The sequence below is a fragment of the Microbacterium sp. FW305-3-2-15-F-LB2 genome (assembly GCF_058787255.1).
On sequence record NZ_JBYSZO010000001.1, the window covers coordinates 1,569,519 to 1,684,123 of the forward strand.

Annotated in this window: 100 protein-coding genes and 1 pseudogene (2 of these 101 cut by a window edge); 29 read left to right on the forward strand and 72 right to left on the reverse strand. The window is 67.0% G+C overall.

Annotated elements, in window-relative coordinates:
- Positions 1-393, reverse strand: the 5' portion of a protein-coding gene (locus AC3WLZ_RS07640; RefSeq protein ID WP_492469638.1) for an alpha/beta hydrolase family protein. Its footprint begins 768 nt before the window's first position; the window shows 393 of its 1,161 coding nt (coding positions 1-393); it begins with the start codon at positions 391-393; the stop codon falls past the left edge of the window.
- A 25-nt stretch (positions 394-418) separates the two neighbouring features.
- Between AC3WLZ_RS07640 and AC3WLZ_RS07645 the strand changes: the two genes are divergently transcribed.
- The 4 genes from AC3WLZ_RS07645 to AC3WLZ_RS07660 all read left to right on the forward strand — a co-directional run bounded on the left by AC3WLZ_RS07645 (position 419) and on the right by AC3WLZ_RS07660 (position 5,613).
- Complete coding sequence (locus AC3WLZ_RS07645; RefSeq protein ID WP_492469639.1) at positions 419-1,009, forward strand: DUF3000 domain-containing protein; 591 nt, start codon at positions 419-421, stop codon at positions 1,007-1,009.
- A complete protein-coding gene (locus tag AC3WLZ_RS07650; protein ID WP_492469640.1) occupies positions 1,002-2,198 on the forward strand; it encodes a ribonuclease D in 1,197 nt (398 codons plus the stop codon). Before AC3WLZ_RS07645 ends, AC3WLZ_RS07650 begins: the two co-directional genes overlap by 8 nt.
- Before the next feature lie 71 nt (positions 2,199-2,269).
- Entirely contained in the window at positions 2,270-3,478 is a 1,209-nt protein-coding gene (locus tag AC3WLZ_RS07655) for a thiolase family protein (RefSeq protein WP_412924488.1), read from the forward strand.
- Complete coding sequence (locus tag AC3WLZ_RS07660) at positions 3,475-5,613, forward strand: 3-hydroxyacyl-CoA dehydrogenase NAD-binding domain-containing protein (RefSeq protein WP_492469641.1); 2,139 nt, start codon at positions 3,475-3,477, stop codon at positions 5,611-5,613. The genes AC3WLZ_RS07655 and AC3WLZ_RS07660 overlap by 4 nt, the downstream gene beginning before the upstream one ends.
- 58 nt (positions 5,614-5,671) lie before the next feature.
- On the opposite strand, the gene dxs is transcribed toward AC3WLZ_RS07660, so the two are convergent.
- The 5 genes from dxs to dut all read right to left on the reverse strand — a co-directional run bounded on the left by dxs (position 5,672) and on the right by dut (position 12,559).
- Positions 5,672-7,621, reverse strand: a complete 1,950-nt coding sequence (dxs, locus tag AC3WLZ_RS07665) for a 1-deoxy-D-xylulose-5-phosphate synthase (RefSeq protein ID WP_412924490.1) — start codon at positions 7,619-7,621, stop codon at positions 5,672-5,674.
- Between the two features lie 164 nt (positions 7,622-7,785).
- Entirely contained in the window at positions 7,786-10,617 is a 2,832-nt protein-coding gene (acnA, locus tag AC3WLZ_RS07670; RefSeq protein WP_412924491.1) for an aconitate hydratase AcnA, read from the reverse strand.
- 135 nt (positions 10,618-10,752) lie between these two features.
- Positions 10,753-11,502, reverse strand: a complete 750-nt coding sequence (locus tag AC3WLZ_RS07675; protein WP_492469642.1) for a DUF3159 domain-containing protein — start codon at positions 11,500-11,502, stop codon at positions 10,753-10,755.
- Positions 11,499-12,107, reverse strand: coding sequence for a DUF3710 domain-containing protein (locus tag AC3WLZ_RS07680; RefSeq protein ID WP_492469643.1), 609 nt, complete (start codon positions 12,105-12,107; stop codon positions 11,499-11,501). The genes AC3WLZ_RS07675 and AC3WLZ_RS07680 overlap by 4 nt, the downstream gene beginning before the upstream one ends.
- Entirely contained in the window at positions 12,104-12,559 is a 456-nt protein-coding gene (gene dut / locus AC3WLZ_RS07685) for a dUTP diphosphatase (RefSeq protein WP_412924494.1), read from the reverse strand. Before dut ends, AC3WLZ_RS07680 begins: the two co-directional genes overlap by 4 nt.
- A 12-nt stretch (positions 12,560-12,571) precedes the next feature.
- Here dut and AC3WLZ_RS07690 point away from each other — a divergent pair, with 12 nt between their 5' ends.
- On the forward strand, positions 12,572-13,063 hold the full coding sequence (locus AC3WLZ_RS07690) for a DUF3093 domain-containing protein (protein WP_412924495.1): 492 nt from the start codon (positions 12,572-12,574) through the stop codon (positions 13,061-13,063).
- Here AC3WLZ_RS07690 and AC3WLZ_RS07695 read toward each other — a convergent pair.
- Positions 13,038-13,331, reverse strand: coding sequence for a DUF4193 domain-containing protein (locus AC3WLZ_RS07695; protein ID WP_228162853.1), 294 nt, complete (start codon positions 13,329-13,331; stop codon positions 13,038-13,040). The two genes, AC3WLZ_RS07690 and AC3WLZ_RS07695, sit on opposite strands and share 26 nt — an antisense overlap.
- Positions 13,332-13,542: 211 nt before the next feature.
- Here AC3WLZ_RS07695 and sepH point away from each other — a divergent pair, with 211 nt between their 5' ends.
- Positions 13,543-14,586: a septation protein SepH gene (gene sepH, locus AC3WLZ_RS07700; protein ID WP_412924496.1), complete on the forward strand. Its 1,044-nt coding sequence runs from the start codon at positions 13,543-13,545 to the stop codon at positions 14,584-14,586.
- A gap of 11 nt (positions 14,587-14,597) precedes the next feature.
- Here sepH and AC3WLZ_RS07705 read toward each other — a convergent pair whose 3' ends face one another.
- Positions 14,598-15,725, reverse strand: a complete 1,128-nt coding sequence (locus tag AC3WLZ_RS07705) for an alkaline phosphatase family protein (RefSeq protein WP_492469644.1) — start codon at positions 15,723-15,725, stop codon at positions 14,598-14,600.
- Between the two features lie 70 nt (positions 15,726-15,795).
- On the opposite strand from AC3WLZ_RS07705, the gene AC3WLZ_RS07710 reads away from it, so the two are divergent.
- The gene (locus tag AC3WLZ_RS07710) at positions 15,796-18,255 is read left to right on the forward strand and encodes a DNA gyrase/topoisomerase IV subunit A (RefSeq protein ID WP_492469645.1); all 2,460 of its coding nucleotides are present in this window, start codon (positions 15,796-15,798) and stop codon (positions 18,253-18,255) included.
- A gap of 48 nt (positions 18,256-18,303) precedes the next feature.
- On the opposite strand, the gene AC3WLZ_RS07715 is transcribed toward AC3WLZ_RS07710, so the two are convergent.
- Complete coding sequence (locus AC3WLZ_RS07715; RefSeq protein ID WP_412926124.1) at positions 18,304-20,376, reverse strand: DNA gyrase/topoisomerase IV subunit B; 2,073 nt, start codon at positions 20,374-20,376, stop codon at positions 18,304-18,306.
- Between the two features lie 163 nt (positions 20,377-20,539).
- Between AC3WLZ_RS07715 and AC3WLZ_RS07720 the strand changes: the two genes are divergently transcribed.
- A complete protein-coding gene (locus tag AC3WLZ_RS07720; protein ID WP_492469646.1) occupies positions 20,540-20,761 on the forward strand; it encodes a DUF7455 domain-containing protein in 222 nt (73 codons plus the stop codon).
- 30 nt (positions 20,762-20,791) lie between these two features.
- Here the strand turns inward: AC3WLZ_RS07720 and AC3WLZ_RS07725 are convergent, their stop codons facing one another.
- The 3 genes from AC3WLZ_RS07725 to AC3WLZ_RS07735 are packed head-to-tail and all read right to left on the reverse strand — an operon-like array spanning position 20,792 to position 23,525.
- Positions 20,792-21,850, reverse strand: a complete 1,059-nt coding sequence (locus AC3WLZ_RS07725) for an alanine racemase (RefSeq protein WP_492469647.1) — start codon at positions 21,848-21,850, stop codon at positions 20,792-20,794.
- A complete protein-coding gene (locus AC3WLZ_RS07730; RefSeq protein ID WP_492469648.1) occupies positions 21,847-22,497 on the reverse strand; it encodes an alanine racemase C-terminal domain-containing protein in 651 nt (216 codons plus the stop codon). The genes AC3WLZ_RS07725 and AC3WLZ_RS07730 overlap by 4 nt, the downstream gene beginning before the upstream one ends.
- Positions 22,497-23,525 carry a sugar-transfer associated ATP-grasp domain-containing protein gene (locus AC3WLZ_RS07735; protein WP_412924502.1) on the reverse strand — a complete coding sequence of 343 codons (1,029 nt, stop codon included), beginning with the start codon at positions 23,523-23,525 and terminating at the stop codon, positions 22,497-22,499. The genes AC3WLZ_RS07730 and AC3WLZ_RS07735 overlap by 1 nt, the downstream gene beginning before the upstream one ends.
- 157 nt (positions 23,526-23,682) lie before the next feature.
- Between AC3WLZ_RS07735 and AC3WLZ_RS07740 the strand changes: the two genes are divergently transcribed.
- On the forward strand, positions 23,683-24,717 hold the full coding sequence (locus tag AC3WLZ_RS07740) for a sugar-transfer associated ATP-grasp domain-containing protein (protein WP_492469649.1): 1,035 nt from the start codon (positions 23,683-23,685) through the stop codon (positions 24,715-24,717).
- 31 nt (positions 24,718-24,748) lie between these two features.
- Here the strand turns inward: AC3WLZ_RS07740 and murJ are convergent, their stop codons facing one another.
- The 4 genes from murJ to AC3WLZ_RS07760 all read right to left on the reverse strand — a co-directional run bounded on the left by murJ (position 24,749) and on the right by AC3WLZ_RS07760 (position 29,547).
- A complete protein-coding gene (gene murJ / locus AC3WLZ_RS07745) occupies positions 24,749-26,341 on the reverse strand; it encodes a murein biosynthesis integral membrane protein MurJ (RefSeq protein WP_492469650.1) in 1,593 nt (530 codons plus the stop codon).
- Positions 26,342-26,351: 10 nt separating this feature from the next.
- Positions 26,352-27,053, reverse strand: a complete 702-nt coding sequence (locus tag AC3WLZ_RS07750; protein WP_492469651.1) for a coenzyme F420-0:L-glutamate ligase — start codon at positions 27,051-27,053, stop codon at positions 26,352-26,354.
- Complete coding sequence (locus tag AC3WLZ_RS07755) at positions 27,050-28,381, reverse strand: RNA polymerase sigma factor (RefSeq protein ID WP_492469652.1); 1,332 nt, start codon at positions 28,379-28,381, stop codon at positions 27,050-27,052. The genes AC3WLZ_RS07750 and AC3WLZ_RS07755 overlap by 4 nt, the downstream gene beginning before the upstream one ends.
- Before the next feature lie 239 nt (positions 28,382-28,620).
- The gene (locus AC3WLZ_RS07760; protein WP_412924507.1) at positions 28,621-29,547 is read right to left on the reverse strand and encodes a proteasome assembly chaperone family protein; all 927 of its coding nucleotides are present in this window, start codon (positions 29,545-29,547) and stop codon (positions 28,621-28,623) included.
- Positions 29,548-29,632: 85 nt separating this feature from the next.
- Between AC3WLZ_RS07760 and AC3WLZ_RS07765 the strand changes: the two genes are divergently transcribed.
- From AC3WLZ_RS07765 to sucB, 3 genes are read left to right on the forward strand one after another with little or no spacing between them, the layout of a single operon-like run.
- Positions 29,633-31,099, forward strand: a complete 1,467-nt coding sequence (locus AC3WLZ_RS07765) for a leucyl aminopeptidase (protein WP_492469653.1) — start codon at positions 29,633-29,635, stop codon at positions 31,097-31,099.
- Positions 31,096-32,469 (forward strand): dihydrolipoyl dehydrogenase, encoded by a 1,374-nt coding sequence (gene lpdA / locus AC3WLZ_RS07770; RefSeq protein ID WP_492469654.1) that lies wholly within the window; start codon positions 31,096-31,098, stop codon positions 32,467-32,469. The genes AC3WLZ_RS07765 and lpdA overlap by 4 nt, the downstream gene beginning before the upstream one ends.
- A 54-nt stretch (positions 32,470-32,523) precedes the next feature.
- On the forward strand, positions 32,524-34,266 hold the full coding sequence (sucB, locus tag AC3WLZ_RS07775) for a 2-oxoglutarate dehydrogenase, E2 component, dihydrolipoamide succinyltransferase (RefSeq protein WP_492469655.1): 1,743 nt from the start codon (positions 32,524-32,526) through the stop codon (positions 34,264-34,266).
- 17 nt (positions 34,267-34,283) lie between these two features.
- Here the strand turns inward: sucB and AC3WLZ_RS07780 are convergent, their stop codons facing one another.
- Positions 34,284-35,330, reverse strand: coding sequence for a hypothetical protein (locus AC3WLZ_RS07780; RefSeq protein WP_492469656.1), 1,047 nt, complete (start codon positions 35,328-35,330; stop codon positions 34,284-34,286).
- 120 nt (positions 35,331-35,450) lie between these two features.
- Between AC3WLZ_RS07780 and AC3WLZ_RS07785 the strand changes: the two genes are divergently transcribed.
- The gene (locus AC3WLZ_RS07785) at positions 35,451-36,161 is read left to right on the forward strand and encodes a DUF4191 domain-containing protein (protein ID WP_492469657.1); all 711 of its coding nucleotides are present in this window, start codon (positions 35,451-35,453) and stop codon (positions 36,159-36,161) included.
- Positions 36,162-36,201: 40 nt separating this feature from the next.
- On the opposite strand, the gene AC3WLZ_RS07790 is transcribed toward AC3WLZ_RS07785, so the two are convergent.
- Positions 36,202-36,630 carry an RDD family protein gene (locus tag AC3WLZ_RS07790; RefSeq protein WP_492469658.1) on the reverse strand — a complete coding sequence of 143 codons (429 nt, stop codon included), beginning with the start codon at positions 36,628-36,630 and terminating at the stop codon, positions 36,202-36,204.
- A 131-nt stretch (positions 36,631-36,761) separates the two neighbouring features.
- Here AC3WLZ_RS07790 and glnA point away from each other — a divergent pair, with 131 nt between their 5' ends.
- Entirely contained in the window at positions 36,762-38,186 is a 1,425-nt protein-coding gene (gene glnA, locus AC3WLZ_RS07795; RefSeq protein WP_412924514.1) for a type I glutamate--ammonia ligase, read from the forward strand.
- A 194-nt stretch (positions 38,187-38,380) separates the two neighbouring features.
- Here the strand turns inward: glnA and AC3WLZ_RS07800 are convergent, their stop codons facing one another.
- From AC3WLZ_RS07800 to mobF, 4 genes are all read right to left on the reverse strand, one after another.
- Positions 38,381-38,764, reverse strand: a complete 384-nt coding sequence (locus AC3WLZ_RS07800; protein ID WP_492469659.1) for a sulfate permease — start codon at positions 38,762-38,764, stop codon at positions 38,381-38,383.
- Between the two features lie 223 nt (positions 38,765-38,987).
- The gene (locus AC3WLZ_RS07805; protein ID WP_492469660.1) at positions 38,988-39,716 is read right to left on the reverse strand and encodes an adenylate/guanylate cyclase domain-containing protein; all 729 of its coding nucleotides are present in this window, start codon (positions 39,714-39,716) and stop codon (positions 38,988-38,990) included.
- A gap of 11 nt (positions 39,717-39,727) precedes the next feature.
- The gene (locus AC3WLZ_RS07810) at positions 39,728-40,285 is read right to left on the reverse strand and encodes a Pycsar system effector family protein (RefSeq protein ID WP_492469661.1); all 558 of its coding nucleotides are present in this window, start codon (positions 40,283-40,285) and stop codon (positions 39,728-39,730) included.
- Positions 40,286-40,390: 105 nt separating this feature from the next.
- Positions 40,391-43,930, reverse strand: coding sequence for a MobF family relaxase (gene mobF, locus AC3WLZ_RS07815; RefSeq protein WP_492470954.1), 3,540 nt, complete (start codon positions 43,928-43,930; stop codon positions 40,391-40,393).
- Positions 43,931-44,294: 364 nt separating this feature from the next.
- Here mobF and AC3WLZ_RS07820 point away from each other — a divergent pair, with 364 nt between their 5' ends.
- Entirely contained in the window at positions 44,295-46,883 is a 2,589-nt protein-coding gene (locus tag AC3WLZ_RS07820; protein ID WP_458041505.1) for an AAA family ATPase, read from the forward strand.
- Positions 46,884-46,946: 63 nt separating this feature from the next.
- On the opposite strand, the gene AC3WLZ_RS07825 is transcribed toward AC3WLZ_RS07820, so the two are convergent.
- The 34 genes from AC3WLZ_RS07825 to AC3WLZ_RS07990 all read right to left on the reverse strand — a co-directional run bounded on the left by AC3WLZ_RS07825 (position 46,947) and on the right by AC3WLZ_RS07990 (position 89,589).
- Positions 46,947-48,413: a DUF8370 family protein gene (locus tag AC3WLZ_RS07825; protein WP_458041504.1), complete on the reverse strand. Its 1,467-nt coding sequence runs from the start codon at positions 48,411-48,413 to the stop codon at positions 46,947-46,949.
- 5 nt (positions 48,414-48,418) lie between these two features.
- On the reverse strand, positions 48,419-51,592 hold the full coding sequence (locus AC3WLZ_RS07830) for a restriction endonuclease (RefSeq protein WP_458041503.1): 3,174 nt from the start codon (positions 51,590-51,592) through the stop codon (positions 48,419-48,421).
- Positions 51,593-51,596: 4 nt separating this feature from the next.
- Positions 51,597-53,693, reverse strand: coding sequence for a site-specific DNA-methyltransferase (locus AC3WLZ_RS07835; protein WP_492469662.1), 2,097 nt, complete (start codon positions 53,691-53,693; stop codon positions 51,597-51,599).
- Positions 53,694-53,718: 25 nt separating this feature from the next.
- Complete coding sequence (locus AC3WLZ_RS07840) at positions 53,719-54,387, reverse strand: DUF4391 domain-containing protein (RefSeq protein WP_458041501.1); 669 nt, start codon at positions 54,385-54,387, stop codon at positions 53,719-53,721.
- The gene (locus tag AC3WLZ_RS07845) at positions 54,380-57,655 is read right to left on the reverse strand and encodes a helicase-related protein (protein WP_492469663.1); all 3,276 of its coding nucleotides are present in this window, start codon (positions 57,653-57,655) and stop codon (positions 54,380-54,382) included. Before AC3WLZ_RS07845 ends, AC3WLZ_RS07840 begins: the two co-directional genes overlap by 8 nt.
- The gene (locus AC3WLZ_RS07850; RefSeq protein ID WP_104238857.1) at positions 57,656-57,865 is read right to left on the reverse strand and encodes a helix-turn-helix domain-containing protein; all 210 of its coding nucleotides are present in this window, start codon (positions 57,863-57,865) and stop codon (positions 57,656-57,658) included.
- A 404-nt stretch (positions 57,866-58,269) separates the two neighbouring features.
- Positions 58,270-59,025: an SDR family NAD(P)-dependent oxidoreductase gene (locus AC3WLZ_RS07855; protein ID WP_492470955.1), complete on the reverse strand. Its 756-nt coding sequence runs from the start codon at positions 59,023-59,025 to the stop codon at positions 58,270-58,272.
- 37 nt (positions 59,026-59,062) lie between these two features.
- Complete coding sequence (locus AC3WLZ_RS07860; RefSeq protein WP_492469664.1) at positions 59,063-60,112, reverse strand: type II glyceraldehyde-3-phosphate dehydrogenase; 1,050 nt, start codon at positions 60,110-60,112, stop codon at positions 59,063-59,065.
- Positions 60,109-63,312 (reverse strand): beta-phosphoglucomutase family hydrolase, encoded by a 3,204-nt coding sequence (locus tag AC3WLZ_RS07865; RefSeq protein WP_492469665.1) that lies wholly within the window; start codon positions 63,310-63,312, stop codon positions 60,109-60,111. Before AC3WLZ_RS07865 ends, AC3WLZ_RS07860 begins: the two co-directional genes overlap by 4 nt.
- Positions 63,309-65,726 carry a phosphoketolase family protein gene (locus AC3WLZ_RS07870; RefSeq protein WP_492469666.1) on the reverse strand — a complete coding sequence of 806 codons (2,418 nt, stop codon included), beginning with the start codon at positions 65,724-65,726 and terminating at the stop codon, positions 63,309-63,311. The genes AC3WLZ_RS07865 and AC3WLZ_RS07870 overlap by 4 nt, the downstream gene beginning before the upstream one ends.
- A 58-nt stretch (positions 65,727-65,784) precedes the next feature.
- Positions 65,785-68,391 carry a heavy metal translocating P-type ATPase gene (locus AC3WLZ_RS07875; RefSeq protein WP_492469667.1) on the reverse strand — a complete coding sequence of 869 codons (2,607 nt, stop codon included), beginning with the start codon at positions 68,389-68,391 and terminating at the stop codon, positions 65,785-65,787.
- A gap of 26 nt (positions 68,392-68,417) precedes the next feature.
- Positions 68,418-69,914, reverse strand: coding sequence for a multicopper oxidase family protein (locus AC3WLZ_RS07880; protein ID WP_274638360.1), 1,497 nt, complete (start codon positions 69,912-69,914; stop codon positions 68,418-68,420).
- A 76-nt stretch (positions 69,915-69,990) separates the two neighbouring features.
- A complete protein-coding gene (locus tag AC3WLZ_RS07885) occupies positions 69,991-70,875 on the reverse strand; it encodes a beta propeller repeat protein (protein WP_274638361.1) in 885 nt (294 codons plus the stop codon).
- A 213-nt stretch (positions 70,876-71,088) separates the two neighbouring features.
- On the reverse strand, positions 71,089-71,709 hold the full coding sequence (locus AC3WLZ_RS07890; RefSeq protein WP_274638362.1) for a DUF305 domain-containing protein: 621 nt from the start codon (positions 71,707-71,709) through the stop codon (positions 71,089-71,091).
- A 92-nt stretch (positions 71,710-71,801) separates the two neighbouring features.
- A complete protein-coding gene (locus AC3WLZ_RS07895) occupies positions 71,802-72,242 on the reverse strand; it encodes a DUF6153 family protein (RefSeq protein ID WP_274638363.1) in 441 nt (146 codons plus the stop codon).
- Between the two features lie 183 nt (positions 72,243-72,425).
- Positions 72,426-73,040 (reverse strand): hypothetical protein, encoded by a 615-nt coding sequence (locus AC3WLZ_RS07900; protein WP_274638364.1) that lies wholly within the window; start codon positions 73,038-73,040, stop codon positions 72,426-72,428.
- Positions 73,041-73,123: 83 nt separating this feature from the next.
- A complete protein-coding gene (locus AC3WLZ_RS07905; protein WP_274638365.1) occupies positions 73,124-73,408 on the reverse strand; it encodes a metal-sensitive transcriptional regulator in 285 nt (94 codons plus the stop codon).
- 22 nt (positions 73,409-73,430) lie between these two features.
- Positions 73,431-75,842 carry a heavy metal translocating P-type ATPase gene (locus AC3WLZ_RS07910; protein WP_492469668.1) on the reverse strand — a complete coding sequence of 804 codons (2,412 nt, stop codon included), beginning with the start codon at positions 75,840-75,842 and terminating at the stop codon, positions 73,431-73,433.
- Positions 75,842-76,876, reverse strand: a complete 1,035-nt coding sequence (locus AC3WLZ_RS07915) for a site-specific integrase (protein WP_492469669.1) — start codon at positions 76,874-76,876, stop codon at positions 75,842-75,844. Before AC3WLZ_RS07915 ends, AC3WLZ_RS07910 begins: the two co-directional genes overlap by 1 nt.
- 437 nt (positions 76,877-77,313) lie before the next feature.
- Entirely contained in the window at positions 77,314-77,661 is a 348-nt protein-coding gene (locus AC3WLZ_RS07920; RefSeq protein ID WP_492469670.1) for a helix-turn-helix domain-containing protein, read from the reverse strand.
- The gene (locus tag AC3WLZ_RS07925; protein WP_492469671.1) at positions 77,645-78,757 is read right to left on the reverse strand and encodes a tyrosine-type recombinase/integrase; all 1,113 of its coding nucleotides are present in this window, start codon (positions 78,755-78,757) and stop codon (positions 77,645-77,647) included. Before AC3WLZ_RS07925 ends, AC3WLZ_RS07920 begins: the two co-directional genes overlap by 17 nt.
- 89 nt (positions 78,758-78,846) lie before the next feature.
- Positions 78,847-79,419, reverse strand: coding sequence for a signal peptidase II (locus AC3WLZ_RS07930; RefSeq protein WP_492469672.1), 573 nt, complete (start codon positions 79,417-79,419; stop codon positions 78,847-78,849).
- Positions 79,416-81,323 (reverse strand): heavy metal translocating P-type ATPase, encoded by a 1,908-nt coding sequence (locus tag AC3WLZ_RS07935; protein WP_492469673.1) that lies wholly within the window; start codon positions 81,321-81,323, stop codon positions 79,416-79,418. Before AC3WLZ_RS07935 ends, AC3WLZ_RS07930 begins: the two co-directional genes overlap by 4 nt.
- Complete coding sequence (cmtR, locus tag AC3WLZ_RS07940; protein ID WP_492469674.1) at positions 81,320-81,679, reverse strand: Cd(II)/Pb(II)-sensing metalloregulatory transcriptional regulator CmtR; 360 nt, start codon at positions 81,677-81,679, stop codon at positions 81,320-81,322. Before cmtR (AC3WLZ_RS07940) ends, AC3WLZ_RS07935 begins: the two co-directional genes overlap by 4 nt.
- A gap of 112 nt (positions 81,680-81,791) precedes the next feature.
- Positions 81,792-82,370 (reverse strand): recombinase family protein, encoded by a 579-nt coding sequence (locus AC3WLZ_RS07945; protein WP_274638370.1) that lies wholly within the window; start codon positions 82,368-82,370, stop codon positions 81,792-81,794.
- Complete coding sequence (locus AC3WLZ_RS07950) at positions 82,367-83,125, reverse strand: Fic/DOC family protein (protein ID WP_492469675.1); 759 nt, start codon at positions 83,123-83,125, stop codon at positions 82,367-82,369. The genes AC3WLZ_RS07945 and AC3WLZ_RS07950 overlap by 4 nt, the downstream gene beginning before the upstream one ends.
- A complete protein-coding gene (locus tag AC3WLZ_RS07955) occupies positions 83,118-83,321 on the reverse strand; it encodes an antitoxin VbhA family protein (protein ID WP_492469676.1) in 204 nt (67 codons plus the stop codon). Before AC3WLZ_RS07955 ends, AC3WLZ_RS07950 begins: the two co-directional genes overlap by 8 nt.
- A gap of 162 nt (positions 83,322-83,483) precedes the next feature.
- Entirely contained in the window at positions 83,484-84,410 is a 927-nt protein-coding gene (locus tag AC3WLZ_RS07960) for an AAA family ATPase (RefSeq protein ID WP_492469677.1), read from the reverse strand.
- Entirely contained in the window at positions 84,397-85,833 is a 1,437-nt protein-coding gene (locus AC3WLZ_RS07965) for a TnsB C-terminal domain-containing protein (protein ID WP_492469678.1), read from the reverse strand. The genes AC3WLZ_RS07960 and AC3WLZ_RS07965 overlap by 14 nt, the downstream gene beginning before the upstream one ends.
- Positions 85,834-85,842: 9 nt before the next feature.
- The gene (locus AC3WLZ_RS07970) at positions 85,843-86,409 is read right to left on the reverse strand and encodes a recombinase family protein (protein ID WP_492469679.1); all 567 of its coding nucleotides are present in this window, start codon (positions 86,407-86,409) and stop codon (positions 85,843-85,845) included.
- A gap of 170 nt (positions 86,410-86,579) precedes the next feature.
- Complete coding sequence (locus AC3WLZ_RS07975; protein WP_492469680.1) at positions 86,580-87,143, reverse strand: phosphatase PAP2 family protein; 564 nt, start codon at positions 87,141-87,143, stop codon at positions 86,580-86,582.
- Positions 87,144-87,265: 122 nt separating this feature from the next.
- Positions 87,266-87,958 carry a DedA family protein gene (locus AC3WLZ_RS07980; protein WP_270354444.1) on the reverse strand — a complete coding sequence of 231 codons (693 nt, stop codon included), beginning with the start codon at positions 87,956-87,958 and terminating at the stop codon, positions 87,266-87,268.
- Positions 87,955-89,199 carry a COG4705 family protein gene (locus tag AC3WLZ_RS07985; protein WP_492469681.1) on the reverse strand — a complete coding sequence of 415 codons (1,245 nt, stop codon included), beginning with the start codon at positions 89,197-89,199 and terminating at the stop codon, positions 87,955-87,957. The genes AC3WLZ_RS07980 and AC3WLZ_RS07985 overlap by 4 nt, the downstream gene beginning before the upstream one ends.
- Positions 89,200-89,328: 129 nt before the next feature.
- On the reverse strand, positions 89,329-89,589 hold the full coding sequence (locus AC3WLZ_RS07990) for a hypothetical protein (protein WP_492469682.1): 261 nt from the start codon (positions 89,587-89,589) through the stop codon (positions 89,329-89,331).
- A 226-nt stretch (positions 89,590-89,815) separates the two neighbouring features.
- Between AC3WLZ_RS07990 and AC3WLZ_RS07995 the strand changes: the two genes are divergently transcribed.
- The 3 genes from AC3WLZ_RS07995 (at position 89,816) to AC3WLZ_RS08005 (ending at position 93,018) form a co-directional block, all read left to right on the forward strand.
- Complete coding sequence (locus AC3WLZ_RS07995) at positions 89,816-90,499, forward strand: response regulator transcription factor (protein ID WP_005051512.1); 684 nt, start codon at positions 89,816-89,818, stop codon at positions 90,497-90,499.
- A complete protein-coding gene (locus tag AC3WLZ_RS08000) occupies positions 90,499-91,524 on the forward strand; it encodes a sensor histidine kinase (protein WP_082784248.1) in 1,026 nt (341 codons plus the stop codon). The genes AC3WLZ_RS07995 and AC3WLZ_RS08000 overlap by 1 nt, the downstream gene beginning before the upstream one ends.
- Before the next feature lie 273 nt (positions 91,525-91,797).
- Complete coding sequence (locus AC3WLZ_RS08005) at positions 91,798-93,018, forward strand: cytochrome P450 (protein WP_492469683.1); 1,221 nt, start codon at positions 91,798-91,800, stop codon at positions 93,016-93,018.
- Positions 93,019-93,082: 64 nt separating this feature from the next.
- Here AC3WLZ_RS08005 and AC3WLZ_RS08010 read toward each other — a convergent pair whose 3' ends face one another.
- Positions 93,083-93,688 carry a cadmium resistance transporter gene (locus AC3WLZ_RS08010; RefSeq protein WP_359921348.1) on the reverse strand — a complete coding sequence of 202 codons (606 nt, stop codon included), beginning with the start codon at positions 93,686-93,688 and terminating at the stop codon, positions 93,083-93,085.
- Positions 93,685-94,044: a Cd(II)/Pb(II)-sensing metalloregulatory transcriptional regulator CmtR gene (gene cmtR, locus AC3WLZ_RS08015; RefSeq protein WP_492469684.1), complete on the reverse strand. Its 360-nt coding sequence runs from the start codon at positions 94,042-94,044 to the stop codon at positions 93,685-93,687. Before cmtR (AC3WLZ_RS08015) ends, AC3WLZ_RS08010 begins: the two co-directional genes overlap by 4 nt.
- Before the next feature lie 68 nt (positions 94,045-94,112).
- Between cmtR (AC3WLZ_RS08015) and AC3WLZ_RS08020 the strand changes: the two genes are divergently transcribed.
- Complete coding sequence (locus AC3WLZ_RS08020; protein WP_492469685.1) at positions 94,113-94,703, forward strand: vitamin K epoxide reductase family protein; 591 nt, start codon at positions 94,113-94,115, stop codon at positions 94,701-94,703.
- Positions 94,704-94,730: 27 nt separating this feature from the next.
- Here AC3WLZ_RS08020 and AC3WLZ_RS08025 read toward each other — a convergent pair whose 3' ends face one another.
- From AC3WLZ_RS08025 to AC3WLZ_RS08070, 10 genes are all read right to left on the reverse strand, one after another.
- A complete protein-coding gene (locus tag AC3WLZ_RS08025) occupies positions 94,731-95,198 on the reverse strand; it encodes a signal peptidase II (protein ID WP_492469686.1) in 468 nt (155 codons plus the stop codon).
- Positions 95,199-95,395: 197 nt separating this feature from the next.
- The gene (gene ccsB, locus AC3WLZ_RS08030) at positions 95,396-96,406 is read right to left on the reverse strand and encodes a c-type cytochrome biogenesis protein CcsB (protein WP_492469687.1); all 1,011 of its coding nucleotides are present in this window, start codon (positions 96,404-96,406) and stop codon (positions 95,396-95,398) included.
- Positions 96,399-97,985: an apolipoprotein N-acyltransferase gene (gene lnt, locus AC3WLZ_RS08035; protein ID WP_492469688.1), complete on the reverse strand. Its 1,587-nt coding sequence runs from the start codon at positions 97,983-97,985 to the stop codon at positions 96,399-96,401. The genes ccsB and lnt overlap by 8 nt, the downstream gene beginning before the upstream one ends.
- On the reverse strand, positions 97,957-98,613 hold the full coding sequence (locus tag AC3WLZ_RS08040) for a DsbA family protein (protein WP_492469689.1): 657 nt from the start codon (positions 98,611-98,613) through the stop codon (positions 97,957-97,959). The genes lnt and AC3WLZ_RS08040 overlap by 29 nt, the downstream gene beginning before the upstream one ends.
- Positions 98,610-100,334 carry a cytochrome c biogenesis protein ResB gene (gene resB, locus AC3WLZ_RS08045; RefSeq protein WP_492469690.1) on the reverse strand — a complete coding sequence of 575 codons (1,725 nt, stop codon included), beginning with the start codon at positions 100,332-100,334 and terminating at the stop codon, positions 98,610-98,612. Before resB ends, AC3WLZ_RS08040 begins: the two co-directional genes overlap by 4 nt.
- Positions 100,315-101,061 (reverse strand): cytochrome c biogenesis CcdA family protein, encoded by a 747-nt coding sequence (locus AC3WLZ_RS08050; RefSeq protein WP_036291089.1) that lies wholly within the window; start codon positions 101,059-101,061, stop codon positions 100,315-100,317. Before AC3WLZ_RS08050 ends, resB begins: the two co-directional genes overlap by 20 nt.
- Positions 101,058-101,624 carry a TlpA family protein disulfide reductase gene (locus AC3WLZ_RS08055; RefSeq protein ID WP_492470956.1) on the reverse strand — a complete coding sequence of 189 codons (567 nt, stop codon included), beginning with the start codon at positions 101,622-101,624 and terminating at the stop codon, positions 101,058-101,060. The genes AC3WLZ_RS08050 and AC3WLZ_RS08055 overlap by 4 nt, the downstream gene beginning before the upstream one ends.
- A gap of 742 nt (positions 101,625-102,366) precedes the next feature.
- Positions 102,367-103,038 (reverse strand): IS3 family transposase, encoded by a 672-nt coding sequence (locus AC3WLZ_RS08060; protein WP_492469691.1) that lies wholly within the window; start codon positions 103,036-103,038, stop codon positions 102,367-102,369.
- A 260-nt stretch (positions 103,039-103,298) separates the two neighbouring features.
- A complete protein-coding gene (locus AC3WLZ_RS08065) occupies positions 103,299-104,372 on the reverse strand; it encodes an IS30 family transposase (RefSeq protein ID WP_492470957.1) in 1,074 nt (357 codons plus the stop codon).
- Entirely contained in the window at positions 104,261-104,761 is a 501-nt protein-coding gene (locus AC3WLZ_RS08070) for a transposase (protein WP_492469692.1), read from the reverse strand. The genes AC3WLZ_RS08065 and AC3WLZ_RS08070 overlap by 112 nt, the downstream gene beginning before the upstream one ends.
- A gap of 73 nt (positions 104,762-104,834) precedes the next feature.
- Here AC3WLZ_RS08070 and AC3WLZ_RS08075 point away from each other — a divergent pair, with 73 nt between their 5' ends.
- The 3 genes and pseudogenes from AC3WLZ_RS08075 to AC3WLZ_RS08085 all read left to right on the forward strand — a co-directional run.
- Positions 104,835-105,470 (forward strand): cytochrome c biogenesis CcdA family protein, encoded by a 636-nt coding sequence (locus AC3WLZ_RS08075; protein WP_492469693.1) that lies wholly within the window; start codon positions 104,835-104,837, stop codon positions 105,468-105,470.
- On the forward strand, positions 105,467-105,898 hold the full coding sequence (locus tag AC3WLZ_RS08080; RefSeq protein WP_492469694.1) for a hypothetical protein: 432 nt from the start codon (positions 105,467-105,469) through the stop codon (positions 105,896-105,898). The genes AC3WLZ_RS08075 and AC3WLZ_RS08080 overlap by 4 nt, the downstream gene beginning before the upstream one ends.
- 23 nt (positions 105,899-105,921) lie before the next feature.
- A pseudogene (locus AC3WLZ_RS08085) lies at positions 105,922-106,152 on the forward strand (transposase); the annotation flags it as partial.
- 20 nt (positions 106,153-106,172) lie between these two features.
- Here AC3WLZ_RS08085 and AC3WLZ_RS08090 read toward each other — a convergent pair.
- From AC3WLZ_RS08090 to AC3WLZ_RS08105, 4 genes are all read right to left on the reverse strand, one after another.
- Positions 106,173-107,213, reverse strand: coding sequence for an alpha/beta hydrolase family protein (locus AC3WLZ_RS08090; protein WP_274638402.1), 1,041 nt, complete (start codon positions 107,211-107,213; stop codon positions 106,173-106,175).
- 104 nt (positions 107,214-107,317) lie between these two features.
- Positions 107,318-108,337, reverse strand: a complete 1,020-nt coding sequence (locus AC3WLZ_RS08095) for a DUF6545 domain-containing protein (RefSeq protein ID WP_492469695.1) — start codon at positions 108,335-108,337, stop codon at positions 107,318-107,320.
- The gene (locus AC3WLZ_RS08100; protein WP_274638404.1) at positions 108,334-108,798 is read right to left on the reverse strand and encodes a hypothetical protein; all 465 of its coding nucleotides are present in this window, start codon (positions 108,796-108,798) and stop codon (positions 108,334-108,336) included. The genes AC3WLZ_RS08095 and AC3WLZ_RS08100 overlap by 4 nt, the downstream gene beginning before the upstream one ends.
- Positions 108,799-108,856: 58 nt before the next feature.
- Positions 108,857-109,288, reverse strand: coding sequence for a hypothetical protein (locus AC3WLZ_RS08105; protein WP_274638405.1), 432 nt, complete (start codon positions 109,286-109,288; stop codon positions 108,857-108,859).
- Positions 109,289-109,613: 325 nt separating this feature from the next.
- On the opposite strand from AC3WLZ_RS08105, the gene AC3WLZ_RS08110 reads away from it, so the two are divergent.
- The 7 genes in view from AC3WLZ_RS08110 to AC3WLZ_RS08140 are tightly spaced (at most 26 nt apart) and all read left to right on the forward strand, a layout consistent with a single transcriptional unit that may run on beyond the window.
- A complete protein-coding gene (locus AC3WLZ_RS08110) occupies positions 109,614-110,549 on the forward strand; it encodes a bifunctional DNA primase/polymerase (RefSeq protein ID WP_458041487.1) in 936 nt (311 codons plus the stop codon).
- Positions 110,546-111,187: a DUF2637 domain-containing protein gene (locus tag AC3WLZ_RS08115; protein WP_274638407.1), complete on the forward strand. Its 642-nt coding sequence runs from the start codon at positions 110,546-110,548 to the stop codon at positions 111,185-111,187. Before AC3WLZ_RS08110 ends, AC3WLZ_RS08115 begins: the two co-directional genes overlap by 4 nt.
- The gene (locus AC3WLZ_RS08120) at positions 111,184-111,624 is read left to right on the forward strand and encodes a hypothetical protein (protein ID WP_274638408.1); all 441 of its coding nucleotides are present in this window, start codon (positions 111,184-111,186) and stop codon (positions 111,622-111,624) included. The genes AC3WLZ_RS08115 and AC3WLZ_RS08120 overlap by 4 nt, the downstream gene beginning before the upstream one ends.
- A 7-nt stretch (positions 111,625-111,631) precedes the next feature.
- Entirely contained in the window at positions 111,632-112,462 is an 831-nt protein-coding gene (locus AC3WLZ_RS08125) for a hypothetical protein (protein WP_274638409.1), read from the forward strand.
- A 3-nt stretch (positions 112,463-112,465) separates the two neighbouring features.
- The gene (locus AC3WLZ_RS08130; RefSeq protein WP_492469696.1) at positions 112,466-113,455 is read left to right on the forward strand and encodes a ParB N-terminal domain-containing protein; all 990 of its coding nucleotides are present in this window, start codon (positions 112,466-112,468) and stop codon (positions 113,453-113,455) included.
- Positions 113,455-114,129 carry a hypothetical protein gene (locus tag AC3WLZ_RS08135; protein ID WP_458041486.1) on the forward strand — a complete coding sequence of 225 codons (675 nt, stop codon included), beginning with the start codon at positions 113,455-113,457 and terminating at the stop codon, positions 114,127-114,129. The genes AC3WLZ_RS08130 and AC3WLZ_RS08135 overlap by 1 nt, the downstream gene beginning before the upstream one ends.
- 26 nt (positions 114,130-114,155) lie before the next feature.
- On the forward strand, positions 114,156-114,605 hold the start of the coding sequence (locus AC3WLZ_RS08140; protein ID WP_492469697.1) for a M23 family metallopeptidase. The gene runs 705 nt beyond the window's last position; the window shows 450 of its 1,155 coding nt (coding positions 1-450); the start codon lies at positions 114,156-114,158; the stop codon falls past the right edge of the window.

Sequence of the window (114,605 nt, forward strand, 5' to 3'; positions counted from 1 at the left end):
GCCGCTGAAGGCCGCCATCGGAGCCAGATGTGCGTCGGCGGCGACGTGCGTGAGGAGCTTCCGCGTGACGCTGGTGCCGTCGTCCTTCACGACTGACCCCAGGCGCAGGTAATCGAGCGTCCCCGTGGTGAACAGCCCGTATCGGCCGGGCAGCGCCGTGTCGTCGGTGCGATCGAGGGTCACGGTCTGCGCGGCGGCATCGAGCGAGCGGAGGTGGACGTCGGGGATGCGCCCGGCGGGGGTGACGACCGTACGGGCCATGCGCAGCGACACCGCGCCGAGGGCGGTGGCGCTCAGCCCCAGGGCGGTGGTCAACGCGGCGATGGCGACCCGCAACGGTGCGGCCGCGGGATGCGGGGCACGGCGCCTCGCGGCGCGCCTGGGAGCGTTCATCGAGGCCTCACTCTAGTCTGTGGCCGTGACTGACCCCCGCTCACCCGAGGCGGCGACCCCTTTCGCCCGGGCGACCGACGAGTTGCGCGCGACGCCGTTCCGCGACGACTTCGTGGTGCGCGAGATCCCGTCTCCCTCCGGGCTGGCCCCGCAGTCGTTGGCGCTCGCGGGCGATGTGCGCCCGGAGGCGCACGCGACGGACTCTCTCTTCGGGACGGGACGCTTCATCCTGTTGCACGACCCGGAGGAGCCGGAGCAGTGGGGTGGCGCGTGGCGCGTCGTGTGCTTCGCCCAGGCGCCGCTCGAGCCCGAGATCGGGGTCGACCCGCTCCTCGCCGAGGTCGCGTGGTCCTGGCTCATCGACGCGTTGGATTCGCGGGGTGCCGAACGACACTCCGAATCGGGGACGGCGACCAAGACGCTGTCGACCGGATTCGGTGCGCTCGCGGCGCAGGGTGAAGGGTCACAGATCGAACTCCGCGCGTCGTGGTCGCCGCGCGGTCCGTTTCGCCCGCACCTCGAGGCGTGGGCCGAATTGGTCTGCATGCTCGCCGGACTCCCCCCGGGGTCCGAGGGTGTCGCGGTCCTCGGAGCCCGGAGGCCCCCGCGTGGTTGAGTACACCGTCATCGAGGATGCCGAAGGCCTGGCCGCGGCGTCGCAGTCGCTGGCATCCGGGGTCGGTCCCGTCGCCGTCGACGTCGAACGTGCGTCGGGATTCCGGTACTCGCAGCGGGCCTACCTGATCCAGGCGTTCCGTCGTGGCGCCGGGGTGTTCCTGTTCGACCCGTCGACGATCGATGACTTCTCGCCGCTGCAGGCGGCCATCGGCGACGTGCAGTGGGTATTCCACGCGGCGAGCCAGGATCTTCCGTCGCTGCGCGAGCGGGGGCTCGAACCCCCCGAGATCTTCGACACCGAGCTCGGTGCTCGTCTGCTCGGACACGAGCGTGTCGGCCTGGGCGCCGTGGTCGAGGAGACACTCGGCATCACGCTCGCCAAGGCCCATTCCGCCGCCGACTGGTCCACGCGCCCGCTGCCGGCGTCGTGGTTGGAGTACGCGGCGCTCGACGTCGAGCACCTGGTCGACGTGCGGGACAAGCTGGCCGCCGAACTCGACGAGCAGCAGAAGACCGAGTTCGCGCGACAGGAATTCCGGGCCGTGCTCGAGCGGCTGCCGAAGCCGCCGCGGGAGGACCCCTGGCGTCGCCTCAGCGGCCTTCACACCGTGCGCGGCCGCCGCTCGCTGGCCGTGGCGCGCTCGCTGTGGCAGGCGCGCGAGGACTACGCCCGCGAGCAGGACGTCGCGCCGGGTCGGCTCGTGCCCGACCGCGCGCTGGTGGCGGCCGTCCTCGCGGACCCGTCGAGCAAGCAGGCCCTCGCGGGGGTCAAGGAGTTCAACGGGCGGGCGAGCCGGACGCAGCTCGACCGCTGGTGGAACGCGATCGTCGCCGGGCGCGAGACCACCGACCTTCCGCCGGATCGTGTGCCGAGCGACACTCTGCCCCCGCCGCGCGCGTGGGTCGACCGCAACCCCGAGGCCGATCGTCGCCTCAAGGCCGCGCGTCCCGCGGTGGAGGCGCGCGCGGAGGAACTCCGGATGCCGACCGAGAACCTGCTCACCCCCGAGACCCTCCGGCGTGTCGCGTGGACTCCCCCGGCCGAGATCACGGCCGACACCATCTCCGCCGCCCTCGCGGAGCTCGGAGCGCGCCCGTGGCAGATTGAGCAGACTGCACAGGTCATCGCCGATAGCTTTGTAGCTTCCGTCAACGAGCCTGCGGACGTCGCGGAGACGGATTCGTAGGTTCGGACAACCGATTCTTCGCGCCGCGGAGGCTTTCCTAGGCTGGCTGCATCCCAATGTATGGAGGCAGAGTGGCCGAGATGTCAGACGTCTTCTTCGTCGATGGTGTGCGAACCCCGTTCGGGCGCGCCGGCGAGAAGGGCATGTACTGGAACACCCGCGCGGACGACCTTGTCGTCAAGGCGATCATCGGGTTGATGGAGCGCAACGGCGATGTGCCGAAGGACCGGATCGACGACGTGGCGATCGCCGCGACGTCGCAGACCGGTGACCAGGGCCTCACGCTCGGACGCACGGCGGCGATCCTCGCCGGGCTGCCGATGACCGTGCCCGGCCTCGCCATCGAGCGCATGTGCGCGGGAGCGATGACGAGCGTCACCACGATGGGCGCCTCGATCGGCGTCGGAATGTACGACCTCGCCCTCGCGGGCGGCGTCGAGCACATGGGGCACCACCCCATCGGCGCGAACGCCGACCCGAACCCGCGCTTCGTCGCCGAGAAGCTGGTCGACCCGGGCGCGCTGAACATGGGCGTGACCGCCGAGCGCATCCACGACCGCTTCCCGCACTTGACGAAGGAGCGGGCGGACCGTTTCGGCATGGCCAGCCAGCACAAGGTGCAGGCGGCTTACGAGGCCGGCAAGATCCAGCCCGACCTCATTCCGGTGGCCGTCAAGGATGCCGAGGGCGCCTGGGGCCTCGCCACCGAGGACGAGGGGCGCCGACCCGAGACGACCCTCGAAGGTCTGGCATCCCTCAAGACCCCCTTCCGGCCGCACGGTCGCGTCACGGCCGGTACGTCGTCGCCCCTCACCGATGGAGCGACGATCAGCCTGCTCGCTGGCTCGGACGCGGTGAAGGAGCTCGGCCTCACGCCGAAGATGCGGATGGTCTCGTTCGCGTTCGCCGGCGTGCAGCCCGAGATCATGGGCATCGGCCCGATCCCGTCGACCGAGAAGGCGCTGAAGAAGGCCGGCCTGACGATCGACGACATCGGCTTGTTCGAACTGAACGAGGCGTTCGCGATCCAGGTCATCTCGCTGCTTGACCACTTCGGCATCGCCGACGACGACCCGCGCGTGAACCCCTGGGGCGGCGCGATCGCCCTCGGCCACCCGCTCGCGGCATCCGGCGTCCGCCTGATGATCCAGCTCGCCGCGCACTTCGCCGAGCGCCCCGACGTGCGCTACGGCCTCACCGCCATGTGCGTCGGCCTCGGCCAGGGCGGCTCCGTGATCTGGGAGAACCCGTTCTTCGACGGAAAGAAGAAGCGCAAGTGACCGACTACTCCGCGATCGACTTCTCGCCCCTCGACGCCCTCACCGGCGACGAGGTCGTCACCCACTCCCCCGTCCGCGACGTGCGTCTGCCCTCGGGCAACGTCGTCGCCCTCGTCACCCTCGACAACGGGCGCGACCACACCCGGCCGAACACGCTGGGCCCGGCGACCCTCGCCGAGCTCGGACGCATGCTGGAGACCCTGAAGCAGCGGGCGGCGGCGGGCGAGATCCACGCCGTGGCGATCACCGGCAAGCAGTACATCCTCGCCGCCGGCGCCGACCTGTCCGACGTGGCGAAGCTGCCGTCGAAAGACATCGCGCGCCTCATCGCGCAGCGCGGTCACCAGGTGCTCGGGTCGCTCTCCGACCTCGGGGTTCCCTCGTTCGCGTTCGTCAACGGTCTCGCCCTCGGCGGCGGCCTGGAGATCGCGCTGAACTCGACCTACCGCACGGTCGACGCCTCGGCCGCCGCGATCGCGTTGCCCGAGGTGTTCCTGGGCATCATCCCCGGCTGGGGCGGCGCCTACCTGCTGCCGAACCTCATCGGCATCGAGAACGCGCTCGAGGTCGTGGTGTCCAACCCGCTCAAGCAGAACCGGATGCTCAAGCCCCAGCAGGCCTACGACCTCGGGATCATGGATGCCATCTTCCCCGCGGCGTCCTACCTCGAGGACTCGCTGCGCTGGGCGGACGGCGTGCTCACCGGGCGCGTGAAGGTCGAGCGGAAGAACGAGCCCGGCAAGATCGAACGTCTTACCAAGTGGCCCATCGCCATCAAGGTCGCGCGCGGCATGCTCGAGTCGAAGATCGGCACGGTCCCCCGCTCCCCCTACGTTGCACTCGACCTGCTCGAGAAGGCCAAGGGCGGCACCAAGGCGGAGGGGTTCGCCCGCGAGGACGAGGCTCTCGCCGACCTCATCACGGGCGATCAGTTCGCGGCATCCATGTATGCCTTCGACCTCGCGCAGAAGCGCGCGAAGCGTCCGGTCGGCGCGCCCGACAAGGCGCTGGCGAAGAAGGTCACGAAAGTCGGTGTGATCGGTGCGGGGCTCATGGCGTCGCAGTTCGCGCTGCTCTTCGTCCGGAAGCTGCGGGTCCCCGTCGTCATCACCGACCTCGACCAGGGGCGCGTCGACAAGGGCGTGGCCTCCATCCGTGAGGAGATCGGGAAGCTCGAGGCGAAGGGCCGGCTCGATTCCGACACCGCCAACCAGCTGCGCGCCCTCGTGCACGGCACGACCGACCGCGGTGAGTTCGCCGACTGCGACTTCGTCATCGAGGCCGTGTTCGAGGAAGTGGGCGTCAAGCAAGAGGTGTTCTCGGCGATCGAGAAGATCGTCTCGGACGACACGATCCTGGCGACCAACACCTCGTCGCTGTCGGTCGCCGAGATCGGTTCGGCACTGGAGCACCCCGAGCGGCTCGTCGGCTTCCACTTCTTCAACCCGGTCGCGGTCATGCCGCTCATCGAGGTCGTGAAGACGGATGCCACCTCCGACGCCGCCCTGTCGACCGCGTTCGTCGTGGCCAAGGGCCTCGGCAAGAACGCGGTGCTCACCGCCGACGCCCCCGGATTCGTCGTCAACCGTCTGCTGGCCAAGGTCATGGGAGAGGCCGCGCGCGCCGTCTACGAGGGCACTCCGATCACGGTGGTCGAGAAGGCGTTCGCTCCGCTCGGTCTGCCGATGGGTCCGTTCCAGCTCATCGACCTCGTCGGGTGGAAGGTCGCCGCACACGTGCAGGACACGATGGCGGGAGCCTTCCCCGACCGGTTCTTCGCGTCGGAGAACTTCCACGAGCTCGCCGCCCTCCCCGAGGTGGTCGAGAAGGACAAGGGCGGCCGGGTCACGGGCTGGACGAAGGCCGCGCAGAAGGTGCTCGTCACCGGCAAGACGCCTGTCGCCCCCGAGACGATCCTCGCCCGCGTGCAGGACGGTCTCGCGCAGGAGATCAAGATCATGCTCGACGAGGGCGTCGTCCCCGAGGTGCAGGACATCGACCTGTGTCTCATTCTGGGCGCCGGCTGGCCGTTCATCGACGGCGGCGCGTCGCCCTACCTCGACCGGGAGGGAGCGTCGGAGCGCGCCTTCGGCGACACGTTCCACCACCCGCCCATTCGCGGCATCGGCGGCTGAAACACCACAGCGGCGCCGTCCCCTGAGGGGGCGGCGCCGCTGTCGAGCGTGGCGGGGCCTACGGGCGGGACTTCTCCCACTCCTCCAGCGTCGGGATCGAGCCGGTGGGCGTCTGCCGCGCCATGGGAACCCGCGTTCCGAGCACCTGGGCCACCACGTCATGGGCAATCTTGGATGCTGTGAGCCCGGCATCCTCGAGGATCTGCTCGCGCGTGGCGTGGTCGATGAATTCGTCCGGGATGCCGAGCTCGTCCACGGCCGTGTCGACCCCGGCCTCGCGCAGAACCTGACGGACGCGCGTGCCGACGCCGCCGACGCGGATGCCGTCCTCGATGGTGATCACGAGCCGGTGCTCGCGCGCGAGGTCGATGATCGACGGCTGCACGGGGATCGCCCACCGGGGGTCGACGACCGTGGCTCCGATCCCCTGCGCGCGAAGGCGTTCCGCAACCTCCATGGCGAGATGGACCATCGGGCCGATGCCCACGAGGAGCACGTCGTCCGACGAACCGCGGGCCAGAACGTCGACGCCGTCGGGCAGACGTTCGATCGCCTCGAGATCCGCGGGCACACCGCCCTTCGGATACCGCACGACCGTGGGGGCGTCGCCGACCGCGACCGCTTCGCGGAACTCCTCGCGCAAGCGCGTCGCGTCCCGCGGAGCGGCGATCCGGATGCCGGGCACGAGCTGCAGCATCGCGAGGTCCCAGATGCCGTGATGGCTCGGTCCGTCGGGGCCGGTGACCCCGGCGCGGTCGAGCACGAACGTGACGCCGGCCTTGTGCAGGGCGACATCCATCATGACCTGGTCGAACGCGCGGTTCATGAACGTCGCGTAGATCGCGACGACCGGGTGCAGCCCGCCGAAGGCGAGGCCCGCGGCCGAGGCGACCGCGTGCTGCTCGGCGATGCCGACGTCGTACACGCGCTCGGGGAAACGCTCCGCGAAGGCCTGCAAGCCGGTGGGTCGCAGCATCGCGGCCGTCATGGCGATGACATCGTCGCGCTCCGCGCCCACGGCGGTGAGCTCGTCCGCGAAGACGTCCGTCCACTGCGGGCCCCCACTCGAGCTCAGCGCTTCGCCCGTGATGGGGTCGATCTTGCCGACCGCGTGGAACTGGTCGGCCTCGTCGCTGAGCGCCGGGGCGTAGCCGCTGCCCTTGTCGGTGATCGCGTGCACGATCACGGGGGCTCCATACGATTTCGCCAACTCGAGCGTCTCGATGAGCGACTCGAAGTCATGACCGTCGATGGGTCCGAGGTACTTGATGTCGAGGTTGCTGTACAGCGCCTCGTTGTTCGTGAAGCGCGACAGGAAGCCGTGCGTGCCGCCGCGAACGCCGCGGTAGACCGCCCGCGCCGCCGGCCCCAGGCGACGGAACAGCGTGTCGGAACTCTGATGCAGGTGCCGGTACGCCTCGTTCGTGCGCACGCGGTTGAGGTAGCGGGCCATGCCGCCGATGGTCGGGGCGTACGACCGGCCGTTGTCGTTGACGACGATGACGAGGTTGCGGTCGTTGTCGTCGCTGATGTTGTTCAGCGCCTCCCACGTCATACCTCCCGTGAGGGCACCGTCGCCCACGACGGCGACGACGTGGCGGTCTCGGCGGCCGGTGCGTGAGAACGCCCGCGAAACGCCGTCGGCCCAGCTGAGCGAGCTCGACGCGTGCGACGACTCGACGATGTCGTGCTCGCTTTCGGAGCGCTGCGGGTAGCCGGCCAGGCCGCCGCGGGAACGCAACTGCGCGAAGTCCTGGCGTCCGGTGAGGATCTTGTGCACGTACGACTGGTGCCCGGTGTCGAAGATGATCGGGTCGGCCGGGGAGTCGAAGACGCGGTGCAGAGCGATCGTCAGCTCGACGACGCCCAGGTTGGGGCCGAGGTGGCCGCCCGTGCGGGCGACGTTCTCGACGAGGAACGAGCGGATCTCGGCGGCGAGCTGCCGCAGCTGATCGGGAGTGAGACCGTCGAGGTCACGCGGACCGTGGATGCCGGGTAGGAGAGCCATCTGACTCCTCTCGTGCGGTGCGCGCGGAGGTCCGCGCGTCTGTCGATTCTAGTCTCGGCACCCGGACGGGGCCCGGCAAAGGCTTGCCAGCGAGCGATTCAGGGTGTCGGGAAACGCGACCGCGCCCCGGAAGCCGAGGCTCCCGGGGCGCGGAGGATGCGGGATCAGACGAGCGAGCGCAGCACGTACTGCAGGATGCCGCCGTTGCGGTAGTAGTCGGCCTCACCGGGGGTGTCGATACGGACCACGGCGTCGAACGTCACGGTCTGCTTGCCCTCGGGCGAGAACTCGCTCGGTTCGGCGGTGACCTTCACCGTCTTGGGGGTCACGCCCTCGTTGAGCTGCTCGAGGCCCTCGATCGAGACGATCTCGGTGCCATCGAGGCCCAGCGACTTCCAGCTCTCGCCGGCGGGGAACTGCAGCGGGACGACGCCCATGCCGATGAGGTTCGAGCGGTGGATGCGCTCGAAGCTCTCGGTGATGACAGCCTTCACGCCGAGCAGGTTCGTGCCCTTGGCCGCCCAGTCGCGCGACGAACCCGAGCCGTACTCCTTGCCACCGAAGATGACCAGCGGGGTGCCCTGCGCCTGGTAGTTCTGGCTCGCGTCGAAGATGTACGACTGCGGTCCGCCGGGCTGAGTGAAGTCACGGGTGTAGCCGCCCTCGACGACCGTGCCGTCGTTGACCGCGGCCGTGAGCTCGTTCTTCAGGCGGATGTTCGCGAACGTGCCGCGGATCATGACCTCGTGGTTCCCGCGACGCGAGCCGTAGGAGTTGAAGTCCTTCTGCGCGACGCCGTGCTCGATGAGGTACTGCGCGGCGGGCGTGCCCGCCTTGATGTTTCCGGCCGGGGAGATGTGGTCGGTGGTGACCGAGTCTCCGAGCGTCGCCATCACGCGCGCACCGGAGATGTCGGTGACCGGCGAGGGCTCCATCGACATGCCGTCGAAGTAAGGGGCCTTGCGCACGTAGGTGGAGTCGGCATCCCACTCGAAGATCGGACCGGTCGGGGTCGGGAGGTTCTTCCAGCGCTCGTCCCCCTCGAACACGGTGGCGTACTGCTGAATGAACTGCTCGCGCGAGATCGACGCGTCGATGATCGTCTGCACCTGGTCGGGGGCCGGCCAGATGTCCTTGAGGAAGACGTCGTTACCGTTCTGGTCCTTGCCCAGGGCGTCGGTCTCGAAGTCGAAGTTCATCGACCCGGCCAGTGCATAGGCGACCACCAGCGGCGGGGATGCCAGGTAGTTCATCTTCACGTCGGGGCTGATGCGTCCCTCGAAGTTGCGGTTGCCCGAGAGGACAGCCGTGACGGCGAGGTCGTTCTCGTTGATCGCCTCGGAGACTTCCTCGATGAGGGGGCCGGAGTTGCCGATGCAGATCGTGCAGCCGTAGCCGACGGTGTAGAAGTCCAGGCCCTCGAGCGCCTTGTCGAGACCCGACTTCTCGTAGTAGTCGGTGACGACCTTCGAGCCGGGGCCGAGCGTGGTCTTGACCCACGGCTTGCGCTTGAGGCCCTTGTCGACGGCGTTCTTCGCGAGGAGACCCGCCGCGATCATGACCGACGGGTTCGAGGTGTTGGTGCACGACGTGATCGCCGCGAGGGTGACCGCACCGTTGTCGAGCAGGTACGACTGCCCCTCCGGCGTGGTGACCTTGACCGGCTTCGACGCGTTGACGGGGTGACCCGACGAGATGAGCACCTCACCGGTGTGGGTGTGCTCGTCGCCCGGCACGGGGCCCGGGTCGGAGGCCGGGAACGACTGGTCGCTCTCGAGGTCGACGATGGAATCCGACGTCACGGCGGCGTAGTTGAGGATGTCCTTCTCGAACTGCGACTTGGCCTCGGACAGGAGGATGCGGTCTTGCGGACGCTTCGGACCGGCGATCGAGGGGACCACCGTCGAGAGGTCGAGCTCCATGTACTCGCTGAAGACGAGCTCGCGGGCCGGGTCGTGCCAGAGCTTCTGCTCCTTGGCGTACGCCTCGACGAGGGCGACGGTCTGCTCGTCGCGACCGGTGAGACGGAGGTACTCGAGCGTGACGTCGTCGATGGGGAACATCGCGGCCGTCGAGCCGAACTCGGGGCTCATGTTGCCGATCGTCGCGCGGTTGGCCAGCGGCACGGATGCCACGCCCTCGCCGAAGAACTCGACGAACTTGCCCACGACGCCGTGCTTGCGCAGCATGTCGGTGATGGTGAGGACGACGTCGGTCGCCGTGACGCCCGCCGGGATCTCGCCGCTGAGCTTGAAGCCGACGACGCGCGGGATGAGCATCGACACGGGCTGGCCGAGCATGGCCGCCTCGGCCTCGATGCCACCGACGCCCCAGCCCAGCACGCCCAGGCCGTTGACCATCGTGGTGTGCGAGTCGGTGCCGACGCAGGTGTCGGGGTAGGCGCGGAGGACGCCGTCGACCGTGCGGTCGTAGACCACCTTGGCGAGGTGCTCGATGTTGACCTGGTGGACGATGCCGGTCCCCGGCGGGACGACCTTGAAGTCGTCGAAGGCCGTCTGGCCCCAGCGGAGGAACTGGTAACGCTCACCGTTGCGCTCGTACTCGATCTCGACGTTGCGCTCGAGCGCGTTCTCGCTGCCGAAGAGGTCGGCGATGACCGAGTGGTCGATGACCATCTCGGCGGGCGAGAGCGGGTTGATGCGGTTGGGGTCTCCGCCGAGGGCCGTCACGGCCTCGCGCATGGTGGCGAGGTCGACGATGCAGGGGACGCCGGTGAAGTCCTGCATCACGACGCGTGCGGGCGTGAACTGGATCTCGGTGTCGGGCTCGGCATCCGGGTTCCAGGAGCCGAGGGCGCGGATCTGCTCCGCGGTGACGTTGGCCCCGTCCTCGGTGCGGAGCAGGTTCTCGAGCAGCACCTTGAGGCTGAACGGGAGCTTCTCGTACCCGGCGACGGTGTCGATGCGGAAGATCTCGTAGTCGGTGCTGCCGACCGTCAGGGTGCTCTTGGCACCGAAGCTGTCAACCGTGGACACGATCGTCTCCTTCGTCGGCGTATGCGCAGGCGTCGGCCCGCCCTCTCCCATCTTCCCCTCGCGATGGGGAGGATGCCAGGAAGGCCGACCTAACCGCGAGGGAGGGAGATTTATCTTGATATCAAGATAAATATATCAGGACTCGCGGCGCGGCGAGAGAGCGCGGACGGCGAGCCACGTCACGGCGACCATCGGGGCGAACAGGGGCAACCCCATGATGATCTTGAGCGTGCCGAGGGCCGTCACGTCGCCGGCGAAGTAGAGCGGGAGCTGCACCACGAGGCGGGCGATGAACAAGGCCGCCCACCCGAGCGACAGCAGCGAGTACACGCGTCGCTTGCGCTTGTCGGTGCGCCAGGCGGTCCCCTCGCCGAGAAGGTAGCCGGCGGCCAAGCCGATCAGCGGCCACCCGACGAGGACGGACACCAGAAAAGCGGTCCCGTACGCACCGTTGGTGAAGAACCCGAAGACGAAGTTGTCTTGACCGCGGCCCGTGAACAGGGCGAGGAGCGCGGCTGCGACGGTGGCGACGAGCCCTCCGATCGCCGCGCTCGGCGGCGATTTCGTCAGCAGACGCACGATCGTGAAGACGAGCGCCAGACCGACCGAGACGCCGAGGCTCAGCGGCAGATTCCCCTGCCGCGACTCGGGATCGGTCGTCACGGTGAACAGGACGACGAATGCGAGGGAGGGCAGGACGGATTCCAGGATGCCGCGCACCCCGCCCATCGCCGCCCACACGGCCGCGCCGGTCGAGGAGTGCTTCGACGGGTCGAGCCCCGCGCGACGCGCGGCGCTCCCCAGCGCGGCCGAGACGCTGTCGGCCGCGGACGGCGGCTCGAGCGGGACGCGGTCGGCGTCATCCGGGCGTGCGGAGTCGCTCATGTCGTGGCGGGGGTGCCCGGCATCCGGAGCGGGATCAGATCACGCGGGGGCATCGGCGACCCGCCGCGCACGACGACGATCGAACGGAAGAGGTCTTCCACCGCCGTCGCCGCGTCGACGTCCGACGTCGCGGCGCCGCCGATGACGCCGCGAAGGAACCAGCGCGGGCCGTCCACCCCGACGAAGCGCGCGAGCCGCTTGGTGGCGCCGTCGGGTCCGGCCACGACCGGAACCTCGGCGAGCAGCTCGGGACCGAGCGGTCCTTCGCGTTCCTCGACACGACCGCCCTGCTGCTTGATCTGCTGGCGGATCTGGTCGCGGGTCTCGGCCCACAGGCCACTCGAGCGCGGCGCCGCGAACGGCTGCACCTGGAGGGTGGACTCGGCGTAATCCAAGCCCACGGCGACGATGCGCTTGGTCTGCTCTTCGACCTCGAGCCTCAGGTTCAGGCCCTCACGCGGGAGGATCTTGATTCCGCCCAGGTCGATGTACGGGCGCACCGCGTTCGCCTCGGACTCGTCGAAGGGTCCGGCGGTCTCGCGGTCGACGGGCCCGCTCTTGGCGGGTGGCGCGGCCTCGATCTGCTGCTCGGAGTCGTCGGTCATCGGGTGCTCCCTGAGGGGGTCTGGTAGCCGCTGGATCCGAAGCCGCCTTCTCCTCGCACGCTGGCGGGGAGCTCGTCGACGGGGATGAAGCGCACGGGTGGGACGGGCATGACGATGAGTTGCGCGATGCGGTCTCCGACCGCGATCTCGTAGGCCTCGTCGAGGTCGGTGTTCAGCAGCGCCACTTTGATCTCGCCGCGGTAGCCCGCGTCGATCGTGCCGGGCGAATTGACGATCGTGATCCCGTGCTTCGCCGCCAGTCCGCTGCGGGGGACGACGAAGGCGGCGTACCCCTCGGGCAGGGCGATGCGCACGCCGGTTGGGACGAGCGCACGCCGACCGGGCTCGAGACGAACCGCCTCGGCGGCGACGAGGTCGGCTCCGGCGTCGCCGGGGTGGGCGAAGACCGGAATCTCGGATGCGACAATGAGGACGTCCACCGTTTCGGTCACCCCACGAGGGTAATGCAGAAGAGGGGGTGCGGCATCCGCACCGGAATCGAGTACCGCGAACGCCTGAGCCCATCGCTGTGGGCGCTCGTCGCCGCGGCGGTCTGCGGGCCGATGGCGGCCCTGGTCTTCTCTCCCATCGACACGACCGTCGCCCTCGTCGTGGGCCTGTTGGTCTCGGTGGGGATCGTGGCTGCCCTCGTCGCACTCTCCCCCGTGATCGAACTGCGCGACGGAGAGTTGCGGGCGGGCCGCGCGCACATCCCGGTGGAGTATCTCGGGACGCCGGCAGGCGTGGTGGCGGACGAAGCGCGGACGGCCCGTGGGAGTGGTCTCGACCATCGGGCCTGGCATGTCATCCGGGGAGGGATCGACGGGATCGTCACGGTGCCCGTGACCGATCCCGATGATCCGACTCCCCTGTGGGTGGTCTCCACCCGGACGCCGGATCGCCTCGTGGCGGCGATCCAGCGCGCTCAGGTCAGGCTGCGCACTCCAGGCAGATGAAGCCGGAGCCGCTCTCTTCGGCGATCTGGGAACGGTGCTTCACCAGGAAGCAGTTCATGCAAGTGAACTCGTCCTCCTGGGGCGGAAGCACGACGACATCGAGCTCGATGTCCGACAGATCGGCTCCGGGCAGTTCGAAGCCCGAGGGGTTGTCGGCATCCTCGTTGTCGATCGACCCCGACGTCTTGTCGGGCACGCGCTCCTTGAGGGCCTCGATCGACTCGCTGTCGTCCTCGGTCTTGCGCGGTGCGTCGTAATCGGTGGCCATGCGTGAAGGTCTCTACTTCCGGTTTTTCGTGGTGCATCGCCCGAACGGGCGGCCATAGTTTGCATGACCCGACCCCGATTAGCAAATGCGCTTGTCTGGGATGGTGCGGGCTGCGAGGCGTCAAACTCGCGGCGCGCCCGCGTTATTCCCGCCTCCGGCGCCACGGCCGTGTCAGCATGGGGCTCGACCGCAGATCGGAGGGGTGTTTCGTATGGAACAGCTCAAAGTCATCGGAACCGAGGATGACGTCCTCGTCGTCGCGACCGAAGCGGGCGAACGATTCGCCCTGCCGCTCGACGAGGTGCTGCGCGCCGAGGCGCGTCGTGCGCGCCGTGGGCGCGAGCACGACGACGAGCGCGCGCCCCGTGCCAGCCCCCGTGACATCCAGGCGCACATCCGCGCAGGACTCTCGGCCCGCGAGGTCGCGACCCTGCTGAACGCCCGCGTGGAAGACGTCCAGCGCTTCGAAGGCCCCGTCCTGGCCGAGCGAGAGCACGTCGTCGCGCAGGCGCTGGCCGTGCCCGTGCTCCTCGGGGGCGCGCTCGAGCACGACGCGCCGATCACCTTCGGTGCCGCCGTCCGCGCGAAGCTCAGCGAGGCCGGTGCGTCGTCCGAGCGCTGGACCAGCTGGAAGGACTCCTCCGGCTGGATGGTCAAGCTGGAGTTCGTCGCCAACGGCATCGATCACGACGCCCGATGGGGCTTCGACCCCCGCCGCAGCACCCTGTCGCCGCAGAACTCGGACGCGATCCAACTCTCACGCCAAGGTTCGTTGCCCGAGGGACTCATTCCCCGCCTGCGCGCGCTGGACACCCCGCTTCCCAAAGACGACTCGCGGTTCGACAGCGGCGCATTCGGTCCGCGTCGACTCGACATCGAGGACGAACCCGGGGTGGAGGCCACGGGTCCGGTCGCCGCAGCCGTGCAGGCGGCGGCCATCAAGCGCGCCCCCGACGCTCCGGTGACCTCGTCCGAGACCGCCGACCTCCTGGAGGCGCTGCGCCGCCGCCGCGGTCAGCGTGAACCGCTGCCCGGTGCCGCAGAGGTGCGGGAACCCGAGCCGCGCGTACCCAGTGCGCCCGTGGCGCTCTTCGACGCGCTGGAGCCCGAATACCGCGCCGACGAGCCCGACGTCGAACCCGAGCGGACCACCGCTCCCCCGGCATCCTCCGACTCCGGTCGCCGGGCGAAGGGGCGGCCGTCGATGCCGTCGTGGGACGAGATCGTGTTCGGGGCGCGCACCGACGAGAGCTGATCCGCTCGTCGTCAGGCGAAGGCGCCGAGGCGCAGCAGGGGGACGGTGCGTTCCTCGTCGGTGAGCGACCCGTGCTGACCGACCATGCGTTGCGGGCGCTTGTCGGTCTCGCGGTCGTCGTAGTACGCGAAACGTCCGCGCGCAGCGACGAGGACGTCTCCGATGCGGTCGTGCACGGCGGGATCCACGCGACCGAACAGCCCGGCGGCGATCGCCTCGTCGCGTGTCAGTACCCAGGCCCGCGCCTGCTCCCGCTCGCGCCAGCGTGAGGCAACGGCATCCCGTTCGCCGTCCGCGGTGTACAGGTGCAGCATGCGCGGTTCGCCGCCGACGATGTCGACGCCCTCGACGAGCGGGTCGCCGTGCGTGAGCAGCACGTGCTTCCGGGCGGGCACGTCGACCATGCCGTGGTCGGCCGTGACGATCACGCCGGTGCCGGGACCGATCGCGCCGGCGAGATCGCGCGCGGCGATATCGACGCGCTCCAGGGCGTCGATCCAGCGCTCGGACTCCCACCCGTCGCGGTGCCCCGCGGTGTCGAGGTCGGGTGCGTAGAGGTAGACGAGAGCGCCCGGATGCCGACCCGCGAGGTCGGCCGCGATCGCGGCGCGTTCACGCACGTCCGTGGCGGAGACGAACTCCGCGCCCCGCAGCGTCGCCTCCGTGAACCCGGTGCCGGTGTAGTCGGGACGGGAGACGACGAAGCACGGGCGCCCGCGTTCCGCTTCGATCTCGAAGAGCGGGCGGCTGCGCTGCCACGTGTGCGGGTCGAGGCCGTCGGTCTCCCAGCCGTGCAGCTGGTTCGCCGCGACGTCGGTGCCGGGGATGCGCGTGCGGTAGCCGACGATCCCGTGCTCCCCCGGGTCGGTGCCGGTCAGCATGCTCGTCAGAGCGGCGGCGGTCGTTGAGGGGAAAACCGTGCGGGCCACATCGCGGCGCGTCCCGGCGGAACCGAGGAACCGGGCATGACCGCGGCGCTCCGCGAGGTTGTGCGACCCGAGCCCGTCGACGACGAACACGACGGCGCTCCGGGCCGGCGCAAACCACTCGGACCGACCGTCGAGGGCCGAGATCGCCTGGCTCACCACACCGGTGAGGTTCCGGGCGCGCGGCGGGCCCGCCGGTAGGCTGATAGACATCGGGGCCAGTCTTCCACACGACATTCCGCCCCCGTCGAGATCGACGCCCGCCCGACCCGAGGCCGCACCTATGCCCGATTCCCGTTCCTCCGCCGCTTCCCCCGCACCCGAGCGCATCGAAGACGTCGATGTCTCGGCCGAGATGCAGGGGTCGTTCCTCGAGTACGCGTACTCGGTGATCTACTCGCGCGCGCTGCCCGATGCGCGCGATGGGCTCAAGCCGGTGCAGCGTCGCATCCTGTACCAGATGGCCGAGATGGGCCTGCGTCCCGATCGCGGGCACGTGAAGAGCGCACGCGTCGTCGGTGAGGTGATGGGAAAGCTCCACCCCCACGGCGATGCTCCGATCTACGACGCCCTGGTACGTCTCGCGCAGCACTTCTCTCTCCGTGTGCCGCTGATCGACGGGCACGGCAACTTCGGCTCGCTCGACGACGGCCCGGCCGCCCCCCGCTACACCGAGGCGCGACTGGCGCCGCCCGCCCTCGCCCTCACGGAGAACCTCGACGAGGACGTCGTCGACTTCGTGCCGAACTACGACGGGCAGTTCCAGCAGCCCGATGTGCTGCCGGCCGCCTTTCCGAACCTGCTGGTCAACGGCGCGACCGGCATCGCGGTCGGCATGGCCACCAACATGGCGCCGCACAACCTGATCGAGGTCGTCGGGGCGGCGACGCACCTCCTGCGGAACCCGGATGCCACGGTCGAGGAGCTCATGGAGTTCGTCCCCGGCCCCGACCTGCCGTCTGGCGGCATCATCGTCGGTCTCGACGGCATCAAGGACGCGTACACGAACGGCCGCGGGTCGTTCCGGACGCGCGCGAAGGCGTCGATCGAGTCGCTGGGCCCCCGCCGCACCGGCATCGTCATCACCGAACTCCCCTACCTCGTCGGACCCGAGCGGGTGATCGAGAAGATCAAGGATGCCGTCCAGTCGAAGAAGCTTGCCGGCATCGCCGACGTCACCGACCTCAGCGACCGTCAACACGGGCTGCGTCTGGTCATCGGCATCAAGACGGGCTTCGACCCCCAGGCGGTGCTCGAGCACCTCTACCGGCTGACTCCGCTCGAGGACTCCTTCGGGATCAACAACGTCGCGCTCGTCGACGGACAGCCCCAGACGCTCGGCCTGCGCGAGATGCTGCGCGTGTACCTCGACCACCGCATCCGCGTCATCACGCGGCGCAGCGAGTACCGCTTGGCCCGCAGACGTGAGCGTCTCCACCTCGTCGAGGGTCTGCTCATCGCGATCCTCGACATCGACGAGGTCATCCAGGTCATCCGCTCGTCCGACGACGGCGAGCAGGCACGGACGCGTCTGCAGGAGGTCTTCGACCTGTCGCACCCGCAGGCGGAGTACATCCTCGAACTGCGCCTGCGACGCCTCACGAAGTTCTCCCGCATCGAGCTCGAGGCGGAGCGCGACCAGCTCAAGGCCGAGATCGACCAGCTCGTGGAGTTGCTCGGCAGCGAGGTCCTGTTGCGCGCCCAGGTCGCGACCGAGCTCGAGGCTGCGGCCGAGGCCTACGGCACGCCCCGCCGCACGATGCTCCTCAACGGTGGTCCCGTGCAGCCCCGGTCGGCCAAGGCCGCCGCGGCCGCTGATCTGCAGATCGCCGATGCGCCCTGCCGCGTCTTCCTCTCGGCGACCGGCCGCATGGTGCGCGCCGAGCTCACCGTCGACGCACCGGGCGGTGGGGTCGTCGCTCCGACGCGACGCGCCAAGCACGACGCGATCCGTTCCTCGGTGGACACGACGACGCGTGGAGACATCGGTGCCGTGACCTCGGCCGGGCGTCTCGTCCGCTTCTCCCCCGTCGACCTGCCGTCCGTGCCGGGGAACGCGGTACAGCTGTCCGCGGGAACCAGGGTCGAGCAGTACCTCACCCTCGGCAAGGGCGAGCAGGTGGTCGCGCTCGTGCCGTTGACCGACGGCGCCCCCATCGCGCTCGGCACGGCCCAGGGGATCGTGAAGCGCGTGGCGGCGAGCGAGCTCGGCACGAAGCCCGAGATCGAGATCATCGCCCTCCGCGACGGCGACCGGGTGGTCGGGGCGGCCCCGGCCTCCGATGCGGCGGAGCTCGTGTTCATCGCCGACGACGCGCAACTCCTCCGCTTCGATGCGTCGTCCGTGCGGCCCCAGGGGCGCTCGGCCGGGGGCATGGCCGGCATCCGCTTGTCCGACGGTGCGCACGTGATCGCCTTCGCCGTGGTCGGTGGCTCGGCGTTCGACGCGGTCGTCGTCACGATCGCCGGCTCGACCACCGCGCTGGCGGGAACGGATGCCGGAAGCGCCAAGGTCTCGGCGTTCGCGGAGTTCCCGGCCAAGGGGCGCGCGACCGGAGGCGTCCGCGCTCAGCGGTTGCTCCGTGGCGAAGACGCGCTGACGCTCGCGTGGGTCGGGTCCGACCCGCGGGCCGTCGGCTCCGACGGGTCGGTGCGCTCTCTTCCGGAACCGGGAGCCAAACGCGATGCGTCGGGGCAGCCGCTCGACGCGGTCGTCGGCGCGATCGGCACCGCGATCCGCTGAGCTCCACGGCGCCGAACCGGCCGGTGCGCGCCGGTTCGGCGCGGGGACTCAGACGTCGATGCGCTCGCGCGCGAGGCGGTCGCTGGAGTCGACGATGAACTCGCGGCGCGGGGCGACGTCGCTGCCCATGAGCAGGTCGAAGACCTTGGCCGCCTCCTCGATGTCGCGCACCTGCACGCGGCGGAGGGTTCGGCCCGCGCGGTCCATCGTGGTGGTCGCGAGCTGGTCGGCATCCATCTCGCCGAGTCCCTTGTACCGCTGGATGGGCTCCTGCCAGCGCTTGTTCGCCTTCTTGAGCTTGGCCAGCAGGCCGTGCAACTCTTGCTCGCTGTAGGTGTAGATCGTCTCGTTCGGCTTCGAGCCGGGGTTCATCACGATCACCCGGTGGAGCGGCGGCACGGCGGCGAAGACGCGCCCGGCCTCGACGAGAGGCCGCATGTAGCGGAAGAACAGCGTCAGCAGCAGCGTGCGGATGTGAGCGCCATCGACGTCGGCGTCGCTCATCAGGATGATCTTGCCGTAGCGGGCAGCGTCGAGGTCGAACGAGCGACCGGAGCCGGCCCCGATGACCTGGATGATCGAGGCGCATTCGGCGTTGGACAGCATGTCGCTGATGGACGCCTTCTGCGTGTTGAGGATCTTGCCGCGGATGGGGAGGAGTGCCTGATATGCGCTGTTGCGCGCATCGCGGGCGGTGCCGAGCGCCGAGTTGCCCTCGACGATGAACAGTTCGGAGTCGGCGACGTCGTTCGAGCGGCAGTCGACGAGCTTGGAGGGCAGCGAGGACGACTCCAGCGCATTCTTGCGACGCTGCGTCTCTTTGTGCGTGCGCGCGGAGATCCGCGCCTTCATCTCGGAGACGACCTTCTCGAGCAGCAGCGCGGTCTGCGCCTTGTCGTCGCGCTTGGCGGAGGTGAACCGTTCCGTCAGGGCTTTGGACACGACCTGCGTGACGATCTGGCGCACGGCGGGTGTTCCGAGCACCTCCTTTGTCTGCCCCTCGAACTGCGGCTCGGGCAGGCGAACAGTGAGGACGGCGGTGAGGCCGGCGAGGATGTCATCCTTCTCGATCTTGTCGTTGCCGACCTTGAGCTTCCGAGCGTTCTGTTCGACCTGAGTGCGCAGGATCTTCATCAGGCCCTGCTCGAAGCCCTGCTGGTGCGTGCCGCCCTTGGGGGTGGCGATGATGTTGACGAACGACCGTGTCGTGGTGTCGTAGCCGGTGCCCCAGCGCACAGCGATGTCGACCTCGCACTCGCGCTGCACCTCGGTCGGAATCATCGATCCGCCGGGCTGCAGGACGGGAACCGTCTCGGCGAACGTGCCGGTGCCGGTCAGGCGCCACGTGTCGGTGATGGCGGAGTCGGGCGCGAGGAAGTCGGCGAACTCGGAGATGCCGCCATCGAATCGGTAGCTCGTCTCGACGGGCTCGTCGCCCCGTTCATCGGCGATGACGAGCTCGAGCCCGGGCACGAGGAACGCGGTCTGCCGCGCGCGCTGCACGAGCTCGTCGAACCCGAAGGCCGCGTCCTTGGTGAAGATCTGCCGATCGGCCCAGTAGCGGATCCGCGTACCCGTGACGCCGCGGGCGGCCTTGCCCACGACGCGCAGCTCGCTGCTGCGCTCGAACGGCGTGAACGTCGAGTCGGGACCGGGCCCCGCGAAGACGCCGGGCTCGCCGCGGTGGAAGGACATCGCGTAGGTCTTGCCCCCGCGGTCGACCTCGACGTCGAGGCGCTCGGACAGGGCGTTGACCACGGAGGCGCCGACGCCGTGCAGGCCGCCCGAGGCCGCGTACGAGCCGCCACCGAACTTGCCACCGGCGTGCAGCTTCGTGAAGACGACCTCGACACCGGTGAGCCCGGTGCGGGGCTCGACGTCGACGGGGATGCCGCGGGCGCGGTCGCGCACCTCGACACTGCCGTCGCCGTGGAGCACGATGTCGATGCGCGACCCGAAACCGCCGAGGGCCTCGTCGACGGAGTTGTCGATGATCTCCCACAGGCAGTGCATGAGGCCGCGGGAGTCGGTGGACCCGATGTACATGCCCGGGCGCTTGCGCACCGCCTCGAGTCCTTCGAGGACCTGGAGATGATGGGCGGAATACTCGGACGTCACGATCTCCCAGCGTAATCGCGGGCTCCGACATCGACTTGCAGACACACGGTCCGGCGGGGCCGACGTACGCGCACAGCGAAATGTTATGCGCGCGCGGCATAGGGGAAACATCCGCGTGGTTCTATTGACAGACTCGCCCAACGAGCCACCGAGGAGGGCACCCGAGATGACCACTACGACTGCACCCGACGCGTCCGTCGTCCTCGACCACCGTCTGACGGCGGCTGATCGCTGTGACTCCTGCGGAGCGCAGGCCTACATCGCCGCCGAGGTGAACGGCAGCGAACTCCTCTTCTGCGCCCACCACGGACGCAAGTACGAAGAGAAGCTCCGCAGCATCGCCACGTCGTGGCACGACGAGACCGCGCGTCTCAACGCTACCGACTGATCTTTCGTTCGAACGGGCCCCGAGCCGCTCTCAGCGAGCGGAACGGGGCCCGTTCGTCGTATAGCGACGGGGCACGACCGGCGAGACCCGGAGCGCGATCTCCTCACCGATCGTGTCGATGAGTTCGGCCAGGTCGGTCGCGGATGCCACTCCCCCGCGCCCGAACACGATCGCGGTGTCACCGACGGAGGCATCCGGCCATCCGTCGACGGTCATCGCGACCGCGTCGATGCGGCGCACGCGACGAGGCCCGGCAGGGGTCGCGACGGAGAATCGCCCCTGCAGTGTCGACGGCAGGCCGTGGAGGTGGCCGAGGTCCACGCGCACAGCGTCACCCTCGACCGCGACGACCGAGGCGACCAACGTCGAGATCGGCTCGATCCCGAGCTCCGCTTCCCCCGGGCCACCGGCGGGGCGGATGCCGTAGGAGAACGCTCCGACACGGACGAGGTCCTCGCGGAACGGGGCACGGGCGAACCCGGCCGCGCTGGCGGCCAGGTGCGAGAACCGCGGCGTCAGGCCCGCGTCGACGGCGGCGGTGCGGGCGGCGAGGAAGATCTCGCGGGCGTCGTCGTCGTCGGCATCCGACGCTTCCGAGATGTGCGACCAGACGCCTTCGAACTGCGCCGCTCCCGCGTCGACGAGAGTCGAGAGCAGACCGAGCGCGGCACTCCATCGTTCGGGTCGGATGCCGTTGCGGTGCAGGCCCGTGTCGATCTTGAGGTGTACGCGCGCCGGCGACGGACCCGCGGGGATCCGCGCCAGGTCGTTCAGGAGCTCTTCGTCGCCGATGCCGAGGTCGAGGTCTGCGGCGATCCCGGCGGCGAGGTCGTCGGCACCTCCGAGCAGCCAGACGAAGATGCGCGCGTCCGGACCGACGGCGGCGCGCACGGCGCGGCCGGTCTCGACATCGAATGCGCCGAACCACGACACACCCTCGGCGCTCGCGCGCCGGACGATCTCGGGGATGCCGTGCGCGTACGCGTCATCCTTGACCACCAGCATGTGCTGCGCGGGAGCGATGGCCTCCCGCACGCGCGCGAGGTTGCGGGAGAAGACGTCGAGATCGACGAGGTACTCGGCGCTCATGCGTGGACCGCCCGAACGGCGTGGGACCCCACGGACGCCACGATTTCTCCGGCACTCCAGCCGGTGGCATCCGTCCACTCCGCCAGAGACGGATGACCGTGGTCGGGGTCGCCGAAGAACACCACGTCCGTCCCCCGAGCGGGACGGGTCTCGCCGACGTCGACGACGCAGACGTCCATGGCGACACGGCCGACGATCCGATGGCGGTGCCCGTCGATGACGACGTCGGCCACGTTGCCGAGCGAGCGGACGACGCCCTGCGCGTACCCGCCGGTCACGAGCGCCACGGTCGTGTCGCGCGGAGCGCGATGCGTGTAGCCGTACGAGACGCCCTCCCCCCGGAGGAGCGGCTTCGTCCCGAGCACCTGTCCGCGGAGGGACAGAACCGGTCGTGCACGGAGGTCGCCGCCGGGCAGACCGAAGAGGGTCGCCGCGTCGAGATCCCGTGGGTCGACACCCAGTGACGACAGAACGGATGCCACCCACTCGGCGCCGTGCCCCCACGCGTCGGCCGTGAGCACATCGTCCGCGGGGGCGATCGGCGCGAGCCCGGCATTCGCGCGGAGGTTCCGCTCCGACAGGTGAGCAACCGGGGTGACTCCCCCGGCGACATCGGGAGTCGCGGGCATCGCGGTGTCGGGAGTCATCAGCGGTGGAGCGCGGCGCCCATCAGTCGTTCGTGACGGGGCCGCGACCCCTCGCGAATGCCCGTCGTGCTGACGCGCGTCTCGTAGAGTCCCGGAATCCAGTTGCCCTCGATGAGGACGGGACCGTCGGGGCCCACCGCGACATCCCATCCGACGTAGGGCACCTGGGGGATCCGCCGGGCGGCCTTGTCGACCAGTGCGAGCGCCTGGTCCCACAGCGGCACCTGGAAGTCCACGATCGACTGCTGCGACTCGGGATGCACCTCGTAGCTGCTCTTGTGCTTGCCGGTGTGTCCGGGTCCCACGGAGTGGCCGTCGTCGTCGAGCATCGTGAAGAAGCCGCCCCACGTGAACTGATCGCTCACCGCGCCACGCCCGAACTTCTGGACCATGACCATGGGGTGGACGGTTTCGCCGTCGAAATAGGTCGTGATGCGGGTGGTGTTCACCGTTCCCGCGCAGTACGCGGCGAGGTAGGGGTGCTGCACGATCGGCTGCTCGATGAGGATCTGCCCCTTCTCGATGAGCTCCGCGCGGAAGGCCTCCCAGTCCGTGACCTCCGCGGTGTCGTAACGGAAGACGCCCTTCCCCTCACGGCTGACGGGAACCTTGGCGATGATCACTGGGTGCCGAGCGGCGAAGTCCTGGAGCGCGGCGGTGTCGGTCGTGTCGAGCTGCAGCCACTCGCGGCCCAGGAATTCCTCGAACGCGCGGTTGAAGTTGAGCTTGTTCTCCAGTGTCTTCGCGACCTCGCGGTCGTTGACCGCGGTGGCCAGGTGGTGCTGGATGAGCGAGGTCATGAAGGTCTTGCGCTCCCGGCGATTCAGCAGCGCGAAGTCGGCCTCGTAGTAGTCGATGTACGCCGTGTCGTGGAACGCGGCCCACCACAGCATGTCCACCAGCACCAGCGGCGCCCACTTGCCCTGCTCCTGGCCGATCTGGCGGGCGAAGGTCCAGACTCGCGCGGGGCGGAATGCGGCGGCACGCTTGAGGAAGTAGGCGGCGCGCGCCTTCGGGGAGATGTCCATCGGCAGGCTGATCGCTTTCTCGGTCGGAGGTCCGACGCCGCCGGTCGACGTCCGTCGGCAGCGCGTCCGAAGTAACCATCATACGAGGCCGGTCATGCGTTCCCCCGCGCCCGGCCGCGCTCCGGAGGCCGCGGGGACGCTGTGTTAGCGTGTCGAGGTGTCACAGAGTTCTCTGCGCGTCCGCTACCTTCTGCAGCGAGCTCGACGCCTGAGCCTGGGCAATGTCACGGAGTTCGCCGGCCAGGTCAAGAAGGTCTCCCGCGCACCTCTGCCCGTCATCATCGCCGACATGCTCTGGTCATCCGTGCGGTACGAGATGGGCTTCCGCGACTACGCGGTCTGGGACATCCGACTCCTGAACGGCCGAGAGCGGCGCACCTGGATGACGCACCCCAAGGCCATCCGTCTGAACAACACGCTCAACGGTCCCGACTCAGCGGCGCTGCTCGGTGACAAGCCGCGGTTCTACCGTGACTTCGCCGACATGATCGGCCGCGAATGGATCGACGCGTCCACGGCGACCGATCAAGAGCTGACGGACTTCCTCGCGAGGCATCCGCGTGTGCTGGTCAAGCCCGCGCTCGGCGAGGGAGGTCGCGGTATCACGACGTTCGCCGCCGACGAGATCTCCGACGTCGCCGCCTGGCGCAAGACCCTCGTCGCCGAGGGCCGCGCGTTGGTCGAGGAGATCCTCCCCCAGCACGAGGAGATGGCGCGTCTGTACCCGGGCAGCGTCAACACGCTCCGCCTCATCACCTACCGACGCCAGGACGGCAGCTTCCACCTGATCGCCTCGGTGCTGCGGATCGGCAACGGCGGGGTCGTCGACAACTTCGCCGGCGGCGGGATGTTCACCATGGTCGACGACGACGGCGTGGCGCAGTGGGCGGGGGTCGACAAGAACTCCAACGTCTTCTCCCGGCATCCCGTGACGGGTGTGGAGATCGCCGGATTCCACGTACCGCTCTTCGCCGAAGCGGTCGCGATGGTCGAGGAAGCGTCGCGACGCCTGCCGACCGTGCCTTACGTCGGCTGGGACGTTGCGATCACACCCTCGGGCCCCGCCCTCATCGAGGCGAACCACAACTCCAGCGTCTTCCAGATGAAGCCGAGCGTGTCCGGCACCCGGACCGGTCTGCTCCATCGCTACCGCGACGCCATCGGCCCGGGCATCCTCGAACGACGCCGGTGACCCCGCGCGCGACCGCGAGCGGACGCCGCGGTCAGCCGCGACCGAAGCGCGCGCGGACGAGGGAGACGGCCGAAGTCAGTTCGGGCGTGCGGAGAGCCGCGAGGATCCCCAGGTAGATCGCCCCGGCCACGGCGCAGATGAGCGCCGTTCCGGCTGCGCCGAGGAACAGGTTGTCGAGCATCCATCCGTCGTTCCCGCCGGACCACACGTAGATGCCCCAGCCGGCGAGGGCCGATGGCAGCGCCGCGGCGAGGAAGATCGACAGTGAGGTCACCGCCTTCCGGAGCCCGAGCGGACCGATCTTGCGGCGCAGGAGCCAGATGGCGAGGAGGAGCTCGAGGATGCCGCACAGCGTCTGCACGGACGCCACGGTGGCCGTGAGGTACTCCTTGGAGGCCATGCCGGCCACGAGCGTCAGAACGACGACGAGAGCGCCCTGCGCGAGCGTGAAGAAGAACGGTGTCCGGGTGTCGCCATACGCGTAGAACGTTCGCTGGATGATGAACAGCACGGCCATCGGAATGAGGCCGACGAGGAACGCGACCAGAACCGGAGCGGCCAGGAGCGCGTCGTCGGCGCTGCTGGTGAAGATGCGCGACGCCGGGGCGGCGGCCGCGATGAGGGCTGCGGCCGAGATCACCACGAAGAGGCCGAGCGTGCGGATGGCCGCGGTGATGTCCGCGCGGACGTCGTTCCCGCGTCCCGCCGCGGCGTGCTCGCTGATGCGCGTGAAGTACGGCGTCCCGATCGAGAGGACGACCAGCGCGTACGGCACCATGTAGATCAGCCACGCGTTGCCCCAGACGGCGACGGAGGCATCCTCCCCCGATGCGGCGCTCATGATGTTCACCTGCACGAGACCCGCGAGAAGGGTCACGACGACCATTCCGAACGTCCAGGTGGCGAGACTCCCCATGCTGCCGAAACCGACGCCCCGCCAGCGGAAGTCAGGACGCAGCGGGATGCCGGACCGGCGCCAGGAGATTGCCAGGACGACCGTCTGCGCGATGATGCCGAGGGTCGCGGTGCCTCCCACGAGGGCGATCGCCGACGGCGTCCACCAGTCGACCTCGTTCCGGTGGAACCCGAAGAGAACGATGAACAGACCGAAGCCGGCGATCGAGACGATGTTGTTCACGACCGGCGCCCAGGCGTAGGGCGTGAAGATCCGGCGGGCGTTCAGACTCTCGCCGATGAGCGCGAACATGCCGTAGAAGAAGATCTGCGGCAGGCACCAGTAGGCGAAGGCGACCGTCAACTCGCGCTGGGCGGAGTCGTAGCCGCTGGCCATCACCGCGACCAGCACCGGAGCGAGGGCCATGGCGACCGCGGTGGTGAGCAGCAGGATCGATGCCCCGGCGGTGATGAGCTTGGGCAGGAAGGTGCGAGCGCCGTCCGGCTGCGCGCTCACCGCGACCACGCGTGGGACGATGACGCCGGTCAGAAGCCCCGTCGAGATCAGCGTCAGGACGGTGTTCGGCAGCTGGTTGGCGACGTAGAACGCGTCTGCCGAGGCTCCCACCGAGCTGATCGCGGCGACCAGGACGATGGTGCGTACCAGACCCGTCAGACGCGAGACCAGCGTGCCCGCGGCGATGAGACCGCTCGCGCGTAGCAGGTTCATCGAGTGAGCGTCAGGCCGCGGCGCGGACGATGCCCAACGGCGTGGACTCGTGTCCCTGGCCGAGCGGGTTGTCCTTGAGGATCGCGACGAGACGCTTCTCCCCCGCCTTGTCCATCGTCGAACCGAGGATGTTCCCCCCCAGATCGTTGATGTCGACCACGGCGACGTCCAGATCGATCCCGAGCAGCTCCCTGAGGCGCTGAGCGACTTCCCGCGGCCGGTCGGGCCCGAGCACGACCGCCTGGTTGTACGGCGGGATCGTGCCCTTGGTGGGGCCGTCGATCGCGCGCGCCTTGTCCCCCGCGATGCGGTAGAAGTCGCCCTTGCGCCCGAACGCCTTCGTGACGGCCGACACGGCCGCAGCCAGAAGGATGCGCGGCGTGCCGCACTCGCGCAGCGCCATCTCCATCGTCTCCGGCATGCCGAGGCCGATGCCGTACGGCGTCCGGGTCACGTACTTCGACAGGAACAGCGCGAGCTTGCGGGGCTTGATGCTGTCGAGCTTGAAAGAGCGGCCCTGCGTGATCGCCACGATCTTCTCGGTGACGAACAGCAGGTCTCCCGGCTGCACGGCATCCTTCGCGTACTCGAGGATGAAGGCGTCGAGGTCGTCGCCCGGCATCACGACCCGCGTACGGATCGGGATGCGGGCGTACGTGGTCCCCTCGACTGAAACGGTGAGTGCCTTGCCGGCGTTCGCCTGACCGCTCATTCGAGGTAGTCCCGCAGCGACTGCGACCGGCTGGGGTGCCGGAGCTTGGCCATCGTCTTGGACTCGATCTGACGGATGCGCTCACGCGTCACGCCGAACGTGTCTCCGATCTGGTCGAGCGTCTTGGGCTGCCCGTCGCCGAGGCCGAAGCGCATGCGGATGACGCCCGCTTCGCGCTCGCTGAGCGAGTCGAGAAGCGACTCCAACTGGCGCTGGAGCATCGTGAAGCCGACCGCGTCGGCCGGGACGACCGCCTCGGTGTCCTCGATGAGGTCACCGAATTCGCTGTCGCCGTCCTCGCCGAGCGGGGTGTGGAGAGAAATCGGCTCGCGGCCGTACTTCTGCACCTCGATGACCTTTTCCGGGGTCATGTCGAGTTCGCGGCTGAGCTCTTCGGGAGTGGGTTCGCGACCGAGATCCTGGAGCATCTGACGCTGGACACGAGCGAGCTTGTTGATGACCTCGACCATGTGCACGGGGATGCGGATCGTGCGGGCCTGGTCGGCCATGGCGCGCGTGATCGCCTGACGGATCCACCACGTGGCGTACGTGGAGAACTTGAATCCCTTGGTGTAGTCGAACTTCTCGACCGCGCGGATGAGGCCGAGGTTGCCCTCCTGGATGAGGTCGAGGAACTGCATGCCTCTACCCGTGTAGCGCTTGGCGAGCGACACGACCAGACGCAGGTTCGCACCGAGCAGGTGGCTCTTGGCCCGCTGACCGTCGCGAGCGACCCACTGGAGGTCGAGACCCAGCTGGCTGGTCTTCTCGGCCGCCGACATGTTCGACAGCTTCTCTTCGGCGAACAGCCCGGCCTCGATGCGCATGGCGAGCTCGACCTCTTCGGCCGCGTTGAGGAGGGGGACCTTACCGATCTGCTTCAGGTAGTCCTTGACCGGGTCGGCGGTTGCGCCGGTGATCTGCGCCGAGTAGACGGGGACGTCGTCCTCATCGCTCGACGAGATGACGATCGCCCCGGTCGGGAGGGCTTCGGCAGGAGCAGCCGGAGCTTCATCGTCGTCGTCGTCATCGCTGTCGTCGGTCTTCTTCGCGACCGGCTTGGCCGCATCGTCGCCGTCGGCGTCGTCATCGACCTCGTCGGAATCCTCGGTGACCTCGATCTCTTCGTCGATGTCTTCCTCGATGTCATCCTCTTCGAGGTCGTCGTCAGCCTTGGCCTTCGACTTCGCCTTCGCGGGCGTCGCCTTGCCCTTGGCGGGGGCCTTCTTGGCCGCGGTCTTCTTCGACGCGGTCGTGGTCTCTTCCGCAGTGTCGGGGTCGGTGTCCTTCTCACTGCGGGAGCGGGTCTGAGTGTTCGTGCCTGCCACGTTTCGCCTTTCACCGGGAACGTACGTTGCACGGCCGCCGGTCGTTCTCGGACACTAGTAAGACCCTTGTCAAGTCCGTTCCGGTGGAGCGGGCTCCAGGTTCGGCCGACAATGGGTCAGGTTCTTTATTGTCTCACATTCCCGGCGCGGGACTTGACGCGCACCAGGCATCTATGCCTAGACAACGACTCGCGCGGCTGACGTATTCCGTTCCCTGCGGTTCCGCGCGCGGAACGGTGTCAGCCCAGACGACCGCGGCGGTCGTCATCACCGGGCCGGGACGCGAGGAACCGCTCGAGCTCCGCCGCCAATTCGTCGGCACTCGGGAGATCGCCCGTGTGGATGATCGGTGTCGCGCGTGTCGAGCCCGCCATGTAGGAGTCGTAACGCTCTTCCAGTCCCTGCAGCATGCGCGTGAGTTCATCGCTGCCCTCGACCTGTTCGGTGACCTTGCCGAGGAACTCGCGATTCTCTTCGCGGAGGACCTCCCCCGAGAACACCAGGCCGGTCGCGACGGTGAGGCTGTCGAGGGCCGCCAGCGCGGCCGCGGGGTATTCGGTGTCGCCGAGGTAGTGCGGGACGAGCAGCGCGAAACCCGCGACCTTCGCCCCCGCCTCGGCAAACCGGTACTCGAGGAGGTGTCCGACCGTCGAGGGCACCTGCGTGTGCGGCCGCCAGACGGAGTGGGCCTCGGCGAGGTCGGACCGGGTTCCGCTGACCGTCGTGCCGATCGGGCGCGTGTGCGGGACGGGCATCGGGATGGCGTGCACCCAGGTGATCGAGGATACCTGGAGACCGGCGCTCAGTTCGAGGACGCTCTCCGCGAACGCCTCCCACAGGAAGTCGGGCTCGTACCCGGCGAGCAACAGGAAGGGATGGCCGAGCGAGTCGTGTGCGAGAGACAGCTCGAGCCGCGGCGGCCGGTAATCGGTGAGGTGGTCTTCGACGAACGTGATGAGCGGGCGGCGCGCGCGGTAGTCCAGGAGGACGTCGTTGTCGAACGCCACCACGGGGTGCGGTTCGAGATCGTCGCGGAAGTACTCCACCAACCGAGTCACCGCGCCACCGGCATCGGTGAAGCCGGTCAGTGCGATGACGAGCGGCAGACCGGACGGCACCGGCGGCGCGGCGGGAGCGCGATCGTACAGCGGTGCGGGATACGGCATATCTCCACTCTACGAGCCGCTCCGGACACCGTGGCGGCGGTGCGTCCCGCTTCTAGCGAACACCCGCGAACCTAGGATGGGAGGCATGCCTTTTCCCTCCGTGACGCACACCGACGTCCCCGCGCTCGAGTCTGGAGCCGACGCGATCTTGCTGGTGGTCGCGAAGTCCGATGGCACCGCGCCCGACCCGAACGGCTGGGACGGCCTCAACGCTTCTCTCTCCGCGATCGGTTTCACCGGTGCCGCGGGCTCGTTCCAGCGCGTGCACGTCCCCGGTGTGGCGTTTCCCGTCGCCGTGGTCGGTGCCGGTGCGGATCCGGAAGACGCGGCTCTGCGTGACGCCGCCGCCATCGGTCTGCGACAGCTCACCGGTTTCGAGCACGTCGCGGTCGAGCCGCTCGTCGAGGCGTCGTGGGCGCCCCTCGCGGAGGGTGCCGCTCTGGGCGGATACCGTTTCGCCGGCTACAAGACCGAGGCACCCAAGACCCGCGCCTCGCGGGTGACGGTCCACACGTCTGCCGCGCCCGGCGAGGGCGAGCAGGCCGCGGTGGGCGCTGTCGCCGGTGCGGTGGCGCTGGTGAAGGATCTCGTGACCACGCCGGCCGAGTGGCTCGGTCCCGCCGACTTCGCCGACGCCGCGGTGGCCGCGGTCGACGGGCTTCCCGTCACGGTGGAGGTCCTCGACGAGTCCGCGCTGAGCGAGGGCGGCTACGGCGGCATCCTGGGTGTCGGCCAGGGGTCCGACCGGCCGCCCCGTCTGGTCCACCTGGAGTACTCCCCCGACGACGCCGAACGACACGTCGCCCTCGTCGGCAAGGGCATCACGTTCGACACAGGTGGACTTTCCCTCAAGCCCGCGGCATCCATGGTCGGCATGAAGTACGACATGGCCGGTGCGGCGACCGTTCTCGCGGTGCTGCGTGCCGCGGCGGAATTGCGGCTCCCGGTCCACGTCAGCGCGTGGCTGTGCATCGCCGACAACATGCCGTCGGGGCGCGCGACGCGTCCGGGCGACGTGTTGCGAATGCTGGACGGAACGACCGTCGAGGTTCTGAACACGGACGCGGAAGGCCGTCTCGTTCTCGCGGACGGTCTCGTCGCCGCGAGCCGTGAGAACCCCGATCTCATCGTCGATGTCGCGACCCTCACGGGTGCGATCACGGTCGCGCTCGGCAACCGCCACACGGGCGTCATGGGCGACGACGAGTCCGTGGCCGAATACCTGGCGGCCGCTGACCGCGTCGGTGAGCTCGCCTGGCAGCTGCCGCTCCCCGCGCACATGGTCGATGAGCTGGACTCCCCCATCGCCGATCTGCAGAACGCGAAGATCGGCGACCCCGCGGGTGGCTCGCTCTTCGCGGGCCTCTTCCTCCGGCATTTCGTCGGGCGCGTTTCGGAAGAGCCGGACGCGCCGCGCATCCCATGGGTGCATTTGGACATCGCCGGTGTGGGCATGAACAAGGGCGCTCCGTTCGGGGTGACCGACAAGGGCGTGACCGGCGCGACGGTTCGTTCGCTCATCGATCTCATCTCGGCGGGCGGCGCGCGGTGACCGAGTACACCGCCGACGTCGTCGTTCTCGGTGGCGGCAGCGGTGGCTATGCCGCCGCGTTGCGCTTGGCCGAACTCGGAAAGGATGTCGTCCTGGTCGAGAAGGACAAGCTCGGCGGCACGTGTCTGCATCGCGGATGCATCCCCACGAAGGCTCTCCTGCACGCGGCCGAGGTCGCCGATGCCGCCCGGGGAGCGTCCGACATCGGCGTGCGGACGTCCTTCGACGGGATCGACCCTGCGCGAGTCCGCGCCTACCGCGAGGGCATCGTCGCGAAGAAGTTCAAGGGACTGGAAGGCCTGATCTCCACCCGCGGCATCCGAGTCGTCCGGGGCGAGGGCGCCCTGGAGACCGGACCCGCGGTCCGGGTGGGCGAGGATCTCTACCGGGGGTCCGACGTGATCCTCGCGACCGGGTCGTACAGCCGTACGCTCCCCGGCCTCGAGATCGGCGGGAGAGTCCTCACCAGCGAACAGGCGCTGGATCTGGATGTCGTGCCCGACCGTGTCGTGGTTCTCGGCGGGGGCGTCATCGGCGTGGAGTTCGCCAGCGTCTGGCGGTCGTTCGGCGTCGAGGTCACGATCGTCGAGGCGCTTCCGCACCTGCTGCCGGCGGAGGACGTCTCCTCCAGCAAGGCGCTCGAGCGGGCATTCCGCAAGCGCGGCATCGGGTTTCAGCTGGGTCGTCGATTCTCCTCGGTCAGCCAGACGGACTCCAGCGCGACCGTCGTCCTCGACGACGGAACGTCGCTCGATGCCGACTACGTTCTCGTGGCCGTCGGGCGCGGACCCGCGACAGCGGGGATGGGCTTCGAAGAGTCCGGCGTGACCCTCGACCGCGGATTCGTTCGAACCGACGACCGCTTGCGCACGGCGACCCCGCACGTGTGGGCCGTGGGCGACATCGTTCCCGGGCTGCAACTGGCCCATCGCGGGTTCCAGCAGGGCATCTTCGTCGCCGAGGAGATCGCGGGCCTCTCCCCGGTCCTGGTGCCGGACGTCGACGTGCCGCGCGTCGCGTATTCGCATCCCGAGGTCGCCTCCGTCGGATTGACCGAGGAGCAGGCGCGTGAGCGGTTCGGCGCTGACGCGATCCGCGCGTACGAGTACAACCTCGCCGGCAACGGGCGCAGCGAGATCATCGGCACAGCGGGCATCGTGAAGGTGGTCCGCCGCGCCGACGGTCCGATCCTGGGCACGCATCTCGTGGGCGACCGCGTCGGTGAACTCATCACCGAGGCGCAGCTCGCCGTGGGGTGGGAAGCCCACCCCGAGGACATCGCTCCGTTCATCCACGCCCACCCGACGCAGAGCGAAGCCCTCGGCGAGGCCTACCTCGCACTGGCCGGCAAGCCTCTGCACGCACTCTGATCCCCCAGCCGTCACTAAGCTAGACACCGCATCCGGTACGAAGGAGACATATCCATGAGCACTTCCGTCGTCCTCCCCGCTCTCGGCGAGAGCGTGACCGAGGGAACGGTCACCCGCTGGCTCAAGCAGGTCGGTGACACCGTCCAGGAGGACGAAGGTCTCTTGGAGATCTCGACCGACAAGGTCGACACCGAGATCCCCTCGCCCGTCTCGGGCGTGATCGAGGAGATCCTCGTCCAGGAGGACGAGACCGTCGAAGTCGGCGCCATCCTCGCCAAGATCGGCGACGGCTCGGGTTCCGCGCCTGCCGACGACGCTCCTGCGGCCGCCCCCGCTGAGGAGACCCCCGCCCCCGCGGAAGAGGCTCCCGCCGCCGAAGCAGCCCCCGCCGCGCCCGCTCCCACCGAGCAGCCCGCCGCCGCCCCCGCGGCCTCGAGCGACGCCACCGAGGTCACCCTGCCCGAGCTGGGCGAGAGCGTCACCGAGGGCACCATCACCCGCTGGCTCAAGGCCGTCGGCGACGACGTCGCTGTCGACGAGCCCCTTCTCGAGATCTCGACCGACAAGGTCGACACCGAGATCCCGTCGCCCGTGGCCGGCACGCTGCAGGAGATCCTCGTCCAGGAGGACGAGACGGTCGCCGTCGGGTCCGCTCTCGCTCGCATCGGCAGCGGTGCGGCCGCGCCCGCTCAAGCACAGCCCGCGCCCGCCATCGAGGAAAAGCCCATCCAGCAGCCTCAGCCGTCCGAGGTGCAGGAGCAGCCCGCTGCCCCCGCCGAGGAGAAGCCCGCTGAGCCTGCTCCCGCTTCGGCCGCCGAGCCCGCTGCCGCACCGCAGCCGGCCGCACAGCCCTCGGCGCCCGCCTCCAGCGGCGACGAGATCACCTACGTCACGCCGCTCGTCCGCCGCCTCGCGCAGCAGCAGGGCGTCGACCTCGCCACGGTGACCGGCAGCGGCGTGGGTGGACGCATCCGCAAGGAGGACGTCCTCAAGGCCGCCGAGGCCGCGAAGAGCGCTCCCGCCGCCGCGGCGCCGGCCGCTCCGGCCGCAGCCGCTCCCGCCGCGCCCGTCGAGGTTTCGCCGCTGCGCGGAACCACCCAGAAGATGTCGCGTCTGCGCAAGGTCATCGCCGAGCGTGCCGTCGCGTCGATGCAGGCCACGGCGCAGCTCACGACGGTGGTCGAGGTCGACGTGACGAAGGTCGCGGCGCTTCGCGATCGCGTGAAGGGCGAGTTCCAGCAGAAGACCGGCGACAAGCTGTCGTTCCTCCCGTTCTTCGCCCTCGCCGCCGTCGAGGCGCTCAAGACGTACCCGATCGTGAACTCCACGGTCGAGGGCGACGAGATCGTCTACCCCGCGCAAGAGAACGTCTCGATCGCCGTCGACACGGAGCGTGGCTTGCTCACGCCCGTCGTGAAGAACGCCGGTGAGAAGAACATCGCACAGCTCGCCCGCGAGATCGCCGACCTGGCGGCCCGCACGCGCGACAACAAGCTGAAGCCCGACGAGCTCGCCGGCGGCACGTTCACGCTGACCAACACCGGCTCGCGTGGCGCGCTGTTCGACACGCCGATCGTCTTCCTGCCGCAGTCGGCCATCCTCGGCCTCGGCGCGGTGGTGAAGAAGCCCGGCGTCGTGTCGGTCGACGGCAAGGATGCGATCTCGGTCCGCTCGTACGTCTACCTCGCGCTGTCGTACGACCACCGGATCATCGATGGTGCCGATGCGGCTCGTTTCCTGGGAGCCGTGAAGACCCGCCTCGAGGCTGCGCAGTTCGAAGGCGATCTCGGGATCTGATCTCCCCTTCGGCCGCCTCATGATGGCTGGTCCGCGACCTCTTCGAGGGAACGGACCAGCCATCGGTCGTTCTGACGAACGAGAGTGACGTACTGCGTCTGCTCGTCGCCGGTCAGGCGAACGATGGCCACACCGCCGAAGTCGTCGATCACGTCGAGTTCGGCGCTCGTCGGATCCAGGGGCGCGAGCGCTTCCGGGGGCCGCGACTCCCACAGTGCGGAAGAGCAGTCGTCGTCCGCGCAGGAGGCGAGGGTGCGGAGGAGGGCCAGGGCAGCGGTTCTCACGTCCCCGTCCGGCGGGACCGACGTCTCGCTCGGCGGCGTGCTGATCCGGGCCGCTTCGGGGCCTTCCGGCGCCGGCTCGGGACCGGCCGTGGCGACTCCACCTGGCGCGATGGGCATCACCGTCTCGTCGGCACCGGGCGATCGGCCCGCGCTCGGTGACGACAGAGATGCACCGCTCCCGTTCCGCGCGTCCGCCGGCGCCGCGGGCTGGGATATCACCGTGGCCCCGACCACGAGAGCCACCGTGACGCCGACGCCGACGAGGAGGGCTCGCCGCGAGACACGGCGCACCGCCCCACGAAGACGATCGAGGAGCGTCTCGGCACCGTCACGCGAATCTTCATGGGCGACACGAGACAGTTCCTCGTCGGCGACAGGTGTCAGCGGCCCGAGGACGAGGGGTCGAGGCTCGACGACCAAGAGCAGCCGTCTCACCGAGATGTCCCACGCCGGCGGAGGGTCGGTCAGCACTCCGTCGCGAAGTCGCGCGAACCCGGGTCGGACATCGGCGTCCACGAGCGAGACCAGCTCGTCCAGGACGGCGACCGTAGCCGTCACGATGTCGGCACCACCCGGATGGTCCTCGAGAACGGGACGCCCTTCCGCCGTCAGGCGCCACTCCCCTCCGGCCGCACGAGAAGGCGCCAAGGCACAGCCGCGCACGACGCCGATCGCGAGCGTGGCGGCCTCGCCGGTCGTCAGGGCGAAGGCACTGCGACGCCGACGGTGCAGATAGCTCGCGACGCTGTCGATGGTGGTGTCGAGCGGAGTCCGTTGCATGGTCCGATGCTCGCGTGCCGGCGCAACGGGCATGGGCGAAGGCGACGCATTCGGGGGACGGGACTGCGATCCGCGCCGATGGGGAGGAGGCGTGCCGGGGGCGAAGATAGAATCGACGGCATGGCCGCTCGCACCTCCACCCCCGAGAAGCGTCCGGGATTCTTCTCCCAGCTTCGCACCCTCTACACCTTCACGCAGAAGGAGTACCGCTGGCTGCCCTTCGCGTTGGCGGGCATCGTGCTCGTGGGCACCGCTCTCGGTGTCCTCGTCGGCTTCCTCATCCCCGGATCCGCCGCGTGGAGCATCGTCCTGTGGGGTGTCACGGGGCTCCTCGCTGGCATCCTGGTCGGCATGATCACCATGACGCGGTTGTCGACGAGTGCGATGTACCGGAAGATCGATGGAATGCCGGGTGCGACCGGTCAGGTGCTCTCCTCGTCGCTGGGGCGCAACTGGCAGGCCTCCGAGACGCCGATCGGTGTCAACCCGCGCACGCAGGAGGCGGTCTATCGTGCCATCGGTCGCGGCGGTGTCGTCCTGATCGGCGAGGGTTCGCGGACGCGGCTCTCGCGCCTCGTGAACGAGGAACGCGCACGTGTGCAGCGGGTCGCCGCGGGTGTGCCCGTGACGGTGCTCTACGTCGGGCACGGTGAGGACGACGTGCAGATCAAGGACTTGGCGTCCGCGATCAAGTCCCTCCCGAAGAAGGTGAACCGCACCACGCAGGCCGCCGTCATCAAGCGCGTGTCGTCCGTGTCGCAGGGGCTGTCGTCCCTCCCGATCCCGAAGGGCGTCGACCCGACCAAGATGCGGGCTCCGCGCCCCCGCTGACCACGATGAACGGCCCCGCACCCGCGGGGCCGTCTTCGTTTCAGCTGCGGACGAGAACCGTGCCGGCGGCCTTGTCGTGCAACCCGCGCTGATCGGCATCCCACACCACGGCGGGAATGATGAGCCCGAGCAGCAGCGTGCGGACGATCGGCCGCCACAGCCCGACCCAGCCCCCGGACGCCCGCTCGAGGCGCATGCCGAGCAGCCGATGTCCCGGGCTCCCGCCGATGAGCGGAATGAAGACGATCTGGACGAGGAAGAAGATGATGTTCGTCGCCACCGGATTCGCGAATGGGACCCCGGTCACGGGATCGGGCGCCGAGAAGAAGGCGTACCCGATCAATCCGGCGCACGCGACATCGACGAGCAGGGCGGCGACACGCCGTCCGGGACGGGCGATGGAGCCGCGTCCTTCGCGAGGAAGCCCGAGCCGCTGGCCCGGATAGTCGTTGTCTGCGGGGGCGGTCACACCTCCAGCGTAATCGGGGCGGTGTAACACGCCCGAAACATCCGAGATATCGCCGAGACACCGGTTCTGGATAGGGTCAGGGAGGCTGGCCGAGGTCGGCCGATCCCGAATGTTCTACCTCTGGAGTCTTCATGTTCAAAGATTCGTCCGAGGTGCTGAAGTTCATCCAGGACGAGGACGTCAAGTTCCTCGACATCCGTTTCACGGACCTTCCTGGTGTGCAGCAGCACTTCAACATTCCCGCGTCGACCGTCGACGAGGAGTTCTTCACCGTCGGACAGCTGTTCGATGGCTCGTCGATCCGCGGGTTCGCGAACATCCACGAGTCGGACATGCAGCTCATTCCCGACGTGACGACGGCGTACCTCGACCCGTTCCGCGAGGCGAAGACGCTCATCATGGTCTTCGACATCTACAACCCGCGCAACGGCGAGATCTACTCGAAGGACCCGCGTCAGGTCGCCAAGAAGGCGGAGAAGTTCCTCGCCTCCACCGGCATCGCCGACACGGCTTTCTTCGCTCCCGAAGCCGAGTTCTACATCTTCGACGACGTCCGCTACGAAGTGAAGCAGAACTCCAGCTTCTACTCGGTGGACTCCGAAGAGGGTGCCTGGAACACCGGTCGCGTGGAAGAGGGTGGAAACCTCGCCAACAAGACGCCCTACAAGGGCGGCTACTTCCCCGTCTCGCCCGTCGACAAGCAGGCCGACCTGCGTGACGACATCAGCCTGAAGCTGATCGACGCCGGTCTCATCCTCGAGCGTGCACACCACGAGGTGGGCACCGGTGGACAGGCCGAGATCAACTACCGCTTCGACACCATGGTGCACGCGGCTGACGACATCCTGAAGTTCAAGTACATCGTCAAGAACACCGCCCTCGAGTGGGGCAAGGTCGCGACCTTCATGCCGAAGCCCCTCTTCGGCGACAACGGTTCGGGCATGCACACGCACCAGTCGCTGTGGAACGACGGCAAGCCGCTGTTCTACGACGAGGCCGGCTACGGCGGTCTCTCCGACATCGCGCGCTGGTACATCGGTGGCATCCTGGCCCACGCGCCCGCGGTGCTCGCGTTCACCAACCCGACGCTCAACAGCTACCACCGTCTGGTGAAGGGCTTCGAGGCTCCCGTCAACCTGGTGTACTCGGCCGGTAACCGCTCGGCGGCCATCCGTATCCCGATCACGGGTACCAACCCGAAGGCCAAGCGCATCGAGTTCCGTGCTCCGGATGCCTCGGGCAACCCGTACCTCGCCTTCGCTGCGCAGCTGATGGCCGGTATCGACGGCATCAAGAACCGCATCGAGCCGCACGAGCCCGTCGACAAGGACCTCTACGAGCTCCCGCCCGAGGAGGCCAAGAACATCCCGCAGGTGCCGAACTCGCTGCTCGACTCGCTCGAGGCTCTCCGCGCCGACCACGAGTTCCTGCTCGCCGGCGGCGTCTTCACGGAGGAGCTCATCGAGACCTGGATCGAGTACAAGATCGAGAACGAGATCCAGCCGATCGCTCAGCGCCCGCACCCCTTCGAGTACGAGCTGTACTTCGGGGTCTGATTCCGGGGAGGTCTTCGGGACCGTACTTCCGGTTTCCGAGGCCAGTGATTTACTGAGCCCCAGGCGGCAGTTGCCGTCTGGGGCTCAGTCTATCTCTGGACGTTTACGGACGGCTACGGGCAGTAAACGGACGGGATTTCGGACGGAGCGGAGAACCGCTTCTGCGGTGCCGTCGGCACTCCCGTGCGGCCGAGTCAGATACGCGTCGCGGTGAGAACGGGGAGGTCACCGCCCGCCGCGTACCCCGCCGACTCGCGCTCGACGAGTTGACGGGCGCGACGCTCGGCGAGTCGAGCCCGGATCAGAATGACGAGCGTGATCGGGCCGTTGACGAGGAACTTCAGTGTGTTCCAGATGAAGAGCAGCACGAGCAGGTTCAGCCACCCCGGCCCGCCGTCGGCGATCCAGACGGTCAGGAGCCACGCGCCGAGCAGGTACGGCACGGCGATGAGCATGGCGGACACGCCCCACTTCAGTCCGCGGCGCGTCCGCAGCGCGTTGAGCAGGATGTTCGTCGGCATGTAAGTCCGCAGGAACAGCCGAACCCGGATGCTGAGATTCCAGAGCAGTCGGAGCATGATGTCCGCCTCCTGAGAGGGTGCGTAGCTCCGCCGAGGAGGTAGATCATGTGGTGAGCGTCCCGAGAGGACCGTCGCAAGCGACCTAGAAATCGTGGCTACTACCTCGAAGTCGAGGCTACGCCCGTCCTCGGACATGCGGAAGGTCCCGCGCCAAATCACTACTGCGAGGAGGACAACGACGTGGACGAGCGGCGGTTGAACCTCGTCAGCTCTGCGCCCGTTAGCTGAGGGTGTCGACCCAATCGTTCATCGACGTGCTCACGACGTTGCCAGTGTGGACCGTTCCGAGACCGTTCACGTATCGAGAAGTCAGCAGCGCCTTGTTGTGGTCGTTGAGATTCTGCTCGAAGACGCCGCCCACGAAGATCGGATCGGCCCACCCTCTGCCTGCTTCGTGTGCCAGGTGAGCGGCGCGGTTGACGACATCACCCATGTAGACGACGTCGTTGATTCCACTTCCGCTGAATCCCGCCTTGATCATGAGCACTCGGCCGTAGTCGACGCCGATGCCGATCTTCAGGGGGTCGATTCCCAACTTCGCGTAGTGGTGGTTGAGCAGCTTGATGAGTGTGTTCGCCTGATAGGCAATGCTAAATACATCGTCGATGTGTGTCATCTGCGTGGTCTTATACACAGCCCAAACGCAGTCTCCAACGATGTTTACTTCCCTGACGTACAGATCGGAGTTCAGCACCGCCACCATCTCAGAGATGAATGCGCGATAGATCTTTGCGAGAGTTGGGCGCTTATGCTTAGCGGTGAGCCCAGAAGAGTCTCGGATGTCGATGAAGACGGCCGAGCACATCCCGTAGAACCCGTTCGTGAACGTGAGCGCGTCCCGGTCGGGCAGCCCGTCGACCTCCTCGAAGCTTCCTGCGGGCTGATCCAGGATCGCCTTGATCCGATCGGAACTGCTCGTGTAGCTGTACGCCTTGTAGTTGCCGTCCATGTTGCCCGTTCTCAGATGCTTTCAATCCCGACGATGATTGCGACCGCCGCGACGCACGCGCCAGCCGCTAACGCCGACCGGATCGCCCATTTCACGTACTTCGCCTTGAGTGTCGCGATCTTTGCGTTCGCGTGGACCTGATCCGCGAGATCCCGGACTAGTTCGCGCGGATCCGCTGTCAGCGTGCCTAGCACCTCCGTGTAGCCGGGACGGTCACCTCTGAAATGTCGGGCGATGCTTGCGAAGAAGACCCGATTGATTGCTTCAGGGGCGGCGTCCTTGTCGTTGACGCGCGGAGTCAGAGTCCAGCCGCACAGCGCCGCGGTCAGCACCAGGAGCGCACACGCAGCGACGACAACCACATCGAAGATGGGAGAGCGCTGCGTGAACTCCCTGACGAGGTTGAATAGCATCGTGCCGAGAACACCAACGAAAGCGAGAGTCACCCCCGCCTTGGCGTCGGAGTGACGAATCCACTCGTTGACGAGACTCAGCAGTTTCCACGCGTGATCAGGATTGGGTTCGGGCGCAGCCGGTCTCGTTGCACGGCGGAAAATCGGTAGAGGCACGCGTCGAACGTACTCGGGGGCACCGACATCATGGGCGATTCAGTGCCTAGGCGTGTCCACCAAGGCACCTACGTGGAGAACACGGGACAACGTGCATCCGTGCCGCTACATACGTACGCGGGGCGTAGAGAGCTCTGGCACATACGATCCCGGCTCCGGTTCGGCCGCGCGTGCCGCGGTCTGCTGTGCGCGGTGGATCGCGGCGCGTGCTCGCGCGGCGTCTGTGCGCTGCCGCACGTCGTCGCCGATGACTCCGCGCGTGCTGGCCTCGGTGATGCCGTAGGTATCGCGGTAGGCAGCGACGGTGCGCGCCTCGCGTCGCCACAGAGCCGCGAGCTGCGGATCTGCGGGCTCTGTGCCGAGTTCCACGACCCATGCCGCGGACGCGCCGACCGCTTCGGCGACGAGTGCGTCTGCGCGCTGCTCGATGAGTGCGGCGCGTTCGCGCAGCGCGGTGCGCATGTCCTCGTCCATTGTGCCGAGAGCCGGGGTGATGAGTCCGGCGATGGGAGTGGTGGGCTGGCGCACGCGCCCGGCACCGTTCGTTCGGGTCAGGGCTCGGATCACGCGTTCGTGGAGCACCGCGGCCACGTCGTCCGCGTCGTCGAGCGGGCGTGAGGCGACGAGCGCGCCCAGCAGGCGATCCGCGTCGTACCCGTCCGCTTCGGCGCGACGCAGCTCGGCACCGAGCGCGCCGAACGCGGTCGATCCAATGGCCGCGTCCGCTTCGGCCTCGGTGAGTCGGGTGGCGCGCACGAGGGCTTCCCACCTCGGCTGTTGTGCGGCGGCGGCGATGGTCTCGTACTCGGCGGCGAAGTGCGCGATCGAGCCCCAGGTGTCCTGCTCGGCCGTGATCATCTGGCGGGCGGAGAGTTCCGCGCCGACGTGCTGGAGCACCCCGGCGAGCACCTTGCGCGCCGCGACCGCGGTGGTGTCCTGGGTCGGCGGGTGGATGTGGTCGTCGTCGGGGCGGTTGATCGAGACGTAGGCGGTGTTGCGGAGTCGGCCGCGGGTCATGGCGACGTAGAAGTTCTCACGCGTCGCGCCGGGCTCGACAAGGGTATGCCCGGTCTCGACCGTGACCCCTTGCGCCCGGTACGCGGTGACGGCGTAGCCGAGTTCGATGTGCTCGGCTACGTATTCGACCGGGAGGCGCACGCTCGCGCCCCAGCGCCGTCCGGCGGGTCGCACCCGCAACGACCCGTCGCTGAAGATGGCGGTGATCGTCCACCGGCTGCCGTTGCGCACCCATCCGCGCCCGGCGCGCAGCGCGCGGTCGTTGCGGCGGGTGATGATCGCGTCCCCGATGGATGCCTCGGTTCCGTCGTGCAGCCGTACCTCGGCGCGGGCGTCGACCACCTCGGCGAGTATGAGGTCGGCGCGGGCGCGCTGGTTCAGCGTGGTGACCATCGTGCTCGACTCGGCGATGAGGATGCTCGCCAGCCCGGCTGCCTGGTCGCGCTGCCATGCGGCGTAGGCGGCGTCGGCCATGCGCTCGGCTTCGCCCGCGCGGATGCGGCCGTGCGCTTGATAGGTGTCGATGGCTTCGACACGACCGTTGCGCAGGTCGAGCGTGGCGTCCTTCTCCCAAGCCGCGGCGATGCGGCGCACGTCGGTCAGCTCGGGCACGTCCTCACGGTCGGCGACGAGCATCCCGAACGCTCCCCCGGCATCGACGGACTGGAGCTGGGCGGGGTCGCCCACGAGCAGCACCTTCGCCCCGGCGTCGGCTGCGATGCGAACGAGCCGGTCGAGGGCAAGCGTCCCGGCGAGCGATGCCTCGTCCACGATCACGAGCTGCCCGGCGGCGAATCCCATGCCGTGGTCGCGGTAGGTCTGCCACCACTTCGCGGTGTTCTCCGTCGGGATGCCCAAGTCACCGGCCAGCACCTCGGCCGCGACCGCGGACGGTGCCAGGCCGACGACCGAGCCGTGCCCGTGCTCGGCCTCCCACGCGCGGCGCAACGCGCACAGCGCGGTGGTCTTGCCCGCCCCCGCGGGGCCGACGAGCAGGTCGAGCATTCGGCCCGACGACGCAATCGCGGTGAGCGCGACCCCTTGGTCGTCGCCGAGCGCGCGGCCCCGCTGGGGTTGCAGCGCGTGCGCGATGGTTGTATCCGCCAGGCGCGGCGCAACCTGCTCGCGGGAGCGTGCAAGTAGCCGGTCCTCGGCAGCGAGCACCGCGGCACCGCTGTAGCGGGCGGCGTTGCGCGGGCGGAACACGCTCGTCCCGTCCGTGCGCTGGAACGCAACGGGACTGGAGGCCAGCTCGGGCGGGGTGAGCCGGATGGATGCCTGCTCCGCGGCGTCAACGATCATCCCCGTGATCGCCTCACGATCCTCTGTGGCGGTGAACCGCCAGCCCATCGCCTGCCGCGCGGCCTCGGCGTAGAGATTCCAGTGGCTCCACGTCGTGCGCTTCTCCGCGACCGCTGCGACCACCGCCAGGCCGAGCCGGGCGATCTGCTCCAGCGGCACACCCTCCGCGCGCAGCAGCTCGACTGGCTCGACCTGGACGGCTTCCCGCGCCCATGCGCTCGCGTCTCGGCCGAGCAGTCGGCTCGCACGGGTGCGCCACTCCTGGGCGAGGTCGGCCAGCGGGCGGACTTCCTTGTCGGGCCGGGTCGCCAGCGTCGCCTGCTGCCGAAGCCGAATGATCGTCTCCCGCGACGGCGCGTGCCCGTGCGCGGCCTCGTACTCGGCGATCAGGCGATCCTTCTCGATGTCGATGTGCCGCGACCGGGACGAGAACTCCGCAACCAGTACCTCCGGCACCGTGGCGACCGCCCACACCGGATTGCGGTCGGCTCCCCGCTCGCGCCGCTGCCAGCCCACGCCGAGCGCGCGAGTCAGGTGGTCGGCGAAGACCGCGGTGTGCAGCTCGCTCAGCGCCACCGTCGCCGCGTGCAGAGGCCGGCCATCCAGCGACCGCCACTTCCCGTCGAAGATCGTGCGCACCTTGTTGCTCACCACAACATGCGTGTGCAACTGCGGATCGCCCGCCCGCGAGTCGAAGTGGTCGAACGCGGTTGCGATGAGTCCGGTCACCTCGACCTGCGCAACAGCGCCGTCACGGGAGCTTGCACCGGAGCGCGTCGCTGCAAGCTCGCGCTCCATGAACGCAACCACCTCCGCAACCGCCGCATGGTGCGCCTCCGCGATCCGCGCCTGGGTCGCCGCATCCGCAACCCCCCACAGCACCGACGCGGACTTCGGCAGCGAGAAGGTGAAGTCGTACCCGGCGACCGCCCGCCGCGAGGTGCGCGCCGACTCCTCCGCCTCGATCACCACAACGGCCTCGGCCCGCTCATCCGCGCCCAACGCCGGATCGAGCCGCAAGATGCGCGCCGCGATCCGATCCTCGATGCTCGGGAACACCGGAGACGCCTTCCCCAGCGGATCGCCCGTCACCGGGTCGCGCCCCATCCCCAGCAGAAGTTGGAGCTGCGCCTCCGAGACCGGCGCTCCTTCGTGAATCTCACCCTCCCCGAGCGCCGCGAGCCCGCCGCCCATCCAGCGGCCCGGCGGCGTGCCCTGCTTGGCGTAGTACCGGGTCAGCGGCGTCGACAGCGCCCGCTCCCCGTCAGCCGACGCCACCGAGCGCAGCAGGTACTTGTAGCCGTCCCCCGCGCCCATGACCCGCATCGAAACCGACACCCGGCACCGCCTCTCTCGTCAGAGAGGTGAGCCGCCGAGCCCGCCGTCAGGCCGGGTCGGCCTCGATGTGCAAGACGTGTAAGAGTCTCGAAGTGAGGCCACGGGGATGCCGTAGACGTCGGCCAGATCGTCAGTCGAGACCTGAAAGAGGGTCACCGCGAATCGCGCTTTGAGCGCGGCAGGGTCAACGGTGTCGGACACCGCGGCTAGCGTTGATGGTTAGGGATCGAGCATCAGCAGATGAGCGTCTGCAATGGCGTAGAGGAGGTCATGAGCAGGTCATGAAGGGACACCATCGGCGCCGGCCGTCATCACGGATCAGCGCCGATGCACCGCAGGGGGTGCGCGCCTGATGACTACGCAGATCGAAGTTGAAGCAACCGAGCCGACCGAACTGATCGATCCGCGGGCGCAACTTGCTGAATGGGGGAACTCCAATGACGAGTGGGCACGCCTGCTTGTCGCCGAAGTAATCGCTACTGGACGACCGGTCGGAACCTCCGTGGTCGAGAAGGCCTACCTGCTGTTCCGGCAGGAGAAGGCGCTCGATAAGCGGGATCTTCCGGCCGTTCCACTGCTCGATATCGAGGCTCGCCAGGACGAGTTGGCACCGCCCCTGTCGCTGACGCGGCTCTCCGAGGTGCGCGGTGTCAACGCACTGGTGGCAGGCGCAGTGATCGAGCCTCACGAGGGTCTGACGATCCTTTACGGGGAGAACGGCACCGGCAAGACGGGCTACTCGCGCATCTTCAAGGCTCTGGCCAACAGTCGCACGGCCGACACGATCCTGGGCAACATCGATGCCGACACTTCGGAGGCACAGTCCGCCAAGCTCGAGTTCAAGCTGGGTGAAGACGCCCAGGCTCTGACCTGGACGGGCGAGCTGGGTGTTTCACCGTTCACGCGCGTGTCGATCTTCGATAGCCCTGCCGTGCGTACCCACGTCGATGAAGACCTCGATTACGTCTACACCCCGGCCTCGCTGGCGCTGTTCAATGACGTCACGACTGCAATTCAGGCAGTGACCGCGCAGATCGATGCGGCTATCGCCGAGCTTGGTTCGAGTGGATCGGGACTGCTCTCTAGGTTCCAACGCGGATCGACGATCTATCCACTGATCGAGACCCTCGGCGCGTCAACCGATCTCGCCGATCTCAAGGCCAAGGCTAAGAGCGGAGACGACGTTGACCAACAGCTTGATGCCCTGAACCAAGGCGTTGCGGCCCTACGCGCCAACACGATGGGCGCCCAGATCGCTGGTCTCAAGAGCGAGCAACGAGTTCTGTCGGAGGCCGTGACCACGGCCGAAGCCCTGCTCGGCTTCGAGCAGATCAAGTACAACGAGGCACTGGCAACGCGCGCGCAGCTCACGACCGACTACCAGACGTTCCGTCGCGAGCTCTTCGCGGCTGCGGATCTGCCCGCTGAACCCGACGACACTTGGAACGACTTCATCGAGGCGGGCGAGACGTACCGCCAGCATCTCGTCGAGATTGAGGCGCACGATGCAGACCGCTGTCTCTACTGCCGCCAGCCTCTGCTCGATCCGGCGCGTGATCTGCTCACCCGCTACTCGGCATACCTTGAGGACAAGATCTCGGCGGACATCCGCGCCACCGACACCACGCTCGATGGCTACAAGCGGCAGGCTGTCGCGCTCCAAGGCAACGAGATGGCGTCGTTCATCCAGCAGTACAAGGACGTCGATCCAAGCGAGCGCCCGACCTACTTCGCTCAGGTTGAAGCGATCGAAGGGGCACGAAACACCTCCGCCACGGCAGCCGCAGCAGGCCAGCCGGTCAGCATCCAGATCACCGATCTCGTGGCCAAGCCCCGGGCCGAGGTCGGCACTGCGCTGACCACCGTGGGCAACAGCATCTCGGAGCTGGAGATCCTGCAGAAGGGCCGAACCGAGGCACTGGCTGAGAAGCAGGCAGAGCTGCTCGAACTCAAGGATGCCGTCGAGTTGGGCAAGTCCTGGTCGCTGATCGAGACGCAGGTCAAGAGCGCTAAGGAGGCCGATCGCCTCAAGACGCTCAAGCGTCCGCTGCCGGGCCTCGGCCGATCCGTGACCGCGCTCGCCAAGACCGCCAGCGACCAGTTGATCAATCAGAGCTTCGATGCGTTGTTCCTCGAGGAGTGCGAAGCGCTCCGCGCGCCATCGCTCAAAGTCCAGTTCGTCGGGCGAGAGGGTAAGGCGCAGCGCCGCAAGGTACTGAGCGGCAAGCACAAGCCCTCCAAGGTGCTCTCCGAGGGCGAGCAGAAGGTGTTGGCGCTCGCAGACTTCCTCGCCGAGGCACGCCTCGCGGGCATCACAGCGCCGGTCATCTTCGATGATCCGGTGTCAAGCCTCGATCACCGCCGCATCAAGGAAGTTGCCCAGCGCATCGCTCGACTGGCTGACGGCAACCAGGTCATCGTCTTCACTCACGACATCCTGTTCGCCACAACGCTTCTCGCACTGTTCGAGAAGTCCAAGCGGTGCGCCTATTTCCAGATCACTGACGAGAGCGGCAAGGGCAACGTGTCCCGTGCCACCGGACCACGCATCGACTCCTTGAACGCGATCAAGGGACGGATCAACAGCACCATCCAGGCCGCCAAGCAGTTGGACGGCGAAGCCCGGGGTGCGCTGGTCCACACCGGCTACAGCCACGTTCGTTCCTGGTGCGAGGTCTTCACGGAGGACGAGCTGCTCAAGGGCGTGACGCGGCGCTATCAGGCGAACGTTCAGATGACCACGCTCATCAACATCAACGTCGACAAGCTCGGCGAGATCATCCCCAAGGTCAGCGAAGTGTTCGAGCAGGCCTGCCGGTACATCGACGGTCATTCACAGGCTCTCATCACTCAGGGCGTCAGCCCGACTCTTGCTGGGCTCGAACAGCACTGGGCCGAGCTCCAGGAGCTGAAGAAGCTGAACGAAGGCAAGTCGAGATGATCCTGCTAGATCGCGTTGACCGGGCGACCCAACCCCCTCCACCAGGCTCGGAAGCGGTCCCGATCACGCCTTCGAGCCCGAGGGCTTGTTGTCGGCGCGCGCGTCGATGACGACGATGGACTTCTCGCCGCGGAGATCCAGCTCCTTCAGGACGGCATAGACCTTCGCCACGTCCGCCTCTGTGTAGCAGATGATCATCTTGACCGAGGTGCGCGTGCCGTTCGCCTTCTCGTAGACCTCGACCTGGTTCTGGAGGTTCCGCTTCAGTTGGCTGTTGCTGGCGAGCTTGATCTCGATCAGCGACTTGTCGACGGCCCCTTTGCTCAGTTTGAAGTCCACGGGACCGCGGCCGTTGTTGACCTCGCGGTTCACGTCGAACTCGCTGCCGAAGAAGATGAGGCCGAAGAAGAGCTGGACCTCCTTCTCCGTGGCGAGGGGGCGTTCCTTGCCGGGCTTGTTGAGGAGCCGGTAGCCGTCCTGGTTCTCGACGTACTGCTTGAAGCCGTTGGCGCGGGCAAGCGCCTCGTCGTAGCTGGTGACCGGCGTCAGGTACAGCGAGGTATTGGCGCGGATGTCTTCGACGACCGTCTGCACCATCTGCACGAGGATCTCGAAGACCTCCTGCCGCCGTCTTGCGCTGAGGCCGACTGCCTGCTCCCCCGTGTCTTCCTTCTGGCGGATGTAGTAGTCGATGACCTCGGGAAACTGGAGGATCGCCGCAGCCGCCAGGTCCGAGTACTCCTTCTTCGTGGGATTGTCGCTCAGCTTCTTGAAGAGGTAGTTGTTGACCTGCGCGCGAAGCTGGTCGTCTTCAATGGCGCCGGGGATGCTGCTGAACTCGCGCACAAGGTCGGAGCGACTGATCCAGGTATCGTCCTTGGTGAGCATGTCGGCCGGGGTGAGTAGAACGTAGTCTCCCCGGAGCGCGGGCAGTTCGTACTGGCTCGATTCCCAGGTCTCGGTCTCGTAGTTGAAGACCGCGCGGGCGACCGAGAATGTGCCGCGCCGGTCGGCCGACAGATGCGCCAGCGCAAACGCCTGGGTGTACTCCAGCAGATAGCCCTTGATGAGGTTCGTGGTGAAGTCGCTGATGTTATCGCGCCCGACGCCCTCTTTGATGAGCGCGAGCTTCTCCAAGTGGGCACCCTTGGTGATCGACTCCGACCCGAACCCCTTCAGGATCGAGCCGAGGGAGCTGTGGAGCGCGCGGGCGAAGTCCTTGCCGAGTCCGCTCCCCGAGTTGCCGAGGACGGTGAACCCGAGCCAGTTCTGCTTCACCTCCTGGAACATGTACCAGGACTTGATCAGCCCCGGATCGAGATCGGGGGCGGCCCGGTCACGGAGGAATATGAGGTAGCGGATCATTCCGTCGTGTAGATCGCGGTACTCCTGCTTCCTGCTGTTGAAGAGCAGGAAGGGGTCGACGAAGAGAGGCAAATCGGAGGCGAGGCTCACATCGAACGCGCCGTAGTCCTCCAGCACCTTCGGCGATACCCCGAAGTGCTGAGAGAAATACAGCTCGATGACCATCCGGCCTACGCTCCCACAAGCTGCAGCAGGTCGTCGTAACTGCGGACGACGTCGTACTTGATGCCGGGGGTGCCCGCGACCTCGTTGAGCTTCTTGAAGAGCTTCTTGGCGCAATCGATCTTCGCCTTCTCTGCGGGGCGGAGCTCGAGCGAGGAGAGCGAGCCCTTCGTCTCGGCGACGAAATAGACGTGCTTGACCGCGCCTTGTTTGAAGGCGATCGCCCAGTCGGGGTTGTAATCATCGAGCGGGGTCGGGATCTTGAAGCCGCGCGGGAGCTTCGTATAGACGACGACCTCCTCGCTTACGTCGAGGGCCGCACCGAATGCGCGCTCGACCTCGGAGTCATCAATGACGTACTCGTAGACGTTCCGGTTCGGCGTGTGCACCGCCTTCGCAAGATCTTGCCCTGTCTGCGCCTCCGTGAAGAGGGACAGGTCGTAGCGGTCGTCGAGGATGTCGTACTCGATGTCGGCCACGACCGTGGCGATCTTCTGTTCGTTGATCAGGCGAGAAGCCTCCGTGATGAACTGCTCCGGGTTCTGGCGGAACATCTCGAAGGTCGACGGCTTGATGCCAGACAGGATCGCGGCGCAGCTTCGCCGTGTGAGGTGCGTCTTCTCCGAGATCTCGCCGAGCAGGTCATACGGGACGGTCGAGTTCGCGCTCAGCGACGACTCCTCGGTCTTCGTCCGCGAGACCTTGAAACTCTCCCCGGTCGACAAATGCTCGACCTCGATCGCGTCACGCTGGATGCCCTGGACGACGACGTACTGCAGGCGCGCGACATGCAGTGAGGTATCCAGGACACGGACACAGTTGTCGATCAGCTGCTGCGAGTCGAAGTTGACCTGGTAGACGGCGCGCCGGTTGATCCGGTCCCATAGGTCGAGGAACTCGCGCTTGGAGAAGTTCGTCTCGTTCCTCGGGATCGACTTCGTCTTTCGACCGTCGTCGACCTTAGGCGCCTGCACGTTGAGTGAGTCGATCAGCTCGGCGACCTGGTAGAAGTACGGCTGGAGCGCCTCGGGTAGGGGCGGGATCTCCGGGAGGCTTGCCCTCCCGATCCACTTCTCCGCGAGCTGGTCGTCGAGGTCGACGAAGTCATGCTTCTGCAGCCACCGCTGGAGCTGCTTCGACTCCTCCTCGGAGATCTTGTGCTCAGTTCCAGCTGCGCCATCGCGGAGCACCGCGCCGACGAAGAATTCCGGCTCCGCCCTTCGCGGCCTCGCACTGAGCAGACCGAGGGTCTCCTTCTGGAATCCTGCGACGAAATCGACGTATGACTCCTCGGTGACGACAGTCAGGACGTTAACCTCGTGGACCGTCATGGGATTGTCGGCGCGGTCACCGTGCTGGTCGACGGCGAGGCGGAGCCCTCGTCCAACTTCCTGCCTACGGGAATCGCTGGCCGTCGCTTTCTTGAGGAAACCGAGGGTGAATACGTTCGGGTTGTCCCAGCCCTCGCGGAGCGCGGAGTGGCTGAAGATGAACCGTAGTGGGAAGTCCGGATCAAGCAGCTTCTCCTTGTCGCGAAGGATCGCGTCGTACGCTTCCGCATCCTTCGAGACGCCCTGCCGCTCGTCTGACGCATCCGAGCTGTCGCTGTCTATCCAGCGCCCGCTCTTGTCCTTGGAGAAATAGCCGTTGTGGATGTCCCCGACGGTGTCGCGCTCGAGGAACGCGCGGTAGAGGGCGGACGATTCGTCCAGGTCGAGTTCGCCGAGTTTCTCCGCCTTGAGTGCCTCGTACTCTTCCTCGAACACGCGCGCGTAGTCGCCCATTCGGTCCGGTCGCTCGTAGTCGCGGTACTTCGCGACCTCGTCGATGAAGAAGAGGGAGAGCGCCTTGATCCCGAGCCCGAAGAGCTGGCGTTCCTTGTCGAAGTGGGCGCGGATGACTTCCCGGATCTGCAGTCGGCGCTTCTGCTCATCGGTCACGTCGTTGGTGACCTGGCCTGCCTGGAGTACCTGCCCGTCGATCAGGGTCACGGTGTTCGCGATCGCGTCGACGTCGTCGACCACGAGACCGTTGTATGCCTCGATACCGCCGGAGATATCGTGCAGCCGGTCGCCCTTCTTGAGCTTGACCGTCTTGCGCGTGATGCCGCCACCGCGGGCCTGGACTTCCAGTTCGACGCGCGCCTTCGGGAAGTCGGCGCCCTTACCGAGCTCCATACCATCGACGTAGAGGTACGCGCTGCTGCCGGCGAGACCTTTGACGCTGATGCCGCGCGCGGCGATCTTCTTGACGAGCTTCTTGTTGTAGGCGTCGAGAGCATCGAGACGATGCACCTTGTTGTGCTCGATGGCATGGGTCGCTGAATAGCGAAGCGCGAAGAGTGCGTTGAAACGCCCAAGAGCCTTCAGCGTCTCGCTCGGCCGGTTCGGGTTGCTGCCGAGGCGCTGCGGCTCGTCGATGATGAGGATCGGCCGGTTCGCTGCGATGACGTCGATCGGACGGCGAGACTTGAAGCCGTCGAGGACCTTGAACATCCTGAGGCCCGACGCCTTGCCCTTCTGGTCGGTGTCGTCGGTGGCCCTCTTCGCATCCCGGTTGAAGTTCTGCGCGTTGATGATCATGACCTGGATGCCCGCGTCGGAGGCGTAGGTCTCGACGTCTTCCAGGTGGTCGGAGTCATAGACGAAGGCGCGGGCCCGCGTCCGATACTCGGCGAGAAAGTGGTCAGCGGTGATCTCGAAAGACTTCTTGACGCCTTCGCGGATGGCGACGCTCGGGACGACGACGACGAACTTCGACCAGCCGAACTGCCGGTGCAACTCCATGATCGTCTTGGTGTAGACGTAGGTCTTGCCGGTGCCGGTCTCCATCTCGACGTCGAGGTTGAGACCCGCGGCAGGGCTCGTCATGACGCTAGGTGAGAGGGGCAGCCCCCGCGTGCGACCCTGCACTGCGTGGATGTTCTCAAGTACCTCCGCCTGGCTCAGTACGACTTCGGTGTTGCGAAGACCGGGTCCGAGTTCCTTCGGCGGCTCGGGCGTGAGTCCGGCGAGCATCGACGCCGCGTTCGAGTCCGGCGCTGGCGTAACGCCGACCTTGCCAGGGTCGATCTTGTACTTCACGCCATCGGCATACGGCTGGCGGTGCACCGCACGGAAGCAGTCGATCACGGCATCGACCGCGGCCGTCTGATACTCCTGGACCTTGAACTGGAGCTTCATCGGCTCACAGCACCTTGAAGTCGGTGTCGCGCGAAAGCTCCTGGAAGATCTGCTTCGCGTTGATGCGCGCAGAGTCCGATGCGAACGCGGAGTCCTTGAAGACCGCCTTCAAGGGCTGCCGCTTCGCGACCTCCCGCACGAGTGCATCATCGACTGCGTCATCCAGGCACGCGATGAGTGCATTGACCTCCGGGTCCACGACAAGGGCCTCATGACCGTTGACCTGTTCGACGGTGACCGGCGCTGACAGTTCGAGCCCGTGGCTGATGAGCACCTCAAAGAGGATGTCCTCGCTAGTGCGATCGGCCCTGAAGGTCTCGACGAGCCCAGCGAGCTGAGTCTGGTCGGTCCCGTCCGGAGTCGCCGACACCGGCGCGTAGTTGCTCGTGTCGATCGTGAAGGCTCGGAAACCGACGTCGCCGTTCCAGCTGGAGGGCTTCCGGTCATTGAGGATCGCCGTGCCAGCATTGGCGATTCGGATCTTGGTCAGCTCGGCGATCGTCAGCGGTTTGCCGAGCTTCTCCAGTAGCCGGATCGCGTTCTGGATCGTGGTCTTCGCTGCCCCGGTCGCAGTCTTCAGATTGTCTTCGAGCGACTCCGGGAGCTGCACAAGTACGACCGGACAGTTCAGACCCGTTCGAGCGCAAAGTTCGAAGACGGCCTCGGCGGTCGTGCCGGAACCAGCGAAGAAGTCGAGGACGATCCCATCGTGACCATTGAGCACGTACTCGAACAGCCGTGACAGCGCCTCATGATCCTTGGGGTTGTTGAAGACCTTCGCGCCCATGAGTGCCCGAAGGTGCTTCACCGACACCTGCGACTGCTTGTAGAAGTACGTTCCTCTGACCTGTGTCGCGAGCTCCGCCTCGTCTTCGGTCTCTTCGGCCTCGTCGTCCTCGACATCAACCGTCTCACCCGCGACGGGACGCAGATGTGCCTTTCGGAACGGCGATGCGGTCGGGTCGTCCTCGCGAAATGCGACCAGCCCGAGCTTGATTTGACGCTTCATTTCGTCAGGACTGCTGTAGCGCCAGCCAGCCTCGGGTACTTTCACCGCCTGACCTGTGGCCGGGTTCACGACGTCGTAGGTCGGCCCGTTCCCACCCGGCCAAGAGATGTCTCGGTCACGCCACGGGCCGTTCGCATCGACCCGCTTGTAGCGCGCCCACTTCTTCGACGGGTCGGTGCGCGGCAACGCCGTGAACCAGGCCGAGAGATCCTTCTCGATGGCGGAATCGTCCGCACCGTGCATCTCGCGGAGACGGAGGTACTCGTCCCAGATCTCCCGCGCGCCCGGCTTCTCCTCTCGCCACTTCGTCTTCTGCTCGCGCAGGTACGACTGCGACTTTGCGTAGACCATGACGTACTCGTGCCCGGTGGAGAAGAATTTCGCGTCGTTCTTGCGCCCCTTCTCCCATACGAGCTGTGCGATGAAGTTCTGCTCGCCGAAGACCTCGTCCATGAGCCGGCGCAACGACGCCTGCTCGGCGTCGTCGATGCTGACGAGGATGACGCCGTCCTGCGCAAGGAACCGCTTTGCGAGCCGGAGGCGCGGGTAGACCATGCTGAGCCAGTCGGAGTGGAAGCGACCGTTCGCGCTCGTGTTCGCGACGAGCTTTTCGCCCGTGTCGTTCACCTGCCCGGACTTCCAGAGGTACTCCTGCTTCGAGGACGCGAAGTCATCGTGGTAAACGAGGTCGCTCCCGGTGTTGTAGGGCGGGTCGATGTAGATCAGCCGGACCTTGCCGAGATACGACTCCTGGAGGAGCTTCAGCGCCTCGAGGTTGTCCCCTTCGATGAAGAGGTTCCTCGTGGTGTCGAAGTCGACCGAGTCCGAGCGATTCGGCCGGAGCGTCTTCGCCGTGGGGGTGTTCGAGAGGAACTCCGCCTCGAGCTTGCCCGGCCAGTCGATCTGATAGACCTCCTTGCCCTCCACGACGTAGTCGTCCAGCTCCTGGCGGAGCGCCTCGAAGTCGACGCGGTGGATCAGTTCACCGTCCTCGTCGCGCGCCTCCTTCACGACGTTCGGGAAGAGGGCCGCAATCGCCTCGACGTTCTTCCTTGTGACGTCGACCGACTGCAGTTCCAGCTTCTCCGGCATTTCCATCTGGTTCCTCTTGGTGCGCTCATACCAGTGCCGCGAGTGCGGCCTGGCGGTCCTTCAGTACTCGCCGCAGCTCTACCTTGCGGTTGAGCTGCGGCTCGGTGCGGAGCTTGCGCTCCAGTGCAGCAATCTCGCGTTCGAGCTTCTTCGCCCGTTCCATTCTCTGGGTGGCAGCCGACACGGACTCGCCGCGGCGTGACGCGACGGGGAGCAGCGGCGCCAGCAGCGCCTCGTAGAGGGCAGACAGGTCGATGGCGGTCGGCAGCGGAGTGCGGGCGGTATCGAGCGGAAGCCACGCGGTCGTGAAGTACGCACCGACTTTCGGAGTCGTGCCACCGAGCGTCTTGTGGGCCGCGACCATGCGCACCTCATCACCCCTCGACACCTCGAAGAGGATCGGGAAGTGGACCGCCTTGTCGATGGCGGTCAACACGTCGTCGCCGACATCGCCGCCCTTCGTCTCGACGGTGAAGACCTGGATCTCCGGCACCGCCTCGGTGCCTTTCAGCCGGATCGTCGATTCGGCGAGCTTGTAGGCCCAAGTGATGCGCTGAATGTCACCGACGAACTTCTCGCGCAGCACGGTGCGCACGCTGCCGTGTTCGTAGAACTTCGTCTTCGGCACCACGCGGCCGAACTTCGCGGCCGGGGGCCAGCGGTAGAGGGCTGGGGTCTGGGGCGCATCAGTCACCGGCAGGCTCCTCGACGATGGCGAGGAACGCGATCAGCTCGAAGTCGTCAAGCCCGGCGATGGTCTGCACGAGCGCGGTGGTGTGGCCGGGGCTGAAGAGGCTATCGACATCGCGTTCCTCCGTCACGTCGATCATGGAGCGGATCGCCTCGGTGAGCAGACCGCTGTACTTGCCCATCTCCGCGCCGTCGCGGGTGGCCGCGTTGAAGACCCGGCACACCTCCCAGGCGGGCTCGTCGCGGTTGCGGCACCCGGCGCGGATCAGGTCGAGCAGGTACTTCACCTCAGTGTGGTCGGCGATGAGGTTGCCCTCGTCGTCGAGGTAGACGAGGTAATGCGGGTGCAGGCGGTTGCCCCGGTGGAGCATCTCGTCGGCGTTGATGTTACGCAGCGCGAACAGTGCACCCGGCTTGAGCCCCTTCTCGCGATTGGCCGGCACGACGGCGTGCAGGCCCTTGGGCGTGCCTGCCAGGTCGCCATACTCCTTGATGTACCCGAGCAGGTCCATGCGGAAATCGTTGAGCCCAAGGTCGGTGATGGAGATGCCGGTACGCACGTCCTCCAGCTCGATGACCTCGTCCTGGAGCTTGCGGAGCTGCTCCTTGCGGAATGCGGCATCGCTCGACCCCTGCGTGAGCACGTTGTCATCGGCGGTCGCGGCGAGATCGGCGATGACCATGCGGTTCTCGACGCGCTCTTTGAGGTTGATGTACTCATCGAGGGAGATGTCGGGCCAGAAGTTCACGAGCTGGATGCGCTCGTTCGTCGATCCGATGCGGTCGATGCGGCCGAAGCGCTGAATGATCCTGACCGGGTTCCAGTGGATGTCGTAGTTGACGAGGTAGTCGCAGTCCTGGAGGTTCTGGCCCTCCGAAATACAGTCCGTGCCGATGAGCACGTCGACTTCGTTCGACTCCTTGGGCATCACGAGATGGCGCTGCTTCGAGCGCGGGGAGAACAGGGTGAGGGTCTGCTGGAAGCCGTAGCCTCTGCCGAGCGTCGTGCTCGGGTTGCCCTGGCCGGTGACCAGCGCAGACTCGTAGCCGCGACGTTTCAGCGCAGGACTGAGCTCCCGGTAGAGGTAGGAGGCGGTGTCAGCGAAGGCCGAGAAGATCAGCACCTTGCGGTTGCCAGGGTTGATCGGCTCGGCGAACTTCGCCTCGATCAGCTCCTTGAGGATGCGCAGCTTCAGGTCATGCTCGGGGGTGATCGCTTCGACCGAGGCGAGGAGTCGTGAGATGACGAGCCCGTCGTGGGAGAGATCCCGGTTCCACGACTCGACATCCATATCGGCAAGGTCGATCTGCACCTTCTTGCCGACGGTGCCGCTCGTGGGGAACTCGAAATCGTCGTCGTCGGCATCCAGGTCGGCCAGGCTCGACGCGACGTCCGTGACCGCGCTGGCGTGGTTGTCGATCGCCTCCAGCGCCTCCGCGACGGTCATCTCCAGACGGTTGAGCGTGAGGCGGAACGCCTCCACGCTGCTCTCCAACCGCTTCAGGAGGTTGACGGTCATCAGCTTCTGGATGCCTTTTTCGCGGTTCGCCGCACCGAGGTTCGCGACCGACCCGCCCGCGATGTTGCGGCCACCGCCGACGTTGCCATAGAGCCGCTCGTACTTCTCTGTCCGGCTTGGGAAGACGTAGGCGAGCGGCGCGTAGACCGCGAGCGTGAGCGACTGGAGCTGGTCGAAGATCTCATTGAACGTCGGAGCGTCCGGCAGATCGGTCAGCGGCGCGTGCACCGACTTCGGCGGCTGTCGCTCCGGGAACGCACCGATGTCGGAGGTGTCGTAGAACGCCTGGATGTGCTTGCGCGAGCGCGCGATCGTCACCGAGTCGAGCAGTTCGAAGAAGTCGAAGTCCAGGCGGGACAGGATCGCCTCCGATGTGCGATCCTCGGGCGGCAAGTCCGACCACTCGTTGAAGGCGCGCTGCGCCTGACGGAAGACCTCCTCCACCGTCGTGGAGATATTGAGCTTCGCGGCAAGCTGTGCGGAGTCTCCCTCGTAGGCCAGCGCGAGCTGGTTACGCAGGTCGTTGAAGCGATTGTTCACGGGTGTCGCCGACAGCATCAGCACCTTCGTCTTCACGCCCTCGCGGATCACCTTGCGCATGAGGCGCTGGTACCGAGTCTCGTTCTCGGTCGTGAAGTCCGCGTTGCGGAAGTTGTGGGACTCGTCGATGACCACGAGGTCGTAGTTGCCCCAGTTCACCCGGTCGAGCGGGATGCCCAGTGACTCCCCCGACTCGCGCGAAAGGTCAGTGTGGGCCAGCACGTCGTAATTGAAGCGGTCCTTCGAGAAGACGTTCGTTGTCAGGTTCGCGTTGTAGTTCGTCCAGTTCTCGGCGAGCTTCTTCGGCGCGAGCACGAGCACGGACTTGTTGCGCAGCTCGTAGTACTTGATGACGGCGAGCGCGGTGAACGTCTTCCCAAGACCGACCGAGTCGGCGAGGATGCAGCCGTTGTAGGTCTCCAGCTTGTTGATGACGCCCGTCGCGGCGTCCTTCTGGAAGTTGTAGAGCGCGTTCCAGATCTCGGTGTCCTGGTAGCCGGTCAGGTCGTTCGGCAGCACGTCCTCGTTGATGTCGTCGAGGAACTCGGAGAAGAGGTTGTAGAGAATCAGGAAGTACACCCGCTGCGGCGAGTTCTCCGCGTAGACGCTCGCGATGTGGTCATAGACCGTCTGCGTCACGTCATCGAGCTGCTCCGAGTTGTGCCAGATCTGGTCGAAGAGCTGCACGAACTGGCGAGTCTCGCTCGTGCCCTCGAACTTGGTGACGTAGTTCGACGTCGCCGGCCCGCGCTCGTAGCCGAGATCGGCGGTCGTGAAGCCCTGGATTGGGAAGTACCCCGCCGCATCATCCACAGCAGCGAGCGGCTGCATCGGGGCACCCGTTCGGTTCGAGCGGAAGGTGACCTTTTGGCGCACCCACTCGGCGCACTCGCGCGCGATGGCGCGCTGCGTGAGCTTGTTCCGTAGACGGATCTCGAACTCGGAGCCATACAGTGTCGACTCCGAGCCGCGACCATGCCGCACCTCGAACTGACGACGCTCCGGCGAGGGCTTGTCCGTCGCCTTCACGGTGTTGAACGACGGAGCGGTGAAGATGAATTCCAGCTCCTTGATCTGCGACAGCTCACGCTTGAGCGCTTCGAACGCGTAGATCGAGAACGTCGAGGCGGCGATGCGCAGCTTGGAGCCTGGCCTGACCTCTGCCTTCATGTCGTCACCGAGCAGCTCGTTGACATTGTCGATGATGCGCACTCAGTCCCGCCCTTGTGTCGAGCCCGGGGTGTCAGAGTCCGACGCACCCTTGCGCCGCACCCACTCATCGACCTCGGAGACCTGGAACTTCCAGAGCCGCCCGATCTTGTGGGCGGGCATCCCCTTGTCGGCGATCCAGGCGTACACGGTGTCCTTCGTGATGCCGAGATGGTTCGCGATGTCGTCGGCAGACAGCCAAGGTTCCGCCATCGGCTCCTCCCTCCGCTCGTGCCTCGCCCCTCTCACCTTACCGATGACGGAGGCCGCTTAAGCCGGGTTTGACCGAGTATCCCCGGTGGAGCTTGCCCAGAGCGGTGTCAGATGCCCAAATCACCCCGAATGAGCATGCCCCGTCCTGCAGCTTGGCGAGCTCGGCGAGATAGTCGGGGGGATGCAGGTCGGTCCGGTGGAGAGCACCTTGCTGGTCTGGCCAGCGGACAACAGCTCGTCGGTGTAGTCGCTCGGCACCCCGGATCGCGGGCACCGAGCCGCATGGGCCAGACGGCGTGACCGACCGCCACATTGATGACGCGGCCGCGGTGGTGGACTTGTAACGCGAAGGAGAGCAGCCTTAGTGCCCGCCCCATCGCGGTGGGCTGGAGTGTGCATGGCCGTCAGATCGCGATCCAGCCGCCGTCGCTGGGAAGCACGGCACCGGAGATGTTGGTCGAGTCGTCGCTGAGCAGCCAAGTGATTGCTGCGGCGAGTTCCTCGGAGGTGGCGACCGGAGGCACATTGACCTGCATGAAGGGTCCGAGTCGTTCGGCGGCGAACTGGGACTTGAACGGTGCCTCGATGTTGGTGGCGACGCCCCCAGGGGCGACCGCGTTGCACCGGACCCCGCTGGGGGTGTAGAAGAATGCGGTGCTCTTGGTGAAGCCGATGACGGCGTGCTTGGAGGTCGTGTAGGCGGTGCCGGCGGCGGATCCACGCAGGCCCGCCTCCGAGGTGACGTTGACGATCGAGCCGTGGCCGGCCTGGATCATGGACGGAAGAACGGCGCGGGTCAGGCGCATGATCGCGGTGACGTTCACGTCCATGACCCGTTGCCAGACGTCGTCCACAAGCTCGGCGGGTGGGAGGAATCCATCCATGATCCCTGCCACGTTCGCGAGGGCGTCCACGCGTCCCTGCGCCGCCTCTAGGACGGCGTCGACGGTGGCCTGCGAGCTGACGTCGCCAACCACCGTCACGAAGCCGAGCGCCGGTAGCTCGGCGTTCAGCTGCTGCAGCCGCGGCTCGCTGATGTCGGTGGCGACCACGCGGGCGCCTTCCTGCGCGAGCCGCACCGCGGTGGCCCTGCCGATGCCGGATCCCGCGCCGGTGACCACGGCGGTCTTCCCGGTGAAGCGTCCTGATATTGATTCCATCGCCATCGTCTTCTCCTTCGTGTGGTGATGCTCTGGTTCAGCTGTTCGGGGTGGCGGGAGCCAGGAAGTCCTTGAGTATCCCGAGAGTGGTGTCGGTGATGTGCATCGAGGAGGCGGCGTCGGGGGCGGTCCGGGTCAGTGCGCGGATCGCGTCGATGGTTTCGGGTACGACGATGGCTTCGTTGTAGACCTGGTAGGTCAGGAAGAGTTCGTCGCCTTGCACGGTGACGAGGTCCTCCCACACCGCCACCTCCCACATGTCGCCTCGGGGGCGGCCGAGGTCGCGCATCAGTTCGATTGTGGAGTTGAGGGCAACCAGACCGTCGGACATGCGGATGAACGCGATTCGGGGGGCGGCGCGCAGCGCGGCAAGCACTTCTTCCCATGTCGCCTGGCGGGTCAGTTGGATCGTCCAGTAGTGGTTGTGCGTCTGCGTGTGGGCGCCCTTGGCGGCGATCGTGACCAAGTCGAGGCCGGGCAGCACAGTTTGCGCGTCGGGGCCTTGATGGGAGGGGATGGTGGGCTCGGGGACCATCGTGTTCATGATGCCGCCCAAGTGCGACTCCCACGGGTCTGTGGCGCGGCGGATGAGCACGCCGCGGGCACGCAGCAGGAGTCCCGCATTGTCGAGTGCTCCCAGCACCCGGACGATGCTGGTCGTGTTGCAGGACACCACCCGGGTGGTGTCCCGGCCGAGGGCGCTCTCGTAATTTGCCTGAGCGACGAAGGAGTGTCCGGTCGTCTTGTGGGATTCGCCGCCCTGGAACACCGCCTTGACCCCCGCGGTGCGGTACCGACCCAGATTGCCTGCCGCCACATGCTTAGGCGTGGTGTCAATGATGATGTCGGAGAACTCCAGCAACTCGTCGAGCGTCCCCAGCGGTCGCAGCCCGGCGGCGATCATCGCCACCTTGGCGTCCTCCGTCGAGGCGAACAAGGGCAGCCGGTTGGTTACGGACTTGATGCGCCAGTCAGTCGCGATATCCGCGACGCCGACGAGCTCCATGTCCGGCTGCAGCAGTATTGCGTCGGCGACGCGCTTCCCGATAACCCCGTAGCCGTTGACGGCGACTTGGATCTTGTTCATGAACGTGCCTTTCTTATCGTGTCGTGCGAATTGCGAATGCGGGTCAGCGGGAAGTCATGGGATTCGTCCCCGGCCAGCGACACCCGGGTCTCCCCTGTTCTGAACCGGATTGGTGGCGCAAGGCTGGGAAGCAGGTGGACGTGGAGGGTTTCGTGGTTCAGGTCGACGTCGATCCGGTGCCCACGGTAGGCGAACTGGAAGCGGAGGTCCGCCAGTCGTGTTGGGAGTCGTGGTGCGAAGCTGATCTGCTTCGAGTCGAATTGCAGGCCGGCGAAGGATCGAGCGATGAGGTCGACGGTGCCGGCCATCGCTCCGAGGTGGATGCCTTCGCGGGTCGTTCCCCCTTGGGTATCGTCCAGGTCGGCGATGAGCGCCTCACGGAACAGGGACCACGACCGGGACTCGTCGAGGCCGGCGAGAACTGAGGCGTTCACGACTCGGCTGAGCGTGGACCCGTTCGCGGTGCGCTCTAGGTAGTAGGCGACGGTGCGGACGAGGTCGTCCTGCGAGAACGGGTAGCCGAGGTGGCCCAGCTGTTGTCTCAGTCCGTCCTGGCCAAGCAGATAGACGAGCATGACGACGTCGGGTTGCTTGGCCAGTTTGTACCGGTTGGTGGTGTCGTTCTCGGACTCGAGGATGAGGTCGAGGCGACCGATATTCCCGTACCGGTCCCGGTAGCCCGCCCAATCCAGTTCGAGGAGGCTCTCGTACCCGTCGAACTGGCTGAGGACCCCGTCGGCATCGACCGGGACGGCGAGGCGCCGGCTCACGTGTTCCCAGCGCGCGATCTCGTCGTCGTCGATTCGCAGACGGTCGATGACATCGTCGCGGGCGTGGCCGACCAGTTCCTGAAGTGCGTCACCGGCGCGGTGGCACACCCAGGCGACCATCACGTTGGTGTAGGAGTTGTCGCGGACCCCTTCTCCCGGGGCGTCGGGGTAGCCGTCGTGGTACTCGTCGGGGCCCATCACGCCGGCGATGTGGAAGCGGTCGGTCGCGGGGTCGTGCACGGCGGATGCGGCGAAGTACCGGGCGACCTCGATGATGAGTTCCGCGCCTCGCTCGGCGAGCCAGTCGCGGTCGGCGCTGACCTGGTAGTGCTGCCAGGCGTTGTAGGCGACCGCCAGCCCCACATGCCGCTGGCGGCGCGAGTTGTCGGGCATCCATCGTGCAGAGCGAGGGTTGTAGAGCTGGTCCGGTGTCTCCTCTCGGCCATCGTTGCCGCTTTGCCAGGGGAAGAGCGCACCCGGCAGGCCGATCTCTCGTGCGGCTGTGCGGGCGGCTGCCAGACGATGCCATCGGTAGTCCAGCAGCGCGCGGGCGACCGGGGGCAGCCTCAGACCGAGCACGGGAAGCACGAACAGCTCGTCCCAGAAGACGTGTCCTCGGTAGCCCTCTCCGTGCAGGCCACGGGCCGGCACGCCCGCGTCCAGGTCGGCTGTGTGCGGTGAGAGGCTCTGCAGCACATGGAAGATGTGAAGGTTCAGCACGAGTTGGCTGCGCGGGTCAGCGTCGATGGTGATGGCGAAGCGCTGCCAGAGTCGTTCCCAGGCGGTCTGGTGACGATCGAGTGCGCCGACGGTGTCTCCGGCGTGGTCGTGGAGTCGCTTGACAGCGGCCGTCCCCGGTGAGGCGATCGCCGAGTCGCGGGAGGTGAAGATCGAGGCCGTCTTGGTGAGCGTCGCCGGCTCCCCACCCACCAGTGTGAGTTCGACCTCCCTACTGTATCGACGTCCGTGTCTCGTGCCCGCCTCCTGCCAGGCTGCGTCCGCCCCGGTGAGGTGCAGGTGGATGGCCGTGGCGATCCGTATCTGGCTCTGCTTGGTCTGCACCTCGCAGAGAAGGATGTCGCCGACCTGCGTGAACGTCGGCGGAGACAGATGGCTGGTGTCGGACCCGATGTAGGCGGCGACATTGGTGTTGCGGACACCGGCGTCGACGCCCGCCCGGAGGGTGACCGGGCCGCTCCACCCGAGCGCGACGACCGTGGTCTCCAGCACCGCCAGATGCGGATCGTCCATCGAGACGAAGGATCGCTGGACGACGCTCAGACGCTTCCCGCGCGGACCCACGAGCGTCACCCAACGGGTCGATGTTCCCGACCGCAGGTTCACCTCGCGCCGTTCCTCGTGCGTCGTGACTCGCCCGCTCGACCACCACGGACCGTTGCCGACCCGAATGTCCAGCGGGAGCCAGTTGGGCACGTTGACCAGGTGCTCCTCCTCCAGGCTCCGGCCGTGGATGCTACTGACGAGGCGGTTATAGACCCCTGCGAGGTATGTCCCGGGGTAGTGGGTTCCGTCATCGGTGTGTTCCGGGCGGGCACCCCGGGTGACCAGGTACCCGTTGCCCAGGGCCGTCAACGCTTCGCGGTGCCCCTCGTGGGCCGGGTCGAACCCGTGATAGACGAGTACCCACGGATCGGCGACCTTCGCGCCGAGATCGAGTTCGCCCACATCGTTCAAGACGATGTCCGCCCCGGCCGCCTCGAACTCCTCGCGGTGGCCCTGACGGGCGATCCCGACAACGAGCCCGAATCCACCCTGACGGGCGGCCTCTATCCCCGAGACGGCGTCCTCGACGACGGCGGCGCGCGCCGGTGTGACACCCAGGCGTTTGGCTGCCTCCAAGAACATCGCCGGGTCAGGTTTGCCGGGAAGCCTCTGCTCCAAGGCGATCTGACCGTCCACGACGGTGTCGAACAGCTCCGTGAGCTGGGCCGCTGCGAGCATCTGTTGCGCGTTGCGGCTTGCCGTGACCAGGCCGACCGGAACGCCGGCGTTGCGTAGCCGGGTAAGTAGCGCCGTCGTCCCGGGGTAGGAGCGCAGTCCGCGAGCGCCGAGCTCCGCCAGGAATAGGTCGTTCTTGCGGGCGGCGAGCCCGGCGACCGTCCACGCCTCCGGGGGGTCGTCAGGCTTGCCAGGCTCAAGTGTGATCCCCCGGGCGTCCAGGTAGGCGGACACGCCATCTTCGCGGCTGCGGCCGTCGACATATCGGCGGTAGTCCGTGACCGCGTCAAAGGTCCTCTCGGGATCGTCCACGTGAACACGCGGGTCCCGGAGCACCTGCTCGAACAATTGCTTCCACGCGGCGGCGTGAATCGCGGCGGTGTTGGTGACTACACCGTCCATGTCGAAAAGGACCGCGTCATAGACCGCATCCAGGTCGTGAGCACCCTGGATGCCGGGCGCCCCGTTCATCTGGGCGCACCGACCTGAGCCGGAGGAACATTGTCATCCCCGCCCCACGTCCAGTCGCGGATTTCGGGGAGGTCCTGGCCGTGCTCGCGGATGTAGGCGCTGTGCCGGATGAGGGCGTTGCGCAGTTCCTCCCGGACATGCGCGGAGACGTCGCGCAGCCGTGGCACCCGGTCGATGACGTCGATGGCCAGGTGGAACCGGTCGAGCTCGTTGAGCACGCACATATCGAACGGCGTGGTGGTGGTGCCCTCCTCCTGATAGCCGTGGACGTGCAGGTTGCCGTGGTTTGCCCTCCGGTAGGTCAGCCGGTGGATCAGCGTCGGGTAGCCGTGATAGGCGAAGACCACCGGCGTGTCCGTGGTGAACAGGGCGTCGAAGTCTCGGTCGGAGAGCCCGTGCGGGTGTGCCCGCTCGTCCTGCAGCCGCATCAGGTCCACGACGTTGACCACCCGGATTCGCAGGTCGGGGAAGTGCGTATTGAGAATCGTCACCGCGGCGAGGGTCTCCAGGGTCGGCACGTCTCCGGCGCAGGCCATGACGACATCGGGTTCCTGCCCGTCGTCGCTGCTGGCCCAGTCCCAGATGCCGATGCCCTTGGCGCAGTGCTCGATGGCCTGCTCCATGTCCAGGAACTGCAGTTGGGGCTGCTTGCCGGCGACGATGACGTTGACGTACTGACGGCTGCGCAAGCAGTGGTCGGCCACCGAGAGCAGGGTGTTGGCGTCCGGCGGCAGGTACACCCGGATCACGTCCGCTTTCTTGTTCACGACGTGGTCGATGAACCCCGGGTCTTGGTGGGAGAAGCCATTGTGGTCCTGCCGCCAGACGTGCGAGGTGAGCAGGTAGTTCAGGGAGGCGATCGGGCGACGCCAGGGGATGCTGTTGGTGGTGTCCAGCCACTTGGCGTGCTGGTTGAACATGGAGTCGACGATGTGGATGAACGCCTCGTAGCAGGAGAAGAACCCGTGCCGCCCGGTGAGCAGGTAGCCCTCCAGCCAGCCCTGGATGGTGTGCTCGGAGAGGATCTCCATCACCCGCCCGTCCACGGCCAGATGGTCGTCCCCGTCGATGGTGGCGGCGTTCCAGGCGCGGTCGGTGGCCTCGAGCACGGCGTCCAGCCGGTTGGAGTTGTTCTCGTCGGGTGAGAACACACGGAAGGTCTCCATGTTGCCGGCCATCACGTCCCGCAGCAGGGTGCCGAGGACGCGGGTGGATTCCCCGGTGGCCGTGCCTGGCGTCTCCACCGGCACGGCGTAGTCGCGGAAGTCCGGCATCCGCAGATCCCTCAGCAGGCCGCCGCCGTTGCTGTGCAAGTTGGCGCTCATCCGCTGGGTGCCCTCCGGATGCAGCGTGATCACCTCCGGGACGGGTGCGCCAGTCTCGTCGAAGAGCTCCTCCGGCCGGTAGCTGCGCAGCCATGCTTCGAGGATGGCGCGGTGCTGGTCGTTTTCCCGGGCCTGGGCGAACGGCACCTGGTGCGAGCGCCAGGTGCCCTCAACCTGCTTGCCGTCCACCTCCGCCGGCCCCGTCCACCCCTTCGGGGAGCGCAGGACGATCATCGGCCAGCGCGGCCGTTCCGTGTTCCCCCCGCGCGCCCGTCGTTTGATCTCGCTGATCTCATCGAGGCAGGCGTCCAGGGCGCGGGCGAAGTCCTGGTGCATCCGAGCCGGGTCATCGCCCTCGACATAAAACGGGGTGTGCCCGAAGCCGCGCAGCAGGTGATCGAGCTCCTCCGGGCTGATCCGCGCCAGCACCGTGGGATTGGCGATCTTGTACCCGTTCAGGTGCAGGATCGGCAACACCGTCCCGTCACGAGCGGGATTGACGAACTTGTTGGACTGCCAACTCGCCGCCAGCGGTCCCGTCTCCGCCTCGCCGTCGCCGACCACCGCAGCGACGATCAGGTCCGGGTTGTCGAACGCCGCGCCGTAGGCGTGCGAGAGGGCGTACCCCAGCTCGCCACCCTCGTGGATCGACCCGGGTGTCTCGGGGGCGACGTGACTGGGGATGCCCCCCGGGAAGGAGAACTGCCGGAACAGCCGGCGCATCCCCTCCGCATCCTGGGTGATGTCCGGGTAGGTCTCGGTGTAGGTGCCCTCAAGCCACGCCGCCGCGACCGGCCCGGGGCCGCCGTGACCCGGACCCATCACGTAGATGGTGTCCAGGTCGCGCTCCATGATGGCCCGGTTCAGGTGGGCGTAGATGAAGTTCAGCCCCGGCGTGGTGCCCCAGTGCCCGAGCAGCCGGGGCTTGATGTGCTCCGGCAGCAGCGGCTCCCGCAGCAGCGGGTTATCCAGCAGGTAGATCTGCCCGACCGAGAGATAGTTCGCCGCCCGCCACCAGGCGTTGATGCGCTCCAGCTGCGACGTATCCAGGACCGGATCGGCGTGTATGGGAGTAGAGCGTGTGGTCATCAGTTCATCGCTTTCTCTGCGTGGTACCTGTGTGGGATCGAGCGGTTGCGGGCGGCGTCTACCGGGTGCCGGTGGGGACGGGCGCGGGACTGCTCGCCGTCGTGGGTTCGGTGGGCGCGGCCTGGGCGGGAAGGTGGAGTCGCTTCAGCAGCAGGGCGTTGACGGCGACGATCACGCTCGAGCCGGACATGCTGATCGCGGCGATCTCCGGGCTGAGCATGATGCCGAACGTCGGGAAGAACACGCCGGCGGCGATGGGCAGGGCGATGACGTTGTAGCCGATGGCCCAGCCCAGGTTCTGCCGCATCTTGCGAACGGTGCCCTTGCCGATGCGCAGCGCGACCGGAACATCCAGCGGGTCCGAGCGCATCAGCACCACATCGGCGGTCTCGATCGCGACGTCCGTCCCGGCGCCGATCGCGATGCCGAGGTCGGCCTGAGCCAGGGCGGGGGCGTCGTTGACGCCGTCGCCGACCATCGCGACCTTCTTCCCGGCCTGCTGCAGCTCGGTGATCTTGGCGGACTTGTCCTGCGGGAGGACCTCGGCGATGACGGTGTCGATGCCCAGCAGCGAGGCGATCCGTCGGGCGGTGGGCTCGTTGTCGCCGGTGAGCATGACGACCTCGATGCCGGACTCGTGCAAGGCGGCGATCGAGGCCGCGGCGGTCTCCCGCGGCGCGTCGGCAAGGGCGATCACCCCGGCTGCCTTCCCGTCGACGGCGAACGCGATCGCCGTGCGGCCGGTGGCGGCCAGATCGTTCTGCGCCGCCGAGATGGTGCTGATGTCGATTCCCTCCTCGGCCATCAGCCGGGCGTTGCCCATCACTACCCGGCGTCCGTCCACGGTCGCCACCGCCCCGAGCCCGGTGACGTTGCGGAACGCGGTGGCCGTGCGCCGGGGGATCTTGCGCGCGTCGGCGTAGGCGACGACCGCCTTGGCCAGGGGATGCTCGGACTCGCGTTCCGCGGCGGCGGCCAGGGACAACAGCTCGATGTCGTCCATCCCGATCGGCAGGTAGTCGGTAACCTCGGGTTCGCCCTTGGTCAGGGTGCCGGTCTTGTCGAGGACGACAGTGTCGATGTGCGCGGCGGATTCCAGGGCGCTGGCGTTCTTGAACAGCACCCCGCGTTTGGCGCCCAGGCCAGTGCCAACCATGATCGCGGTCGGGGTGGCCAGGCCCAGGGCATCGGGGCAGGTGATGACCACGACGGTGATGGCGAACAGGATCGCAGTCGGCACGGGGGCGCCGGTCAGCCACCAGACCAGGAAGGTCGCGCTTCCGCCGATCAGGGCGACCAGCACCAGCCAGAACGCGGCCCGGTCCGCCAGGCGCTGTCCGGGCGCTTTGGAGTTCTGCGCCTCCTGCACCAGGGCCACGATCTGCGCCAGCGCCGTGTCAGCCCCGACCTTCGTGGCCCGCACCCGCAGGGTGCCGGTGGTGTTCACCGTCGCCCCGATCACCGCGGAGCCCGGCGTCTTCTCCACCGGCAGGGACTCACCGGTGACCATCGACTCGTCGATCTCGGAGTCACCCTCCTCGACCTCCCCGTCGGTGGGGACCTTCGCGCCGGGGCGTACCAGCATCAGGTCTCCGGGCACCACCTCGGCGGTGGGCACCTCGACCTCTTCCCCGTCGCGGAGCACGACCGCCCGCGCCGGGGCGAGCTCCAGCAGGGTGCGGATGGCGTCGTTCGCGCCGCCGCGGGCACGCATCTCGACCCAGTGGCCGAGCAGCACGAACGCGGCCAGCACCGTGGCGGCCTCGTAGAACACCTCACCGCCGCCGGTGAGGGTCACGATGACGCTGTAGAGCCAGCCGGAACCCACGCCGACGGCGACCAGCACCATCATGTCCAGGGTCCGTGCCCGCAGCGCCCGGAAGGCGCCGTCGAAGAAGATCCAGGCCGAGTAGAAGATCACCGGCAGCGACAGGACCAGCGAAAACACGTCATCCCGCAGCCCGAACGGGGCCGGGACGGTGAACCCGAACACTTCCCGGCCGATCGGGGACCACAGGATGATCGGCACGGACAGGATCGCCGCGACCAGGAACCGGTTGCGCATGTCGCGGATCATCGACGCCATCGACATGCCGGCGTGGCCGCCGCCGTGCCCCATCACATCCTGACTGCTCCGCGCCGGTGTGCCGTGGCCGGCATGACCCGAGTGGTCCACAGTGCCTGCCGCGGCGGGGTCAGCCGCAGTGTGGTCGGGCGCCGTCGGGTCGGCCGCGACCGGCGCGGCGCTGTGCGCTTCGTGTCCGGTCATCGACTCGTGCCCCGAATGCTCATGCCCTGCGTGTTCGTGTTCTGCGTGCTCCTGCGTCGGCTCCGGAGGAAGCGGACTGTCGTCAGGCACCGTGTGTTCCTGGGTCGCGGGCATGTGGTGGTGGCCCAGGGATGCTTGGTGGGAGTCGTGGGCGGGATCGCAGATATGGTTCGGGACGGACTGGCCGGCACAGTGGTATCCGCATTCGATGATCCACTCGCGCAAGTGGGCCTGCGAGGTGGTTTCGGGGTCGTAGGAGACGTTCGCCGTCTGGGAGACCGGGTTGGCCTCCACGGAGATGACGCCCGGTTGGCGGAGGAGGGTCGATTCCACGACGGACTTCGAGGACGCCCACTGGACACCGGATACTTCCAGGACGACGGTTCGTTCTTGCATGTTCTCTGCTTCTTCCTACTGGGTTGTCAGGTGGCCTGGTAGCCGAGAATGGTCATCATCCCGGCCTCGGCGTGGTAGATGTTGTGGCAGTGCGCAGCCCAGAGTCCCGGGTTGTCGGCGTCGAAGTCGACCGTCAAGGACTGGCCAGGCAGGATGATCGAGGTGTCCTTGCGCGGTCCCGCGCCGGAGTGCTGGTAGGTGTGCCCGTGCAGGTGGAACGGATGCCACATCTGGGTCGTGTTCTCGATGCGCAGCCGCACCCGCTCGCCCTGCGTCACGCCGAGTGCGCCGGCCAGGGGGTCGGCCGGGTCGAACCGGCGGCCGTTGATCGCCCAGTCGTAGGCCATCATGGAGCCGGACAATCTCGCCGTCAGCTCGCGGTCGACCGTGCGATCCGGGAATGCGACGCTCGGGTCGGCGGTGAGGGCGGCGGCGGTGAGGACCGACCCGGTCAGCTCGGGGATGGTCTCCGACGCCCGCGGGGTATCACCGGACCCGGTGCGCACGATCGCCCGCGCCGTCTCGCCTTTGCCCTCCGCCGCGGCGACGAAGGGGAACGCGCCGTCGCCGAGGGTGACCAGGGCGTCGTAGCGTTCGCCCATGCCGATCAGGATTGCGTCGGTGTCCACCGGCTCCACCGGGAACCCGTCGCTGTGGGTGACGGTGAGCCGGTGGCCGCCGAGCGCGACCCGGAACGCGGTGTCGCTGCCCGCATTGATGATCCTGATCCGCAGCCGCCGTCCCGGTGTGCTGGTGAAGGTCTCCGGGTCGGCGGCCGGGCGGCCGTTGATGAGGAAGTGCGGGTAGGCGACGTCGCCGGCGTCGCCGCCGAGCAGGTCCGAGCGGGCGCCCATCATCATGTGGCCGCCGCCGTTGCCCATCATCCCGGCCATCCCGCCGCGCAGCTCCTCGAGCACCTCGTCGGGGGTGCCGGTCACCCCGTCGAGCCAGTCGTCGAGGATCACCACCCACTCCTCGTCGTAGGCGAGGGGCTCGTCCGGGTCATCGACGATGAGCGCCCCGTACAGGCCACGGTCCAGTTGCGGGCCGACGTGCGGATGGAACCAGTAGGTGCCCGGTTGCGCGGCGACGAACTCGTAGGTGAAGTCTTCGCCGGCGCCGATCGGCGCCTGGGTCGCGCCGGGGACGCCGTCCATGTCGTTGCGCAGCGCAAGGCCGTGCCAGTGCACGGAGGTGTCCGCGGGCAGCCGATTGCGCACGTTCGCGCGCAGGGTGTCTCCCGCGGTCAGCCGGATCGTGGACGCCGGTACCGGTCCGAAGCTCCAGGTGTTCGCCACGGTTCCGGCAAGGTCGACCTGCGTCGGGGAGGCGATCAGCTCGACGCTCGTGACTCGCCCCGAGCCCCCGCGGGCCAACTCAGCCTGCCGCACCGGCGCCCCGGTCGGGGTGACGAATCGCGGTGGCGCAGCGCACGAAGCAAGCGCGATCGCGGCGAGGGCGCCGGTGCCGACGGCAAGGAAGCCGCGCCTGGTCAGGTTCGCGTTGCGGATCTCGGAGTTCATGTCAGTCCTGTCTCTTCAGTCGATGCTGTCCTAGCGGTCCCTGGTGTTCGAGAGGCGAAGGTCCCCGCCTCGCGACTCATCCGCGCACCTCGAGCACGATCCACGTTGCGCCCGCATCCTCGGTGAAGGCGATGCCCCGGTCATCGGCGACATAGACACGTGCCCCGTCGATGGCCACGGCCTGGGGCGTCCCGGTCACGGTGTGGCCGTGCGCCCAGTCTTGGCCTGGGCTGCGGGTCCAGAGCGTGCCGGTCGTGTCGATGCCGGCGAGGCCGCCCTGAGGATCCGCGGCGATGAGGTACAGGGCCGGCGGTGTCGGGTCGAGGGTGAAGCTCATTCCGTCGTCCTCGCTGACGGCCAGTCCCTCCGATGTCGTCGCGTACAGTGTGGTGTCCACGACGAGGATGTCGCGGGCGACCAGCTCGGCGCCGTCGCTCCAGGTCAGCCCGCCGTCCGTGCTGCGCTGGAGTCGCGGTTTGCCCGGGTCGATGCCGAACACATGCGGGACTCCGTCGACGGCGGTCATCACGGCCAGGGCGTGGAAGTCGGTCACCCCTTTCAGGGAGACGTTGGTCCAGGTCTCGCCGAGGTCCGTGCTGGTGATGAGTCCGAGGTTTGGTGTGCCGAAGCTTCCCGGAGTGGTCGGTCCCGGGTGCCCGGAGGCGTAGGCGGTGTCCCCGGCGATCGTGAACCCCATCGGATCGAAGTCGAGGCCGCCGAGAGGTCCGACCGCGGTGGTGGAACCGTCGGCGTCGATCTGGAGCTGGTAGAGGCCCTCGTGGGTGCCCACCAGCAGGCCGCCGTCCTGACGGGCGACGAGTTCGTGGATGTGCGCGAAGCTCATCCCAGGACTCGCGGGGGTCGAGGTGATCCCGGTCGGCGCGCAGCCGGAGAGGAGGGCGGCTGCGGTCACGGTGGCGGCCAGGGCGGAGATCAACGCGAGCGCGGGTGTCCGGTTCATGCTGCTCCGATGGTGGGGATGGCGATCACGGCGGCGCCGAGAACGACGGCCAGGAGCACCATGACGAAGAAGAAGAGTGCGATGGAGCGTGTGCCCATAAGTTGAGGTCCGATCTGAGTTCGGCAAGCCGTGGCGAGGACGGCCTGGCGAGGTTGGGGGCGTGCCGCAGCCGACCAGGAACGGCCGGCCGCGGCACCCACGAAAGGGGCCGCCCTAGAGGGTGCCGAGGATGTCCTGCATGGTGGCGATCTCGGCGGTCTGACCGTCGATGATCGTCTGCGCCAGGGCGGCGACGGCCGGATTCTGGCCGTTGTCGATCACCGACTGCGCCATCTGCACAGCGCCCTGGTGGTGACCGATCATCCCCTCCAGGAACAGGCGGGTCGCGTCGGCGCCGGTTGCGGACTCGAGGGCGGTCATGTCCGCCTCGGACATCATCCCGTCGCCGTGGTCCATCCCGCCCATGCCGCTCGACATGGAGTCGTCGTAGGGGATGCCCCACTCCGCCAGCCAGGAGGTCATGGTCTCGATCTCGGGGCCTTGGGCGTCCTTGATCTGCTCGGCGAGGTCGACCACTCGTGGGTCGACGCCGTCCTTGCCGAGCAGGAGATCGGCCATCTGGATGGCCTGCTCGTGGTGGGGGATCATCCCCGTGACGAACATCTCATCGGCGGAGTTGAAGTCCCCGATGCTGGCTGAGGGCGTCGTCATGGGGGTGGTGCCGTGGTCCATGCCGGGCATCCCGCCGCCGGTATCGTTCTGGGCGCAGCCGGCCAGCAGCAGGGTCGCCGTGATAAGCGCGCCGGAGGCCAGCGCAATGGTGCGAAGTCGCATTGTGTACGTCCTTTGGTATCAGTAGGAATTCGTGATTCGGTGCCCGGGCAGGGCGAAGCGGCCTCCCGGGAAACCCGGGAAGACGGCGCGAATCAGGTCCGGCTGATGGACAGGACGAGCAGGGAAGGCGGGCGCGGGCGCGGCAATGCACGGGGCACGTCGGCGGCGAGGACAACTACGCCCAGGGACATGCTGAGGCGGGCGAGCAAGGCTGGCGCCAGGATTATGACGACGGCGGCGAGCAACGCCAAGACGCAGACCATCATCAGCATCGAATGGTTGGGCATGTTCCCCGAAGCCCCGCAGTCGTCCAGGCAGTGCCCGGTATCGACGGCCGCGCTCTCCACGGCGGCCATCGCTTGGTCGTGAACGGCGCCGGAGGATATGGCTGGGGCGGATTCGAGGTGGGTGGTGCCGGCGGTGAGGGTGTGCATCGCGAGCAGACCCGCGATGAGGGCGACCGCGATCCCGAGCATGAAGACGAGGCGGCGCGTGGTCGAGCCTGAGCTCGCCAAGGAGCGGATCGTCTTCATGCGCCCACCTCCCTCATGACCAAGGCTAACTCCCCGCCGGAAAAGACAGGAGCGCAGGGGCCATCTCCACGATGGGGCCGCGATCATCCGCGTGACCACCATGCGTCGACAATTCCGCATTCGTACTCTGGCGGATCGGGCCGAAGGTCCCCCGGGAAGGCGACGGCTTCCTGTGCCGGCTGGTCATGACCTCGGACCTCCCCGGCTCCGCGACGCGCGACGTGACTTCTCCATCAGTGCGAACAGACCCAGGACCTCGTCCTTGATCTGCGTGCGTCCGATGGCGGGCCAGTTGGAGCGAAGGTTGTCCGTGAGGTAGTCGATGATGTGTTCCAGCGGGACGGTGTGCCATGCTCGGCTCGAGCCGGTGTGCTGCGGGTTCCCGAACGCGACGGTGCGGATGACATGACCGGCCGGCGCCACGACGCGACCGTTGCGCAGGAGCTCGTCGACGAGATCGGCGGCAAGATCCGCCGGGCAGCATCCGAACCGGGTGAACGCGGCCTTGAGCACGGCCGGATCGCGCATGGCGGGGTTCAGGCGGGGCTTGCCCTCCTTGACTTCGCCGACGATCATGTCGGCTGCGCCGAGGTCCGCGCCGAGCGCGGGGTCAGGGCCCTCGACAGCGACACCGCCAGGTGCGGGGGGCTCACGATGGAGCCTGATCGCGAGGATGTCCAGATCGGTCATTGTTCGCGCCGGTGCGTGCGCGGTTACCTCGAGGACGGGGTACTCGGCGACGGTGAAGTAGCCGTTCATGCGCAGGTACGCCTGCACGAGTGCGACCGCCGTATCCATGAGTTCGTGATCCTCTCGTCATACCGAAACGGTGTGGGGTGTTTCGGGTCACCGGCTTGAGCTGGGCGGAGCGTGATGCGCCGCTAGGAACGAACCAGTCGCGCGATCGCCGCGCTGGCCTCGCGCAGTTTCTCCTCGGCGACCGGGCCACCTTGTTCGGTGGCTTCGGCGACGCAGTGCATGAGGTGATCGTCCAGGAGCGCAAGGGCGACCGCTTCGAGTGCCTTGGTCGCGGCGGAGACCTGGGTCAGCACGTCGATGCAGTAGGTGTCCTCGTCGATCATTCTCGCCACGCCGCGCACCTGCCCTTCGACCCGGCGAAGCCGAGTCAGCAGTGCGTCCTTGTTGCCGACGTAGCCGTGCGTCATGTGGTCCATGTTCGGGGCAGACTCAGTGTGCCGGGTGCGGGTGGCCGTAGCGGTGAGGGTCGGCGTCGAACGTGTTGGCGCATCCGGTGGAGCAGAAGTAGAACGTCGTGCCGTCGTGCTCGCGGGTGGCCGCGGCCGTCTTCGGGTCGATCTTCATGCCGCAGACCGGATCGGTGACGAGGGTGTCGTCGGAGGTGTGCTCGGTGTGGTGTGTCATGGGATTGTCCTCACTTGTGTGCTGGTTGCCGATCTCGATCACCGGGTCGGTGATCGAGGCTGCGGCCGTGGTGGCGGGGGGCCTGGGGGTGAACCGGCGGAGCCGGCTGGAGTTGGTGACGACCGACAGCGATGACAGTGCCATCGCCAGGGCGGCGATCATCGGGCTGAGCAAGACCCCGAATGCCGGGTACAGCACGCCGGCGGCGAGGGGGATGCCGACGACGTTGTAGCCGAACGCGAACACGAGGTTCTGCCGGATGTTGCGCATGGTGGCACGGGACAAGTCGATCGCGGTGACGAGGCCGCCCAGGTTCCCGGATATCAGGGTGATGTCGGAGGCCTCGATCGCCACGTCGGTGCCGGTGCCGATCGCCGAGCCCACGTCGGCCTGGGCCAGTGCGGGGGCGTCGTTGATGCCATCCCCGACCATCCCGACGATCCGCCCCTCGGCCTGCAGGCGCCGGACCTCGCGGGCCTTGTGCTCGGGCATGACCTCCGCGACGACCCGGCCGATGCCGACCTGGCGGGCGATCGCCGCGGCGGTGGTGCGGTTGTCGCCGGTCATCATCACGACGTCGATCCCGCGGGCGGCCAGGTCAGCGATCGCGGCCGCCGAACCGTCCTTGATCGTGTCCGCGACGCCGACGACCCCGGCCGGGCGGCCGTCGATCGCGGCGAGCATGGGGGTCTTGCCGTCGGCGGCCAGGGCTGCCATGCCTGCGGTCAGCCTCGAGGTGTCGATGCCGGCTTCGGTCAGCAGTCGCATGTTCCCCACGAGCACGGTGTTGCCATCCACCTGGGCGCGGACTCCTTGGCCGGTGATGGAGTCGAAGGTGCTCGCCCGGGGAATGTCGAGACCGCGGTCCTCGGCGGCGGCGACGATCGCGGTCGCCAGAGGGTGCTCGGAGTCGCGCTCGGCAGACGCGATGAGTGCGAGCAGCTCGTCCGCGTCGAACTCGTCGGCGGGCAGGATGTCGGTGAGCGTCGGCGTGCCGTTGGTGATCGTGCCGGTCTTGTCCAGCACGACTGTGTTCATCTTGTGCGCCGTTTCGAGCGCTTCCGCGGAACGGATCAGGATGCCGTTGGACGCAGCCTTGCCGGTGGCGACGGTGATCGACAGTGGTGTCGCAAGACCCAGCGCGCAGGGGCAGGCGATGATCAGGACGGCGACCGCTGCCACCAGGGCGAACACTCCGGCCGGCGGCGGGCCGAACACCCACCAGGCGGCGAAGGTCCAGATGGCGATCGCGATGACCGCGGGCACGAAATAGCTGGAGACCTCGTCGGCCAGGCGCTGGATGGGTGCCTTGGAGCCTTGGGCCTCGCGGACCAGTCGGATGATCTGGGCGAGCATCGTGTCGGCCCCGACCTTGGTCGCGGCGTACCGGAAGGAGCCGGTCTGGTTGATCGTCGCGCCGATCACCGTGTCGCCGGCGGACTTGACCACCGGGATCGGCTCTCCGGTGATCATCGCCTCGTCGATCGCGGAGCTGCCTTCGGTGACCTGCCCGTCGACCGGGAGCTTCTCGCCTGGGCGGATGACCACGATGTCGCCGGTCACGACCTCGCCGACCGGGATCTCCAGCTCGCTGTCGCCGCGAACGACCCGCGCGGTGCGGGGTTGCAGGCCGATCAGGGTTCGGATCGCCTCACCGGTGCCGGCCTTGGCCCTGGCCTCCAGGAGCCGGCCGAGGAGGATCAGGGTGAGGATGACGCCGACCGCCTCGAAGTACACCCCGCGCGCCTCAGCAGGCAGCACCCACGGGACGAACGTGGCGACCAGGCTGAAGCCGTAGGCGGCGATCGTGCCGAGGGTGATCAGCGAGTTCATCTCGGCCGCCCGGTGGGTCAGCGCCAGCCACCCGGTCCGGTGGATCGGCCACCCGGTATAGAACATCACCGGGGTGATCAACAGGAACTGGAACCACGGCGCCAGCAGCAGCGGCGGCACCCACATGGCCCCGAACACCTCGTGGGCCATCACCGAGAGGAACACCGGCAGGGTCAGCACCGCGCCGACGATCACCCGACGACGCAGGTCCGCGATCTCCGTGGCGTGCTCGGCCGCCTCCAGGTCGCCGTGATCCTCCACCAATCCGGCGACATCGACCGGGCCGCTGGCGTCGACCCTGGCGGGGGCCTCCAGCAGCGCGGTGGTCGTCCGCGGTCCGTCGGCCGATCCGGCGACTACCTTCACGGTACTGGCAATCAGCATTATTCGTTCGCGTCGAGATCCCTCTCATGCCTTCTCAGCTCGGGATACGCTCCCCAGCCGGCTCCGGTGTTCGCTGAGTGGCGTATGGCTGTATTGACGGTGACTCCGGTGATATCCGCGACGATGCTCGCCGGGAGCACCTGTACGAGGTGATCGAGTCTGGCCCGTTTGATGATCCGAGCGCGGAGTCCATGCTTGTTCAGGTTGAATCGGACGCTGGCTTCGCTCAGGTGCTGCTCCGGCATCACACCTTCGAAGAGCCAACCGGGCGACACCCCGACGTATGGTCGCTGGCCGCGTGTCATGTCGAGGTGCTCCCTGAGGAGATCGGCGATCGGAGGCGGCAGAATGACCGGGGTCGTCCCGAACTGAACCTTGACGTACCCTTCGGTGACCTGGACGTCTTCGCGTCTCAGCCGAACAGAGTCTCTGATCGGCTGGGCGAACACAAGAAGAAACAGCCCGATGATCCGACTCGACATCGGGGTGGATTTGTCCTGGAGGAGGATGTCGACTTTCTCCCAGAGGGCTTCCTCATCGATGGTGGCGGGCGAGGCTGTCGACGGGGACCGGGGCACGTCGATGCGCGTGGTGATTCGGTGTCGGGCTGCCCAGTTGAGGAATCTCCCGATGGTGCGGTTGGGATCGTGGTGCGCAAGGTAGCGGTCGACCGTCACTTGCTCGAGTGTGGGCAGATCGAGGTCGTGCTCGTCAAGCCAGGCGAGGAAGGCTGCGATCTTGTGGAGTTCCGAGCTGTGGACGTTGGCCATTCCGACGCTGATTGGCCGGCCAAGTGACCGCCTGCGCAGTTTCCGCAGCGTCTCCCAGTTGAAGAACCTGGTGACGAAGAGGGCCTGTTCGGCGGGCAGGGTGTCGATGAATGCCCGGCTCCGGATCTCGAGGTCGTTGAGTCGGACATCGATGGCGGGCAGGGTGCCGGCAGCGATCAGCATTCGCCGGAAGTACCGGACGCGCGTCGACTGCGGGAGCTCGTTGATTGCCGCGTGGCCGATGGGCTTCTCGCCGTGAGCCATGGCTCGGAGTGTGCGTTCGATGGGTTCGCGGCGGAGCCACCGAACCGCCGAACGCGGGTCCCTGGCGCTGAGCAGGTGGTCGCGGAGCGGGGCAAGCGCCGAGTGCACACGGCCAGTCGAATCTGCAAGGACGTCATCGAGACGATCCTCGAGACGGCAGCGCCCACAGTGCGAGCCGGTCAGGTACTCCTCACTCCCGCACCTGGCACATCCGAACCGTGACGGAACACCCGCGCACGCAGCGCACACGATCTCGCCGTCGTGTGACCGGAACGCCAGGACCTTCATCTGGGTGCACGCCGGGCAGGGTGCGGCGTTCCGACGCAGACGCGAATAGCAGGCGTTGCAGATGCGCTGCTCGAGGATCTCGTACCTGGCCTCGACGTCGCGACCGCACGAGTCGCAACGCCGCTTCCATCCAGGGCTCGCGCTCTCGCTCACTCCGTGGGACGGTGCAGTTTCGCGGGGATCGGGCGGAGGGCACCGATAGAAGGTCCGTTGCTGCGGGCTTCGCCGACGGCGCGAGGTGCGCGCGCTGCAGCGACAGGGGCCACCTCGATGAGGTCGTTGGGTGTGCAGTCGAGGATGCGGCAGAGCGCGGCGAGTACCTCGATGTTGAGCCTTTCGGGCGTCTTCGTCACAAGGCGATAGATCTGCTCGCGGGACAGGTGCACACCCTGCTCCCGAAGCGGGTCGATGAGGTCGGTCGTATGGAACATCCCCGCGACGGCCATGACCTGCCGCAACTGCCAGGTGATCGGACTGTGGTCAGAGGTTGTCGGCATCGTTTCCTTCATAGATTCGGGCGAGAGCTCGGGTCACCATGCGGGTCTTATAGTCGTCGCCGAGCGAGGTGTAGATCGCGGTGGTGGACGCATAAGCGTGGCCGACCTGATCCTGGACAAACTTCTCCGAGTAGCCCCACTCGATCAGGTTGGTGACGTAGGTATGGCGCAGCGCGTGCACGCTGAGCTCCGGAGGGAGACCCAGTTGATCACGGAGGGCTGCGAACCTCATGTCGATGTAGCGGAGACTCACCCGACTGCCGCGTTCGGTCGGCCAGAGCATGCCGGTCCCGTCCGTGAAGCGAGGGCGTGCGTGATCCACCCACTGTGCGAGACCTTGGGTGACCCATCCCAGCTCGGGCACGGTCAGCACCGAACGTCGGCGCGGCCCGGAGCCACGCGAGCCCTTACCCCAGCGAACCTCAACGGCACCGAACCGACCGAAACGAGGAGCCGCGCCATTGGGGCGCATATCCGCGACGTCGAGACCGACCGCCTCGGCACGGCGCAGACCATAGGCGTAGATCGTCTTGAATATCTGCGCGTCCCGAAGCGCAGCCAGCGCGCCCTTCCGCCCCTGGTCGAGAATGGACTCAACCCGCGAGTCTGCAGCCGCGAAGAACTGCTCGAGTTCGTCATAGGTGAGCGCCCGGCGCTGCGCCCGCCCTTCGTAGTCGACGAGGTGTGCGGTGGTGTTCCATTCATGGCAAATCTGCTGCGGTGCCCGGCCGAACCGGCGTTCGCACTCGGCCGCCCACTCGTAGCGCCCGTCGCAGAGATACTCACAGAAGAGCCGGATGATCATCTGAAACGCGCGGATGGTCGATCGCGCTGCAGGACGAGCTCCCGACTTCGCATGCGTGGTGTAGTCCTCGACATCACCGACCGACCACTCCCACGGATATCGCCCCGTGAAGGCCTCGAAGCGGCGAATCGTAAGGAGCCTGCCTTGGATCGTCGAAGCCACAAGGCCCCGACTGGACTGCTGATCCCTCCAGCCGGCGAGCATGGCGTCATAAACGAAGTGCTTCTCGTCCAGCGGGCGCACGTTCCCGAGCAACCGAAGCGCGGTCGCGCCGCCATGTTCAGAACTCATGCAGCCAGTATTGCATTGGATACATCATTGATGCATCCAGCTTCGCTAGATGCAGTCACTCCGACATGTTCGGGCGTCTACCCAAGCAGTTAATTCTCTGGCTGGGTCGCTTCCCCATCGCCCGAGATTGCGCTGATGAGGAGCAGGCCGAGCATGGCGACCCCGGCGACGACGAGGATGTCTGCGACATTCCCGACGAAAAGGTCACCATAGGCGATGAAGTCCGTAACGTGTCCCTGCCCGAATGAGGGGAGGTTTACGAGCCGGTCGATGAGGTTACCTACCGCGCCGCCGAGAATCAGCCCCAGTGCAAGGCCCCACCTGACACCCCGCAACCGCACGGCGAACACGATCGTCGCCGCTGCGGCGATGACACCGACAACAGAGAAGATCCAGGTAGCTCCGGAACCGAGGGAGAACGCGGCTCCGGGATTGTAGATCAGCGACAGGCCCAGCAGTTCGCCCACCAGCGGGGTGCGTTCGCCCGGCTGGAGGTTGGACGCCGCGACTGCCTTCGTGCCTTGGTCAAGCACCACACCGAGCCCGGCGACGGCCAGGGCAACGCCGAGCGCGCGCCGGGACGTTCCTCCGGTAGCTGATGACGTTGTGTCGCGCTCTGCACTTGCCTCCTCGCTGCGCATCGCAGCATCGGAAGCCGTCACGAGACTGCCTTCCGGGTGCGAGCGGCGCGGAGGCCATTGAGGATCACGATGACCTCGGCGATCTCGTGGACCAGGACCACAGCGGCGAGGCCGAGGACGCCGAACAGCGCGAGCGGGAGCAGCGCGGTGATGATCAGCAACGACAGCACGATGTTCTGGTTGATGATGCGGCGTCCGCGGCGAGCATGGTCGAACGCACGCGGAAGCAGGCGGAGGTCGTGGCCGGTGAACGCGACGTCGGCGGACTCGATCGCGGCGTCGGAGCCGGTCGCGCCCATCGCGATGCCGATGTCGGCGGCGGCAAGGGCCGGAGCGTCGTTGATGCCATCGCCGATCATCGCCACAGGAGCGGTGCGGGACAGCTCTCCGATCGCGGCCGCCTTGTCCTCGGGGCGGAGCTCGGCACGCACGTCCTCGATCCCCGCCTGCGCGGCGAGGGCCCGCGCGGTGCGGGCGTTGTCGCCGGTGAGCATGGTCACACCGATGCGGTCACCGGCCAGCGTGCGGACGACTTCCGGGACCTCAGGGCGCAGCTCATCGCGCACCCCGATGGCACCGGCTGGCTTACCGTCGCGGTGCACGATCACCACGGTCATGCCCTGCTCCTCGAGGGTGGCGACCTGGTCGCCGAGGCCGCCGACGTCGAGCCAGCGGGGACTGCCGACGGTGATCCTGGTGCCGTCGACAGTGCCCTCGATGCCGTGTCCGGCCTGCTCGGTCACCGCGGCGGCCGCAGGCGCGTCGGGAGCCGCCGCGGCAATCGCGGCGGCGAGGGGGTGGGTGCTGTGCTGTTCGAGCGCGGCGGCCCAGTCCAGAAGTTGGTTCTCGGTAACGCCGTCGGCCGTGAGGATCGCTGTGACCTCGGGCTGGTTGCGGGTGAGGGTGCCGGTCTTGTCGACGGCGACGTGGCGGATCCCGCCGAAGCGCTCGAAGACCGCACCGGACTTGATGATCACACCGAACTTGCTGGCCGCGCCGATCGCGGCGACCACGGTGAGTGGCACTGAGATCGCCAGCGCACAGGGCGATGCGGCCACGAGTACGACGAGGGCGCGGGTGATCCACAGCTCTGGGTCACCGAACAGCGAACCGATGAGGGCGACCAGCGCGGCGAGGATCAGCACTCCCGGCACCAGCGGGCGGGCGATCCGGTCGGCGAGGCGGGCCCGGTCGCCCTTCTCGGCCTGCGCCTGCTCGACGAGCTCGACGATAGTGGTCAGTGAGTTGTCAGTGCCCGCCGCCGTAGCCTCGACCTCGAGCGCCCCGGCCGTGTTGATCGCGCCGGCGGACACCGCGTCGCCGGACTCGACCTCGACCGGGATCGACTCACCGGTGATCGCTGAGGTATCCAGGCTGGAGCGCCCAGATCGCACGACGCCGTCCGTGGCGATCCGCTCCCCCGGGCGGACTAGCATGATCTGCCCGACCGCGAGGTCCTTCGCCGCGATCTCCGTCTGCCTTCCGTCGATGAGCACCGTCGCGGTCTCGGGGACCAGCTTCAGCAGAGCCCGCAGACCGCCGCGGGCGCGGTCCATCGCCTTGTCCTCCAGCGCCTCGGCGATCGAGTAGAGGAACGCCAGAGCGGCGGCCTCCTCGACGTAACCAAGGATGACCGCGCCGATCGCGCTGATCGTCATCAGCAGCCCGATGCCGAGCTTGCCCTTGAACAGCTTCCGGATCGCGCCAGGCGTGAACGTCGACGCACCCAGCAGCAGACCGATCCAGAACAGCACCAGCGCCGGGATCTCCGCGCCGGACCATTCGCAGATCAGGCCCGCGACAAAAGCGACACCGGAGAAGACCGGGACCATAATCCCGCGGTCCGTCCACCACGGCCCGTCGTGGTCGTCGTCGTCATCGTTCAGATCGACCCCTTCGACCTGGGACTTCGTCCCCGCGCTCATGCCTTCGCCTCGGCCCCGCAGCAGCCAGGCACGGTGCACGAGGCATCCACGCACGGGGCGCTCTCATCCACGGCCAGCGTCACGTCGACCAGTGCAGTGAGCGCGGCGGCGAGGTGCGGGTCGGCAATCTCGTAACGGGTCTGCCGCCCCTCGGGCTCAGCGACCACGATGCCGCAGTCCCGCAGGCAGGTCAGGTGGTTGGACACGTTCGAACGGGTCAGCTCCAACTCCCGCGACAGCACGGCCGGATAGCTCGGACCTTCGAGCAGGGTCATCAGAATGCGAGAGCGGGACGGGTCGGCCATGGCACGGCCGAGCCGGTTCACGACATCGAGGCGAGAAGCAATAGTCAGCATGCACTGATCATACAGTCGTCGCTGACGATTCCCTAGGGTGTCGTGAGGCTGCCCTGTTGCATCAGGTGATTAATGCTCAGAACTTTGTTCATCGCGAAGCGCCCACACATGACTACCTGCTCACCTTCTCGGTCTGGGCCAGCGCGCGGCGGACGGAGGCGGAGCTGACGTGCAAGGTCTTGGCGATCGTCTCCCACGTCGCCGGCGGGGTCTGAGCGCGCATCTGGCGCGCGACCTCGACGCGCTCGACACTCATCACCGTTGGGCGGCCGCCGACGCGGCCCTGGGCGCGTGCGTACTCCAGACCGAGCCGGGTGTTCTCCCGGATCGTGTCGACGCGCAGCTGCGCGAACACGGCCACGATGCCGAACAGGGCACGGCCCATCGGGGTCGTGGTGTCGATCACCGGTTCGGTGAGGCTCTTGATATCGACGCCCTTGTCCTCCAGCTCGTGCAGCGTCTCAATCAGGATGCGCTCGGTCCCGCCGAGCCGATCGAGGCGGCGCACCACCAGCACGTCGCCCGCGCGGAGGTAGTCCATGCATGCGACCCACTGCGGGCGATCCTTGACCCGGCTGGAGTCGCCGTGGTCGACGAACACGCGCTCTGCCCCTGCCGCGTGCAGCTCGGCCTCCTGGGCCTTCGGGTTCTGCTCACGCTTGGACACTCGGGCATATCCGACGACGGTCATAGGTCCCTCCCCTGTTCCGCTTCTCGGCCGGGTGTCGTCGGCCGGCGCGAGCGGCCCGTCGACGTCGACGGTGCGGAGCGTCCCGGCGCGACGCTGCTGCTCAGGTTGGCGAACGCGCGCAGCTGCTCCATCCGTTCCGGGGTGAGCCGGCCTCCCGCGGCGGGCTGCACGATGCGGTCGAAGATCCCGCGCAGTTCGGTGAAGTCCTGTCGTTCCATCGCGGTACGTGACGCCTGGTCGTTCTCCGCCCCCGTGACTCGGCTCCAGTCGAGGTCAAATCCGGCGCCGGCGGCGATCTGCGTCCAGAAGATTCGTTGTGTGCGGCCGTTGCCCTCCCGGAACGGGTGGAGGTAGTTCACCTGGTCGTAGTGGTGCGCCAGGCGATCTACGAACCGGTCACGGTTCAGGCCGTGCAGCTGGTGCTCATCCGCGAGCTCCGCGAACGCGAACCCCGCGCCGGACTCCAGCCGGGACACCGGCATGAAGAACTCCGCGCCCGCGTCGGTGCCCTTGCGGATGTCGACGGTGCGCAGCTGGCCGGCCCAGTCGTAGACATCCTGGAAGAGCTGCCGGTGGATTGCCTGGAGCTGTCGGAGATCTCCGGTGACCTTCACCTGGCGGGTGATCATCTCGGCCCGTCGCCACTCGGTCAGTTCCGCTTCGGCGCGATCCAGCGTGGCGCGGTCGGTCAGGCCGAGCCGGTTGCGGAGGATGCCCGATGCGGGCTCGAGGTACGGGTCGACGAAATCAGGCAAGGCCCCAGCGGGCCCGTGTGCGGCGTCCCAGCTCGTCGACGTCGAAGTCCCCCGCTGCGTAGGCGGCCGCGTCGGCGCGGTACTCGGCGCCGGCGGTGAGGCCTTCCATCGCGGAGCTGTGGGCGGCCTCAGCCACGACGCGCTCGCGCAGCTCGCGCTCGGCCGCAGAAATGGTGCTGGCGGTCTTGACGCTCATGGTGGCCTCCCTCGTTGCTTCTAGTCTACCCGACTTGCTCAAAAACCTATAGTGGAGGTTTTGCACTGAATGGGGTTTTGACAAGGGTTTTGAGCACCGGAGCTTCCCCGACATCTCGCGGCGTGTGAATTGCAGCGATAGATGTCGCGGTTGTCGCGTCGTTCAGTGTCCGATGAGGAGGGCTTCCTGGGCGGCGTCGACGGCCTCGGGCGTGAGGTGGGTGTGCCCGTTGATGTCAAGAACACGTCGGATCTGAGTGACGAGGCGATCGGCGAGGCGGAAGTTCCCGTTCGTGGCGCGCACGATCGCGGCGAGGGCGGCGGTGTGAGCGAGCCCTGAATCACCGGGGTCTGGTGCGGGGAGGCGTTGTGTGACGACGGCGGTGAGTTCGTCACTGCGGAGAGGACGGTATTCGTGGGCGAAGCCGATGCGGCTGTAGAGCTGGGGGTAGCGCGCGAGGCGTTTTTCAATGCCGGGCATGCCGATGAGGATGACGCCCATGTGGTGGCGGTCGTAGAAATCGCGGACTTGTTCGAGGCCGACGGTTTTGAGCCGATCGGCTTCGTCGATGATAAGCAGCTCTGTGTTCCCGCTGTGTTGGGATTCGGGATGGACGTAGGGGTCGACGTGACCGTACCGGGCATAATCAATGGCCCACGAGACTTGTTGGCACGCGCGGGGCAGGCCCTGATCGATCTGCTTGATGGTGGCGGCGACCGTGGGGGTGAAGAACGCCGTTCGACTCTGCTGGACGCCCTCGGGGACGGGAGGGAGCAGGCCACCGTTTCGGGCGAGCGGGTACCACTGTTCCCAGTCGTCGGTGCCGGCGTAGTGGCGGGCGGAGAGAGTCTTGCCGATGCCGGGCGGACCGTAGCAGAGGCCGATGTAGCGGTGTGAGCGTACGGTGTCGGCGAACTCCACGAACCGTCGGTGCTCTCGGGTGCTGACGAACGCGGGGCGGGTGTCGGTGTGTGGTGGGGGCGCCTGGGTGAATTCGTCGAAGGTGCCGTTGAGGAACCGTCGCCCGTCGTCGTCCGCGCCGACGAGGACGGACACCGGCTTTCCGACGGTCGATTCAGTCGCTGGCATAGGTCCTCAGCCCGTGTCTCTTCGATTGCGGGGCTGGCGCGTCGAGCTCGGAGGGAGAGAGAGGCGCGGCCGCGGGTCGGTGCCGAGTGTCTTCCGGCAGAGAGCTGGCGACGTTGCTGAGGGAGCGAAGTTGCTGCTTCAGCGCCCGGCGCCGGGTGTTCCTTGCGCTCTGCAGGTCGGCGAAGGTGATCGTTTCGGAGGAGCGTTCAGGGGCGATCGCGCGGCATAGGAACGCGTTGTCGTGAAACAGTCGGATCTCGCCGAGGTCGCGGGGGTCGTATCGGACGGTGACGTCTTCACCGACGTAGGCGGCGAGGACGGGCGAAACGTATCGGGTGGAGGCGAATCGGATGCCGTCGCGCTGCACGCGTCTGGTGGCGGTGGCGGTCAGCAACAGCAGGTCGAGGTCTTCCGAGTGTGCGGGCATACGCGGGATGAAGCTCCCGCTGCGCCAGCGCGCGTGCGGTGCCGTCCCGGTCGCGGAGTGCGGGCGCTCGTTGTACTCGTCGACGATGAACCGCTCGAGGACGTCGTCGAGCTGGTGCAGGGTCAACATGGGGGCGCTGGTGGGTGTGCCGCCGGTGCCGTGCGGGATGAAGCCAGGTAGGTGCGGGAGCAATTCGGTCGTGATGGTGCGGTAGAACCGCTCGATCTTGCCGCGTCCTTGCGGAACGCCGACCCGCGAGTGAATGAGGCGCACGTGCAGATCCAGACACACCTGTTCGATCCGAGCAGAGGTGAAATCCGACCCGTGATCGCTGTAGAGAACATCGGGGAGCCCCGACACCACCCACGAGGCATGTCGTTTCCGGCTCGCGGCCTGATGAAACGCCAGTGCGGAGTGCTCGGACGTGGGCGCCGAAACCGCTAAGGCGTATCCGGCGACGGCACGGGAGTAGTCATCGAGCACGATCGTCAGCCAGGGGCGCACAGGCGTCCGCTTGTCGTCGAGGATCATCACGTCCAGCAGCGTGTGGTCCATCTGCCACTGCTCATTCGGGGCGGTTGTCGTGCGCCGGTAGACGAGCTCGAATTTGTCGCGATATGCGGCGTCACCGCCCTCAGCGAGAGCTGTCAGGCCCGGGTCGATAGCGTGCACGATTTGGCGAACGGTCGTGTAACCGGGAGCTGGCAGCCCTCGATCGCGCGCGATATCGCTGACGCGCCGATGGATGTACGCGATGGTGGGAGCCGGTCGGCGGATGGCCAGCGCCTCGATCGCCGTGACCAGTTCCGTGGGGGTACGGGAGGCACCTTTATCTCGGCGAGGCGGTCTTGCGAGCTGCCCCGCCTCGATGCGAGCGGCCCATCGTTGCAAGGTTCGCACCGTGACGCCGGAGTGCTTCGCGATCCGTGTCCACGGCACACCGTCGAGGTGTTGGCGCACAAGCTCGGCTTTCTGCCGGTCGCTGAGGTGCGCCATGATCCCTCGTCAGGCCCGCTCGACGTGATCGGCCAGGTGCCGGTAGATCGTGGGCCGGGATACCCCGAAGGTGTCGGCGATCTCTTGCACGGTGTGCGCACCCTCGTCGTACATCGCGCGGGCCTGTCGAATCTTCGTCGGCGTCATCTTGAACTTTGGGCCGCCCTTACGCCCACGAGCTCGCGCCGCCGCCAGACCATCGTGCGTCCGTTCCACAATCAGGTCGTGCTCGAACTCGGCGATCGCGGCGAGCATATGGAAGAACAACCTCCCGCCCGGTGTGGTCGTATCGATGCCCTGGGACAGAGCCCGAAGGCCAACTCCACGCCGTTGTAACTCGTCGGCGATTTGCTTGAGGTTGCGGACGGATCGGCCAAGCCGGTCGAGCTTTGTCACGACGAGGGAGTCCCCCTCCCGCAGGTAACCGAGAGCATCGGTCAGCGCGGGCCGCTTCGCCAGGGTGCCGGAGGCGTGCTCGACGAAGATCTTGTCGCAGCCGGCCGCTTCGAGCGCGTCGGTCTGACCGTCGGGGTTCTGCTCGCGCGTCGAGACGCGGGCGTATCCGATCGTGGCCATGCCCTCAGAGTAACGCGAACGCCGCGTCCGTTACATAGTTTGCGGACACGGGTTATGAGACACGACTCGCGGACGTAGCTCGGCTGCGGGAGGACCGTCTCATGAACGGTCGTCAGTAAGACCGCGCCGCGCGATCAACCGCGAGGTCAGCAAGACAGAAGATCCGTCGATCAGCTGCGCTTTCGATATCGCTCCAAGCGAGGAGCGATGACGTCGACCATGACCCATCGGGCGGTGGGTGCCAACGCGATTGCCCACGCGATGGAGGCCAAGACATCAGTTGGGTAGTGGAGCCCGTCGCTGACGACGGCGAGGCCAACGATGACGGTAGACACAGTGCCGGTGATGAGAGCGATCGACGCCCCACGGGTACCGCGCAGAAGAAACCAGAAGGCGATGCTTAGGGCGGCGATGAAAGCGGTGTGTCCGCTGGGGAAAGATCCATCCACCTGCGCGGGCGTGAATGGGTGGACAAGGGTGAAGATATCCGGTCGAGGTCTGTCCACGACGACCTTGATGGCGGCGGTAGGGAGCCATGTCAATGCAACGATTCCGCCGAAGACGATCGCTGTGCGCACGGATCGAAGAACGGCCGCGATGGTGATGAGGATGAGGAGTGTGAGGAATGCGGCGGGAACGGGCTCGAGCATGAAGTAGATGGCGTCGGCTATTTGTCCCCATGCGCCGGTGTGAGCGCGGTTTAGGGCTTCGACGGCGGGTGCGTCGAAGGGCACCACCCGGAGGATAAAGCCCAGGGCGGTGAGTAGAACCCCCGCGACGCAGGCGAGCCATACGACGCGGCGACCGCGTCGTGTGGGCGTGAGTAGTCCGCTCCCAACGGGGTATGTGTGGGCTCTCATGTGTTCGCCTCGTTCGTTCCGGCACCGTCTGGCGTGGGCCGATTGCGGCGGTTGGTGCTCCATTTGCGGATGACGGCGATGATGACGGGTAGGACGGATACGAGAACGACGACGATCATGAGTGCGTCGATGTTGTTGACGACGAACGGGATGCCGCCGAGAGCGAGACCGATAGCTGTCATGCCGACCACCCAGAGGGTTGCCCCGGTGGTGTTCCAGAGGAGGAATCGCCGGTAGGGCATGTGAGCGGTTCCGGCCGCGACGGGAATGTAGGTGCGAACAATGGGGACGAAGCGTCCGAGGACGAGGGATGCGCCGCCGTACTTATGGAAGAAGTTTTCTGCGTCGTGGAGGCGGTCCGGACGCAGAACGCGTGCACCGTCTTTGAACATGCGTCGCCCGAAGCGTCTGCCGAGCCAGTAGCCCGTCTGATCCCCCAGGATCGCTGCAGGTATTCCGACGAGGAGAACTTGCCACGGTTGGATGCCGAGGGGGCTGGCGAGGACCGCTGCGGTGACCAGAAGAGAGTCACCGGGAAGGAAGGGGAACAGTACGCCCGATTCGATAAAGATGATGAGCGCTATCCCAACGAGAACCCAGGGTCCAAAGGCGTGGAGGATGGCTGTCGCGTCGGGGAGCAAGCTCGCTGTCAGAACGTGGAGGGCAGTATTCACGGGAGAGATCATCATGAGGAAAGGGTGTTGAGAAGGGTGCTGAGGGCGCTTTTCTCGGCTGTGGGATCCGGGGTGGAGGCGCGCACAGATTTGAGAACGGCGTCAACTTGCCCGTCAAGGATGGTCCACCCGGTGCCGTCCAGCGGTTGAAGGGTGGGCTGATCCTCATCCCATGCCTTCTCGAGGTCGGTGATGCGGGTTTGCGCACCTGCGGTATCGCCGGCCATGACGAGACCCAGGGTGTCTTCGACGATGGAGCGGTAGTTTGCGACGCTCCCATTGGGGAAGTTGATGGTGGCCGACTCTCCAGGCGCGAGGGTGACGACTGTATTGGGGCCCTCCTCGCTGGCCGCAGCCGTACTGTGAGGCTGTGCGTGCGCCCAGACGAGGACGGCGGCGGCGATGGCAGCGACCGCGGAGAAGTAGATGAGCGTGCCGCGACGGCGGCGAGGTGTTGTCTGTGGCCGGCGGGTCTGGGCGTTCTCCGTGGCATCCGTTCGGGTGATGGTGAGGTACACCACGGTGGCGAGGATGGCACCGAGGAAGAAGATGCTCGTGGGCCCGACACCGATTCCCAGGCCTCCGTCGCTGACAGGGAAGCTCATCCAGTCGCCCAGATTCGCGCCAAGCGGGCGGGTGAGGATGTATGCCAGCCAGAAGGCGAGGACCGGGTTGCCTCCCATGCGCCAGCCAGCGATGACTGCGACGAGAAGGCCGGCGGGGAGAAGGACGGATACTCCTGGACTCCAACCGGTCAGCTCGAGGATCCCGTCTCCCGCGGCGGTTCCGAGAGCAAACGTCACGAGAATGGCGAGCCAGTAGAAGAGTTCACGGCGGGTGGTGGTGATGCTGTGGATGGATAGGGTGCGTTGACTGGCCCACCATGCGCCGAACACCGCAGCCAGGACGATGGCAAAAACCAAGGTGCTGACACCGAGAGGGACCGCCAGGTCGTCGGTGAGGATATCCGTGTAGAGGGTGCCGGTGACGCTCACAACCACTACGGTCAGCCAGTAGACAAAGGGCACGTAGCGCCGCAACGCCAGCTGCCAGGAGAGGACTGCGGCGAGAACCACCGTGAAGATCACGGAAGTTGCTTCTAGTCCCACCCCGAGGGTGGTGTTGATCCAGTCGGCGAAGCTTTCTCCGACCGTGGTGCAGAGGATCTTGATGATCCAGAACCACAAAGTGATCTCGGGCACCTTGCTCAGCATGACCCGGACAGGTGCGGCTTCAGTCGCGGATGAGGTCGTCATACGCGGGACGCTAGGGACCGCGTTCTAAGAATCGACTCAGAACTTGCGCTCGCTCGTGCGAGCAGGAAGAGGCGAGCGGACACAGATCACGTGTGGGCGGCTGGTGGCCACCCACACGTGATCAGGTGATCAGTTCGCCGGGGTGGCGGCGACGTCGTCGGCGGTCTCGCCGTCGTTCGTGCCGTCCTCGACGCCCTGATCGTCGGCGGTCTCGCCGTCGTTCGTACCGTCCTCGACGGCGGGATTGGAGGATGCGGGTGCGGGCGAGACCACCGATGTGGTGGCGGCCGATGCGGGTAGGGCCATGGCGGCGACCCCTCCTGCGCTGAACAGGACGAGCGTTACGACGCCGAGTCCGGCGCCCACCCCCTTGCGTTTGACAGTGCTCATGTCGTTCCCTTCTGCGACTCTCGGTGAGCCCTGAAGAGATGGTCCCTGGCGGCCTCTAAGAAACCGCGAAGGCTCAGAACTGCCCCACGCGCGGCGCTTCTGTGTGATTTCTTAGAGCGCACGAGGCAGGCTCGACCGAGTCAACGACCGTACTTCCGTTGACGTCCAACGCTCACGAAAAGCCAGAGTGCGACGCGATTGAGGGCGCCGACGAGGGAGAGACAGAATGGCCGACACGGTAGCGACAGCGCCGACACAACCCCGCCTTCTGCTGATCGAAGATGATCCCCAGCTCGGCCCTTTGATGGCGCAGGTCCTTGCGGAGGTGTACGACGTGACGCTCTGTGCAGATGGCGGCGAAGCATTCGATATCGCCATGGAACAGTCATTCGATGCGATGGTGGTCGATCGCCGGCTGCCCACTGTCGACGGGCTCACCCTCGTTGAGTCCCTCCGCAGAGCAGGGTCACAGGTGCCGATGCTCATCCTCACGGCCATGGGAACCGTACAGGACAAAGTCAGAGGACTGGACGCCGGAGCCGCTGACTACCTGGTTAAGCCGTTCGAGTTCGACGAATTGTTCGCCCGGCTCCGCGCCATCAGGCGCGTCACCAACGGAGAAGGCCCGTTCGTTCGCATCGGCGAATGGGAGTTCTATCCGGACTCACGCGCGGTCTACTCGCCCTACGACGGCCGCACCATCCTTACGGAACGGGAAAGTGCGCTCCTGCGATTATTAGCAACAAACCCGCAGCAAACCTTCACTCGCGCTGCAATCCTTCGAGCCGTGTTCTCTTCCGACGACACTCCGGGGACCGTCGACACGTACGTGCATTATCTGCGGAAGAAGACCGAGCCAAGCATCGTCCAAACAATTCACGGCCGCGGCTACCGGCTGGGCCTGGTGTGATGATCAGACGACGCCCCACGCAAGACCCAGACGCGCAGCTCATCCGCTCCGCCGCGCGACGGGTCGCCCTCACCATCTCTCTGGCAGTTTCCGCACTCGTCGTTGCCGTCCTAATCGCAGCATTCGCCGTTGTCTTCACCCAGATCCCCCTGCCCGACCTGCTCAACCCGCAGCAGAAAGAAACAGTCGTGGATATTCAGGGTCTCGACATCATCGTGGGTGGAGTCAGCATCGGTCTCATCGCGATCGCCCTCGCCGGCCTCTTGGGATGGCTCGTCACGCGCCGGGCAGTCCGGCCTTTGGTGGATGCCCTCAGACGACAGAGGCAATTCGTTGCCGACGCTTCACACGAACTTCGAACGCCGCTGGCTGTATTGGATGCACGTATCCAATTGCTGCAACGCAGCTCGCGCGCATCAGATCCCCACCAGGAACTCGTGACACAACTCCGCCACGACACCCTATCCGTCATCGGAGTCGTCTCTGACCTCCTGCACGCGGCCGAAGTCCCCACAGAATCAGAGGCAGAACCAACCCCCGTGGCAACATGCGTCGCATCAGCGATATCGGCCATGTCCATCCTCGCGCGCGAACGACGCGTGCGCTTGATGGGCGCCCACATCGCACCCGACTTGTCTGCCTCGATCCCTCACACAAGCCTGCGGCGAAGCCTCATCGCCCTTCTCGACAATGCGATCAAACACTCCCCGGTGGGAACAATCGTCACCGTAAGGGCGAGCCAGGTGGGCCGTCGGGTTCATATCAGTGTGACCGATCAAGGTCCCGGTATCCGAGGCATCGAACCGAGTCGTGTCTTCGACAGATTCGCTCGGTCCGCGGATGCCGTTGATGGCGGTGGCTCATCAAGAACCGGGTTTGGAATTGGATTGTCGCTCGTACAGGACACGGTGAGCCGCTACGGCGGGTTGGCGCGGGTGTCGTCATCGACCAACGAGGGAACCACGATGACGCTCATAATCCCAATGCCTCGGCGACGAGCTGAGATCCACTCCCGTCCTGCCTGAGACGTGGCTGGGCCTCTGCGCCGACATGCCGCACACAGCGGAAACAACCGCCGATCGGAGCAAGCTTGAGGTACCGCCCTTCCCTTCGTGCGGCTGGCCCACCTGCGGCGCGACAAGGGCGACATTTATCGCCGCAGTTCACATCGCGGCGTGCACCGCGCGCTAGTCGCCTGCTCAGAATCGATCGTTTCCGGCACGGCCGGGTGCGCGCCACCTGCACTGCGGAGGTCAAGTCCCTTGCCACATAAACAACTTCGCGAATACCGTCAGAGCATGCCCGAGGATAGGAGATCTGCGCTTCCCGTTCTTCCAATCGATCGAACGCTCGAGTTCCTCGTGCGCGGGTACGCGTTCGGGCAGCACGGGTTCGATGCGGCGGGACGCGATGCGTTCACGACTCGCCTGATGGGGAGACGTGTGACTTTCGCCCGCGGCAGCGGCTGGGTGCGCTTCTTCTACGAGGGTGACCGATTTACTCGGGATCGGGCGATGCCTCGCTCGGTGAAGCACTCGTTGCAGGATGAGGGAAGCGTGCAGACCCTCGCCGGGGATGAGCACCGGAATCGTAAGGCACTTTTCATTGACGTGCTCGATGTGTCAGCTCGCATCGATCTGGATCGCCATGTCGCGGAGGCGTGGCAGAAAGAATGGGCCGCGGCGTCCGGAAACCGCGTATCTCTGCTGGAGTTGGCTGGGCGCGCTCTGACCGCTGGGGTGTGCACCTGGGCGGGAATTCCGCTCAGCGACCGCGACCTTGATCGAAGAGCGTCCGAGTTTGCAGGGATGATCGATGGCGCAGGCTCCTTCGGACCACGAAACCTGCGAGGGCGGGCGCTCCGGCTGCGTACGGAAGCATGGGCGCGACAGGTGCTCCGCGACGCGCCGCCAGAGACCATTGCGGCCAGAGTGGCAGGTCATCGGGACGCAGACGGTCAGTTGCTCGACGAGCGTACTGCAGCCGTGGAATTCCTGAATCTGCTTCGACCGACCGTTGCGATTGCGCGCTTCATCGTGTTCGCGGCTCTCGCGTTGCATCTTCATCCCGAATGGCGTTCGCGTGTCGCCGAGCACGCGGAGACCCGTCTCGCCTTCGCCCAGGAAGTGCGCCGCACTACGCCGTTTTTCCCCGTGGTCGGCGGGACCGCCGCGCGCGATATGGAATGGGACGGTGTCCGTTTTACGCGCGGTGATTGGGTGATCCTTGATCTTTTCGCCACCAATCGTGATCCTCAGCTCTGGTCAGATCCGTGCACCTTTGCTCCCGCCCGATTCATGTCGAGTGAGCCGCACCACAACGCGCTTGTGCCGCAAGGCGGTGGTTTTTACGAGGATGGCCACCGCTGCCCGGGCGAACCGGCGACGGTGGCCATCCTCGCTTCCGCTGTGGGACGGCTGGCCACTGCGGAGTACACAGTCCCGGGCCAGGACTTTCGAGTCGACCTGCGGCGATTCCCGGCGCAACCCGAAGACGGGTTTGTGCTCATTCCCGCCTAACCACTGCGGGTGAACGCTGATGATCGGAACGTCGGTCCCGGCTCGGCCTGCTTCGTTCTGGTGGTCAGAGCCCGAATGCCCCGCCACTGATCAGGATGAAGATACCGAGGCCGATCAGAACGATGGGGAACAGGATGTGCTCCCAGCGCTCCAGGATTTCGGCGATCGGACGTCGGGTAGCGATGAACTTGGCGACGTACACCAGGACCGCGACGAGCGCGAGGAACACAACACAGTAGGCGACCACGGCGGCGGGTCCGACACTCAGGAAGACCGGCACGTAGACCCCGATGTTGTCCCCGCCGTTTGCGAAGGTGACTCCGGCTACAGCCCAGACGGCGACCTTTTTGCCTTCGATCTTGCCCTCATCGTCATCGTCGTCGTCGTGACGTCGACGCCATGCCTGCCAGGCCGCCCATAGCCCCAACCCCAAAGGGATCAGGCCGAAGTAGGGGATGACCTCTGGAGGCAGGAATGCTCCGGCGCCGAGAGCTACGAGTACGGCCGCGCCAAGAATGCCGGCGAATCCCAGATACTGCCCGACCAGGATTCGAGCGGTCGTGCCCCGTTGTCCCGCGCCGCGGGCGAAGAACAGCGACAGCACGATGATGTCGTCGATGTTCGTGACAAGGAACAGGCCGATCGCTTGCAGGATGGAGAGGAAGATCATGCGGTCGCCTCCATCGTGCAGCATTCCGGGGCCGCGCAGGAGGGGTCGATGCACCCGGCTGCATGGTCAACGGCCAAGGTCGTGTCCAGCAGCGCAGTAAGCGCCCGGCTCAGACGGGGGTCGGCTACCTCGTACCGGGTTCGGCGGCCCTCGGGCTCGGCGACGACGATGCCGCAGTCTCGGAGGCAGGTCAGGTGGTTGGACACGTTGGACGGGCTGAGGTCCAGCTCGCGGGCGAGTGCCGCAGGATAGATCGGGCCGTCAAGCAGGGTCATGAGAATGCGTGAGCGTGTCGGGTCGGCCATGGCTCGGCCGAGTCGGTTCATCACGTCCAGACGATCAGTTATAGTCAGCACACGATGAACATACACGGTTCACTGTATGATCGCTAACCGTCCCGTACAAATCTCGCGATGGGTGAAAGTTGTCACAGTTCGTGCGCCGTGAATTCTTCTTCGGCTTGTTCCTCATGCTGTCTGGCGCCATCGGGTTGACGGCAGCGATGGCGCTGTCCATCGAGAAGATCGAAAAGCTGACCAACCCCGATACGGGCCTCAGCTGCGACTTCTCCGTGTTGGTGCAATGCTCCGCGAACCTCGACAGCGCTCAGGGAGCCGCATTCGGGGTTCCCAATCCGTTCCTCGGACTGGTCGGGTTCTCGCTCGTGGTGTGTGTCGGCGTCACGGTGTGGGCGGTCCCGCACTCCGCGCGCTGGTTCTGGATGCTGTTCAACATCGGTGTCGCCGGAGCTTTTGGGTTCGTGGTCTGGTTGATTGGGCAGAGCATCTACGTGCTGGGTACGCTCTGCCCCTGGTGCCTTGTGGTGTGGCTGACGACGCTCCCGCTGTTCTTCTTCGTGACAGCTCGGAACCTGCGTGAGGGCGTCTTTGGTCGCAGAGCAAGACGAGTCGGTGCGTTGTTGTGGCCGTGGATGACGCTCGTGACGGTCGCCGCGTACCTGGTTGTCGCGGTGCTCGCTCAGCTCCGCCTGAATGTCCTGGCGAGCATCATCTAGCGCGAATGACCCATCTTCGGGCCGAGGTTACTTCTCGTGGGTGGGGGTCGCGGCCGGATGTTCGCTGCGCGGCTGAGATCGGTTGGTGCGGAGCATCTGGAGGATACCGAGTCCGACGCCGACTCCAATGGCGATGTCGGCGATGTTTCCGATGAAGAGGTTGCCGTAGGCGAGGAAGTCGGTGACGTGACCGCGGCCGAACCCTGGAGGGGCGAAGAGACGGTCGATGAGGTTGCCGATCGCTCCACCCCAGACGAAACCGATGGCGACCGCCCACAACGTGGATGTCGCCCGCCAGGCGGCGTAGAACAAGGCGATCACTGCCACGATCCCGACCAAAGTGAACACCCAGGTGCTGTTCGAGCCGAGAGACATGACGGTGCCGGGGTTGAAGGCGAGCTGCAGCCCCAGCACGTCGCCGATCAGTGGAATGCGTTCTTGCTCGCTCAGCTGTGCGAGCGCGAGGGCTTTCGTGCCCTGGTCCACGACAGACATAGCAAGCGCGACCAGGCACGCGACGGCCAATCTCCAGCCCCGACGCCGCCTCATCGTGCGCCCCGCACGACGGAGGCCGAGGAAACGCCGTGCCGAGCTTCCGTGTCCGTCCCCGCCCGCGAACGTGGAGACCACTCGGGATCGAACAGTGGTGTGAGCATTGAGGAAAAAGTCCTTTGAAAGTCGAACGCTGGTCGTTAGCTGAGGCCGGAGTAGGCGTGCAGGCCTTTGAAGAAAATGTTGACGATGGTGAAGTTGAACAGGACGGCGGTGAAGCCGATGATCGACAGCCATGCGGAGCGGGTGCCGCGCCAGCCGCGGGTCGCGCGGGCGTGGATGTAACCGGCGTAGAGCACCCAGATCACGAACGTCCACACTTCCTTCGTGTCAAATCCCCAGTACCGTCCCCAGGAATCGTTGGCCCAGATTGATCCGGCGATCAGGGTGAAGGTCCAGAAGATGAAGCCGACGATCGCGAACCGGTACGCCACGGATTCAAGTGCCTCCGCGCTGGGAAGCGTGCGCAGGTATCCCAGGCCGGATCTCTTCGTTTCCTTGCCGTTGCCCGCAGCCCGTCGTTCGCGCCGGGTTTGCATGAGTTGTGTGGCGGAAAGGCCGCAGGAGATCGCGAACAGGGCCGTGCCGAGGGAGGCGACGAAGACGTGGATGACGAGCCAGACGCTTTTGAGCGGGTCCATCAGCGGGGTGACTTCGACGTAGAACGCAAGGGTCGCCCCGCCGAGGAGCAACGCCACCATACCGATGAGGAACGAGCCCAGGAAGCGTAGATCGTACCGGCGGAGCACGGCCAGGTAGACCGCAACGATCAGCACAGTCCCGGTGAGCGCGAACTCAAACATATTCGCCCACGGGACCCTTCCCGCAGCGAATCCTCGCCCGATGGCGCCGGCAAGGTGGAACACAAACGCCAACCCGGTCAGTACAGTGCCGATGCGCGCCCAGAGCAGACGCTGCCGCTGACCTGGCCGGGTGCGGACCTCCTTAAGCGCGGCGCGTTCGTCGCCTGTGCTCTGTGTGTCTCCGCCCGCGGTCACCAGCGTGTGCACCCTCTGGGGTTCGTCGCGGCGTACCGACCGTTGTGCAAGGTCGATGGCGTAGGCCACGAACGCGAGCAGGTACACGGCGATCGCGGTCCACACCAGCAGCAGGGAGATGCTGTCCAGGGTCAGGGATTCGGGGTCAGGCATCGGTTGCTCCTCGTGCAGATCGGTGGCGGTGGCGGTGGTGGCTGATTCCGGCGAAGGTGAGACCGGTGATCGCGCCGAGGACGATCAGGGCGGTGAGGGCACCGCCGAGCACGACGGCGGGGGTGAGCCCTTCGCGCAGCGGGACGCGGGTGATCGCCGCGGCTGCCTGGTCGACGCCGGCGCCGTCGATGATCTGTCCGTCCGGGGCGATGACTTGGCTGGTGCCGACGGTGGAGACGTTCACCACGGCGCGTCCGGTCTCGATCGCACGCATCCGGGCGAACGCGAGCTGTTGAAGGTTCTCGTCGGTGCCGCGGAAGTCGGCGTTGTTGGTCTGGAACACGTAGACCTGGGCGCCCTGGCGGGCGCCGTCCCAGATGACGGAGTCGTAGATGACGTCGAAGCAGATCGCCAGTCCGACTTTCACCCCGTCGACGGTCACGAACGGGGGGTTCTGTCCGGGGGTGTATTCGCGTTGGATCATTCCGATCAGGTCGGGCGCGATCCGCTCGTAGAACCACCGGTCCGGGACGTACTCGCCAAACGGGACGGGGTTGACCTTGTCATGCAACTGCGGGGTGCCCTGCCCGTCCCACAGCATCGAGGTGTTGAACACGTCACCGCCGCGCGCGGTGGCGGCGTTGGTGAGCAGCGGGGCGCCGGCCCGGGCGACGAGATCGGTGAGCCGCCGGGCGGTGGCCGGGTCGGTGAGAGGGTCGCTGTCGACGGCACCCTCGGGCCACACCAGCAGATCCATGTCCTCCCCCAGCAGGGGATCTGTCGCGGTTGTCTGCGCGGCCAGCACATCCCCGGGGGTGCGGTCATCGAAGTACCCGGAGGGCCCGTTGCCCTGCACCCAGCCGATGTCCATCCGACCGGCGTCCCCGGTAGGGAACTGCGGCACGAGCACCAGAGCGGCCACGATCATCGCGGCGGGCAGGACGCCGCGCATGCGTCGGAACCCTCCAGCCCGCCACCACTGCACCAGGCACGCGCAGGCGGCGACGATGAGGAAGCCCAGACCGGTCACCCCGACCCAGGACGCCGCCTCCGGGAGCGGGCCGTTCGCCTGGGTCATCCCGATCCGCGCCCACGGGAACCCGGAATAAGGCCAGGACCCCATCACCAGCTCCCGGACGATCCACAGCCCCGCCACCAGCAGCGGCACCCCGACAAACCACAGGACGGCGCGTCCGCTGGCGCGGTCGGTCCACCGGTACGCGAGGGCGATGGGGATCGCCCCGACCCCGAACAGCACCGCTTCCAGACCGGCCAACGCCACCCACGGGACGGGCCCGAGATACGTGCCCACCCACACCAGGTGGGTGAAGAAGAACGCCGCACCGAAGGCAACACCGACCAGGAACGCGCCGCCGATGCTGCGGCCGATCATCGCGCACAGCGCGAGGGTGATGCTCACAAACGCGAGCGGCCACCACCCCACGGCGGGGAAGGACAGGTCCAGGAGCCCCCCGGCAGCCGCGGCGACGAGGAGCGCCGCCCAGAGCGGTACCTTCCGGCGCGCGGCGGGAGATGCCCCCGCCGCCGCGTCAGTCAGCGAGGGCGCGGTCGAGAGCATTGGTGAGATCGGTCAGTTGGGTGAGCTCGAGTCGTTCGCCGTCGAGGAAGAACGTGGGCGTGCCCTGCACACCCATCTGCTGCCCTTCGGCGAAGTCTTCCTCGACCCGCGCCCGGGTGGCGGGGTCCGCGACCGCCTGGTCGTAGGCGGCCATGTCCAGGCCGAGGTCCTCGGCGAAGCTGCGGAACAGGTCAGCTTTGGGGACTTGCTGCTCGCCCCACTCGGCCTGCGTCTCGAACATGCGGTGATACATGTCCTCGACCCGGTCCTGCTGGGCGGCTGCCTCGACCGCGAGGGCGGCGTTCATCGAGTTGTAGTGGCTGGGGATCGGGTAGTACCGGAACACATAGTTGATTTGCCCGTCGTACTGCTTCCGGATCTGTTCGACGTACGGGTAGAACGCCCCACAGGCCTCGCATTCGAAGTCGAGGAACTCCACCAGGGTCGGCGCGTCCGGGCCGACGCTGTCCAGGACGTGGGAGTTGCTGCGGGCACCCGGTAACGCGTCCGCGGCATTGTCGTCTGCGGGCGCTTGAGGGCGGGCGGAGACCGTGTAGATGATCGCACCGATGACGAGCACGACCACGCCGGCGATCGCAATGAGGGTCACTTTCATGGGGGTCTTCATCGTGGGTTCCTTCGGCTGGGTGTCTGTGAGCTCGGGCGATCACGGGCGGCGAGGTGGGCGTTGCGGATGCCGGCGATCGCGTCGGGCAGTTGCGGGTCCTCTCCGCGCGCGAGACCGGCGTATTCCAGGCGCAGGGTGGGCTCGTCCGGGTCACCGGTGACGGATGCTTTGACGAACACGCGGCGTCGGGGAACGAGAAGGCCGGTGATCAGACCCAGTGTGGCGAGGGTGGCGAAGGCGAGCACCCAAGGACCGCCGGTGTCGCGTTTGATGTCCAGCGACGCGAATCGTTTCACCGACGCCAGGGGATTCGTGCCGCCGGAGGCGTCCTCGAAGGTGACCGTGCCCCACCCATTGGGCAGGTCGGCGGTCTGCCCGGGAGTGAGCTGGATCGACTCGGCACCGCTGGTGCCGCCGGTGAGTTGGGTCATCCCGCTGGTGTCGAGGGTGTACACCGATCGGGGCACGCCGTCGTCGATGCCGAGGCTGCCGGAGAACACGTTGAAGGTGACGACCGGATTCACCAGATCGGGATACACCGAGGTGAACGCCCCCGTGGCAAGAGCGCCCTGGGTGGGATAGAAGAAACCGACCAGCCCGACCTGTTCGGGCAGCCCGTCTGGGACCTTGATGATCCCGAGCGAGGTCATCATGCTGTCTTGCGGGAGGAAGGGCTGGGACTCGCTGTAGACGACCGTGCCCTCGGAGTTTCGGACGGTGATGGTGGGGGCGTAGCCGTTTCCGAGCAGATAGACCCGGTCGCTGCCGACCGTGATCGGGTAATTCACGCGGACGCTCTCGGTGTCCTCTGTCCCGGTGCGGGCGTCGCGGATGGTGAGGTTCGCGGCGAAGTCGCCGGCTTGGCCTGCGCCAGGCACCCCCGGGCGCACATAGCTGACGTCGAAGCTGTCGAGGGTCAGCGAGTACGGGTCCAGCTGGGTGCCGTCCACGAACCTGCCCGGGGTGAACGAGGAGTAGTCGTTGAGGGTGTTGACGAACGTGGTCCCTTCGACGATGACCCGCTGCCCGGTGTAGGAGAAGCCGCTGGCGGCGAGCACCGCGACCAGCACACCGACGAGCGAGGCGTGGAAGATCAGGTTGCCGGTCTCGCGGAGATACCCACGCTCGGCTGACACGGACCATGACCGGGCGGTGTCATACCGCTCGATACGATACCCGCGGCGGCGGCGGAGGTCGGCGGCGGCGGCGGTGATCGCGTCCGCCGCTTCGGCTTCAGGGCTCTGGACTGATGCGGGGACGTCGACGACGAGGTGTGTGCTCAGCCGGCTGAGTCGTGCTGGCGTGCGGGGTGGCCGAGCGCGGAGGGCTTTCCAGTGGTGCCGGGTGCGAGGGATTATGCAGCCGATCAGCGAGATGAACAGCAGCAGGTAGATGGCGGAGAACCAGGCGGAGTTGTACAGGTCGAATACCTGAAGTCCGTCGAGGATCGGGGCCAGTTCCGGGTTGTTCTTGAAGTATTGGAGGACGCCGTTGGGGTCCGCGGTGCGCTGAGGAAAGATCGATCCCGGTACCGAGGCGATGGCGAGCAGCAGCAGCAGCAGCAGCGCTGTACGCATGCTGGTCAGTTGCCGCCATCCCCACCGCAGCCACTCGACGGGTCCCAGCGACGGGGAGGTGACGGTGTCCGGCTCGCCCTGATCGATGTGACCCTCGGGGCGGGAGGGATCAGTGTGCAGCTGATCAGAGAGGGAGCGTGACATTGAGCATCACCCCCTGTAGAACGGACATCAAGGCGCCCCAGATGCCTGTGACCATCAGCACGCCGAGGATGATGAGCAGGCTGCCGCCGATGATGTTAACCACGCGAATGTGTCGTCGAACGAAGCTGACGGATCTGGTAGCCCAGCCGAGCCCGAGAGCAAGCAGAAAGAACGGGATGCCCAATCCGAGAGAGTAAGCAAAACCGAGCAGGGCTGCCCGGCCGGGATCTCCGAGATTCCACGACACCGACATGATGGCCGCCAACGTGGGCCCGATGCAGGGAGTCCACCCGATCCCGAGCGCGATGCCCAGCAGCGGTGCGCTGAGCATACCCAGGTTGCCGCGGAAACGGGGTCGGAGGGTGCGTTGCGCGCGAGGAAATACCCCAATGAACGCCAGGCCCATTGCGATGACAACTACCCCGAGCACCCGGGTGAGGATGTTCGCGTATTCGAGGAAGAATAGCCCCGCCACTCCACCGAGTACCGTGACGGTCATGAATACCAGAGTGAACCCGGCGACGAATAAGGCCACCCCGCCGATCAGCCGTCCACGCCCAGCGGGGGTCTGTGCCGGGGAGCTGGAGACGGCGGACCCGAGGTAGCCGAAGTACCCAGGGACAAGCGGGAGGACGCAGGGCGAGACGAAGGAAATCAGTCCCGCGAGCACGGCAATGAGCACAGCCACCCCGAGCGCGCCGTCGAAGATCAAACTCCCGGCGCTCATTCGATCTCCGCCAACGCGTCCGAGACGAGCGTGGACAGGATCGATGCGGCTGGCAGCTGCCCGATGATTCGCGCGGCAACCCTGCCCTGACGATCCATCACCAGAGTCGTCGGGGTCGCCTGGATGGGGGTGACTGCGGCAAAGGCGAGCTTCGTCTTCCCGTCGACGATGTCGATCACGCTCGGGTAGGTGATCCCGTAGTCCTCCGCGAACGATCGCGCGGTGGCGGGTTGGTCGTAAATGTTCACGCCGATGAAGCCCACCCCTTTGGGCTGGTAGGTTTGCCACACTTCTTCCAGCAGGGGCGCCTCGACCCGGCATGGGCCACACGCGGCATACCAGAAGTTCACGACGTACACCTTGCCTGCGAAGTCGCCGCTGCTGACCGCGTTGCCGTGCTCATCGACGCCGGCGAACACCACCGTCTCGCCACGCTTATCCGGGGAGATCTCGACGATGCGCTCGTCAACGCTGGTGGAACCGGTGCCGTTGTTCACCGTGGCGGCCAGCCCGTCCTGGGATGTGCACCCTGCGACCGCGAGTACAGCGGTCGCGGCGAGCATCGCGGCGGCCGCACGGAACGCGCGCCAGGATCTCCGATGGGCAACCGGGGGGACGGCGCGGGTGACGGAAGTCACCCGGAATGGGTTTGCCACGACGTTCTCCAATACCAGGACTCAACAGGCGGCGGTCTGGCAGCGCCAGAATCCGCTCGCTCTCACGGGTGCAAGGGTGTTGAGTGGTGGATCAGGTTCGGAAAACGCGCAGCTGTGTAAGAGTGAGCACCGGCGTCCGGGACAGCGGCACCGCGATCAGCTCACGCACCATCCCGGCGACACGTTCGAGACTGTACGTGCGGGATGGTGCCCGCCAGGCTAGGACAACGAGTGCCAACATGCACGCCACTCCGAGCAGGCACAGGGCGGCGTCGAGATCTCCGGTCTCGCTGGCGTACCCATCCGCTGTCAAATTTGCGACAACGGTGCCCGAGCTGGCCGCGCCGATTGACTCCGCGATCGGCGCGGCCGAGACGCCTTCAGTCTCCGAATGCGTTGCCGCCCAGCACCCCATAAGTAGTGCCACGACCAGTCCCAGCCCTACGAGCAGCCGGGCCACGGGCCAACCGGCGCGCGCAACGATAGCGCGGTCAGTCGGGGTGGAGCGGATCATTGCAGACGGTCCTACGCTCGGGGTGTTAGGAATCGGAATAGTCGGTCATCAAACACTATCAGGTGTATAGTCAGCGCATGCTGCCCCTTGCGTCTTGACCTGCCCCCGGTTTCCCGGACGGTTTCTGGTTGTTGATCATGCCGCGTCGAGTGCGGCGGGGTAAAGCCTCTCGTAGTCGATGGGGCTGAGGTAGCCGAGTGCGGAGTGGCGCCTCGTCGGGTTGTAGAACCCTTCGATCCATTCGAAGATCGCCTGCCCGAGTTCGGCTCTGCTGGGCCAGTGGCGGCGGTCGAGGAGTTCGATCTGCATGGAGCCCCAGAAGGATTCCATGAGGGCGTTGTCGTAGGCGGAGGCGACTTTCCCCATCGATCCCATCAGCCCGGCCTCGCGGAGTCGGGAGCCGAACAGCCAGGACGTGTATTGGGCGCCGCGGTCGGAGTGGACGATCGTGCCGGTCGGGTTGCGGCGCCAGCGGGCCATCTCGAGCGCGTCGACGATCAGCTCGGTGCGGAGGTGGTCGGCGATCGACCAGCCCACGCAGCGGCGTGAGTAGACATCGATCACAGCGGCGCAGTAGACCCATCCTTCGGCGGTGCGGTGCTGGGTGATGTCGGTCACCCAGAGCCTGTCCGGACGGTCGGCGGTGAACACCCGCTGGACGTGATCGTCGAACACCGCCGGCGCTCGGCCACCACTGGTGCGCCAGCGGCGTCGGTGAATGCCCTGTAGTCCCGCGCGGCGCATCAACCGCTCGATCCGTCTCCGGGACACGATCAGATGCCGGCCGAGGGTCATCTCGGCGTGCACCCTCCGGGCGCCTTAGGTGCCACGAGCATCCGCATGAACTGCCTCGATCACGGTGAGGAGCTCCCGATCCGTGACCTCACGCTGTGACGGCGGCCGGTCCCGCCACTCGTAGTATCCCGACGGCGATACCCGCAGAATCCGACAGACCACCCGGACCCGGAACCGAGCCGGATCCTCCTGCTGAAGGGCGGCGATCAGTCGGAAAGCCCTTCTGGGAGGACGTTTTCCTTCGCAAAGTACGCCGCGGTGAACTCAACCCGTCAGCGCAACAGTGCTTGGAGCCTATCGGCTGGGGTGTCGAAGTCGAGGGTCTTCCGCGGTCTGGAGTTCAGGCGCGCGGCGACGGTGTCGAGGTCGGTCTGGGTGAGGTCTTTCATGCTGACGCCCTTGGGGAAGTACTGACGTAGCAGCCGGTTCGTGTTCTCGTTCGTTCCGCGCTGCCAGGGGCTGCGGGGGTCGGCGAAGTAGACGTCGAGGCCGGTGTTGCGCGTGACGGTCTTATGGTCGGCGAGTTCCATCCCGCGATCCCAGGTCAGCGATCGGCGCAGCTGCTCGGGGAGCAGGTTCATCTCACGCGAGAGGCCCGCTGTGACGGACTCCATGTCGCGGCCGTCGATCTGGACGAGCACCGTGAATCGTGTCGCGCGCTCGACGACAGTCGCGATCTGGCTCCAGTGCCGCCCCATCAAAAGATCACCTTCCCAATGCCCCGGGATCGCGCGATCTTCGGCTTCGGCAGGGCGCTCGGAGATGGAGACGGCGTCTTTGATCTGGGATCGCCATTGCCCGGTGACGTTGTTGTGAACACTGCGGCGGATCGGCCGCCCGGATCGCAGATGCTTCTGCAGCTCTTTCGCGAGAACGCCGCGGGACTGCACGAACAGGGACTTGTAGATCGTCTCGTGCGACACCCGCATCCCGCTCCCCGCCGGGTGACGCTTCCGCAGCGCCCCGGCGATCTGCTCGGGCGACCAGTCTTCCCGAAGGCGAGCGGCGACGTAACCACGCAGCACCGGGTTGCGGGCAAGTGCGCATCTCTGCGGACGCCGCGCACGGCGCCAGGCACGATCGTCGGCATCGACAGCGCGATATCGTCGCGGTCCCTTGTTCTTGGCCACCTCCCGACTGATCGTCGACGCGGGCCGACCGAGCCGGCGCCCGATCGCACGATACGACTCATCTGCCGCGAGACCCCGGGAAATCTCCTCACGCTCCTCGAGGGTCAGCATCCCCGCCCGACGGCGCTGCGGCGCTTGGTAGAAGCCGCCGAACGGCAACAGGATCGAGAAGATCGATCCCGGCGGTGACCCCACCGTTCGAGAGATCTCACTGATCGACGCTCCCGCCTTCCACAGCTCCCACACCTGTTGCCGCCGATCCGACGGTAAACCCGGTCTCCCGATCTTCGCCACGCCACACCTCCGAGATGATCATCGATGGTGTTGCGCTGACGGGTTGAGTTCACCGCCGCCCGCTTCAGAATCTCCACCTCGAGCTCGAGTCGCCGGTTCTCGCGCCGCAGCCGCGCCAGCTCAGCGCGATCGTCGGTGGTCACCCCGGTGATCTCGCCCGCGTCGATCGCAGCCTGCTTCACCCAGTTATGCAGCGAGGTCGGCGAGATCCCCAACTCGCGAGCGAGCTCTTCCTTCTTCCGACCACCCGCTCGATAGAGCGCAACAGCACGCTCCTTGAACTCCCGCGGATACGCATCCTTCTTCGCCATCTCGGACTCCCATCCCTGGCCCTCTCAGCCAGATGCTAGGTGTCCGGGAAACCGGGGGCAGGTCACGCCGTGTGTGCTTCCCCTCGTCCCCGGATATCTCGGCTACGTCACCGGCTCATCGGGAACCACCTCACGGTGGCGCCCGGTGATCGGCGTCGGCCTGTTCATCCTCGGCTTCGCTTTGGTGTTCGTTGCCTATGGAGCCGCCTTCGGTACCCTCGGCAGCTGGCTCATCCGCTGGCAGGATCTCCTGACCCGGATCCTCGGCGTGGTTGTCATCATCATGGGCCTGGTGTTCATCGGCATGTTCCGGCTCTTCCAACGCACCGCGAAACTATCGATCACTCCACGGACCGGACTCGCCGGCGCCCCGTTGCTGGGCATCGTGTTCGGCCTCGGCTGGACCCCGTGCCTCGGCCCGACGCTCGCCGCGATCTCCGCCCTCAGCATCGGCACCGGCACCGCCCTCCGCGGCGCACTCCTCACCGCGGTCTACAGCGTCGGCCTCGGCCTGCCCTTCCTCCTGCTCGCCGCCGGGCTGGGCTGGGCTACAACCACGGTAGCGTTCCTGCGCCGCCACATCCGGGCAATCAACATTGTCGGCGGGGTGACCATGATCGCGATCGGGGTATTCATGGTCACTGGCGTCTGGACAACCATCCTGTACTCACTGCAGGCGCTCATCGGCGGGACGGTACTGCCAATATGAGGAACGCCGCGCCCCAGCACAGATGCCCCCACTGGCCGCTGATCGTTGCGATCACCGTCCCGCCGATAGCTTTCGCCGTGATCCTGGCAGTCATGGTCTCCAGCCCCGCACCCACGTCCGAGGACATGTGGGTCGGCGCCACCGCCTACGGTCCCACCAGCACTGCTCCGACCGCCGATGTTCAGGTGATCCACAACGCGCTCCACGATATCGGCGCACAATGCCTCGAAGCCGCGCCTAACCTGGGCATCATCGAGTCGGATGTCGACCTCATCATCGCGTTCTCGGCACGGTACCCGGTCGGCCGGTTTCCCATCGACGATGAGACCGCGACCGCCTCATCCCTCCTCCTGGTCACCCGGGACGCCGTGAAGGACTGCGCCCCGGCAGAAGTGGAACGCCTCGACGCTGCCCGCCGCGGGCTGTAGTCGCGTAGCTGCGTGGGTAGACACCGTTCCTGGACTACGACCTCGAGATCCGCAAGGTGATCTGCTCCACAAACACGATCGAATCCCTCAGCGCGCGGTACCGGCGCGCGGTGCGGGCGCGAGGACATTCCCGACCAGATCACTCGACCCGACCGGTGCGGGACGAGCCCGATGGACGATGCGGGTGGAAGCCAGCCCTCAACGCATTCGCCATCACCTTCACCGACCGCTGGCCGCCCGCGGAGACCTACTAATGAAATCGCCGGAGACACCGTTACTGATGCAGACCCGGCACGTGCCCGGCGAGCCAGCCGATCACCGCGCTCTGCCATCGGTCGGGGTCGGAGTTCCACGAGAGCGTGTGTCCTGCTTCGAAGACCTCTAGCGAAACAAGGCCGGGCCGAGAATCTCGGAGTGCTTGTGAGAGCCGTATCGGTACAGAGTCGTCGCGGATGCCGTGGAGGATGAGCGTGGGGGTGGTGAGTTCCTCGGCACGGGACGTCCAGTCGAAGGATCGGAGCGGGATACGCTCGGGCAGACCGATCATGCGAGCCAGCGGGCGGATCGTCAGCCACGGGATCGCGAGGCTGCCCGCGGCTGCGGGGAGTCCGCTGCGGGTGCAGTTCGCTTTCATGACTTCGCCCCAGTCGAGCACGGGTGCGTCGAGCACCAGACCTGCGACACTGCGGCGATGCGGCGAGTGGTGAGCGAGCTGGAGCGCGATGGCGGCACCCATCGACCATCCGAAGAGCACGACCTGTCGGGCTCCGTGCCGCATCGCGTACTCGATGGCGGCCTCGGCGTCGTCGGTCTCGGTGAAGCCGAGGGTTGACCGGCCGTTGCCGCCTCTCGGGCCTTCGCCGTCGGCTCGGTAGGTGATGACGAGCGAGGTGTAGCCGCGGTCGGTTGCGGCGAGCACACCGCGAAGTGTCCCGGCTCGGACGCTGCCGAGGCCATGTATGTGGATCGCCCACGTCGATCGGGCGCTGTCGCCGTCGATGCGCCAGGCGGGGGCAGGCCCCGCGGGGGTGTCGATGGTGATGTCGTGTGCGTGGAGGCCGGAGTCGTGGGGGGTCGCGTAGTAGATTCCGCTCCACGAGAAGCGATCGCCAGCCCTGAGAGTGAGTTCCGGTGCAGTGCTCGTCACCTGTCGCGCGATCAGGGTCGGTCCACGGTCGAGCACGTCCGCGGAGAGTTGCGCCCAACCTCCGTTCTCGAACCACAGGTTGTAAATGCCTTTGGCGGTAGTCTGCTGGGTTCGGTCGAGCACGATGAGACAGCCGTCGCCGTCGTGCTCCACCTTGCGGACGGTCAAGTCGTATCGTCGCGTGCTGGGGGCTGTCAGCCGCCGCGCGATCACCCAGCCGACACCCAGCGCGGCTGCCGCAACGAGTCCGGTACCTAGTGCGACCCGACGGATCACGAGCTGCCCCCGTCGTCGACCCGGGTCACTGGTGAAGCGGTGGTCCGTGTCGTCCTCGTGTCGAGTCCGAGGAGGTGGCGCTCGGCGCTCTCCAGTAGCGCGCGCTCAGCTGCGCTGATGTCGAAGGTGACGCGCGGGTCGATCATCGCGTCACGGATCTCAACGATCTCTCGGTGTAGACGGCTCTCCGGGTCATCCGCGCCCGCAGCGAGCGGGTCTGCTTGGCTCAGCCCAGGCCGCACGAGGGACGCCCGCTTCCACAGAGGCTCCAACTGTGTCGCGAGGCCGTCGGTGCGCTTCCGCCGCATGTCGTGCTGGGCGCGACGGACGGCTGGTTGCACGGCGAAGCCCGCGCATAGGAATAAGAACGCGAGCAGGGAGAGCGGTTCATAGGCTGGTTGGACGGCACGCATGAGAGCGAGTTGGCCGGTGACGTGTGCGACGTCCATCGTCAGCACTGCCAGGCACAGTGCCCCGCCGAGCGCCGATCCCAGGCTCAACAGCCCTGCGGGGAGTCGCTGGATGCCAGAGCTCCGCAGGTACTGCCGCGCGGCGAGGATCATCATCGTCGTGATGACGAGGAAGAAGTAGCTGAAGTTGATGATCGAGTAGGTCGCTGCCGCGGGTTGCGCGCCGAAGTCGATCATGAATCGAGTCGTGGTTGCGCCTCGGTCGATGAACATGAATGTCGTAGTGATCGCGAGAAGCGAGATGACGAGCACCGGGATGCCCACGGCGGCGCGCACGAACCTGGGTCGGTACTCGTCGGCCTTCATGACGCCTCGACCGAGGAAGAAGATCCCGGTCATCAGCAGCCCATCCGCAAGGAGGGTGGTGACATTCGTTCCACCAAGAAGCGGATCGGTGGCGAGGTAGATGGCGTCGACGTTCAGGGTCATCGCGACGGCGATCGTGACGGAGGCGTAGGTGATGCTCCGATCCGCCCGTTTGCGACGGAAGATGAGCAGGCTCGCCACGAGCGCCCACATGAGCATCGCGACGAGCGTCTGGATCAACCGAAAATCTCCGAATAGCGCGACTCGGCAAACACCGATCCTCGGATGCCCGCAGCCAGCCGATCAGCGAGGGACTCGGCAGCGACCTCCGTCTCACTGTCAATGTCCTGCCGCTTGAGCAGGCGTCCGCGCGTGTAGGGAGGAATGTTGGGCAGCAAGACATCCCCGGCCGTGCAGTCATCGCCCTCCGTGTGACCGAGGATCATGTGGGCGAACTCGTGAAGGACGAACTGCTGGCGGTGCAGCATGGAGTCGCTGCGTGCGTGGAGCACGAAGTCTTCGGTGTCGGTGACCAACCAGAGCGCACAGATGCCGTCGCGAGTGTCGAGGTCGGCGAGTTCGACGACACGGAGTCTGCGATGGCGCCTATCTTGAACGGCCTGGCGAAGGTGCTCAAGCGTGAACCTGCTGCCGAGCCGAAGTTCGGCGACGGCCGCCAAAACGGTCTCTTCGGTGTTCACGGTTGCCTCCTTTCGTCCGAGCATGTACTGATCTCGGCTCTGCGGCGCGCGAAGCCCGTCAGGGCTCAGGTGTACGCGTCAACTCCTCATCTAGAAACGTGCTGATGGCTTGAAGTGCTCTCGGCGAGATGTCGCCGAGAGTGCGGGCGGCGTAGGACTTCACCTTCGCCGCGCGCATCGAACGCACGAGGTCGAGCTGAGCGGAGACCTTCTCCGGGGTAGCCCCGCCGCTCTCCCCCGCAAGAAAGGCAGCATCGACGTCGAAGAAGTCCGCAAGTCCCTGGAAGATCGCCGTGTCTTGAACGTATCGGTGGCCGTTGACCATGTATGTCCATCGTGATCGAGACAGGCTGATGCCACGTTGCCTCAGATACTCCGCGATCTGCGAGTAGGTCGGTTCGGAGCCGGACTCGGCGACAGCGACATCCATCAGAAGCCGCAGGCGTTTGGCGAGGTCGTTAGCCGCAGCCTGACTTTCGTATTCAGTCATCGTCGCTGACCCCCTTCCCTTCGGGAGGGCCAAGGCGTCGACGTAGCCCAGACCCGAGGGTAGTTGTGCATGCCCAAATCTACCCGTTGAGCATGCACAATACAACCGTTGCGCATGCTCAACGTGCGGTGTTAGAACGGAATCGGGAAGGTTTGAGCATGCTCAACGCGGCTTCCCGGTGAGCGGGAGGACGATTCCATGAGCACAGCACCATCCCGCAGCCTGACTGCGTTGCCCACTGGACGGCGACTGGCTCTTGGGAACCCGGGCGCACCTGATCGACAAGAGCCCCATAGCTCACGACGAAGCCACAGGAGGTGCCGAGATGATGATGCCGGAAGCCTCGCGCGGAGAGCGCCAGCCGCTGGATGCTACCGCCCTGCTCGCCTCGCTCACCGGGCTGTCGCCGAGCGCCGCAGCGTGTCGCTACGCCGAGGCAGGCATCCCGGTCTTTCCCTGCGTCACAGGAGGCAAGCGCCCGCTGACCAAGCGGGGATTCCACGAGGCGAGCACCGAACCGCACCAGGTCGCTCGCTGGTGGGCGCGGTGGCCGCGCGCCAACATCGGGATGCCGACGGGCCAGATCTCCGGGCTGGAGGTCGTGGATGTCGACGTACACGGGGCGATCCGCGGCTTCGCGGCGTTCGAGCTGGCCCGGCGCGCGGGGCTGACGGATCGCTGGGCCGCGTTCATCCGCACGCCCTCGGGCGGCGTCCATGCCTACTACCCGGCCGATCCCGAGCTGGTGCAGCCGTCCTGGCAGGTGGCGCGTGCTGGCATCGACTTCCGGGGAGCGGGCGGCTACGTCATCGTGCCGCCCTCGATCATCGCCACCGATGCGGGGCCGAGTGCGTATTCCCTCATCGGCTCCGGGCGAGGCGACGCGGTTCCCGTCGATGCCCGCGCACTGCGACAGTTCCTCGATCCGCGACCGGCGCGCCTGATGCCCGCCATCCCTGTCGAGCGAACGGACGGCGTTGACGTGGAGCGGATCGCCCACTGGGTCGGGATGCGCGGCGAGGGCGAGCGCAACCGCGGCCTCTTCTGGGCCTCGTGTCGACTCATCGAGGCGGGCATCCCGCCCGACCGCGTGCGTGCCGCGCTGGGGCCGGCTGCCGAGCGCGCAGGCTTGCCCGCCCCGGAGATCGAGACGACGATCCGCTCGGCGCACCGCGTAGCGAGGGGCGCACTGTCCGCGCCTGCCGCCAGTTCCGTGCCCAGCCATGCAGCTCAGCCTTCATCGGGTCAGGTGCTCTCGTGATCCCCGGCAGCACGCAACAGCCGCGCGGGCGGATCGCTGTTTGGACGGCGGTAGCTGGGACCGTATTCATCGCCGCAGCCGCCTTCTGGCTGTCGTTCACGGCGCTCGCCGACCTCGCGCAACGCTCAGGCGTCGATCAGAGCCAGGCGTGGGCGTGGCCGCTCATCGTGGACGGCATCATCGTCGTCGCCACGGTGTCCGTCGTCGCGCTCGCGGGGCAACGTGCCGCCTGGTATCCGTGGCTGCTGCTCATGGCCGGTGCCGCGGTCTCGGTCGCAGCCAACGCGATCCACGCGGTCGTCGCCGCTGACGCCGACGTTCCTTCTGCGCTCGCGGGATCGGTCGCCGCCGTCCCGCCGCTCGTGCTGCTGGCGATCACGCACCTGACGGTGGTGCTCACCCGACGGTTCCGTGCAGAGCCGTCGACGCAGACGGCCAAGTTGGTGTCGAGCGCGGTCGAGCACCTGTCGCCGGAAGCGCCTGCGCACCTTGCTCCTAGAGAACTCGCTCTGCGAATGAAGGAGGACGGCATGACGAACACCGCCATCGCTCATGCGACCGGGGTGCATCCGTCCACGGTCGGTCGCTGGCTGGCGACGCCCGCGCTCGCCTCCGCATCGGAAGGAGGCGCGCTGTGAACGATGAACTGCCAGAAGACGAGCACGCCCGTCGGCTTGCCGATGTCCTCCACACGCTGAAGCCGACTCCGATCGAGGCTGCTGAGATCTCGGAGCTGGCGCGCCACACCGACCCGTGGCTCGCCGCGCAGACGTGGCGCGGCGGCCACCCACTCCTGGAGCGCCTGAGCGCAGAGCACGACCGCAGCCAGGTGGTGTGGGTGCGCCCGACCGAGCTGCTCCCATCCGCCTCGGCCCGCATGATCGGGCGCGGCATCGACCTGCGCACCGAGCTGGCGCGCCGCGTCGAGGAGCGTCGGCAGACCTCGCCGCAGGCAACTCCGGTGACCCGGCCAGGCATCCGGGCGCGTGCCCAGGGCATCGCGCCGCTCTCCGCGTTCGGGCAGGCGCCTGCGCGCCAGTCCTCTGTCAGCCGCGACCCGCTCCGCCGCCTGTGAGCGCGCCATGTCTGCCCAGGCCGCTCCCACGTCGTTCCGCACCTCGGAGGGACTGCGCGCGCTCCTGGAGCGTCTGCACGACGATGGGAAAGGCGCGTGGCGGCGCGACGTGGGTGTCGCGGCGCTCATGGAATACACGGCGGGTCGGTATGCGAGCCTCGCGCGAAAGCACGGCCTCGACCCGTGGGAGGCGGCGAGCGCCGCGTTCGACGCGATGCGCACCCCGGCCGTGCGCAACGCGGAAGATCCGTGGGCAGTCGTCACCCGTGCCGTGCAGGTCACACTGATCGCCGAGGAACGAGGGAACGGACTGCTGTGCTCGACGCATCAGGCACGCAGGCCGCAATACAGCGGGTTCCACGACCCGGAGCGGTTCAGCGACCGGGAGAACCCGCTCACCGAGTACCACGAAGCATTGCAGGTCGCGCCCGCGGGTGAGGACGAGAACGAATCGGACCACGATGTATCTGGCGTCGTCCGTGCAGTCGAGGACGCGATCAAGCTACTGACGCTGCTCGACTGGCCGGAGCAGACGGCGCGCGCGGCCATCGAGCACATCTGCACTCGACTCGGCGAAGCGCCGTCGCGGGCGAGCGCAGCGGAATCGCTTCGGCGAGACCCACACGCTCGGGCCGTGCTCGATCTGTCGTCGACCAGCTGGAACGCGCTGCTCCGTGCGATCCTCGGCAACCCCGATCCCGATCAGGCCCACACCGCCGTCGGCCGCGGCGTACTGTTCCGCCTTCTTGTCGGCGAGCCCCTGCGTGCGCTGCTCACCGATGACGACCTCGTGCTGCTGCTCGGCCTGAACGCGCCCACTCTGGCGGGAGCGAGGTAGCACATGGCGGCGAGCACCGGGCACATCGAGCTGGAGCGCACCATCGACTCCATCGTCGTCGGCAGCCGTCATCGCATGGAGCTGGGCGACATCGACGCACTCGCAGCGTCCATCGAACGTAACGGACTGCTCCAGCCTCCGACCGTGACACCGGACGGCGTGCTCGTGTGCGGCGCTCGACGCATCGCGGCGCTGCGCAAGCTCGGCCACAAGAAGGTCAACGTCTTCGTGCGCTCCGGGATCAGCGACCGGCTCCAGAGGCTCATGGCCGAGCAAGCCGACAACGTGCTGCACAAGCCGTTAACGCAAACGGAGGCCGCGGCCCTGTACCGCGAGCTGAAGACGCTCATGGCCGAGGACGCCGCTCGTCGTCAGGCGGCGACGCAGTTCGGTGCTGGCGGGAAGATCGCTGGAGCGAGCGGTGGTGCCGTGACGGCACCACCGCTGATCGGTGCTCCGGGCAAGTCCCGTGCGCAGGCCGCGCTCATGGTCACCGGGCGCAAGTCGTACACGAGCCTGGAGCAGATCAACGATCTCCAGCGGATCGCGAACGACCCCCGCCAGCCGGAGGATGTGCGCAGCTTCGCCCGCTCCGAACTCGACGCCATCGACCGCGGCTCGTCAATCACCACGGCGCACGCCCGCACGATCGCCATGCTGGCGATTCCGCAGGAGGAACCCGAGCCACCCGGCGAGCTGGAGTTGCTCGCACAGGAGGCGCTGGAGCGCGCGAAGCAAGGGCGCAAGCGAGGCCCGGCAACCGCACCAGCGTCGAGCGCCGTGCCGGTTCGCTATCCGGTGCGGGCGTTCACCCTCACCTGGAATGACCTCGATCAGTGGTGGTCGCACTACGACCCTGCCGAGGTCGGCACCGCGCTGAGTGATGACCAATGGGAGCACTTCGAGACGATCCTCGACGCTACCGTCCATTTCTTCGACGCGGCCCGCGCCGCCCGAACCGCCCGCCAACGTCTCGCCAAGGAGAGTGCCTGATGCCGCAGACTCGCTTCCCTCGTCGCCTCATGATCCTCCTTATCGTCGGCGCCGCCGTGCTCGCCGTCCTCGTCGGAGTCGGGCTCTATGGGTTGCTGCTAGCGCCTCGATCCGAGCCTTCGCCGGGCGGCAGCTCCGCGAGCGACCCACCAGGCGCTTCCACCAGCGCACCGTCCCCGACATCGAGCGCGCCACCCGTCGTCCGTGAGTCCGACGACCCCGAGACGTTCGCACGAGCCCTCGCCAATGCGCTGTTCACATGGGACACCGCGACCGAGTTCGGGCCGACCGACTACGCGCAGGTCATCGTGGATGTGGGCGACCCCTCCGGCAATGAGACCGCCGGGCTCGCCTCTGACGTGCGCACCTATCTCCCGACCGCGGACGCCTGGGCGCAACTCCGCACAATGCAGACCCGCCAATGGCTCGACATCAACGACGTGTTCGTGCCGGACGAGTGGGCGACGGCGCTGGAGCAGGCATCCGAGGGGCAGATCCTCCCTGGCACCGTCGCCTACACGATCACCGGCGTTCGGCAACGCGAGGGCATCCACGGCACTGAGCCCGTGAGCAGCTCCCACGATGTCGCGTTCACCGTCTTCATCACTTGCGAGCCGACCTTCGACACCTGCCGCGCGCTTCGCCTCTCTGAGCTTGACAACCCTCTGCGCTGATCGGCACCCGTATGAAGAAGCTCGTTGTGGCCATCGCCACGCTCATCGCACTGCTCCCCATGAGCCTGGTCGGCGTGAGTCTGCTCGTGTCGCCCGTGGTATTCGCCACGTGTCTCTCGTCAAGCTCGCTCGTCGTCGGGTCGATTCCCGAGTCACTCACAGCCACAACGCGCGCGGGCGCGGCTGTGACCCTCAACCACGAGCAGCTAACCCATGCAGCCAACATCATCACGGTCGGCGCGCACACCGAGGGCGTTGGTCGCGCTGGCATCGTCATCGCGCTCATGGCCGCACTCACCGAGTCGCGGCTACGGATGCTCGCAAACTCGGCTGCGATTCCAGAATCAAGCGACTTCCCGAGCGACGGAGAAGGCACCGATCACGACTCTCTCGGCCTATTCCAGATGCGGCCGAGCGCAGGATGGGGCACCGTCGCAGAGCTGATGAATGCGACCTACCAATCGCGTGCCTTCTAT

What these genes read in the sequence shown, in the direction of transcription:
- AC3WLZ_RS07980 (WP_270354444.1), bottom strand. Translation starts at nt 87,958, where the DNA reads ATGATGATCTCTCCCGTGAATACTGCCCTCCACGTTCTGACAGCGAGC.
- AC3WLZ_RS07850 (WP_104238857.1), bottom strand. Translation starts at nt 57,865, where the DNA reads ATGGCGGAACCTTGGCTGTCTGCCGACGACATCGCGAACCATCTCGGC.
- AC3WLZ_RS08125 (WP_274638409.1), top strand. Translation starts at nt 111,632, where the DNA reads ATGTCTGCCCAGGCCGCTCCCACGTCGTTCCGCACCTCGGAGGGACTG.
- AC3WLZ_RS07820 (WP_458041505.1), top strand. Translation starts at nt 44,295, where the DNA reads ATGACTACGCAGATCGAAGTTGAAGCAACCGAGCCGACCGAACTGATC.
- AC3WLZ_RS07880 (WP_274638360.1), bottom strand. Translation starts at nt 69,914, where the DNA reads ATGAACTCCGAGATCCGCAACGCGAACCTGACCAGGCGCGGCTTCCTT.
- AC3WLZ_RS08135 (WP_458041486.1), top strand. Translation starts at nt 113,455, where the DNA reads ATGCCGCAGACTCGCTTCCCTCGTCGCCTCATGATCCTCCTTATCGTC.
- AC3WLZ_RS07925 (WP_492469671.1), bottom strand. Translation starts at nt 78,757, where the DNA reads ATGAGTTCTGAACATGGCGGCGCGACCGCGCTTCGGTTGCTCGGGAAC.
- AC3WLZ_RS07985 (WP_492469681.1), bottom strand. Translation starts at nt 89,199, where the DNA reads ATGACGACCTCATCCGCGACTGAAGCCGCACCTGTCCGGGTCATGCTG.
- glnA (WP_412924514.1), top strand. Translation starts at nt 36,762, where the DNA reads ATGTTCAAAGATTCGTCCGAGGTGCTGAAGTTCATCCAGGACGAGGAC.
- AC3WLZ_RS07705 (WP_492469644.1), bottom strand. Translation starts at nt 15,725, where the DNA reads ATGTCTATCAGCCTACCGGCGGGCCCGCCGCGCGCCCGGAACCTCACC.
- AC3WLZ_RS07995 (WP_005051512.1), top strand. Translation starts at nt 89,816, where the DNA reads ATGGCCGACACGGTAGCGACAGCGCCGACACAACCCCGCCTTCTGCTG.
- AC3WLZ_RS07735 (WP_412924502.1), bottom strand. Translation starts at nt 23,525, where the DNA reads ATGGACATCTCCCCGAAGGCGCGCGCCGCCTACTTCCTCAAGCGTGCC.
- AC3WLZ_RS07870 (WP_492469666.1), bottom strand. Translation starts at nt 65,726, where the DNA reads ATGACCACACGCTCTACTCCCATACACGCCGATCCGGTCCTGGATACG.
- AC3WLZ_RS08040 (WP_492469689.1), bottom strand. Translation starts at nt 98,613, where the DNA reads ATGAAGACCCCCATGAAAGTGACCCTCATTGCGATCGCCGGCGTGGTC.
- AC3WLZ_RS07730 (WP_492469648.1), bottom strand. Translation starts at nt 22,497, where the DNA reads ATGACTCCCGACACCGCGATGCCCGCGACTCCCGATGTCGCCGGGGGA.
- AC3WLZ_RS07910 (WP_492469668.1), bottom strand. Translation starts at nt 75,842, where the DNA reads ATGCTGATTGCCAGTACCGTGAAGGTAGTCGCCGGATCGGCCGACGGA.
- AC3WLZ_RS07955 (WP_492469676.1), bottom strand. Translation starts at nt 83,321, where the DNA reads ATGAGCGTCAAGACCGCCAGCACCATTTCTGCGGCCGAGCGCGAGCTG.
- AC3WLZ_RS07830 (WP_458041503.1), bottom strand. Translation starts at nt 51,592, where the DNA reads ATGAAGCTCCAGTTCAAGGTCCAGGAGTATCAGACGGCCGCGGTCGAT.
- AC3WLZ_RS07935 (WP_492469673.1), bottom strand. Translation starts at nt 81,323, where the DNA reads ATGAGCGCGGGGACGAAGTCCCAGGTCGAAGGGGTCGATCTGAACGAT.
- AC3WLZ_RS07905 (WP_274638365.1), bottom strand. Translation starts at nt 73,408, where the DNA reads ATGACGCACGGCTACGTCGGCAACAAGGACGCACTGCTGACTCGGCTT.
- AC3WLZ_RS07695 (WP_228162853.1), bottom strand. Translation starts at nt 13,331, where the DNA reads ATGGCCACCGATTACGACGCACCGCGCAAGACCGAGGACGACAGCGAG.
- AC3WLZ_RS07780 (WP_492469656.1), bottom strand. Translation starts at nt 35,330, where the DNA reads ATGCAACGGACTCCGCTCGACACCACCATCGACAGCGTCGCGAGCTAT.
- AC3WLZ_RS07965 (WP_492469678.1), bottom strand. Translation starts at nt 85,833, where the DNA reads ATGGCGCACCTCAGCGACCGGCAGAAAGCCGAGCTTGTGCGCCAACAC.
- AC3WLZ_RS07860 (WP_492469664.1), bottom strand. Translation starts at nt 60,112, where the DNA reads ATGAACAAGATCCAAGTCGCCGTCAACGGCTACGGGGTTATCGGGAAG.
- AC3WLZ_RS07750 (WP_492469651.1), bottom strand. Translation starts at nt 27,053, where the DNA reads ATGAGCGGTCAGGCGAACGCCGGCAAGGCACTCACCGTTTCAGTCGAG.
- AC3WLZ_RS08025 (WP_492469686.1), bottom strand. Translation starts at nt 95,198, where the DNA reads ATGTCTGTCGTGGACCAGGGCACGAAAGCCCTCGCGCTCGCACAGCTG.
- AC3WLZ_RS08130 (WP_492469696.1), top strand. Translation starts at nt 112,466, where the DNA reads ATGGCGGCGAGCACCGGGCACATCGAGCTGGAGCGCACCATCGACTCC.
- AC3WLZ_RS07875 (WP_492469667.1), bottom strand. Translation starts at nt 68,391, where the DNA reads ATGCAAGAACGAACCGTCGTCCTGGAAGTATCCGGTGTCCAGTGGGCG.
- AC3WLZ_RS07825 (WP_458041504.1), bottom strand. Translation starts at nt 48,413, where the DNA reads ATGGTCATCGAGCTGTATTTCTCTCAGCACTTCGGGGTATCGCCGAAG.
- sepH (WP_412924496.1), top strand. Translation starts at nt 13,543, where the DNA reads ATGGAACAGCTCAAAGTCATCGGAACCGAGGATGACGTCCTCGTCGTC.
- AC3WLZ_RS07915 (WP_492469669.1), bottom strand. Translation starts at nt 76,876, where the DNA reads ATGGCTCACGGCGAGAAGCCCATCGGCCACGCGGCAATCAACGAGCTC.
- AC3WLZ_RS08105 (WP_274638405.1), bottom strand. Translation starts at nt 109,288, where the DNA reads ATGACTGAATACGAAAGTCAGGCTGCGGCTAACGACCTCGCCAAACGC.
- AC3WLZ_RS07885 (WP_274638361.1), bottom strand. Translation starts at nt 70,875, where the DNA reads ATGAACCGGACACCCGCGCTCGCGTTGATCTCCGCCCTGGCCGCCACC.
- AC3WLZ_RS07960 (WP_492469677.1), bottom strand. Translation starts at nt 84,410, where the DNA reads ATGCCAGCGACTGAATCGACCGTCGGAAAGCCGGTGTCCGTCCTCGTC.
- AC3WLZ_RS07710 (WP_492469645.1), top strand. Translation starts at nt 15,796, where the DNA reads ATGCCCGATTCCCGTTCCTCCGCCGCTTCCCCCGCACCCGAGCGCATC.
- dxs (WP_412924490.1), bottom strand. Translation starts at nt 7,621, where the DNA reads ATGGCTCTCCTACCCGGCATCCACGGTCCGCGTGACCTCGACGGTCTC.
- AC3WLZ_RS08005 (WP_492469683.1), top strand. Translation starts at nt 91,798, where the DNA reads ATGCCCGAGGATAGGAGATCTGCGCTTCCCGTTCTTCCAATCGATCGA.
- AC3WLZ_RS08110 (WP_458041487.1), top strand. Translation starts at nt 109,614, where the DNA reads ATGATGATGCCGGAAGCCTCGCGCGGAGAGCGCCAGCCGCTGGATGCT.
- AC3WLZ_RS07970 (WP_492469679.1), bottom strand. Translation starts at nt 86,409, where the DNA reads ATGGCCACGATCGGATACGCCCGCGTCTCGACGCGCGAGCAGAACCCC.
- AC3WLZ_RS07990 (WP_492469682.1), bottom strand. Translation starts at nt 89,589, where the DNA reads ATGAGCACTGTCAAACGCAAGGGGGTGGGCGCCGGACTCGGCGTCGTA.
- murJ (WP_492469650.1), bottom strand. Translation starts at nt 26,341, where the DNA reads ATGAACCTGCTACGCGCGAGCGGTCTCATCGCCGCGGGCACGCTGGTC.
- AC3WLZ_RS08080 (WP_492469694.1), top strand. Translation starts at nt 105,467, where the DNA reads ATGAGGAACGCCGCGCCCCAGCACAGATGCCCCCACTGGCCGCTGATC.
- AC3WLZ_RS07690 (WP_412924495.1), top strand. Translation starts at nt 12,572, where the DNA reads ATGCAGAAGAGGGGGTGCGGCATCCGCACCGGAATCGAGTACCGCGAA.
- mobF (WP_492470954.1), bottom strand. Translation starts at nt 43,930, where the DNA reads ATGCGGGTCATGGGCGCGGGGGACGGCTACAAGTACCTGCTGCGCTCG.
- ccsB (WP_492469687.1), bottom strand. Translation starts at nt 96,406, where the DNA reads ATGCCTGACCCCGAATCCCTGACCCTGGACAGCATCTCCCTGCTGCTG.
- AC3WLZ_RS08055 (WP_492470956.1), bottom strand. Translation starts at nt 101,624, where the DNA reads ATGCTCGCCGCGACCGCTGTACTCGCGGTCGCAGGGTGCACATCCCAG.
- AC3WLZ_RS07945 (WP_274638370.1), bottom strand. Translation starts at nt 82,370, where the DNA reads ATGACCGTCGTCGGATATGCCCGAGTGTCCAAGCGTGAGCAGAACCCG.
- AC3WLZ_RS07895 (WP_274638363.1), bottom strand. Translation starts at nt 72,242, where the DNA reads ATGAAGACGATCCGCTCCTTGGCGAGCTCAGGCTCGACCACGCGCCGC.
- AC3WLZ_RS07890 (WP_274638362.1), bottom strand. Translation starts at nt 71,709, where the DNA reads ATGCGACTTCGCACCATTGCGCTGGCCTCCGGCGCGCTTATCACGGCG.
- AC3WLZ_RS07725 (WP_492469647.1), bottom strand. Translation starts at nt 21,850, where the DNA reads ATGAGCGCCGAGTACCTCGTCGATCTCGACGTCTTCTCCCGCAACCTC.
- AC3WLZ_RS07805 (WP_492469660.1), bottom strand. Translation starts at nt 39,716, where the DNA reads ATGGACGGCAACTACAAGGCGTACAGCTACACGAGCAGTTCCGATCGG.
- AC3WLZ_RS07765 (WP_492469653.1), top strand. Translation starts at nt 29,633, where the DNA reads ATGCCTTTTCCCTCCGTGACGCACACCGACGTCCCCGCGCTCGAGTCT.
- AC3WLZ_RS07760 (WP_412924507.1), bottom strand. Translation starts at nt 29,547, where the DNA reads ATGCCGTATCCCGCACCGCTGTACGATCGCGCTCCCGCCGCGCCGCCG.
- AC3WLZ_RS07675 (WP_492469642.1), bottom strand. Translation starts at nt 11,502, where the DNA reads ATGAGCGACTCCGCACGCCCGGATGACGCCGACCGCGTCCCGCTCGAG.
- AC3WLZ_RS08070 (WP_492469692.1), bottom strand. Translation starts at nt 104,761, where the DNA reads ATGGCGAAGAAGGATGCGTATCCGCGGGAGTTCAAGGAGCGTGCTGTT.
- AC3WLZ_RS07720 (WP_492469646.1), top strand. Translation starts at nt 20,540, where the DNA reads ATGACCACTACGACTGCACCCGACGCGTCCGTCGTCCTCGACCACCGT.
- AC3WLZ_RS07900 (WP_274638364.1), bottom strand. Translation starts at nt 73,040, where the DNA reads ATGGATACGGCGGTCGCACTCGTGCAGGCGTACCTGCGCATGAACGGC.
- AC3WLZ_RS07835 (WP_492469662.1), bottom strand. Translation starts at nt 53,693, where the DNA reads ATGCCGGAGAAGCTGGAACTGCAGTCGGTCGACGTCACAAGGAAGAAC.
- AC3WLZ_RS07785 (WP_492469657.1), top strand. Translation starts at nt 35,451, where the DNA reads ATGGCCGCTCGCACCTCCACCCCCGAGAAGCGTCCGGGATTCTTCTCC.
- AC3WLZ_RS07800 (WP_492469659.1), bottom strand. Translation starts at nt 38,764, where the DNA reads ATGCTCCGACTGCTCTGGAATCTCAGCATCCGGGTTCGGCTGTTCCTG.
- AC3WLZ_RS07855 (WP_492470955.1), bottom strand. Translation starts at nt 59,025, where the DNA reads ATGGAATCAATATCAGGACGCTTCACCGGGAAGACCGCCGTGGTCACC.
- AC3WLZ_RS07680 (WP_492469643.1), bottom strand. Translation starts at nt 12,107, where the DNA reads ATGACCGACGACTCCGAGCAGCAGATCGAGGCCGCGCCACCCGCCAAG.
- AC3WLZ_RS07920 (WP_492469670.1), bottom strand. Translation starts at nt 77,661, where the DNA reads ATGCCGACAACCTCTGACCACAGTCCGATCACCTGGCAGTTGCGGCAG.
- AC3WLZ_RS07865 (WP_492469665.1), bottom strand. Translation starts at nt 63,312, where the DNA reads ATGAACGGGGCGCCCGGCATCCAGGGTGCTCACGACCTGGATGCGGTC.
- AC3WLZ_RS08000 (WP_082784248.1), top strand. Translation starts at nt 90,499, where the DNA reads ATGATCAGACGACGCCCCACGCAAGACCCAGACGCGCAGCTCATCCGC.
- AC3WLZ_RS08050 (WP_036291089.1), bottom strand. Translation starts at nt 101,061, where the DNA reads ATGAGCGCCGGGAGTTTGATCTTCGACGGCGCGCTCGGGGTGGCTGTG.
- AC3WLZ_RS08010 (WP_359921348.1), bottom strand. Translation starts at nt 93,688, where the DNA reads ATGATCTTCCTCTCCATCCTGCAAGCGATCGGCCTGTTCCTTGTCACG.
- resB (WP_492469690.1), bottom strand. Translation starts at nt 100,334, where the DNA reads ATGTCACGCTCCCTCTCTGATCAGCTGCACACTGATCCCTCCCGCCCC.
- cmtR (WP_492469674.1), bottom strand. Translation starts at nt 81,679, where the DNA reads ATGCTGACTATTGCTTCTCGCCTCGATGTCGTGAACCGGCTCGGCCGT.
- sucB (WP_492469655.1), top strand. Translation starts at nt 32,524, where the DNA reads ATGAGCACTTCCGTCGTCCTCCCCGCTCTCGGCGAGAGCGTGACCGAG.
- lnt (WP_492469688.1), bottom strand. Translation starts at nt 97,985, where the DNA reads ATGCTCTCGACCGCGCCCTCGCTGACTGACGCGGCGGCGGGGGCATCT.